At 57.7% G+C, this 115,343-nt stretch carries 94 protein-coding genes, 2 tRNA genes, 3 rRNA genes and 5 pseudogenes (2 of these 104 cut by a window edge); 68 read left to right on the top strand and 36 right to left on the bottom strand.

Going from position 1 to position 115,343, the window contains the following annotated elements:
- Together ACYZTS_RS04300 and ACYZTS_RS04295 are read left to right on the top strand one after the other, a co-directional pair.
- Positions 1 to 86 carry the final stretch of a LysR family transcriptional regulator gene (locus ACYZTS_RS04300; RefSeq protein ID WP_461994273.1) on the top strand. It extends 844 nt beyond the left edge of the window, so only the last 86 of its 930 coding nucleotides appear in the window; its start codon lies beyond the left edge, outside the window; it ends in the stop codon at positions 84 to 86.
- 314 nt (positions 87 to 400) lie between these two features.
- A complete protein-coding gene (locus tag ACYZTS_RS04295; protein ID WP_028620155.1) occupies positions 401 to 1,138 on the top strand; it encodes an ArsR/SmtB family transcription factor in 738 nt (245 codons plus the stop codon).
- A 95-nt stretch (positions 1,139 to 1,233) separates the two neighbouring features.
- Here the strand turns inward: ACYZTS_RS04295 and ACYZTS_RS04290 are convergent, their stop codons facing one another.
- The 3 genes from ACYZTS_RS04290 to ACYZTS_RS04280 form a co-directional block, all read right to left on the bottom strand.
- Positions 1,234 to 2,187 carry an adenosine deaminase gene (locus ACYZTS_RS04290; RefSeq protein WP_028620154.1) on the bottom strand — a complete coding sequence of 318 codons (954 nt, stop codon included), beginning with the start codon at positions 2,185 to 2,187 and terminating at the stop codon, positions 1,234 to 1,236.
- A 78-nt stretch (positions 2,188 to 2,265) separates the two neighbouring features.
- Positions 2,266 to 3,231: a 2-oxoglutarate and iron-dependent oxygenase domain-containing protein gene (locus tag ACYZTS_RS04285; protein ID WP_461994270.1), complete on the bottom strand. Its 966-nt coding sequence runs from the start codon at positions 3,229 to 3,231 to the stop codon at positions 2,266 to 2,268.
- A gap of 127 nt (positions 3,232 to 3,358) precedes the next feature.
- Positions 3,359 to 4,441, bottom strand: coding sequence for a BMP family ABC transporter substrate-binding protein (locus tag ACYZTS_RS04280; RefSeq protein WP_461994268.1), 1,083 nt, complete (start codon positions 4,439 to 4,441; stop codon positions 3,359 to 3,361).
- 299 nt (positions 4,442 to 4,740) lie between these two features.
- On the opposite strand from ACYZTS_RS04280, the gene ACYZTS_RS04275 reads away from it, so the two are divergent.
- Complete coding sequence (locus ACYZTS_RS04275; RefSeq protein WP_461994266.1) at positions 4,741 to 5,832, top strand: calcium:cation antiporter; 1,092 nt, start codon at positions 4,741 to 4,743, stop codon at positions 5,830 to 5,832.
- Between the two features lie 60 nt (positions 5,833 to 5,892).
- On the opposite strand, the gene ACYZTS_RS04270 is transcribed toward ACYZTS_RS04275, so the two are convergent.
- The 3 genes from ACYZTS_RS04270 to ACYZTS_RS04260 all read right to left on the bottom strand — a co-directional run bounded on the left by ACYZTS_RS04270 (position 5,893) and on the right by ACYZTS_RS04260 (position 8,561).
- Complete coding sequence (locus ACYZTS_RS04270; RefSeq protein WP_028623488.1) at positions 5,893 to 7,251, bottom strand: 8-oxoguanine deaminase; 1,359 nt, start codon at positions 7,249 to 7,251, stop codon at positions 5,893 to 5,895.
- A 247-nt stretch (positions 7,252 to 7,498) separates the two neighbouring features.
- Positions 7,499 to 8,185 (bottom strand): SDR family oxidoreductase, encoded by a 687-nt coding sequence (locus ACYZTS_RS04265; protein WP_028623489.1) that lies wholly within the window; start codon positions 8,183 to 8,185, stop codon positions 7,499 to 7,501.
- A 25-nt stretch (positions 8,186 to 8,210) separates the two neighbouring features.
- A complete protein-coding gene (locus tag ACYZTS_RS04260) occupies positions 8,211 to 8,561 on the bottom strand; it encodes a MerR family transcriptional regulator (protein WP_461994263.1) in 351 nt (116 codons plus the stop codon).
- A gap of 82 nt (positions 8,562 to 8,643) precedes the next feature.
- Between ACYZTS_RS04260 and ACYZTS_RS04255 the strand changes: the two genes are divergently transcribed.
- Positions 8,644 to 9,123 carry a hypothetical protein gene (locus ACYZTS_RS04255; RefSeq protein ID WP_461994261.1) on the top strand — a complete coding sequence of 160 codons (480 nt, stop codon included), beginning with the start codon at positions 8,644 to 8,646 and terminating at the stop codon, positions 9,121 to 9,123.
- A gap of 465 nt (positions 9,124 to 9,588) precedes the next feature.
- Here the strand turns inward: ACYZTS_RS04255 and ACYZTS_RS04250 are convergent, their stop codons facing one another.
- From ACYZTS_RS04250 to ACYZTS_RS04225, 6 genes are all read right to left on the bottom strand, one after another.
- The gene (locus ACYZTS_RS04250; protein WP_461994259.1) at positions 9,589 to 10,515 is read right to left on the bottom strand and encodes an ABC transporter permease; all 927 of its coding nucleotides are present in this window, start codon (positions 10,513 to 10,515) and stop codon (positions 9,589 to 9,591) included.
- Positions 10,515 to 11,618, bottom strand: coding sequence for an ABC transporter permease (locus ACYZTS_RS04245; RefSeq protein WP_461994257.1), 1,104 nt, complete (start codon positions 11,616 to 11,618; stop codon positions 10,515 to 10,517). Before ACYZTS_RS04245 ends, ACYZTS_RS04250 begins: the two co-directional genes overlap by 1 nt.
- Positions 11,619 to 11,630: 12 nt before the next feature.
- Complete coding sequence (locus ACYZTS_RS04240; protein ID WP_461994255.1) at positions 11,631 to 13,196, bottom strand: ABC transporter ATP-binding protein; 1,566 nt, start codon at positions 13,194 to 13,196, stop codon at positions 11,631 to 11,633.
- Positions 13,197 to 13,751: 555 nt separating this feature from the next.
- Positions 13,752 to 14,333 (bottom strand): IMPACT family protein, encoded by a 582-nt coding sequence (locus tag ACYZTS_RS04235; protein ID WP_461994253.1) that lies wholly within the window; start codon positions 14,331 to 14,333, stop codon positions 13,752 to 13,754.
- Between the two features lie 7 nt (positions 14,334 to 14,340).
- The gene (locus tag ACYZTS_RS04230) at positions 14,341 to 14,991 is read right to left on the bottom strand and encodes a TetR/AcrR family transcriptional regulator (protein WP_461994251.1); all 651 of its coding nucleotides are present in this window, start codon (positions 14,989 to 14,991) and stop codon (positions 14,341 to 14,343) included.
- Between the two features lie 119 nt (positions 14,992 to 15,110).
- A complete protein-coding gene (locus ACYZTS_RS04225; protein ID WP_028623497.1) occupies positions 15,111 to 16,031 on the bottom strand; it encodes a LysR family transcriptional regulator in 921 nt (306 codons plus the stop codon).
- 140 nt (positions 16,032 to 16,171) lie between these two features.
- Between ACYZTS_RS04225 and aptA the strand changes: the two genes are divergently transcribed.
- The 10 genes from aptA to recD all read left to right on the top strand — a co-directional run bounded on the left by aptA (position 16,172) and on the right by recD (position 34,387).
- Positions 16,172 to 17,521, top strand: a complete 1,350-nt coding sequence (gene aptA / locus ACYZTS_RS04220) for an omega-aminotransferase AptA (RefSeq protein ID WP_028623498.1) — start codon at positions 16,172 to 16,174, stop codon at positions 17,519 to 17,521.
- A gap of 64 nt (positions 17,522 to 17,585) precedes the next feature.
- A complete protein-coding gene (locus ACYZTS_RS04215) occupies positions 17,586 to 19,079 on the top strand; it encodes a CoA-acylating methylmalonate-semialdehyde dehydrogenase (protein WP_028623499.1) in 1,494 nt (497 codons plus the stop codon).
- A 635-nt stretch (positions 19,080 to 19,714) separates the two neighbouring features.
- A 16S ribosomal RNA gene (locus tag ACYZTS_RS04210) occupies positions 19,715 to 21,253 on the top strand.
- 162 nt (positions 21,254 to 21,415) lie between these two features.
- Positions 21,416 to 21,492, top strand: a tRNA-Ile gene (locus ACYZTS_RS04205).
- Between the two features lie 27 nt (positions 21,493 to 21,519).
- Positions 21,520 to 21,595: transfer RNA gene (locus tag ACYZTS_RS04200), tRNA-Ala, on the top strand.
- Positions 21,596 to 21,844: 249 nt separating this feature from the next.
- Positions 21,845 to 24,736 (top strand): 23S ribosomal RNA (locus ACYZTS_RS04195).
- Between the two features lie 156 nt (positions 24,737 to 24,892).
- A 5S ribosomal RNA gene (gene rrf, locus ACYZTS_RS04190) occupies positions 24,893 to 25,008 on the top strand.
- The 16S, 23S and 5S rRNA genes sit together here with 2 tRNA genes alongside, the layout of an rRNA operon.
- A gap of 156 nt (positions 25,009 to 25,164) precedes the next feature.
- Positions 25,165 to 28,617: an exodeoxyribonuclease V subunit gamma gene (gene recC / locus ACYZTS_RS04185; protein ID WP_461994248.1), complete on the top strand. Its 3,453-nt coding sequence runs from the start codon at positions 25,165 to 25,167 to the stop codon at positions 28,615 to 28,617.
- Positions 28,614 to 32,306 carry an exodeoxyribonuclease V subunit beta gene (recB, locus tag ACYZTS_RS04180; protein ID WP_461994246.1) on the top strand — a complete coding sequence of 1,231 codons (3,693 nt, stop codon included), beginning with the start codon at positions 28,614 to 28,616 and terminating at the stop codon, positions 32,304 to 32,306. The genes recC and recB overlap by 4 nt, the downstream gene beginning before the upstream one ends.
- A complete protein-coding gene (gene recD / locus ACYZTS_RS04175) occupies positions 32,303 to 34,387 on the top strand; it encodes an exodeoxyribonuclease V subunit alpha (protein WP_461994243.1) in 2,085 nt (694 codons plus the stop codon). Before recB ends, recD begins: the two co-directional genes overlap by 4 nt.
- A gap of 25 nt (positions 34,388 to 34,412) precedes the next feature.
- On the opposite strand, the gene ACYZTS_RS04170 is transcribed toward recD, so the two are convergent.
- The 3 genes and pseudogenes from ACYZTS_RS04170 to ACYZTS_RS04160 all read right to left on the bottom strand — a co-directional run bounded on the left by ACYZTS_RS04170 (position 34,413) and on the right by ACYZTS_RS04160 (position 36,987).
- Entirely contained in the window at positions 34,413 to 34,823 is a 411-nt protein-coding gene (locus tag ACYZTS_RS04170; protein WP_461994241.1) for a hypothetical protein, read from the bottom strand.
- Positions 34,804 to 35,953, bottom strand: a pseudogene (locus ACYZTS_RS04165) (polymorphic toxin type 44 domain-containing protein). Before ACYZTS_RS04165 ends, ACYZTS_RS04170 begins: the two are co-directional and overlap by 20 nt.
- A gap of 86 nt (positions 35,954 to 36,039) precedes the next feature.
- On the bottom strand, positions 36,040 to 36,987 hold the full coding sequence (locus tag ACYZTS_RS04160) for a LysR family transcriptional regulator (protein WP_461994239.1): 948 nt from the start codon (positions 36,985 to 36,987) through the stop codon (positions 36,040 to 36,042).
- A gap of 163 nt (positions 36,988 to 37,150) precedes the next feature.
- Here ACYZTS_RS04160 and ACYZTS_RS04155 point away from each other — a divergent pair, with 163 nt between their 5' ends.
- Positions 37,151 to 38,677 (top strand): CoA-acylating methylmalonate-semialdehyde dehydrogenase, encoded by a 1,527-nt coding sequence (locus tag ACYZTS_RS04155; RefSeq protein WP_461994237.1) that lies wholly within the window; start codon positions 37,151 to 37,153, stop codon positions 38,675 to 38,677.
- Positions 38,678 to 38,687: 10 nt separating this feature from the next.
- Positions 38,688 to 39,575, top strand: coding sequence for a 3-hydroxyisobutyrate dehydrogenase (gene mmsB, locus ACYZTS_RS04150; protein WP_461994235.1), 888 nt, complete (start codon positions 38,688 to 38,690; stop codon positions 39,573 to 39,575).
- Positions 39,576 to 39,761: 186 nt separating this feature from the next.
- Here mmsB and ACYZTS_RS04145 read toward each other — a convergent pair whose 3' ends face one another.
- Both ACYZTS_RS04145 and ACYZTS_RS04140 read right to left on the bottom strand, forming a co-directional pair.
- Complete coding sequence (locus ACYZTS_RS04145; RefSeq protein ID WP_028624747.1) at positions 39,762 to 40,106, bottom strand: cupin domain-containing protein; 345 nt, start codon at positions 40,104 to 40,106, stop codon at positions 39,762 to 39,764.
- A gap of 111 nt (positions 40,107 to 40,217) precedes the next feature.
- Entirely contained in the window at positions 40,218 to 41,093 is an 876-nt protein-coding gene (locus ACYZTS_RS04140; protein ID WP_461996343.1) for a LysR substrate-binding domain-containing protein, read from the bottom strand.
- 136 nt (positions 41,094 to 41,229) lie between these two features.
- Between ACYZTS_RS04140 and ACYZTS_RS04135 the strand changes: the two are divergent.
- The 9 genes and pseudogenes from ACYZTS_RS04135 to ACYZTS_RS04095 all read left to right on the top strand — a co-directional run bounded on the left by ACYZTS_RS04135 (position 41,230) and on the right by ACYZTS_RS04095 (position 51,803).
- A pseudogene (locus ACYZTS_RS04135) lies at positions 41,230 to 41,993 on the top strand (sulfite exporter TauE/SafE family protein).
- 167 nt (positions 41,994 to 42,160) lie between these two features.
- The gene (locus ACYZTS_RS04130) at positions 42,161 to 42,751 is read left to right on the top strand and encodes an NAD(P)H-dependent oxidoreductase (RefSeq protein WP_461994232.1); all 591 of its coding nucleotides are present in this window, start codon (positions 42,161 to 42,163) and stop codon (positions 42,749 to 42,751) included.
- A gap of 150 nt (positions 42,752 to 42,901) precedes the next feature.
- Positions 42,902 to 43,813 carry a LysR family transcriptional regulator gene (locus ACYZTS_RS04125; protein WP_461994230.1) on the top strand — a complete coding sequence of 304 codons (912 nt, stop codon included), beginning with the start codon at positions 42,902 to 42,904 and terminating at the stop codon, positions 43,811 to 43,813.
- 103 nt (positions 43,814 to 43,916) lie between these two features.
- Positions 43,917 to 44,810, top strand: coding sequence for an NAD-dependent epimerase/dehydratase family protein (locus ACYZTS_RS04120; RefSeq protein ID WP_461994228.1), 894 nt, complete (start codon positions 43,917 to 43,919; stop codon positions 44,808 to 44,810).
- A 203-nt stretch (positions 44,811 to 45,013) separates the two neighbouring features.
- A complete protein-coding gene (locus ACYZTS_RS04115; protein WP_461994226.1) occupies positions 45,014 to 46,459 on the top strand; it encodes a SulP family inorganic anion transporter in 1,446 nt (481 codons plus the stop codon).
- Between the two features lie 194 nt (positions 46,460 to 46,653).
- Positions 46,654 to 47,919, top strand: coding sequence for an NHL repeat-containing protein (locus ACYZTS_RS04110; protein ID WP_461994224.1), 1,266 nt, complete (start codon positions 46,654 to 46,656; stop codon positions 47,917 to 47,919).
- 200 nt (positions 47,920 to 48,119) lie between these two features.
- Complete coding sequence (locus ACYZTS_RS04105; RefSeq protein WP_461994222.1) at positions 48,120 to 49,469, top strand: GntP family permease; 1,350 nt, start codon at positions 48,120 to 48,122, stop codon at positions 49,467 to 49,469.
- Positions 49,470 to 49,483: 14 nt separating this feature from the next.
- Positions 49,484 to 50,344, top strand: a complete 861-nt coding sequence (locus tag ACYZTS_RS04100) for a MurR/RpiR family transcriptional regulator (RefSeq protein WP_461994220.1) — start codon at positions 49,484 to 49,486, stop codon at positions 50,342 to 50,344.
- 1 nt (position 50,345) lies between these two features.
- Positions 50,346 to 51,803: an N-acyl-D-amino-acid deacylase family protein gene (locus tag ACYZTS_RS04095; RefSeq protein ID WP_461994218.1), complete on the top strand. Its 1,458-nt coding sequence runs from the start codon at positions 50,346 to 50,348 to the stop codon at positions 51,801 to 51,803.
- A gap of 85 nt (positions 51,804 to 51,888) precedes the next feature.
- Here ACYZTS_RS04095 and ACYZTS_RS04090 read toward each other — a convergent pair whose 3' ends face one another.
- The 6 genes and pseudogenes from ACYZTS_RS04090 to ACYZTS_RS04065 form a co-directional block, all read right to left on the bottom strand.
- Positions 51,889 to 54,645, bottom strand: a complete 2,757-nt coding sequence (locus ACYZTS_RS04090; RefSeq protein WP_461994216.1) for an RHS repeat-associated core domain-containing protein — start codon at positions 54,643 to 54,645, stop codon at positions 51,889 to 51,891.
- Positions 54,642 to 59,117: a SpvB/TcaC N-terminal domain-containing protein gene (locus ACYZTS_RS04085; RefSeq protein ID WP_461994214.1), complete on the bottom strand. Its 4,476-nt coding sequence runs from the start codon at positions 59,115 to 59,117 to the stop codon at positions 54,642 to 54,644. The genes ACYZTS_RS04090 and ACYZTS_RS04085 overlap by 4 nt, the downstream gene beginning before the upstream one ends.
- Positions 59,114 to 63,289 carry a Tc toxin subunit A-related protein gene (locus ACYZTS_RS04080; RefSeq protein WP_461994212.1) on the bottom strand — a complete coding sequence of 1,392 codons (4,176 nt, stop codon included), beginning with the start codon at positions 63,287 to 63,289 and terminating at the stop codon, positions 59,114 to 59,116. Before ACYZTS_RS04080 ends, ACYZTS_RS04085 begins: the two co-directional genes overlap by 4 nt.
- Positions 63,290 to 63,324: 35 nt before the next feature.
- The gene (locus ACYZTS_RS04075; RefSeq protein WP_461994210.1) at positions 63,325 to 65,859 is read right to left on the bottom strand and encodes a Tc toxin subunit A; all 2,535 of its coding nucleotides are present in this window, start codon (positions 65,857 to 65,859) and stop codon (positions 63,325 to 63,327) included.
- 223 nt (positions 65,860 to 66,082) lie between these two features.
- On the bottom strand, positions 66,083 to 66,796 hold the full coding sequence (locus ACYZTS_RS04070) for a methyl-accepting chemotaxis protein (RefSeq protein WP_461996341.1): 714 nt from the start codon (positions 66,794 to 66,796) through the stop codon (positions 66,083 to 66,085).
- Between the two features lie 144 nt (positions 66,797 to 66,940).
- Positions 66,941 to 67,867: pseudogene (locus tag ACYZTS_RS04065) on the bottom strand (methyl-accepting chemotaxis protein); the annotation flags it as partial.
- Between the two features lie 156 nt (positions 67,868 to 68,023).
- Between ACYZTS_RS04065 and ACYZTS_RS04060 the strand changes: the two are divergent.
- From ACYZTS_RS04060 to ACYZTS_RS04005, 12 genes and pseudogenes are all read left to right on the top strand, one after another.
- Positions 68,024 to 68,215: a hypothetical protein gene (locus ACYZTS_RS04060; protein WP_461994208.1), complete on the top strand. Its 192-nt coding sequence runs from the start codon at positions 68,024 to 68,026 to the stop codon at positions 68,213 to 68,215.
- A 211-nt stretch (positions 68,216 to 68,426) separates the two neighbouring features.
- Complete coding sequence (locus tag ACYZTS_RS04055) at positions 68,427 to 68,675, top strand: helix-turn-helix transcriptional regulator (RefSeq protein WP_461994206.1); 249 nt, start codon at positions 68,427 to 68,429, stop codon at positions 68,673 to 68,675.
- Positions 68,676 to 68,700: 25 nt separating this feature from the next.
- Positions 68,701 to 69,252 (top strand): annotated as a pseudogene (locus tag ACYZTS_RS04050) (type II toxin-antitoxin system HipA family toxin); the annotation flags it as partial.
- A 384-nt stretch (positions 69,253 to 69,636) separates the two neighbouring features.
- Positions 69,637 to 70,569 carry an NAD-dependent epimerase/dehydratase family protein gene (locus ACYZTS_RS04045; RefSeq protein ID WP_461994204.1) on the top strand — a complete coding sequence of 311 codons (933 nt, stop codon included), beginning with the start codon at positions 69,637 to 69,639 and terminating at the stop codon, positions 70,567 to 70,569.
- A gap of 56 nt (positions 70,570 to 70,625) precedes the next feature.
- Positions 70,626 to 73,439 carry an endo alpha-1,4 polygalactosaminidase gene (locus ACYZTS_RS04040; RefSeq protein ID WP_461994202.1) on the top strand — a complete coding sequence of 938 codons (2,814 nt, stop codon included), beginning with the start codon at positions 70,626 to 70,628 and terminating at the stop codon, positions 73,437 to 73,439.
- On the top strand, positions 73,417 to 76,998 hold the full coding sequence (locus ACYZTS_RS04035) for a tetratricopeptide repeat protein (protein WP_461994200.1): 3,582 nt from the start codon (positions 73,417 to 73,419) through the stop codon (positions 76,996 to 76,998). The genes ACYZTS_RS04040 and ACYZTS_RS04035 overlap by 23 nt, the downstream gene beginning before the upstream one ends.
- A 26-nt stretch (positions 76,999 to 77,024) precedes the next feature.
- Positions 77,025 to 77,543 (top strand): hypothetical protein, encoded by a 519-nt coding sequence (locus tag ACYZTS_RS04030; protein WP_028624565.1) that lies wholly within the window; start codon positions 77,025 to 77,027, stop codon positions 77,541 to 77,543.
- A gap of 5 nt (positions 77,544 to 77,548) precedes the next feature.
- Complete coding sequence (locus ACYZTS_RS04025; RefSeq protein WP_461994197.1) at positions 77,549 to 78,916, top strand: PelD GGDEF domain-containing protein; 1,368 nt, start codon at positions 77,549 to 77,551, stop codon at positions 78,914 to 78,916.
- Positions 78,894 to 79,883 carry a HEAT repeat domain-containing protein gene (locus ACYZTS_RS04020; protein ID WP_028624567.1) on the top strand — a complete coding sequence of 330 codons (990 nt, stop codon included), beginning with the start codon at positions 78,894 to 78,896 and terminating at the stop codon, positions 79,881 to 79,883. Before ACYZTS_RS04025 ends, ACYZTS_RS04020 begins: the two co-directional genes overlap by 23 nt.
- A complete protein-coding gene (gene pelF / locus ACYZTS_RS04015) occupies positions 79,880 to 81,394 on the top strand; it encodes a GT4 family glycosyltransferase PelF (protein WP_461994195.1) in 1,515 nt (504 codons plus the stop codon). Before ACYZTS_RS04020 ends, pelF begins: the two co-directional genes overlap by 4 nt.
- Positions 81,395 to 82,765 (top strand): exopolysaccharide Pel transporter PelG, encoded by a 1,371-nt coding sequence (pelG, locus tag ACYZTS_RS04010; protein ID WP_461994193.1) that lies wholly within the window; start codon positions 81,395 to 81,397, stop codon positions 82,763 to 82,765.
- 184 nt (positions 82,766 to 82,949) lie between these two features.
- A complete protein-coding gene (locus tag ACYZTS_RS04005; RefSeq protein ID WP_461994191.1) occupies positions 82,950 to 83,372 on the top strand; it encodes an organic hydroperoxide resistance protein in 423 nt (140 codons plus the stop codon).
- 200 nt (positions 83,373 to 83,572) lie between these two features.
- On the opposite strand, the gene ACYZTS_RS04000 is transcribed toward ACYZTS_RS04005, so the two are convergent.
- The 8 genes and pseudogenes from ACYZTS_RS04000 to ACYZTS_RS03965 all read right to left on the bottom strand — a co-directional run bounded on the left by ACYZTS_RS04000 (position 83,573) and on the right by ACYZTS_RS03965 (position 89,814).
- Positions 83,573 to 84,118 carry a hypothetical protein gene (locus tag ACYZTS_RS04000; protein WP_461994189.1) on the bottom strand — a complete coding sequence of 182 codons (546 nt, stop codon included), beginning with the start codon at positions 84,116 to 84,118 and terminating at the stop codon, positions 83,573 to 83,575.
- Positions 84,119 to 84,393: 275 nt separating this feature from the next.
- Positions 84,394 to 85,428 (bottom strand): phosphoribosyltransferase, encoded by a 1,035-nt coding sequence (locus ACYZTS_RS03995; RefSeq protein WP_461994187.1) that lies wholly within the window; start codon positions 85,426 to 85,428, stop codon positions 84,394 to 84,396.
- A gap of 126 nt (positions 85,429 to 85,554) precedes the next feature.
- The gene (locus ACYZTS_RS03990; protein ID WP_461994185.1) at positions 85,555 to 86,616 is read right to left on the bottom strand and encodes a DNA-processing protein DprA; all 1,062 of its coding nucleotides are present in this window, start codon (positions 86,614 to 86,616) and stop codon (positions 85,555 to 85,557) included.
- A gap of 111 nt (positions 86,617 to 86,727) precedes the next feature.
- Positions 86,728 to 87,921, bottom strand: a complete 1,194-nt coding sequence (locus ACYZTS_RS03985; protein ID WP_461994183.1) for an Arm DNA-binding domain-containing protein — start codon at positions 87,919 to 87,921, stop codon at positions 86,728 to 86,730.
- Between the two features lie 159 nt (positions 87,922 to 88,080).
- Positions 88,081 to 88,458: a hypothetical protein gene (locus ACYZTS_RS03980; protein ID WP_461994181.1), complete on the bottom strand. Its 378-nt coding sequence runs from the start codon at positions 88,456 to 88,458 to the stop codon at positions 88,081 to 88,083.
- 464 nt (positions 88,459 to 88,922) lie between these two features.
- The gene (locus tag ACYZTS_RS03975; protein WP_461994180.1) at positions 88,923 to 89,117 is read right to left on the bottom strand and encodes a hypothetical protein; all 195 of its coding nucleotides are present in this window, start codon (positions 89,115 to 89,117) and stop codon (positions 88,923 to 88,925) included.
- 107 nt (positions 89,118 to 89,224) lie between these two features.
- Positions 89,225 to 89,374, bottom strand: a pseudogene (gene csrA, locus ACYZTS_RS03970) (carbon storage regulator CsrA); the annotation flags it as partial.
- A gap of 134 nt (positions 89,375 to 89,508) precedes the next feature.
- Entirely contained in the window at positions 89,509 to 89,814 is a 306-nt protein-coding gene (locus tag ACYZTS_RS03965; protein ID WP_461994178.1) for a LuxR C-terminal-related transcriptional regulator, read from the bottom strand.
- Between the two features lie 157 nt (positions 89,815 to 89,971).
- Here ACYZTS_RS03965 and ACYZTS_RS03960 point away from each other — a divergent pair, with 157 nt between their 5' ends.
- On the top strand, positions 89,972 to 90,283 hold the full coding sequence (locus ACYZTS_RS03960; RefSeq protein WP_461994176.1) for a DUF1654 domain-containing protein: 312 nt from the start codon (positions 89,972 to 89,974) through the stop codon (positions 90,281 to 90,283).
- 47 nt (positions 90,284 to 90,330) lie between these two features.
- On the opposite strand, the gene ACYZTS_RS03955 is transcribed toward ACYZTS_RS03960, so the two are convergent.
- Positions 90,331 to 91,173, bottom strand: coding sequence for an XRE family transcriptional regulator (locus ACYZTS_RS03955; protein WP_461994174.1), 843 nt, complete (start codon positions 91,171 to 91,173; stop codon positions 90,331 to 90,333).
- A gap of 89 nt (positions 91,174 to 91,262) precedes the next feature.
- Here ACYZTS_RS03955 and ACYZTS_RS03950 point away from each other — a divergent pair, with 89 nt between their 5' ends.
- The 13 genes from ACYZTS_RS03950 (at position 91,263) to ACYZTS_RS03890 (ending at position 99,592) form a co-directional block, all read left to right on the top strand.
- Positions 91,263 to 91,562, top strand: a complete 300-nt coding sequence (locus tag ACYZTS_RS03950; RefSeq protein ID WP_461994172.1) for a Cro/CI family transcriptional regulator — start codon at positions 91,263 to 91,265, stop codon at positions 91,560 to 91,562.
- A gap of 332 nt (positions 91,563 to 91,894) precedes the next feature.
- Positions 91,895 to 92,221, top strand: coding sequence for a hypothetical protein (locus ACYZTS_RS03945; RefSeq protein WP_461994170.1), 327 nt, complete (start codon positions 91,895 to 91,897; stop codon positions 92,219 to 92,221).
- Positions 92,218 to 92,508, top strand: a complete 291-nt coding sequence (locus ACYZTS_RS03940; RefSeq protein WP_461994168.1) for a hypothetical protein — start codon at positions 92,218 to 92,220, stop codon at positions 92,506 to 92,508. The genes ACYZTS_RS03945 and ACYZTS_RS03940 overlap by 4 nt, the downstream gene beginning before the upstream one ends.
- Entirely contained in the window at positions 92,505 to 93,323 is an 819-nt protein-coding gene (locus tag ACYZTS_RS03935; RefSeq protein WP_461994166.1) for an ORF6N domain-containing protein, read from the top strand. Before ACYZTS_RS03940 ends, ACYZTS_RS03935 begins: the two co-directional genes overlap by 4 nt.
- Positions 93,320 to 93,940, top strand: coding sequence for a hypothetical protein (locus ACYZTS_RS03930; RefSeq protein ID WP_461994164.1), 621 nt, complete (start codon positions 93,320 to 93,322; stop codon positions 93,938 to 93,940). The genes ACYZTS_RS03935 and ACYZTS_RS03930 overlap by 4 nt, the downstream gene beginning before the upstream one ends.
- A gap of 38 nt (positions 93,941 to 93,978) precedes the next feature.
- Positions 93,979 to 94,161 carry a hypothetical protein gene (locus ACYZTS_RS03925; RefSeq protein ID WP_461994162.1) on the top strand — a complete coding sequence of 61 codons (183 nt, stop codon included), beginning with the start codon at positions 93,979 to 93,981 and terminating at the stop codon, positions 94,159 to 94,161.
- Positions 94,158 to 94,865, top strand: coding sequence for a helix-turn-helix domain-containing protein (locus ACYZTS_RS03920; protein ID WP_461994160.1), 708 nt, complete (start codon positions 94,158 to 94,160; stop codon positions 94,863 to 94,865). Before ACYZTS_RS03925 ends, ACYZTS_RS03920 begins: the two co-directional genes overlap by 4 nt.
- On the top strand, positions 94,849 to 95,646 hold the full coding sequence (locus tag ACYZTS_RS03915; protein WP_461994158.1) for an ATP-binding protein: 798 nt from the start codon (positions 94,849 to 94,851) through the stop codon (positions 95,644 to 95,646). Before ACYZTS_RS03920 ends, ACYZTS_RS03915 begins: the two co-directional genes overlap by 17 nt.
- Positions 95,643 to 97,034 carry a replicative DNA helicase gene (locus ACYZTS_RS03910; protein ID WP_461994156.1) on the top strand — a complete coding sequence of 464 codons (1,392 nt, stop codon included), beginning with the start codon at positions 95,643 to 95,645 and terminating at the stop codon, positions 97,032 to 97,034. The genes ACYZTS_RS03915 and ACYZTS_RS03910 overlap by 4 nt, the downstream gene beginning before the upstream one ends.
- Positions 97,021 to 98,391 (top strand): tyrosine-type recombinase/integrase, encoded by a 1,371-nt coding sequence (locus tag ACYZTS_RS03905; protein ID WP_461994154.1) that lies wholly within the window; start codon positions 97,021 to 97,023, stop codon positions 98,389 to 98,391. The genes ACYZTS_RS03910 and ACYZTS_RS03905 overlap by 14 nt, the downstream gene beginning before the upstream one ends.
- The gene (locus ACYZTS_RS03900) at positions 98,384 to 98,668 is read left to right on the top strand and encodes a hypothetical protein (RefSeq protein ID WP_461994152.1); all 285 of its coding nucleotides are present in this window, start codon (positions 98,384 to 98,386) and stop codon (positions 98,666 to 98,668) included. The genes ACYZTS_RS03905 and ACYZTS_RS03900 overlap by 8 nt, the downstream gene beginning before the upstream one ends.
- Complete coding sequence (locus tag ACYZTS_RS03895) at positions 98,665 to 99,054, top strand: antiterminator Q family protein (protein WP_461994150.1); 390 nt, start codon at positions 98,665 to 98,667, stop codon at positions 99,052 to 99,054. Before ACYZTS_RS03900 ends, ACYZTS_RS03895 begins: the two co-directional genes overlap by 4 nt.
- Positions 99,055 to 99,274: 220 nt before the next feature.
- Positions 99,275 to 99,592, top strand: coding sequence for a hypothetical protein (locus ACYZTS_RS03890; protein WP_461994148.1), 318 nt, complete (start codon positions 99,275 to 99,277; stop codon positions 99,590 to 99,592).
- A 119-nt stretch (positions 99,593 to 99,711) separates the two neighbouring features.
- Here ACYZTS_RS03890 and ACYZTS_RS03885 read toward each other — a convergent pair whose 3' ends face one another.
- The 4 genes from ACYZTS_RS03885 to ACYZTS_RS03870 all read right to left on the bottom strand — a co-directional run bounded on the left by ACYZTS_RS03885 (position 99,712) and on the right by ACYZTS_RS03870 (position 101,553).
- Positions 99,712 to 100,089, bottom strand: a complete 378-nt coding sequence (locus ACYZTS_RS03885; RefSeq protein WP_461994146.1) for a hypothetical protein — start codon at positions 100,087 to 100,089, stop codon at positions 99,712 to 99,714.
- Between the two features lie 160 nt (positions 100,090 to 100,249).
- Positions 100,250 to 100,834 carry a hypothetical protein gene (locus tag ACYZTS_RS03880; RefSeq protein WP_461994144.1) on the bottom strand — a complete coding sequence of 195 codons (585 nt, stop codon included), beginning with the start codon at positions 100,832 to 100,834 and terminating at the stop codon, positions 100,250 to 100,252.
- Positions 100,835 to 101,059: 225 nt separating this feature from the next.
- Positions 101,060 to 101,299 (bottom strand): hypothetical protein, encoded by a 240-nt coding sequence (locus ACYZTS_RS03875; RefSeq protein ID WP_461994142.1) that lies wholly within the window; start codon positions 101,297 to 101,299, stop codon positions 101,060 to 101,062.
- On the bottom strand, positions 101,296 to 101,553 hold the full coding sequence (locus tag ACYZTS_RS03870) for a DUF6555 family protein (RefSeq protein WP_461994140.1): 258 nt from the start codon (positions 101,551 to 101,553) through the stop codon (positions 101,296 to 101,298). Before ACYZTS_RS03870 ends, ACYZTS_RS03875 begins: the two co-directional genes overlap by 4 nt.
- A 206-nt stretch (positions 101,554 to 101,759) precedes the next feature.
- On the opposite strand from ACYZTS_RS03870, the gene ACYZTS_RS03865 reads away from it, so the two are divergent.
- From ACYZTS_RS03865 to ACYZTS_RS03785, 17 genes are all read left to right on the top strand, one after another.
- Positions 101,760 to 102,131: a chemotaxis protein gene (locus ACYZTS_RS03865; protein ID WP_461994138.1), complete on the top strand. Its 372-nt coding sequence runs from the start codon at positions 101,760 to 101,762 to the stop codon at positions 102,129 to 102,131.
- A complete protein-coding gene (locus tag ACYZTS_RS03860; RefSeq protein WP_461994137.1) occupies positions 102,131 to 102,469 on the top strand; it encodes a hypothetical protein in 339 nt (112 codons plus the stop codon). Before ACYZTS_RS03865 ends, ACYZTS_RS03860 begins: the two co-directional genes overlap by 1 nt.
- The gene (locus ACYZTS_RS03855; protein ID WP_461994135.1) at positions 102,466 to 102,966 is read left to right on the top strand and encodes a DUF2514 family protein; all 501 of its coding nucleotides are present in this window, start codon (positions 102,466 to 102,468) and stop codon (positions 102,964 to 102,966) included. Before ACYZTS_RS03860 ends, ACYZTS_RS03855 begins: the two co-directional genes overlap by 4 nt.
- Positions 102,966 to 103,733, top strand: a complete 768-nt coding sequence (locus tag ACYZTS_RS03850; protein ID WP_461994133.1) for a hypothetical protein — start codon at positions 102,966 to 102,968, stop codon at positions 103,731 to 103,733. The genes ACYZTS_RS03855 and ACYZTS_RS03850 overlap by 1 nt, the downstream gene beginning before the upstream one ends.
- A 143-nt stretch (positions 103,734 to 103,876) precedes the next feature.
- Positions 103,877 to 104,410, top strand: a complete 534-nt coding sequence (locus tag ACYZTS_RS03845; RefSeq protein WP_461994131.1) for a terminase small subunit — start codon at positions 103,877 to 103,879, stop codon at positions 104,408 to 104,410.
- A complete protein-coding gene (locus tag ACYZTS_RS03840) occupies positions 104,382 to 106,289 on the top strand; it encodes a phage terminase large subunit family protein (RefSeq protein ID WP_461994129.1) in 1,908 nt (635 codons plus the stop codon). The genes ACYZTS_RS03845 and ACYZTS_RS03840 overlap by 29 nt, the downstream gene beginning before the upstream one ends.
- A gap of 2 nt (positions 106,290 to 106,291) precedes the next feature.
- Positions 106,292 to 106,519: a hypothetical protein gene (locus ACYZTS_RS03835; RefSeq protein ID WP_461994127.1), complete on the top strand. Its 228-nt coding sequence runs from the start codon at positions 106,292 to 106,294 to the stop codon at positions 106,517 to 106,519.
- A gap of 1 nt (position 106,520) precedes the next feature.
- Positions 106,521 to 108,137: a phage portal protein gene (locus ACYZTS_RS03830; RefSeq protein ID WP_461994125.1), complete on the top strand. Its 1,617-nt coding sequence runs from the start codon at positions 106,521 to 106,523 to the stop codon at positions 108,135 to 108,137.
- 2 nt (positions 108,138 to 108,139) lie between these two features.
- A complete protein-coding gene (locus tag ACYZTS_RS03825; RefSeq protein WP_461994123.1) occupies positions 108,140 to 109,369 on the top strand; it encodes a S49 family peptidase in 1,230 nt (409 codons plus the stop codon).
- The gene (locus ACYZTS_RS03820; protein ID WP_461994121.1) at positions 109,366 to 109,716 is read left to right on the top strand and encodes a head decoration protein; all 351 of its coding nucleotides are present in this window, start codon (positions 109,366 to 109,368) and stop codon (positions 109,714 to 109,716) included. The genes ACYZTS_RS03825 and ACYZTS_RS03820 overlap by 4 nt, the downstream gene beginning before the upstream one ends.
- Positions 109,717 to 109,779: 63 nt before the next feature.
- Positions 109,780 to 110,784 (top strand): major capsid protein, encoded by a 1,005-nt coding sequence (locus ACYZTS_RS03815; RefSeq protein ID WP_461994119.1) that lies wholly within the window; start codon positions 109,780 to 109,782, stop codon positions 110,782 to 110,784.
- Positions 110,784 to 111,107, top strand: coding sequence for a head-tail joining protein (locus tag ACYZTS_RS03810; protein ID WP_461994117.1), 324 nt, complete (start codon positions 110,784 to 110,786; stop codon positions 111,105 to 111,107). The genes ACYZTS_RS03815 and ACYZTS_RS03810 overlap by 1 nt, the downstream gene beginning before the upstream one ends.
- Positions 111,107 to 111,589 (top strand): hypothetical protein, encoded by a 483-nt coding sequence (locus ACYZTS_RS03805; protein WP_461994115.1) that lies wholly within the window; start codon positions 111,107 to 111,109, stop codon positions 111,587 to 111,589. The genes ACYZTS_RS03810 and ACYZTS_RS03805 overlap by 1 nt, the downstream gene beginning before the upstream one ends.
- Positions 111,576 to 111,782, top strand: a complete 207-nt coding sequence (locus tag ACYZTS_RS03800; RefSeq protein ID WP_461994113.1) for a DUF7210 family protein — start codon at positions 111,576 to 111,578, stop codon at positions 111,780 to 111,782. The genes ACYZTS_RS03805 and ACYZTS_RS03800 overlap by 14 nt, the downstream gene beginning before the upstream one ends.
- 2 nt (positions 111,783 to 111,784) lie before the next feature.
- Positions 111,785 to 112,546, top strand: coding sequence for a phage tail tube protein (locus ACYZTS_RS03795; RefSeq protein WP_461994111.1), 762 nt, complete (start codon positions 111,785 to 111,787; stop codon positions 112,544 to 112,546).
- An 84-nt stretch (positions 112,547 to 112,630) separates the two neighbouring features.
- Positions 112,631 to 112,945: a hypothetical protein gene (locus ACYZTS_RS03790; RefSeq protein ID WP_461994109.1), complete on the top strand. Its 315-nt coding sequence runs from the start codon at positions 112,631 to 112,633 to the stop codon at positions 112,943 to 112,945.
- A 110-nt stretch (positions 112,946 to 113,055) separates the two neighbouring features.
- On the top strand, positions 113,056 to 115,343 hold the 5' portion of the coding sequence (locus ACYZTS_RS03785) for a phage tail tape measure protein (protein ID WP_461994108.1). Its footprint extends 1,378 nt past the window's final position; only the first 2,288 of its 3,666 coding nucleotides appear in the window; it begins with the start codon at positions 113,056 to 113,058; its stop codon lies off the right edge, out of view.

Raw genomic sequence — 115,343 nt, 5'->3', positions numbered from 1 at the left:
CTGTGAACCTTTTGCGGGAAATGCTTGCCAGCCGATGCGCCCAATTGAGTAGTCAGTTCCCGGCTTTCTCGGCGATCGGTCATTAGTCGCAGGAAAATAGCGAAATTTCTCTCAGGAACTATCACCACCAATGGTTTCTGAAGGGCAGGATGCGGCAGTTAACAGGCTTATACTGTGGGCCGCCTCATATGCGCACCGCCGAATCCACCGTGGCGCGTCCGCGATTGATCGACAAATCCCTGCGGTGATTTTCTTTTCCTTCGCGAAGCTGCAAAGCGCTGGCCTGGGTAGGCGATGGCTTCGCCCGATAAACGGCGGTTTTCCCGTCTTGGCCGATGACACATTACTGGTCAAGATGTCTCCGAGCAGTAGACGAAACGATTCAACAGGGAGTGAATACATGGAACATGCACCTTGCATCAGCCAGATTGCCACGTTGCTGGCTGACCCAAAGCGCAGCGCGATGATGTGGGCCTTGATGGATGGCTCGGCGCGACAAACCGAAGAGCTGGCGCTGCTGGCCAGGCTGTCACCCTCTTCGGCCAGTGCACACCTGGGGCGTTTGTCCGCCGGAGGTCTGTTAAAAGTTGAAACCCGCGGTCGCAAGCGATTTTTCCGCCTGGCCGCCCCTGAAATAGGCGCCGCCATAGAGGCACTGGCCAGCGCGACGATTGCCAGCACGCCGCGGGAAGTCCCTGACGTGTTCAAGCGCACTACCCCCATTCCCATCCCGAAACCTCAGACCGCGCCTTCTTCATTGCTGCGCGCCCGGCTCTGCGACGATCATCTGGGCGGCACCCTGGCTGCAGACCTTTATCAGCGTTTGCTGGATGCTGGCTGGATCGAGCAATTCGACCGGCGAGTGTCGATCACCCATAAGGGCGCTACGCAGCTGGCGAACCGGGGTGTGTATGTTCAAGCGCTGGCGCACACCAGCAGCAAAGCTGCGTGCGCGTGTCCTGACTGGAGCGAGCGACGCCCGCATATGGGTGGGTCATTGGGCGCGGCGCTGCTGCAATTGTTCATGCAGTCGGGCTGGCTGAGCTTGCCGAACGATTCTCGGGCTTTGCAAGTGACTGCGGCGGGGCAACGGGAAATTCACCGCTTCGCCAAAGAGACCGAGCTGGAGATAGCCTAGGCTTGGGATCGTTGCCACGCTCTGTCCGGCAGCCGGGACGCTCTGCGTTCCGACCTCAGAGCGCGGCTACGCTCGGTAACTGATGTTTGATCGATTTAAGGTTTGATCAATCTGGCATCCAGACTGTTCTGCGCCAGACGCTTGGCCTGATCCTGGGTCATGCCCAGATCGGTATACAGCGCATGGAAGTTCTCGGTGACATAACCACCGAAGTACGCCGGGTCGTCGGAATTCACGGTGACCTTCACGCCACGCTCGAGCATGTCGAGAATATTGTGCTGCGACATGTGGTCGAACACGCACAGCTTGGTGTTGGACAAAGGGCACACAGTCAGCGGGATTTGTTCGTCGATGATCCGTTGCATCAGGCGTTCGTCTTCGATGGCGCGCACGCCATGGTCGATGCGCTGGATTTTCAGCAGATCAAGTGCTTCCCAGATGTATTCCGGCGGGCCTTCTTCACCGGCGTGGGCAACCGTCAGGAAACCTTCGCCACGGGCGCGATCGAACACACGCTGGAACTTGCTCGGCGGGTGACCCATTTCCGAACTGTCCAGACCGACCGCCACAAACGCATCGCGAAACGGTAGCGCCTGGTCGAGGGTTTTCTCGGCTTCGTCTTCGCTCAAGTGGCGCAGGAAACTCAGGATCAAACCGCTGGTGATGCCCAGTTGTTGTTCGCCATCCTTCAATGCGGCGGCGATGCCGTTGAGCACCACTTCGAAAGGAACACCACGGTCGGTGTGGGTTTGCGGGTCGAAGAACGGTTCGGTGTGAATCACGTTCTGCGCCTTGCACCGCAGCAGGTAAGCCCAGGTCAGGTCGTAAAAGTCCTGCGACGTGCGCAGGACATCGGCGCCCTGGTAATACAGGTCGAGAAACTCCTGCAAATTGTTGAAGGCATACGCCCCGCGCAGCGTTTCGACGTCGCTCCACGGCAGGGCGATCTTGTTGCGCTCAGCCAGGGCGAACAACAGCTCGGGCTCCAGCGAGCCTTCCAGATGCAGGTGCAGTTCTGCTTTGGGCAGGGCGTTCAGCCAGTCGTACATATTCTTTTCTCATCAGTTGCAGATGGCGGCATTCTACAGGTGCTCGTCGAAACAATTGGCAAAACCTGACCAGCCGGTTCAGGCCATCAGCGAATCCCGTCGATAGGCGTAAGTATCGGCGAAGCGCGACAGCAGAAATTCAGCGCAGGTGGTCGCGGGGTATTTCGCTGGATGCTCTGGTCCCTGACAGCCGGGCAGGCACTCGATAATGGTGTCGGGATGGGGCTCGGCAAAGAACGGCATCGAATAGCGATCCACCCCCAACGGACTGATCACCCGGTGCGGCGTCGACAGGTAACGATCGTTGCTCCAGCGCGCCATCATGTCGCCGAGGTTGACGACAAACGTGCCGTCGATTGGCGGCGCATCAATCCACTCACCGTGCACATTGCGCACTTGCAGTCCGCCCGCCGCGTCCTGATACAGCAGCGTGATGCATCCGTAATCGGTATGCGCGCCCGCGCCTTGCTGCTCTTCGGAGCTGGCGGTGTGGCGGGGTGGGTAGTGGATCATGCGCAGCACGCTGACGGGTTCATGAAAACGTTTGTCGAAGAAGTCGTGCTCGATGTTCAGCGCCAGCGTCATCGCGCGCAACAGGGTTTGCGCGAGGGCTTGCATGTCGACGTAATGTTGCTCCATCAGCGTTTCCCAGCCGGGGACCGATGGGTGACGGTTGGGCCCGCGCAGTGGTTTCTCCGCCACCACGTCCGGGTGATCGGCCGGCAGGTGAAAGCCCATGTCGAAGGTTTCTTTGAGGTCGCTGGGTTTGTTCGGGTCGAGCTGCTCGGTGGCGATGGCGCCGTAGCCGCGATGGTGGCGGGTCTGGGTAATGTCGATCTGGAGTTTTTCATCGGTAGGCCGGGCGAAGAAGCGTTGCGCGTGGTTGAGCACGGCGTCGAGACGCGAGTCGCTGATCGGGTGGCCCTTAATGTAGAAAAAGCCCCACTCGCGACAGGCGTTGTCGATCTCGTCGGCAACGGATGTCCAGGCGAGCGGGTCTTCGCTGTAGAGCGGGGCGATGTCGATGATAGGGAGGCTGTTCATACGCGGTCCTTAAATGTGGGAGCGAGCCTGCTCGCGATAGCGGATTCTCATTCAACGATGAGGCTGGATGTGACGGCCTCATCGCGAGCAGGCTCGCTCCTACAGGGTTTTGTATTCGGCTCGAGAATTACTTGGGAATATCGGCCTTCATGCCTTCAACGTAATAATTCATCGACGCCAGTTCCGCATTGCTCGCGGTCACGCCCGCCGGTATTTTCTCGACGCCGGCCTGATCCTTGATGGGCCCGGTGAACGGATGCAGCGCACCGCTTTTTATGTCCGCAATGATCTGCTCGGCTTCGGTCTTTACGGCAGCTGGCACCAGATTGCTGATCGGCAGCTCAACCGTGCCTTCCTTCAAACCGCCCCAGTAATCCTGGGATTTCCACGAGTGATCGATCACGCTTTGGGTCGCCTGAATGTAATGCGGCGCCCAGTCGTTGACGATCGAGGTCAGCACCGCTTTCGGCCCGAAATGCGCCATGTCCGAAGCGTAACCGACGGCAAATACGCCGCGTCGTTCGGCGGCCTGAATCGGCGCGGGGCTGTCGGTGTGCTGGAACACCACATCAACGCCCTGATCAATCAGCGCGTTGGCCGCATCGGCTTCCTTGCCCGGGTCGAACCACGAGTTGACCCACACCACTTTTATTTCTGTGCCCGGGTTGTACTTGTTCAAGGCGAGCTGGATGGCGTTGATGTCGCGGACCACTTCCGGGATCGGGAACGAGGCGACATAGCCGATTTTTTTGCTCTTGGTCATCTTCGCCGCGAGGAAGCCGCCGACGTATCGACCTTCATACGTGCGTGCCAGGTAGGTGCCCAGGTTCTTGTCCTGCTTGTAGCCGGTGGCGTGCTCGAAAGTCACCTTGGGAAATTGCTTGGCGACTTTCAGCGTCGGGTTCATGTAGCCGAAAGATGTGGTGAAAATCAGGTCGTATTTGTCTTTGGCCATGTTGCGAATCACCCGCTCGGCGTCCGCGCCCTCGGCAACGTTTTCCACGTAGTTGGTGGTGATCTGGCTGCCAAGTTTTTCCGCCAGCGCCTTGCGCCCCTGTTCATGCTGATAGGTCCAGCCGTGGTCACCAATCGGGCCGATATAAACGAAACCGACTTTCAGTGGATCGGCGGCATTGACCGACAGGCTGGCGCTCAGGCCGATGGCCGCGACGATGGCACCCAGCAGTTTCTTCAGCGGACGTTTATGCATGAACTCGAACTCCGTGTTTTTTTTGAGGTTGGCAGGAGCAATGCAATTAGCTGACCAACAGGACAACAATAATCTTAAGCCGTGGCGCGGCCATCGCGAGCAGGCTCGCTCCCACATTGGATCGCGTTCCTCTGTAAGAGCCGGGCTTGCCCGCGATGGGGCCGTTGAGGCCGATAAAAGTGCACGCCCGAACACGGCCGCCATCCACTGGTGCGCAAAGATGTAACGAAACGTTAGCGACGCGCCGCAGTCAGTAGCTCATCACACTGTTTTCGCTCGACTCGGCAAAAAGGCTCGTAATGCTCTCTATCATCAAGCAAGAAAAATTTCTCCTGTTGGCACTGCTCGCCGCGTTCGTTGCCTATCCGCTGGAGCACTGGTTACTGCACAGCGGGCAAGCCGTGGCGCTGCTCGGCGGGCTGGTGCTGATCGGTTTCATCGTCGCTGCGTCCATGCGCGTCGCCCATCACGCGGAACTGCTTGCGGAAAAAGTCGGCGACCCCTATGGCACGATGATTCTGACGCTGGCCGCGGTCCTGGTCGAAGTGGTGATCCTGGCGATCATGATGAGCAACGAAGCATCGCCGACGCTGGTGCGGGACACGATCTATTCGGCGGTGATGCTCGACATCAACGGCATCCTCGGCCTGGCCGCTCTAATGGGCGGCATCAAGCATGGCGAGCAGTCCTACAACGACGACTCGGCGCGCAGTTACAGCGTCATGATTCTTACGGCCATGGGCGTGTCGATGGTGGTACCGGAGTTCATTCCAGAGGCCAACTGGAAAATTTATTCCGGGTTCACCATTGGCGCGATGGTCGTGCTCTACGCGCTATTCCTGCGCATGCAGGTCGGGCCGCACAGCTACTTTTTCAGTTACAGCTACCCGGAAAAACGCCGCAAGAAAGAGCCTGTGGAAAACGAGCCCAAGCCGGTCAGTCTCGGGTTCTCCATTGGCACATTGGTGTTTGGCGTGGTGGTCATCGGTGCGTTGGCCGAAGTGATGTCGAAGACCCTTGATCTGGGTCTGGAGGGAACGGGTGCGCCGCCGGTGATCACCGCGATACTGGTAGCGGCGATTTCCGCCGCGCCCGAGATTCTGACGGCATTGCGCGCCGCGTTGGCCAACCGCATGCAATCGGTGGTCAACATTGCGATGGGGGCATCGTTGTCGACGGTGATTCTGACGGTGCCGGTGATGGAAGCGATGGCGCTTTACACCGGTCAACCCTTCCAGATGGCAATGACGCCGGTGCAGACGGTGATGATCTTCATCACCTTGATCGTCAGCGCGATCAATCTCAACGATGGCGAAACCAATGCCATCGAAGGGATGACCCATTTCGTGCTGTTCGCGACGTTTATCATGTTGTCGCTATTGGGCCTCTGAACCCACCACAAAACCAATTGTGGGAGCAAGCCTGCTCCCACAGTTTAAGTCGGTGCTATGTCAGACGCCCGCAATCAACTGCCGAGCCGCCTGGCTGTGATCGGCAATCAACCCTTTCAAGTCTAGCCCTTCAACCTGGCCGTCAATCACGCGCCACTTGCCGCCCACCATCACCCGATCCGCCCGATCCGCGCCGCACAACAACAGCGCCGACACCGGATCGTGGCTGCCGGAGAAGCGCAGCTCATCCAGCTTGAATAACGCCAGGTCGGCCTGTTTGCCGACCGCCAGCTCACCGATATCGGTACGCCCCAGCAAGCTCGCCGAGCCTTTGGTCGCCCAGCCCAAAACCAGTTCCGGGGTGATCTTTTCCGCGCCGTAGCGCAGGCGCTGGATATACAGCGCCTGACGCGTTTCGAGCATCATGTTCGACGCATCGTTGGAGGCGGAACCGTCCACGCCCAGCCCGAGCAACGCGCCGGCAGCGGTCAGATCCAGCGTCGGGCAGATGCCCGAAGCCAGGCGCATGTTCGAACTCGGGCAGTGACAGATGCCCGTGCCGGCGGCGCCCAGGCGAGCGATTTCGTCCGGGTTGAAATGGATACCGTGCGCCAGCCAGGTGCGCGGGCCGAGCCAGCCGACACTGTCCAGATAATCGACGGTGCGCAGGCCGAAACGCTGCAGGCAGAAGTCTTCTTCGTCGAGGGTTTCAGCAAGGTGGGTGTGCAGACGCACGTCGAGTTTGTTTGCCAGGTCGGCGCTGGCGGACATGATTTCCGGGGTCACCGAGAAGGGCGAGCAGGGCGCCAGTGCGATCTGGATTTGCGCACCGTCGCCACGTTCATGGTACTCGGCGATCAAGCGCTGACTGTCAGCCAGGATCACTTCGCCTTCCTGCACCGTCTGTTGCGGCGGCAGGCCACCGTCCTTTTCGCCGAGGCTCATCGAACCGCGCGTCAGCATGGCGCGCATACCCAGTTCGCGGACGCTTTCGACTTGCACGTCGATCGCATTCTCCAGACCTTCCGGAAACAGATAATGGTGATCGGCGGCGGTGGTGCACCCGGACAGCAGCAACTCGGCCAGCGCAACTTTCGTCGCCAGCGCAAGTTTTTCCGGGGTCAGGCGCGCCCATACCGGGTAGAGGGTTTTCAGCCAAGGGAACAACGGCTGATTGACCACCGGCGCCCAGGCGCGGGTGAGGGTCTGGTAGAAATGGTGATGGGTGTTGATCAGGCCCGGCAGGATCACATGCTCGCGGGCATCGAAGACTTGTGCACAGGGCGCCGAGGGCTGCTGGCAGGCGCCGAGCACTTCGACGATCAAACCGTCTTGCACAACCAGGCCGCCACGGGCATCGAGGCCGTTGGCTGTGAAAATGGCGAGGGGATTTTTTAACCAAGTACGGGTCGCAGGCATGTTGGCCGGCTCCTCTGAAAGTTGGGTTCAGGTTAGCCAGCTCAGTGATTACCCTGTCTGCTGATCCAGGGTCGCCGCGAAGGACGAGGTGCGGAGTTTCAGACAAAACCGCTTTGTCGGCAAGCCCGGCCCGACCAGACGATCAATATTCTGCAGGAGCCGGCTTGCTGGCGATGGAGTCTGCTCGGTATGACTGACAGCCGAAGTGGCCGTATCGCCAGCAAGCCGGCTCCTGCGATTTTAGGTGTTACCAGGGAATCGTCTCACCCTTGTAATTCACAAAATGATGCCCGCCCTTACCGGTGTAGGCATTCACCTGATCCACCAGCCCGCGCGTGCTGGTCTGCACATCGATGTCCGCACCGTCACCGCCCATGTCGGTTTTCACCCAGCCCGGGTGCAGCGACAGCACGGTCAATTTCTGCTCGCCCAACTGCGTCACGAAGCTGTTGGTCATCGAATTCAAAGCCGCCTTGCTCGCCTTATACAAGGCCATTTCCGGCGCATCCGGCATGGTCACGCTGCCCAGCACAGAACTCATGAAGGCCAGCACGCCGGTCTGCGGGCGGATCTGCCCGACAAAACGCTGAGCCAGATTGATCGGCGCCACGGCATTGGTGAAAAACAGCTGACCGACTTCCGCCAGCGTCGCGCCGCCCGGCGTCTGGATGTCTGGCCCTTTGACCCCGGCATTCACGAACAACAAATCAAACACTTCACCCTTGAGCTGCTGGCTCAAAGCGATGACCGCCTGCTGATCGTCCATGTCGAGTTTTTCGATGCGCACGTTGCCCAGCGCCTGCAAGGCGTCGGCATTCTGCGGATTGCGCACGGTGGCGGTGACTTGCCAGCCATCGGCCAGCAGGGTTTTCACCAGCCCGAGGCCCAGGCCCCGCGAGGCGCCGATGATGAGTGCGGTTTTTGCCGTAGACATGAGTGGCTTCCTTGATAAATGAGAATCACGGATTTAATGGACAACGCTCACCGAGCCGATGTTGCAGTTCGCTGCGCAGCGCACCGAGTTCATCCATTCGGGTTTCGATCAGTTTGAGTTTGTCTTGCAGCAGTTGCGTGACAGCACTGTCAGGGTCGGGCGACTGCCATATCGCGGCAACGCTATTACCGATTTCGCCGAGGGTAAAACCCAAGCGTTGCGCAGTCTTAATGTACTGCACCAGTTGCACCATCTCGCTCGGATAGTCGCGATAACCGTTGGCGCTGCGTTGCGCCGCAATCAATCCGCGCTGCTCGTAAAAGCGCAATGTGTCGCGGGAGACGGCGCTGGCCTGGGCTAATTCACCGATGCGCATGTTGATCTCGGAAGAGGGCTTGACCCTGGAGCATACTCCAGGCTTTAGCCTCGTTGCTTCTTGAATTTCTGGAGCAACGCGGATGTGGACTTCACTGCAATATCGTCGCTTGGTGCGCGGCAGCGCCTGGTATGACTTGATCGTCACCGCAGCGTTTGCAACGCCGTGGAGTTTTGCGGCGTTGCATGGCGTGCTGACAAGCGTTAGCCAGACTTTCGACTTGTCTGGAGCGCTGCCGCCGTTTGAGCCCATGCACCTGTTGATGGCGAATCTGTTGGGATCGATCGTGTGCGTGTGGGCCGTGCTGCGGATTCGTGATCCGCAGCAGGTTTATGGGCGGTATGACGCAGTGGCGCGATTCCTGTTTGCAGCGTGGCAGTTGTATGCCTTGCTGCAGGGCGCCAGTTCGCTGCTGGTGATTTTCCTGTTTTTTGAATTGGCGTGGGGCGTGGCTCAGGTGTTGCCTGTGCGGACGCCTTCGTCGGAACGCCGCCCGGAGCAAGCCCCGCATTGGCGGTCTGATCAAAGTGTGGGAGCCACCTGTCCGCGATGGCGAAACTGAACTCGGCTTGATCTCATGGTTTTACTCGGTCAACTGTAGGAGCTGGCTTGCCAGCGATGGCTTTGTCTTGGGTGACTTGTTTTTTGCAGGTGTACATATCCGTTGCTGCGGTGGTTGCTGATATTGGTTCCGCTCTTACAGCGGGTCACTTGGAAATGCCTATGCGGCCCGGCACCAAGTAACTCGCCGTAAGGGCGAAACCAATGCAAGCCATCACCGCAGCAATGGATATGTACACCCGACAAATCCAAGTCACCCGGGACATAGCCATCGCCGGCAAGCCAGCCCCTACAATTGGCCGAGTACATTCTCGAAAGCCCGGCCAGATTAAAGTCCGCCATTCGCGAGCAAGCCCGCTCCCACATTCGACCGAGTTGAGCTGATCTTTTTTGACCGACACAGTTCTCATGTGGGAGCGGGCTTGGTCCGGGCGGCGTTCCGACGAAGAGGTCTGCACAGACGACCCTAGTGACCACCCTGCCACGGCTGCCCCAACGACACCGGCGCATACAATCGCGTGCGCAGCGCATCCCGCGACAACAGCACCAACACCACAATCGTCGCGATATACGGCAGCATCGCCAACAGGCTGGACGGAATTGCCAGCCCCAAACCCTGCGCCACCAGGTGCAGGATGCTGGCGAGCCCGAACAGATACGCGCCCAGCAACAATCGCCACACGCGCCAGCTGGCGAACACCACCAGCGCCAGCGCAATCCAGCCGCGCCCGGCGCTCATGTTTTCCGCCCACATCGGCGTATACGCCAGCGACAGATAGGCCCCGGCCAACCCCGCCATGGCCCCGCCAAACAATACTGCCAGCGTCCGCACGCCGAGCACCGGCAGGCCCATCGCACTGGCCGCATCCGGATTTTCACCGACCGCCTGAATGATCAGCCCGACGCGGCTTTTCATAATCACCCACGCCACCAAAGCAAACAGTGCGAAGGACAGATACACCAGCAGGTCCTGTGCAAACAGCATCCGTCCAATCAGCGGGATTTCACTCAGATAAGGGATCGCCACCGGCTCGAAACCCGCCAACGGTTTGCCCACCCACGCTGCGCCGATGAAGGTCGATAAACCCACACCGAAGATGGTCAGCGCCAGGCCGGTCGCGACCTGATTGGCATTGAACACCAACGCCACCAGTGCGAACAGCGATGACAGCAGCATCCCGGCGAGCATCGCCAGCAACACGCCCAGCCAAAGATTGCCGCTGTTCAGCGCGATGATGAAACCGATCACCGCACCAAACAGAATCATTCCTTCCTGCCCGAGATTGAGCACGCCGCTCTTCTCGCAGATCAGTTCACCGAGCGCCACCAACAACAGCGGCGTACCGCAGCGGATCATGGCGTAGAAAATATTACTCAGCAGATCGATATCCATCACAGCGCTCCTGCATGTACGGCGGTGCTTTGCGTGCGCGTCCAGCGCACCTTCAGGCGGGGGCGATACAGAATCAGTACGTCACTGGCCAGCAGGAAAAACAGCATCATTCCCTGAAAGAGTTGGGTGATGGCCTGCGGCAGGTTCATGTTCATCTGCGCGTTTTCGCCGCCGATGTACAACAGCGCCATCAGCAGACTGGAAAACAGAATGCCGATCGGGTTGAGCCGTCCGAGGAAGGCCACGGTAATCGCCGCATAGCCGTACCCCGGCGAGACTTGCGGCACTAGTTGACCGATCGGCCCGGTCACTTCGCAGACGCCGGCCAACCCGGCCAGTCCACCGCTGATCAGCAGCGCCAGCCAGATCAGACGTTTCTCGCGAAAGCCGACAAACCCGGCCGCGCGCTTGTCCAGCCCGAGCACTTTGATCTGGAAACCGACGAAGCTTTTCTGCAGCAACACCCACACGGCCACCAGCGCGAGCAGGGCGAAATACACCCCGGCGTGAACCCGACCGTCCTCCAGCAACAACGGTAAACGGCTGGCGTCGGCGAACATCGCTGACTCGGGAAAATTGAAACCGGCAGGATCTTTCAACGGCCCATGCACGCAGAACAGCAGCAGATTGAGGGCGATGTAATTGAGCATGATGCTGGTCAGAATTTCATTGGCGTTGAAGCGCGTGCGTAACCATGCGGTCAGGCCGGCCCACGCGGCACCCGCGCAGGTGCCGACAATCAGGATCAAGGCCAATGCCCAGCGACTCTCCATGCCAATGATGTTCACTGCCAGCGCACTGCCGGCCAGCGCACCGAGCAGCAATTGGCCTTCGGCGCCGATGTTCCAGATTCGTGCCTGATACGCCACGGCCAGGCCTAGCGCGCAGAGCAAAATCGGCAGCGCTTTGACCAGCAATTCCGAGACGCCATACACGTCGCTGACCGGCGCGATCAATAAAGTGTGCAAGGTCAGCAACGGATCATGGCCGAGCGCGATAAACAGTAGCGAGCCGCAACCCAGGGTCAGCACAGCCGCCAGCAGAGGCGAGCACCACAACATCAAACGCGATTGCTGGCCGCGGGGTTCGAGTGAAAGCAGCATAGAAAAACTCCGTTAAACCGTGGCGTGCGCATTGGATGGAGAAACGTCAAACTGGCCAGCCATCCAGCCGCCGACGTCGATCAGGCGGGTGTCGACTGTGTCCCGCAGCGCCGATAGACGACCCCCGCACAGCGCGCCGAGGCGGTCGCTGATCTGGAACAGTTCGTCGAGGTCTTCGGAGATAACCAGGATCGCCGCGCCGGCATCGCGCAAGGCGATCAGCGCGCGGTGGATGGTCGCGGCGGCACCGACGTCGACGCCCCAGGTCGGGTGCGCGGCCACCAGCAATTTCGGTTGCTGGAGGATTTCCCGGCCGAGGATGAACTTCTGCAGGTTACCGCCGGACAGGCTGCGTGCCGGCGTTTGCGTCCCCGGTGTCTTGACCCCGAAGCGGCGAATGATGTCTTCGGCAAGCGCTTCGACTTTGCTGCGCTGAATCAAGCCGTTGCTTACCAGTCCTTGCTGAAAAGCAGTGAGCAGCGCGTTATCCGCCAGGCTCAGTTCCGGCACGGCGCCATGCCCCAGCCGCTCGGCCGGAATGAAGGCCAGCCCCCGTTGGCGACGAGCATCCGGGCGCAAATCTGCGACCGGTTGCCGGTCGAAACAAATGATCCCGCTGTCGTTGCGATGCAAACGCTGTTCACCGCTGAGCAATGCCAGCAATTCGTCCTGGCCATTGCCGGCGACCCCGGCAATGCCAACGATCTCTGCGCGGCGCACCTGCAGGTGAATATCCTGCAACGAACAGCCGAACGGATCGGGGTTGTGCCAGGACAAGCCGCTGACATTGAGGAATGTTTCGCCGCCCGTCACCTTCGGATAGTCAGTCATCAATTCGGCCGCGTCCCCGACCATCAATCGCGCCAGTTGCTGGTCCGAGCATTCGGCCGGCACGCAATGCCCGGCCACTCGCCCGCCACGCAAAACGGTAGCGCTGTGGCACAACGCGCGAACCTCGCCAAGCTTGTGACTGATGAACAGAATGCTGCAGCCCTCGGCAGCCAGTCGACGCAGGGTGACGAACAGGTCGTCGGCCTCCTGCGGGGTCAGCACTGATGTCGGTTCGTCCAGAATCAGCAGCCGTATGTCCTGCATCAGGCAACGAATGATTTCGACCCGTTGTCGCTCGCCGATCGACAGGCTGTGAACAAGTCGCTCCGGCTCCAGCGCCATGCAGTAGCGGCGGGACACTTCACGAATTTTCGGTTCAAGCTGTTTCGGCGTTCCAGCGGCAGCGCCCATCGCCAGTGCGATGTTCTGCGCCACACTCAGGGTTTCAAACAGCGAAAAATGCTGAAACACCATTCCGATCCCCAGGCTGCGTGCCTGCGCCGGATTGCGCATATTCACGCGCTGCCCTTGCCAGATGATTTCCCCGGAATCGGCATGGGTGACGCCGTAGATGATCTTCATCAGTGTGCTTTTCCCGGCGCCATTCTCGCCGAGCAGCGCGTGAATCTCACCCTGAGCAATGTTCAGGTCAATGGCGTCATTGGCCAGGCAGCCCGGGTAGCGTTTGCTGATGGCGCGCAATTGCAGGCGCGGCGTTGAATCGAAACTTGGCTCGGGGTTAGACATGACAGGCTCGATTGCGTGAAGTAATGCCTGTGGATAAAGCAATTTCCTGGCCAGTAGGTCAGGAAAAAAATCCAACCGCGCAGTGCGGGGTGTTGGGACGGGCATTGCCCGCTGCATTGATGGCGATCAGGCACTAATTGAGGGCAATTTCTTTAAGTGGGCTCTGGTTTGGCTCACGACGAATTGATCAAAAAACGATCAGGCGGGATCAGTCCATGCCGGGCATACAACCGAGGCAGTCATAAACGGGTTATCCACAGATTGCTCCACAGTATTTGTGCGCAATCCGGAGTGATGGGCATAAGCACTGCAGGGCTTTGTCCTAAAGGTGCTAAACGCGGCTAACTGTTTGTTTTATGGTAGATTTAGTTAGATTTCAGGCTCTTTGGACAAAAAATGATCAAAGCCCGCAAAGCCGCATGACAGAAGGGTTACAGCGTGATGTGCTCAGGTTATCCACAGCCGGGTGCACAGTAGATGTGGGCAAAAGCGCTATTCGTTTAACCACTCACTCTGAGAGCCCGGAGCTGCCGAAGGCTGCGATCTCCAGTTCTTCTAACGCCGCAACAAAATCCGCCCGCGGCTCAAGTCCGCCAGTTGGTTCTGCAGCCTCTCGATCTGCGCTTCACCAATCGCCAACTGCAGCTCGACGCCATTAGCGGTGAACGTTTCTTCCTCCACTAAACCGCCTAATTCTGCCAAGCGAATTTTCAACAGCGTCAGTTGGGCGAAGCTGCAGGAGCAACTCACCGGCGCGCGGCTGATCAACTCGATTTTCGCCGCCGCCTGCAGGCACTTGTTGGCGCCGCCGCCATACGCTCGGGCGAGCCCGCCGGTACCCAGCTGGATGCCGCCGTACCAACGGATCACCAGCACCGCCACCTGATCGCAATTCTGCGCGTCGATTGCCGCCAGAATCGGCCGCCCGGCGGTCCCCCCCGGTTCGCCATCATCGGTGCTGCGATATTGATCGCCGAGCTTCCACGCCCAACAGTTGTGCGTGGCATTCAAATCACTGTGCTGTTCGATGAACGTCTGGGCTTCAGCGGGACTGCCGATGGGCGCCGCGAAGGTGATGAAACGGCTTTTGCGAATCTCTTCGCGGAACTCGCAAAAACCGCTAAGGGTAAAAGGCATAAGTGTCTTATTGAGTTGAAGTCAGGCCGCAGCCTTTGAGAATGATGCGGATCAGATTGTCGCCGGCGTCTTCCATGTCTTGCTTGGTCAACTTGCTGCGACCGGTGACCCGGCAGATCTGAGTGGCGAAGTCGGCGTAATGCTGGGTGCTGCCCCACAGCAGAAAGATCAGGTGCACCGGGTCGACCGGGTCCATTTTGCCAGCGTCGATCCAGCCTTGAAACACAGCCGCTCGACCCTGGAACCACGCCCGGTAATCCTGATTGAAATATTCGCTCAGGCATCCGCCACCGCTGATGACCTCCATCGCAAAAATCCGCGAGGCTTGTGGCTGGCGACGGGAGAATTCCATCTTGGCGCGGATATAGCGCGTCAATGCTTCAGCTGGATCGTCGTCGGCCGTCAGGGTATTGAAGGTGCTGTCCCACAACTCGATGATGTTGCTCAACACGGCCACGTACAGCCCAAGCTTGTTGGTGAAGTAGTAATGCAGATTCGCCTTGGGTAACCCGGCATTCAGCGCGATGGTATTCATGCTCGTGCCTTTGTAACCGTGACGGGCGAACTCGTCTTCGGCGGCTTTGATGATGGCCTCTTCGTTCTTCTGACGAATGCGGCTGGCGGGTTTGCCGCCATGGGCGGGGACTTCAAAGGTCATAGGCACTTCCGGACAGGTGAGTGGGTGCGGCCTTAAGGTTGATAGCGCACGAACGGGCTCCAGACAAGTGCCGCGTGAGACTTGTGGGAGCAAGACTTGTTCCTACGGGTTTGGCTGTATCAGCGGGTAGCGGCAAGGCTCTCCAGAAAGCTTTCCAGCACCAGGTGCGGGCGACGACCCTTGCGCGTGACCGATGCGAGGCTCAGGTCATAAAAACGGTCGTCGGGTTTCAGCGCACGTAAGCGCCCTTGCTGAACCCAGAGGCTCGCGTAGTGATCCGGCAGATAGCCGATGTAGCGCCCGGTCAGAATCAGAAACGCCATGCCCTCGCGATCCGACGCGCTGGCAGTGCAGTTCAGCGCCTGGTAATGCGCCTGGATGTCTGCGGGTAAACGAAAGGTCGGCGCGATCGCGTCCTGACTATCGAGGCGCTCGTCATTCAGTTGTTTGTCATCGACATAAAACAACGGATGGCCCACCGCGCAGTACAACAGCGACCGCTCACTGTACAGCGGCTGATACTCCAGGCCGGACAGCGCACTGGCTTGCGGAACGACGCCAACGTGTAAGCGACCGTCGAGCACACCTTGTTCGACTTCGTTGGGGGCGATCATGCGGATCTGGATCTGCACGTCAGGCCCGCGCTCCTTCAATTGCGCCAAAGCGTGAGTGATACGCATGTGGGGGAGGGTGACCAGGTTGTCGGTCAGGCCGATGGTCAATTCGCCCCGCAGATGCTGATGCAGACCGTTGACCTCAGTGCGGAAACTTTCCAGCGCACTGAGTAGTTGCAGCGAAGACTGGTAAACCTCGCGGCCTTCCTCGGTCAGGGAAAATCCCGCGCGACCGCGCTGGCACAAACGTAAACCGAGGCGCTGCTCCAGGTCGCTCATCTGCTGGCTGATCGCCGAGCGACCGATACCGAGCACGGATTCCGCCGCAGAAAAACCGCCACATTCCACGACGCTGCGAAATATCCGCAGCAAGCGAATATCAAAATCGCTGACCTGGGCCAGCGGATCGGGGCGACGAGTGCTCATATTGTTATTACTCGTAAGTTTAGTAGAGGGCAGACTGAACATTAGAAAAGTTGGATTTCACCGACTTTATCGCCGTGGCAATTTAGTCGCAAGAACGCTTTTCATCTCCACGCCGCTTATTGCCTTGCGAGGTTTGTCCCATGAACTTGCCTGAAAACGCCCCGTCTTCCCTGGCCAGCCAGCTAAAGCTTGATGCTCACTGGATGCCTTACACCGCCAACCGTAATTTCCAGCGCGATCCGCGACTGATCGTGGCGGCGCAAGGCAGTTGGCTGACGGACGACAAGGGTCGCCAGGTATACGATTCGCTGTCCGGTCTGTGGACCTGCGGCGCCGGGCATACCCGCAAGGAAATTCAAGAGGCCGTCGCCAAGCAGCTGGGCACCCTTGATTACTCGCCTGGTTTCCAGTACGGCCATCCGCTGTCGTTTCAGCTGGCCGAGAAAATCACCGACCTGACCCCGGGCAATCTCAATCACGTGTTCTTCACTGATTCGGGTTCCGAGTGCGCCGATACTGCAGTGAAAATGGTCCGTGCCTACTGGCGCCTGAAAGGTCAGGCGACCAAGACCAAAATGATCGGCCGTGCCCGTGGCTACCACGGTGTGAACATCGCCGGCACCAGCCTCGGCGGCGTAAACGGCAACCGCAAGATGTTTGGTCAGGCGATGATGGACGTCGATCACCTGCCGCACACGTTGCTGGCCAGCAATGCTTACTCGCGAGGTATGCCGACTGAGGGCGGTATCGCTCTGGCAGACGAACTGCTCAAACTGATTGAGCTGCATGACGCATCGAACATCGCCGCCGTTTTTGTCGAACCGATGGCCGGTTCCGCGGGTGTGCTGGTGCCACCGCAGGGTTACTTGAAGCGTCTGCGCGAGATCTGCGATCAGCACAATATTCTGCTGGTGTTCGACGAAGTGATTACCGGCTTCGGTCGTACCGGTTCGATGTTTGGCGCAGACAGCTTCGGCGTTACCCCGGACCTGATGTGCATCGCCAAGCAAATCACCAACGGCGCGATCCCGATGGGTGCGGTAATTGCCAGCTCCGAGATCTACCAGACCTTCATGAACCAGGCGACGCCTGAATACGCAGTGGAATTCCCGCACGGTTACACCTATTCCGCTCACCCGGTAGCGTGCGCGGCAGGTCTGGCAGCGCTCGACTTGCTGCAAAAGGAAAACCTGGTGCAGAGCGTGGCCGAAGTCGCGCCGCATTTCGAAAATGCGCTGCACGGTCTGAAAGGTTCGAAAAACATCATCGACATTCGTAACTATGGTTTGGCGGGCGCAATCCAGATCGCACCGCGTGACGGCGATGCCATCGTGCGTCCGTTCGAAGCGGGCATGGCGCTCTGGAAAGCCGGGTTCTACGTGCGCTTCGGCGGCGACACCCTGCAGTTCGGCCCAACTTTCAACAGCAAGCCGCAAGACCTTGATCGCCTGTTCGACGCGGTCGGCGAAGTGCTGAACAAGATCGACTGATTTTTCCCTCTATCTATAAGAGCGTCCGTTGAAGGGCGCTTGTACAACTTTACTGGAGCCCCGCATGAGCCTTATCCCGCATTTGATCAATGGTGAGCTGGTGACCGAAGAAGGTCGCACCGCCGACGTGTATAACCCGTCGACCGGCCAGGCGATCCACAAATTGCCATTGGCCAGCCGCGAAACCATTCAGAAAGCCATCGACGCGGCCAAGGCTGCGTTTCCGGCCTGGCGTAACACCCCGCCGGCCAAACGCGCTCAGGTGATGTTCCGCTTCAAGCAATTGCTGGAACAGAACGAAGCACGTATCTCGCAACTGATCAGTGAAGAACACGGCAAGACTCTGGAAGATGCGGCGGGTGAACTGAAGCGCGGTATCGAAAACGTAGAATTCGCCTGTGCAGCGCCAGAAATCCTCAAAGGTGAATACAGCCGCAACGTCGGGCCGAACATTGATGCATGGTCGGACTTTCAGCCGTTGGGCGTAGTGGCCGGTATCACGCCGTTCAACTTCCCGGCGATGGTGCCTTTGTGGATGTATCCACTGGCGATCGTCTGCGGCAACTGTTTCATCCTGAAACCGTCCGAGCGGGATCCAAGCTCGACGTTGTTGATCGCTCAGCTATTGCTGGAAGCCGGCCTTCCTAAAGGCGTGATGAACGTTGTCCATGGTGACAAGGCTGCGGTCGATGCCTTGATCGAAGCGCCGGAAGTCAAAGCGCTGAGTTTTGTCGGCTCGACGCCGATTGCCGAATACATCTACGCCGAAGGCACCAAGCGCGGCAAACGTGTCCAGGCACTGGGCGGGGCGAAGAATCACGCAGTGCTGATGCCGGATGCCGATCTGGACAATGCCGTCAGCGCACTGATGGGCGCCGCGTACGGTTCTTGCGGCGAGCGCTGCATGGCAATCTCGGTGGCCGTGTGTGTGGGCGATCAGGTCGCGGACGCGCTGGTGGCGAAGCTGGTGCCGCAAATCAAAGCGTTGAAAATTGGTGCCGGGACATCCTGCGGTCTGGACATGGGGCCGTTGGTATCCGCACAGGCACGGGACAAGGTCAGTGGCTATATAGAAGACGGCGTTTCTTCTGGCGCATCGTTGGTGGTCGACGGTCGTGGGCTGAGCGTCGCGGGGAATGAAGACGGTTTCTTCCTGGGCGGCTGCCTGTTCGATAACGTCACGCCAGAAATGCGTATCTATAAAGAAGAAATCTTCGGGCCGGTGCTGTGTGTTGTTCGAGTGAACAGCCTGGAAGAGGCCATGCAGCTGATCAATGATCACGAGTACGGCAATGGCACCTGCATCTTCACCCGCGATGGCGAATCGGCGCGGTTGTTCTGTGACGAGATTGAAGTTGGCATGGTCGGTGTCAACGTGCCGTTGCCGGTGCCCGTTGCTTACCACAGCTTCGGTGGCTGGAAGCGTTCGCTGTTTGGCGACCTGCATGCTTATGGTCCGGATGGCGTGCGCTTCTATACGCGTCGCAAGGCGATTACTCAACGCTGGCCGCAGCGTGCCAGCCATGAAGCTTCGCAATTCGCCTTCCCTAGCTTGTAATGGGAGATGAAGGCCGAGCCCCTTCGGGCTCGGCCTTCGCGTTTCAGGGCTTTTTTGACCTATATGACAGAAATGTGAAAATAGGTATTGACGGCAGATTCTGGAAGTCTATAATTCGGCCCACTTCCGGCGCAGTCGAAACGGAAAACTCCTTGGTAAACAATGAGTTACGTAGTTTTCGACAGCGACTTGCTTCAGATTATCGAAGCCTGGAAGGAGTTGGAAGAGCGGTGTTGTTTGGCTCTTTTGACGATTCGATCTTCTCGGTCGAAAGCGCAGAAAAAGAGGTGTTGACAGCAGCGAGTAACGCTGTAGAATTCGCCTCCCGCTAACGAGAGATCGGAAGCGCAAGTGGTTGAAGTTGTTGAGGATTTCCAAGCGAAACTTTGAAAACTTCTTAAAATAACCGCTTGACAGAAACACGGAGCGCTGTAGAATGCGCGCCTCGGTTGAGACGAAAGATCTTAACCAACCGCTCTTTAACAACTGAATCAAGCAATTCGTGTGGGTGCTTGTGGAGTCAGACTGATAGTCAACAAGATTATCAGCATCACAAGTTACTCCGCGAGAAATCAAAGATGTAACCAACGATTGCTGAGCCAAGTTTAGGGTTTCTTAAAAACCCAAAGATGTTTGAACTGAAGAGTTTGATCATGGCTCAGATTGAACGCTGGCGGCAGGCCTAACACATGCAAGTCGAGCGGCAGCACGGGTACTTGTACCTGGTGGCGAGCGGCGGACGGGTGAGTAATGCCTAGGAATCTGCCTGGTAGTGGGGGATAACGCTCGGAAACGGACGCTAATACCGCATACGTCCTACGGGAGAAAGCAGGGGACCTTCGGGCCTTGCGCTATCAGATGAGCCTAGGTCGGATTAGCTAGTTGGTGAGGTAATGGCTCACCAAGGCGACGATCCGTAACTGGTCTGAGAGGATGATCAGTCACACTGGAACTGAGACACGGTCCAGACTCCTACGGGAGGCAGCAGTGGGGAATATTGGACAATGGGCGAAAGCCTGATCCAGCCATGCCGCGTGTGTGAAGAAGGTCTTCGGATTGTAAAGCACTTTAAGTTGGGAGGAAGGGCAGTAAATTAATACTTTGCTGTTTTGACGTTACCGACAGAATAAGCACCGGCTAACTCTGTGCCAGCAGCCGCGGTAATACAGAGGGTGCAAGCGTTAATCGGAATTACTGGGCGTAAAGCGCGCGTAGGTGGTTTGTTAAGTTGGATGTGAAATCCCCGGGCTCAACCTGGGAACTGCATTCAAAACTGACAAGCTAGAGTATGGTAGAGGGTGGTGGAATTTCCTGTGTAGCGGTGAAATGCGTAGATATAGGAAGGAACACCAGTGGCGAAGGCGACCACCTGGACTGATACTGACACTGAGGTGCGAAAGCGTGGGGAGCAAACAGGATTAGATACCCTGGTAGTCCACGCCGTAAACGATGTCAACTAGCCGTTGGGAGCCTTGAGCTCTTAGTGGCGCAGCTAACGCATTAAGTTGACCGCCTGGGGAGTACGGCCGCAAGGTTAAAACTCAAATGAATTGACGGGGGCCCGCACAAGCGGTGGAGCATGTGGTTTAATTCGAAGCAACGCGAAGAACCTTACCAGGCCTTGACATCCAATGAACTTTCCAGAGATGGATTGGTGCCTTCGGGAACATTGAGACAGGTGCTGCATGGCTGTCGTCAGCTCGTGTCGTGAGATGTTGGGTTAAGTCCCGTAACGAGCGCAACCCTTGTCCTTAGTTACCAGCACGTAATGGTGGGCACTCTAAGGAGACTGCCGGTGACAAACCGGAGGAAGGTGGGGATGACGTCAAGTCATCATGGCCCTTACGGCCTGGGCTACACACGTGCTACAATGGTCGGTACAGAGGGTTGCCAAGCCGCGAGGTGGAGCTAATCCCAGAAAACCGATCGTAGTCCGGATCGCAGTCTGCAACTCGACTGCGTGAAGTCGGAATCGCTAGTAATCGCGAATCAGAATGTCGCGGTGAATACGTTCCCGGGCCTTGTACACACCGCCCGTCACACCATGGGAGTGGGTTGCACCAGAAGTAGCTAGTCTAACCTTCGGGAGGACGGTTACCACGGTGTGATTCATGACTGGGGTGAAGTCGTAACAAGGTAGCCGTAGGGGAACCTGCGGCTGGATCACCTCCTTAATCGACGACATCAGCTGCTCCATGAGCTCCCACACGAATTGCTTGATTCATTGAAAAAGACGATTTAGAAGCAGCCCTAATAGGTTGTAGCTTAGTTGGTTAGAGCGCACCCCATGCTTTGTGGTTAAGAGCAGGGTGAGGTCGGCCTTGTAGCTCGAAATTGGGTCTGTAGCTCAGTTGGTTAGAGCGCACCCCTGATAAGGGTGAGGTCGGCAGTTCGAATCTGCCCAGACCCACCAATTTTGTGTGGGAACCTGTAGTAATACGGGGCCATAGCTCAGCTGGGAGAGCGCCTGCCTTGCACGCAGGAGGTCAACGGTTCGATCCCGTTTGGCTCCACCACTACTGCTTCTGATTGTATAAAGCTTAGAAATGAGCATTCCATCGGTTCGATGGTGAATGTTGATTTCTAGTCTTTGACTAGTTCGTTCTTTAAAAATTTGGGTATGTGATAGAAAGATAGACTGGACCACACTTTCACTGGTGTGGGATCAGGCTAAGGTAAAATTTGTGAGTTGCTCTTAATTGAGTATTATCGAATTTTCGGCGAATGTCGTCTTCACAGTATAACCAGATTGCTTGGGGTTATATGGTCAAGTGAAGAAGCGCATACGGTGGATGCCTTGGCAGTCAGAGGCGATGAAAGACGTGGTAGCCTGCGAAAAGCTTCGGGGAGTCGGCAAACAGACTTTGATCCGGAGATGTCTGAATGGGGGAACCCACCTAACATAAGTTAGGTATCTTAAGCTGAATACATAGGCTTAAGAAGCGAACCAGGGGAACTGAAACATCTAAGTACCCTGAGGAAAAGAAATCAACCGAGATTCCCTTAGTAGTGGCGAGCGAACGGGGACTAGCCCTTAAGTGGCTTTGAGATTAGCGGAACGTTCTGGAAAGTACGGCCATAGTGGGTGATAGCCCTGTACGCGAAAATCTCTTAGTCATGAAATCGAGTAGGACGGAGCACGAGAAACTTTGTCTGAATATGGGGGGACCATCCTCCAAGGCTAAATACTACTGACTGACCGATAGTGAACTAGTACCGTGAGGGAAAGGCGAAAAGAACCCCGGAGAGGGGAGTGAAATAGATCCTGAAACCGTATGCGTACAAGCAGTGGGAGCCCACTTTGTTGGGTGACTGCGTACCTTTTGTATAATGGGTCAGCGACTTATTTTCAGTGGCGAGCTTAACCGAATAGGGGAGGCGTAGCGAAAGCGAGTCTTAATAGGGCGTCTAGTCGCTGGGAATAGACCCGAAACCGGGCGATCTATCCATGGGCAGGTTGAAGGTTGGGTAACACTAACTGGAGGACCGAACCGACTACCGTTGAAAAGTTAGCGGATGACCTGTGGATCGGAGTGAAAGGCTAATCAAGCTCGGAGATAGCTGGTTCTCCTCGAAAGCTATTTAGGTAGCGCCTCATGTATCACTGTAGGGGGTAGAGCACTGTTTCGGCTAGGGGGTCATCCCGACTTACCAAACCGATGCAAACTCCGAATACCTACAAGTGCCGAGCATGGGAGACACACGGCGGGTGCTAACGTCCGTCGTGAAAAGGGAAACAACCCAGACCGTCAGCTAAGGTCCCAAAGTTATGGTTAAGTGGGAAACGATGTGGGAAGGCTTAGACAGCTAGGAGGTTGGCTTAGAAGCAGCCACCCTTTAAAGAAAGCGTAATAGCTCACTAGTCGAGTCGGCCTGCGCGGAAGATGTAACGGGGCTCAAACCATACACCGAAGCTACGGGTATCACTTAGGTGATGCGGTAGAGGAGCGTTCTGTAAGCCTGTGAAGGTGAGTTGAGAAGCTTGCTGGAGGTATCAGAAGTGCGAATGCTGACATGAGTAACGACAATGGGTGTGAAAAACACCCACGCCGAAAGACCAAGGTTTCCTGCGCAACGTTAATCGACGCAGGGTTAGTCGGTCCCTAAGGCGAGGCTGAAAAGCGTAGTCGATGGAAAACAGGTTAATATTCCTGTACTTCTGGTTATTGCGATGGAGGGACGGAGAAGGCTAGGCCAGCTTGGCGTTGGTTGTCCAAGTTTAAGGTGGTAGGCTGAGATCTTAGGTAAATCCGGGATCTTAAGGCCGAGAGCTGATGACGAGTGTTCTTTTAGAACACGAAGTGGTTGATGCCATGCTTCCAAGAAAAGCTTCTAAGCTTCAGGTAACCAGGAACCGTACCCCAAACCGACACAGGTGGTTGGGTAGAGAATACCAAGGCGCTTGAGAGAACTCGGGTGAAGGAACTAGGCAAAATGGCACCGTAACTTCGGGAGAAGGTGCGCCGGTGAGGGTGAAGGACTTGCTCCGTAAGCTCATGCCGGTCGAAGATACCAGGCCGCTGCGACTGTTTATTAAAAACACAGCACTCTGCAAACACGAAAGTGGACGTATAGGGTGTGACGCCTGCCCGGTGCCGGAAGGTTAATTGATGGGGTTAGCTAACGCGAAGCTCTTGATCGAAGCCCCGGTAAACGGCGGCCGTAACTATAACGGTCCTAAGGTAGCGAAATTCCTTGTCGGGTAAGTTCCGACCTGCACGAATGGCGTAACGATGGCGGCGCTGTCTCCACCCGAGACTCAGTGAAATTGAAATCGCTGTGAAGATGCAGTGTATCCGCGGCTAGACGGAAAGACCCCGTGAACCTTTACTATAGCTTTGCACTGGACTTTGAATTTGCTTGTGTAGGATAGGTGGGAGGCTTTGAAGCGTGGACGCCAGTTCGCGTGGAGCCAACCTTGAAATACCACCCTGGCAACTTTGAGGTTCTAACTCAGGTCCGTTATCCGGATCGAGGACAGTGTATGGTGGGTAGTTTGACTGGGGCGGTCTCCTCCTAAAGAGTAACGGAGGAGTACGAAGGTGCGCTCAGACCGGTCGGAAATCGGTCGTAGAGTATAAAGGCAAAAGCGCGCTTGACTGCGAGACAGACACGTCGAGCAGGTACGAAAGTAGGTCTTAGTGATCCGGTGGTTCTGTATGGAAGGGCCATCGCTCAACGGATAAAAGGTACTCCGGGGATAACAGGCTGATACCGCCCAAGAGTTCATATCGACGGCGGTGTTTGGCACCTCGATGTCGGCTCATCACATCCTGGGGCTGAAGCCGGTCCCAAGGGTATGGCTGTTCGCCATTTAAAGTGGTACGCGAGCTGGGTTTAGAACGTCGTGAGACAGTTCGGTCCCTATCTGCCGTGGACGTTTGAGATTTGAGAGGGGCTGCTCCTAGTACGAGAGGACCGGAGTGGACGAACCTCTGGTGTTCCGGTTGTCACGCCAGTGGCATTGCCGGGTAGCTATGTTCGGAATAGATAACCGCTGAAAGCATCTAAGCGGGAAACTAGCCTCAAGATGAGATCTCACTGGGACCTTGAGTCCCCTGAAGGGCCGTCGAAGACTACGACGTTGATAGGTTGGGTGTGTAAGCGCTGTGAGGCGTTGAGCTAACCAATACTAATTGCCCGTGAGGCTTGACCATATAACACCCAAGCAATTTGCTTGCTCTAATGAGCACCAGATTGCGGTGTGTGAAGACGAGATGAACCGAAAGTTCGATGCTCACAAACACCGAAAGCTGTCACATACCCAATTTGCTGAAGCGCGGCCAGCTGGCCACGACTCAGTACCCGAATTTCTTGACGACCATAGAGCATTGGAACCACCTGATCCCATCCCGAACTCAGCAGTGAAACGATGCATCGCCGATGGTAGTGTGGGGTTTCCCCATGTGAGAGTAGGTCATCGTCAAGATTAAATTCCGAAACCCCTATCTGCGTATGCAGGTAGGGGTTTTGTTTTGGCCGCAGGAAAGTTCGTACAGTATCTTCGGACGGCGTTCGGCTGTCTTGGACGTCCGACAGTGCTAAGGTTTGGCCCTAGCTTTTGAAATTTTCCAAGGAAGCCTTTATGCCGGACGCAATGTCCCCCAATGCTGGTTTTATGGTGGTTCACGGTAACCGTCTGGACGAGTTGCGCAGCCTGGTGGTCAGCTGGATGCGGCGTTACCCGCTGGCTCCCTTGGAAAATGAAATCGCTCTGGTACAGAGCAACGGTATCGCGCAATGGCTCAAACTGGCCCTCGCGCAAGATCCTGAAGAGGACGAAATGGGCGGATGCGGCATTGCCGCAGCCATTGACGTCCAGTTGCCGGGAAGCTTCATGTGGCAGCTGTACCGCATGGTGCTGGGCCGAGATGAAATCCCCGTCAAATCCTTGCTTGATAAAGCTCCGCTGACGTGGCGCCTCATGCGTCTGCTGCCGCAGTTGATCGATCAACCGCACTTCGAACCCTTGCAACGCTTCCTTACGCATGACACCGATCTACGTAAACGCTATCAGCTCGCCGAACGCCTGGCTGACTTGTTCGACCAATATCAGGTCTACCGGGCTGACTGGCTCGAAGACTGGGCTGAAGGTCGCCATCAATTACGTAACGTTCGAGGGGAAGCCAAGCCCCTTACCCCTGCCAACTGCTGGCAAGCGGAGTTGTGGCGTGCATTGCTGCTGGATGTCGGCGAACGAGGCATGGCGCAGAGCCGGGCGGGCGTCCATCAACGGTTTATAGAACGGATCAATAGCCTGGACGTAGCGCCCGATGGCCTGCCTTCAAGAGTAATCGTCTTCGGCATTTCCTCGCTGCCTGCCCAAGCTTTGGAAGCCTTGGCGGGACTGGCGCGCTTCAGTCAGGTTTTGCTCTGCGTGCATAATCCGTGTCGCCATCATTGGGCAGACATCGTCGCCGATAAAGACCTGCTAAGGCATCAATACAAACGGCAAGCGCGCAAAAGCGGCATGCCAGTCGTGCTCGACCCGCAAACACTGCATCAGCATGCTCACCCACTCCTCGCCGCGTGGGGTAAGCAAGGGCGTGACTACATCAATCTGCTGGATAGCTATGACGATCCGAACAGCTATCGCGCTGCATTCCGCGACGGGCGTATCGACCTGTTCAGTGACAGCCAGCCGCAGAGCATGCTCAACGAACTGCAGGACGATATTCTTGAACTGCGCCCACTCATTGAAACCCGCGAGCATTGGCCTGCGGTCGATTTGCAGAAAGATAAATCCATCCGTTTTCACATCGCTCACAGTGCCCAGCGAGAAGTCGAAATACTCCACGACCAGTTGCTCGCACGCTTTAGTGCAGATCCTGAATTACGCCCTCGCGACATCATCGTGATGGTCCCGGATATTGACAGTTACGCGCCGCACATTCGCGCTGTCTTCGGTCAGATGGAGCGACAGGATCCCCGCTTCATTCCATTCACCCTTACCGACCAGGGGCAGCGCGGTCGAGACCCGCTACTGATTGCGGTCGAGCATCTGCTCAAACTTCCCGACAGTCGTTTTCCCGTCAGCGAAATCCTCGATTTGCTTGATGTTGCCGCACTGCGCGCGCGCTTCGGAGTCCAGGAGCGTGACCTTCCGACTCTGCATCGCTGGATTGAAGGGGCGGGTATTCGCTGGGGCATGAATGCCGAGCAGCGAGCGGGTCTGGGTCTGCCACCGGAACTGGAACAAAACAGTTGGCGTTTCGGGCTGCGACGGATGTTGCTCGGCTATGCGGTCGGCAGCGCCAGTGCTTGTGAGGGCATTGAGCCCTACGACGAGATAGGTGGTCTGGATGCCGCACTGATCGGGCCCCTTGTTGCATTGCTGGATACGCTGGAGGTCGCTCACCAGGAACTGTCTCATCCGGCAACCCCGAAACAATGGGGCATACGCCTGCAAGCTTTGGTACAGCTGTTTTTCCAGGCCAGTAACGAACACGACGACTATGTGCTGGCCCAGCTCGAAGAGTTGCGAGAGACCTGGCTGGACATCTGTGAATCCGTCGGTTTGCACGATGAATTGCCGATTACAGTGGTTCGCGAGGCCTGGCTTGCCGGTCTCGACCAAGGTCGGCTGTCCCAGCGCTTTCTGGCAGGGTCTGTCAACTTCTGCACCTTGATGCCCATGCGCGCAATCCCGTTCAAGCTGGTGTGCCTGCTGGGGATGAACGATGGGGATTACCCGCGTGCGCAGCCACCGCTGGATTTCGACCTGATGGGCAGCGATTACCGTCCTGGTGATCGTTCCCGGCGCGAAGATGACCGTTATTTGCTGCTCGAGGCGTTGTTGTCAGCTCGTGATCAGCTGTACATCAGTTGGGTCGGGCGCAGCATTCGGGATAACAGCGAGCGCCCGGCGTCAGTATTGATCGGCCAGTTGCGCGACCATCTGGCCAGTGGCTGGCGACTGCCCGGCACCGACGAAAACCTGCTTGAAGCGTTGACCCAGGAACATCCACTGCAACCTTTCAGCGCCCGCTATTTTCACGAAGGCGATCAACTGTTCAGCTACGCCAATGAATGGCAGGCGCTCCATCAAGCCAATGCAACAAACGATGCTACCGAACTGCTTGACGACTATATTCAGGAAGAGCCGCTGAGCCTGGGGCAGTTGCAGGATTTCCTGCGCAATCCGGTCCGACATTTCTTCAGTCAGCGCCTCAAAGTGTTTTTCGAAGCGACTGAAGTTCCTCTCCCTGACGAGGAGCCGTTCGTCTTGGATGCACTCGAGCGCTATAACCTCAGCGACAGTTTGCTCGAGGCCGCGATGGGCCAGCTGGATCGGGTCGATCATGCGCTCGAAGTTCACGCAAAACGTCTGCAAAACAGTGGCCTACTACCTTTGGCCGGGTTTGGTGATTACATTCAGCGGGAGCTGATCGAACCGTTGCCGGACTTGTTGCAGCGTTATCACCAAATCCTTGCGCTGTGGCCAACGCCGCTCAGCAGTACACTTCCTGTGAGCCTGGAGTTGCAAGGTTTACGACTTGAAGGCTGGCTAAGTGGACTGCATCAACGGGCTGACGGTGGCTTACTGTCACTGACCACCATTCCCAACAGCATCGGCTCGGTCAAGTCCCGCAAATGGCATCGCCTCCCGCGACCTTGGGTTAATCACTTGGTGGCCTGCGCCAGCGGCATGGCGATGACCACTGCTCTGGTGGCCAGTGACGACACTCTGTTGCTGGAGCCGATGGACAAAACAGCCGCACTGAGCACTCTGGGTGATCTATTGATGGCCTGGCAGTCAGGCATGCGCCAGCCGTTGCCCATTGCCGTCAAAACGGCGTTCGCCTGGCTCGCTCAAACAGATCCGGTCAAAGCCGACGCCGCTGCCCGCAAAGCATATGAAGGAGACGGTCAGACCAGCGAAGGCGAGCGTCACGAAAGCCCCGCACTTCTTCGTCAATTTGTCGATTACGACGCACTGATTGCCGACGAGACTTTTCCCGACTGGTGCACCGCTTTGTACAAACCGATGTTTGAGGCTCGATGGCGATCACTGACCAGCGAGGAGGCGCGGTCATGACTAAAAAAACGCCCCTGGCCCTGGCTTTCCCGATGCGCGGCAGTCAGCTGATCGAAGCCAGTGCCGGGACTGGTAAAACCTTTACCATCTCTGCTCTTTATCTGCGTCTCGTCCTCGGCCACGGCGGAGAAACCAGCGGGTTCGGCCGTGAATTATTGCCGCCGCAAATCCTCGTCGTGACCTTCACCGATGCGGCGACCAAAGAGTTGCGCGAGCGTATTCGAACGCGTCTTGCAGAAGCTGCGCGGTACTTCCGCGATGAAACTCCCGCGCCGGATGCACTCATTGCCGATTTGCGTGACGAGTATGTTCCCGAACAATGGTCCGGCTGTGCGAATCGCCTGGACATCGCAGCACAATGGATGGACGAAGCCGCCGTCTCAACCATCCACAGTTGGTGTCAGCGGATGTTGCGCGAACACGCCTTCGACAGTGGCAGCCTGTTCACCCAGTCACTGGAAACCGACCACAGCGACTTGCTGGGCGAAGTCCTGCGTGATTATTGGCGACTGCATTGCTACCCGATGCAGGGCGATGCTTTGAATTGGGTTCGCACCAACTGGGGCGGGCCGGCAGCATTATTGCCGCGAGTACGGGGTTTGTTCGCCAGCCAGCGCGACAGTATTGAAGGTAAAGGTCCGGTTGATCTGATCACCGAGTCACTGCTGGAACGTAGCACTGCCTTGCTCGAACTCAAGATGCCCTGGCGGCAGTGGGCGGACGAACTGCTCGCGATCTGTTACGCGGGCGTCGAAAGCAAAAGTGTCGACGGCCGCAAGATGCAGGCGCGCTATTTCGAACCCTGGTTCGAAAAGATGAAAGCCTGGGCTGAAGATGAATCCATCGAGCTGCTGGATATCGGTACCGGTTTCACTCGGTTGACGCCCGACGGAATGGCCGAAGCCTGGAAAAAAGGCGACGTGCCCAATCACCCAGGACTGGATGCGATGTCCGGGCTCAAGGCCAGTCTCGAAGGCTTGCCGAGCCCCGATGCGGCGGTGCTGGAGCACGCCGCACGGTGGGTAGGCGCGCGCTTCGAAGAAGAAAAACGTCGCCGCGCAGAAATGGGTTTCGATGACATGCTGTTGCGCCTCGATGCCGCACTGCAATCCGAGGGCGGCGAGCGCTTGGCTACCTTGATTCGCGAGCAGTTTCCAGTGGCGCTGATCGACGAATTCCAGGACACCGATCCGGTGCAATATCGGATCTTCGAAACCATCTATCGCATCGAAGAAAGCAATCCTGAGAGCGGACTGTTCCTCATCGGTGATCCGAAACAGGCCATCTACGCTTTCCGCGGCGCCGACATTCATACCTACTTGCGCGCCCGTCTGGCTACTGCAGGTCGACTGCACACGCTGGGCACCAACTTCCGTTCCAGCCACGGTATGGTCAGCGCGGTGAACCATGTTTTCCAGCGGGCCGAATTGCGCGAGTCCGGCCGGGGCGCTTTCCTGTTTCGAGAACAGACTGGCGAAAACCCTGTGCCATTTATGCCGGTCGGGTCTCAGGGGCGCAAAGAATTTTTGAGCGTCGACGGTCAACTGCCACCCGCTCTGAATATCTGGCATTTGTCCGCTGATCAACCATTGTCCGGCACCAGTTACCGGCAGCAGATGGCTGCGGCGTGCGCCAGTCAGATTACCGCTCTGCTCAATGGCGGTCAGCAGGGGACCGCAGGGTTCATGCAGGACGGCAAAGACTTCAAAGGCCTGTTGCCAGCGGATATCGCGATTCTGGTGCGCGACGGTAAAGAGGCTCAGGCCGTACGCGCAGAGCTGTCCGATCGCGGGGTGCGCAGCGTTTACCTGTCGGACAAGGACTCCGTATTCGCCGCTCAGGAGGCCCACGACTTGCTGGTCTGGCTCAAGGCTTGTGCAGAACCGGATATCGAGCGGACATTAAGGGCCGCTCTTGCCTGCATTACCCTCGACCTGTCGCTGGCCGAACTGGAGCGTCTCAATCAGGACGAACTGGCCTGGGAAGCGCGCGTCATGCAATTCCGTGGTTATCGCGAACTCTGGCGCAAGCAGGGGGTGCTGCCAATGTTGCGACGCTTGCTGCATGACTTTCGCTTACCGCAGACATTGATCGCCCGCAGCGATGGCGAGCGCGTTCTCACTAATTTGTTGCACCTGTCCGAGTTGCTGCAACAGGCAGCCGCTGAACTCGATGGCGAGCAGGCGCTGATCCGCTACTTTGCCGAGCATCTGGCCTTGTCCGGGCAGGCGGGTGAGGAGCAGATCCTGCGCCTGGAAAGTGATGAGCAACTGGTCAAGGTCGTGACCATTCACAAATCCAAAGGGCTCGAATATCCCTTGGTGTTTCTGCCGTTTATTTGTTCGGCCAAGCCAGTGGATGGCAGTCGTTTGCCGCTGCATTACCATGATGAAAACGGCAAACCGCAGATGACCCTGAAGCCTACGCCGGAGCTGATTGCCCTGGCGGATGATGAGCGGCTGGCCGAGGATTTGCGCCTGCTCTACGTCGCGCTCACTCGCGCGCAGCATGCCTGTTGGCTAGGCGTCACTGATCTGAAACGGGGCAATAACAACAGTTCGGTATTGCACCTTTCGGCACTGGGTTATCTGCTCGGCGGTGGCGCGCCGCTGGCCGAGTCGGCAGGTTTGAAGCGCTGGCTTGAAGATTTACAGCAGGAATGCCCGGCGCTTTTTTACGTCGAGATGCCTGAGCCAACTGCTGAGCAATATCATCCGCCGCCCAACAATGCGCGGTTGCTTGCGCCGCTGGTTCCCAGTCGCAAAGCGAGCGAGAACTGGTGGATTGCTTCCTACAGCGCCTTGCGAATCGGCGACAGCCTGAGCGTGGGCAGCGACGAAGCGCCGGAGAATCCGCAAGCGCAAAAGCTGTTCGATGATGAGCGCCTGGATCCCGAAGCGCCGCGAGAAATCATCACCGGCGGCGCCGATATCCATCGGTTCCCGCGCGGTCCCGGCCCAGGCACTTTCCTCCATGGCCTGTTGGAGTGGGCCGGTGACGAAGGTTTCACCGCAACGCCTCAGGCCATAGAGGACGCCATCGCTCGTCGTTGCAATCGCCGGGGCTGGGAAGGCTGGATATCGACATTGAGCGACTGGCTGCAACACCTGCTCAAATCGCCGCTGCCGGTGGGTGCGGATCAGGCGCCGGTGATACTCGAAGGATTGACTCAGTATCGCGTCGAGATGGAGTTCTGGTTTGCCAGCCATAAGGTCGATGTGCTCATACTCGACGAGCTGGTTTGTCAGCACACTCACAACGGCGTCGCTCGCGTTGCAGCTGAGCCGGTGCTGCTCAACGGCATGTTCAAAGGTTTTATCGACCTGACCTTCGAACATGAGGGCCGTTACTACGTCGCAGACTACAAATCCAACTGGCTGGGTGTCGACGACATGGCGTACACCGAGCAAGCCATGGAGCAATCGATTCTGGATAACCGTTACGACCTGCAATATGTGCTGTATCTGTTGGCACTGCACCGCCAACTGAAAGCGCGCCTTGCCGATTACGATTACGACCGGCATGTGGGCGGCGCGGTGTATCTGTTCCTGCGCGGTACGCGTTCGCAAAGCCGGGGTGTGTACTTTGCCCGTCCGCCAAGAGCGTTGATCGAGCGTCTGGATCGTCTGTTCCAAGGTAAACCGGAACCCAAAGCCGAACCTGCGTGGGTTCAGGGAGAACTGCTGTGAGCCGCACCTTCGCCGATTTGTTGCCGATGCCATTGGCTGCCGAAAGCCTCGCAAATTTGGCACCGCTGAGCCGCGCCGATGATCTGCTGAAGATGCTCACGCGCTGGGTCGAGCGCGGCTGGCTGCGGGCGCTGGACAAAGCCTTCGTGGCGTTTCTGCACGAACTGGCGCCGGATGACGATCCCCTGGTCTTGCTCGCCGCTGCGTTGACCAGTCACCAGTTGGGCCACGGCCATGTGTGCCTGGACGTGCTCGAAACGCTGAAGGAACCAGACTTCGCTTTGTCTTTGCCGCCGGAAGGCGACGTGCAAGGGGGCGCTATGCTGCTGCCTTCGCAATTGCTGGAGGCACTCGACGGCGCCCACTGGTGCAAAGTGCTGGCGTCAAGCAGCCTGGTGGCATCTGCGGACGATGCCAGCGAAACCGCGCAGCAACGACCCTTGGTGCTTTCCGGTACACGCTTGTACCTGCGCCGCTACTGGACGTATGAACGCCGCATCGACCACGCGTTGCGCCTGCGCCTGGCTGAGCACGAAAGCATGCCGGCTGATCTCCCTGAACGCCTTACCGCGCTGTTCGGACCTGCACGACCGGGCGAGGTGGTGGATTGGCAAAAACTCGCCTGTGCCTTGGCCACTCGCAGCGCATTCAGCATTGTCACTGGCGGCCCGGGCACCGGCAAAACCACCACGGTCGTGCGCTTGCTGGCGTTGCTGCAAGCGCCCGCAGTCGAAGCCGGCAAACCGCTACGCATCCGTCTCGCCGCGCCCACTGGCAAAGCCGCGGCGCGACTGACCGAGTCCATCAGTCAACAAGTTCGCACGCTGGATGTCGATGACGCCGTGCGCAGCAAAATCCCCTCGGATGTCACCACTGTGCACCGTCTGCTCGGCAGCCGACCGGGTACCCGACACTTCCGCCATCACGCTGGCAATCGCCTGCCGCTGGATGTTCTGGTGGTGGACGAAGCCTCGATGATTGACCTGGAGATGATGGCCAGCCTTCTCGATGCCATGCCTGCCCATGCCCGACTCGTCCTGCTCGGTGACAAGGATCAGTTGGCGTCGGTTGAAGCCGGTGCCGTGCTGGGTGATCTGTGCCGTGACGCCGAAGCCGGTTGGTACACCCCGAAAACCCGCGAGTGGCTGGAACAGGTCAGTGGTGAAAACCTGACGAGCAGCGATTTGCAGGAGGATCTCAACGGAGCGCATCCGCTGGCTCAGCAGGTCGTCATGCTGCGACATTCGCGCCGGTTCGGCGAGGGCAGCGGAATCGGCCAGCTGGCGCGTCGGGTGAATCGTCAGCAAGCGGAGGAAGCGCGCCAGTTGCTGCAGGCAGGGAATCACGCCGATGTGTTTTCCCTGCACTTGAAAGGTGAGCACGACCGGACGCTGGAGCGTTTGCTGCTCGAAGGCCACGGCGAGGGGCCGCAAGGGTATCGCCATTACCTGAGCCTGCTGCGCAGCCAGCGGCCAGCGCTCGACAGTCCGCTCGAAGATTCGCGCTGGACTGTTTGGGCGCAGCAAGTGTTGCAGGCGTTCGACGCCTTCCAGTTGCTCTGCGCGGTGCGCAAGGGACCGTGGGGCGTCGAAGGTTTGAATCAGCGCGTGACCGAGGCGCTGCTCAAGGGCCGATTGATCGACAGCAACCAGCAGTGGTACGAGGGTCGGCCGGTGCTGATGACCCGCAACGATTACGGCCTGGGCCTGATGAACGGCGACATCGGCATCGCCCTGAAACTGCCGGAGCGCGAGGGGCCCGAAGCGGGGCGTCAGGTATTGCGCGTCGCTTTCCCGCGTAACGATGGCCAGGGCGGCGTGCGCTTCGTATTGCCGAGCCGGCTCAATGATGTCGAAACCGTCTACGCGATGACGGTGCACAAATCCCAAGGCTCCGAGTTCGCTCACACCGCGCTGATTTTGCCCGATGCCCTGAATCCCGTTCTCACCAAAGAGCTGATCTACACCGGCATTACCCGGGCCAAGCACTGGTTCACTTTGATCGAACCACGCACCGGTGTGTTCGAAGAAGCGGTGCGGCGTAAGGTCAAGCGCTTGAGCGGGTTGATGCTGGAATACTAACTTGCCGTGACGCTGACAGGACGCTTTAGGGGCGGAAAGGATCTGCTTCACCCTCGCACGCCTTCAAGCGGGCAATAACGTTAGGAGAGGTTTTAGCGATGTCGATGCGACCTGTTCCATTGAGGTAGATATCTAACGCGCTACCCCATTTTGGCGTGATGTCGATGCACCTCCGAAGCCCCTTGTCAGACCACCAATCAAACATCATAAAGAATTCCTCATTGGGGAATATATGCCCAGTATCAAATGTGGCTTGCCCCGGAAGCATCCTTTCTTTATGGATATTGTGCTGCGTGTTCCAAATTAGCCGAAGCTCGTCTGTGCCATCTTTGGAGTAGTGGACACGCACGACCGGGGTCGCCACGTACCAAAACAGCAATGGGAAAATAATGAGCGCCCCAATAACATATCGGGCTTTAATAGTTCTCGCATACATGAATACGGACTCCCTCTCCCCATCCTTCCGGTGTGACTGCAAGCACTGCGTCCATGATTGCTTGTGGCGGGACGCCCCCATGTGGGTAATCGTTGAAGAGTTTGATGCCGATACTATTTGAAATTCGGTCAGGGACGTCATCCCAGGCTCGTAGCCCTTCTACGCCTTCTGTGGCACGAGGCCCTTCGAGCCTTTGCTCATCCTTTGCGACAAATATCTGCTCTTCCCACCGTCGAAGCTGATCTGAAATAATTTGCTCGGCCCCAGCGCCATCCAGAAGGACGCCTTCGGTGAGTCCTCCCGCGATACCAACGTAGCCGTAGTGAATGTTGGACCAAATATCGTAGTAGTAGTCGTACTTGCCTTGCCTGTGGCGATATCTACCGAACTTCGCGTGGATCTTTGGTTTGTGGTCCCAATCACAACCTTGGCCTACGGGCCATTGCCGCCGCCATGTTAGAAGCGCCAATAGCTTGAGGACTGTTGTTCCCAACTTGGGCATACCAAGGCAGGTCCATTTGCTTACGGGTTTCTTCCGCGACGTCATAGCTGAGCAGCTCTTTCATCTTCAAAACAGAGGAGTGGTGGATATTGTTATTCATCTCGTCTGCGATGTAGGTCGCCAGCTTCTCCATCATGTTCGGATGCGTGCAGCCTTCAGGTCCATCGCTTGGTACACCTCCCTCCACAGGCTTCTTACCGGCAGCCTTAGGATCAACCAACGCGTTCGCCGCTAAGGCTTTTTCCTTGAGATTCGGGTCGGCCAACAAGGTCGCCATCTTCTCGTCGTCCACGGACCCATCAGGCCGGAATGCTCCCAGCGCCATGAAGTTGATGATCGTTGCGCCACCAGCGTCCCCCATGACAAAACCACCCCCGACATCTCCTGAGCCAGTGATGATTGTCCCGCCGTGACTGGTTGGGCTCCCTAAATGGGCCATGGGACGGCCATTTACCTGAATGGAAGGAAAGCCTGTAGTGATGACTGCACCACACCCACAGGTATCGCCAACCCAGGCTGAGCCCATAAAGTTGATGTTGGTGTCAGCAGATGCAGAGGCGATAGGGGTGGTGCCGTGGCCGGGCAATGGGCAGACGTGTTTGTCACCCAGTCGAGCAGAAGAAATCATTGAGCATCGTCCTTGTGTCTTTCGTCCATAAACAATAACCAGCGCTAAAAACTGGCGCGGGGAAAGCCATCTTCCCTAAAAGAGTGTCAGTCGGCAAACAGCATCTCCCGCCCTTCGCCCATCAACAAACCCTGATTCTGCTCAGTCACTGAGCGGATGTAATCCCACAACAGGGTGATCCGCTTGAGCTTCCTTAAATCCTCGCGGCAGTACATCCAGAACTGCCGGGTAATATTCACCTCTTCCGGCAACACCGGCAGCAACCTAGAATCCTGAGCCGCCAAAAAGCACGGCAGAATCGCCAGCGATCGCCCCTGCTGCGCCGCCACGAATTGCGCGATCACGCTGGTGCTGCGCAGGTTGGCGCTAGCGCCGGGTAGCACGTTTGCCAGGTACAGCAGCTCCGAGCTGAAGGCCAGATCATCGACGTAACTGATAAATGAATGTTTAGCCAGATCTGCCGGGCGGCGGATGGGCGGGTGTTTGTCGAGATAGTCCTGGGTCGCGTACAGCTGCAATCGGTAGTCACACAGTTTGCAGCAGACGTATGGGCCATGCTCCGGACGCTCCAGGGCAATGACGATGTCTGCCTCGCGTTTGGACAGGCTGATGAAGTGCGGCAGCGGCAGGATGTCCACCGAAATCGCCGGGTAGGTGTCGACGAAATGGCTGAGCTGCGGGGTGATGAAAAAGCTGCCGAAACCTTCGGTGCAGCCCATTCGTACGTGCCCGGACAACGCAACGCCGGACCCGGATACCTGCTCGCAAGCCATGTGCAGCGTGCTTTCGATCGATTCGGCATAACCCAGCAATCGCTGGCCCTCTGCTGTCAGGACAAAACCACTGGTCCGGGACTTTTCGAACAGCAATGTGCCCAGAGCACTTTCCAGCGAACTGATGCGCCGTGACACGGTGGTGTAATCCACCGCGAGGCGTTTCGCCGCAGTGCTGGCCTTGCGGGTGCGGGCGACTTCGAGAAAAAACTTGAGGTCATCCCAGTTCAGGGAGCCTAACGACGTGATGTTTTTTTGCATGTTGGACCGGCTTTTATGTGCGTTCTTATTAGAAGTTTGCACATCTATACTCCAAAAACAGTCCGACAACCAATTCGCGACGCACGCCTCATTGCAGGGCGATTTTCTCGCCCAGGCTCCCCGAAAGTTCTCTCGATAAAAACAATGTCCAGGAGACCAGAACATGAACGTATCGCTCACGCCAAACGAGACCACCGTTCAGCAGGTAAAACTGTTGATCAACGGTGAGTGGGTCGAGTCACAGACCACCGAGTGGCACGACATCGTCAACCCGGCCACCCAGCAAGTGCTGGCGAAAGTGCCTTTCGCGACCGCGCAGGAAGTGGATGCCGCCATCAGCGCCGCGCATCAGGCTTTCCAGACCTGGAAGCTGACGCCGATCGGCGCGCGGATGCGCATCATGCTCAAGCTCCAGGCGTTGATTCGCGAACATTCCAAACGCATTGCCGTGGTGCTCAGCAACGAGCAGGGCAAAACCATTGCCGACGCCGAGGGCGATATTTTTCGTGGCCTGGAAGTGGTCGAACATGCGTGCTCCATCGGCACCCTGCAGATGGGCGAGTTTGCCGAAAACGTAGCGGGCGGTGTCGACACCTACACCCTGCGCCAGCCCATCGGCGTTTGCGCCGGCATCACTCCGTTCAACTTCCCGGCGATGATCCCGCTGTGGATGTTCCCGATGGCCATCGCCTGCGGCAACACGTTTGTACTCAAGCCGTCCGAACAGGACCCGCTGTCGACCATGTTGTTGGTCGAACTGGCGCTCGAGGCTGGTGTTCCGGCCGGCGTGCTTAACGTTGTTCATGGCGGCAAGGACGTGGTCGATGCGCTCTGCACGCATAAAGACATCAAGGCAGTTTCCTTCGTGGGTTCGACCGCCGTCGGCACGCATGTGTACGACCTGGCCGGCAAACATGGCAAGCGCGTGCAGTCGATGATGGGCGCCAAAAACCACGCCGTGGTGCTGCCCGATGCCAATCGCGAACAAGCGTTGAATGCGCTGGTCGGCGCCGGTTTTGGCGCCGCCGGGCAACGCTGCATGGCGACCTCGGTGGTGGTGCTGGTGGGCGCGGCCAAGCAGTGGCTGCCGGACCTGAAAGCGCTGGCGCAGAAACTCAAGGTGAATGCCGGCAGCGAGCCGGGCACCGACGTCGGCCCGGTGATTTCCAAGCGCGCCAAGGCACGGATTCTCGACCTGATCGAAAGCGGCATCAAGGAAGGCGCGAAACTGGAGCTCGATGGTCGCGACATCACCGTTGCTGGCTATGAGCAGGGTAACTTTGTCGGCCCGACACTGTTCTCCGGCGTGACCACCGACATGCAGATTTACACTCAGGAAATTTTCGGCCCGGTATTGGTCGTGCTGGAAGTCAACACGCTCGACGAGGCGATCGCGCTGGTCAATGCCAATCCCTTTGGCAATGGCACTGGCCTGTTCACCCAGAGTGGCGCGGCGGCGCGTAAGTTTCAGACGGAAATCGATGTCGGCCAGGTCGGGATCAATATTCCGATTCCGGTGCCAGTGCCGTTCTTCAGCTTCACCGGTTCGCGCGGTTCAAAGCTTGGCGACCTTGGCCCCTATGGCAAGCAAGTGGTGCAGTTCTACACTCAGACCAAGACAGTCACCAGTCGCTGGTTCGATGACGACAGCGTCAACGACGGTGTGAACACCACCATCAACTTGCGTTAAGGAGCCGGACATGAAGATCGCTTTTATCGGCCTGGGCAACATGGGCGCGCCGATGGCGCGCAACCTGATCAAGGCCGGCCATTCACTGCGCCTGGTTGATCTCAATAAAACCGTGCTCGCCGAGCTCGAGCAACTGGGTGGCAGCATCAGCCCGTCGGCGCGTGAAGCAGCGCTAGGCGCGGAACTGGTGATCACCATGCTGCCCGCCGCCGTGCATGTGCGCAGCGTCTGGCTGGGCGAAGACGGCGTGCTGGCGGGGATTGCCCAAGGCGTGCCGGCGGTGGATTGCAGCACCATCGATCCGCAGACGGCGCGCGACGTGGCTGCCGCCGCTGCCAGGCAGGGCGTGATGGTGGCCGATGCGCCGGTGTCCGGTGGCACGGGTGGCGCAGCGGCCGGTACGTTGACCTTCATGGTCGGCGCGACGCCTGAACTGTTCGCCACCCTGCAACCCGTGCTGGCGCAGATGGGCCGCAACATCGTTCACTGTGGCGAAGTAGGCACCGGGCAAATCGCCAAGATCTGCAACAACCTGCTTTTGGGCATTTCCATGGTCGGCGTCAGTGAAGCCATGGCGCTGGGCGATGCGCTGGGGATCGACACCAAGGTGCTGGCGGGCATCATCAACAGCTCGACCGGACGTTGCTGGAGTTCGGAGATGTACAACCCGTGGCCGGGCATTGTCGAAACGGCGCCGGCCTCGCGCGGTTACACCGGCGGTTTCGGTGCCGAGTTGATGCTCAAGGATCTCGGCCTGGCGACCGAGGCGGCGCGTCAGGCGCATCAACCGGTAGTGCTTGGCGCGGTGGCGCAGCAGTTGTATCAGGCGATGAGTCAGCGCGGAGAAGGTGGGCAGGATTTTTCGGCGATCATCAACGGCTATCGCAAGCCCCAATAAGAGCTTTAACCGGGATTGTGACGAGGCGTTTGCCCGTGAAGAAGAGGCTTGCCTGCGGCGAGGGGGCTGGCCCCCGCTGGAGTGCAAAGCGCTCCCCATTCCTCATCCACACCGCGCAGACAGGTTTTACGGCGGCTTCGCCCCCGAACGGGGGTAAACCCCCTCGCCACAGGGCCCGGTTTTTTATCAGGCAAACACGAAATACTTGCGCACCGTTTCCACCACTTCCCACGTGCCTTTCATGCCGGGCTCGACCACGAAAATGTCACCGGCGCGCAGGTGAATCGGCGCCATACCTTCTGGCGTGATCACGCAGTAGCCTTCCTGAAAGTGGCAATATTCCCACTTCACGTATTCCACATACCACTTGCCCGGCGTGCAGATCCAGGTGCCCATGATCTTGCTGCCGTCTTCGCTGGTGTAGGCGTTGAGGTTGACGGTGTGCGGATCGCCTTCGAGTTTTTCCCACTTGCAGGCGTCGAGGACGGGCAGCGGGTGAGTGTCGCGAAGAACGGTAATCGGTGCGGTCATGTGGACTCCGGGCAGCAGGTTTGAGAACAGAGCTCGCACCCTATAGCGCCGCTCCAGCCATCAGTTGTCTGTGCTCGACATTGAGCTGTCCAGAAACGCGCATTGCTGCGGCTACTGCGTCAACGCTTGCAGTAGCGCCCTGGCATAGCCCGGCAACGCGGCGAAGTCACGGGCGCAGAGTAAAAGCTTGCGTTGCGCCCACGGCTCCCGCAGTTCGAAGATCTTGACGCTGCTGGCGCTGCGCTCGACCGCCGCCAGTGGCACGATCGCCAGCCCCGCCCCGCGAGCGACCATACGCATCACGCCGTCGAAACCGTCGGCGCGAATGCGTATCCGCAGGCGCGAACCAATATGCAGCGCCTGTTCCTCAAGGTACACCGCCAAGGCGCTATGAGCGGCGAGGCCGACGTAATCGTGTGCAAGCGTGTCGCTGAAAGTGGGAGGAGGCTCGCCCGCGAGGGCATGGTCCGCAGGCATGATCAGCACCAGCGGATCGTCACGAAAAGGCAGGGTTTCCAGTCCCTGGGTGTCCACCGCGTCAGAGACGATACCGAGGTCGGCCGCGCCTTGGCGCAAGGCGTGGGTGATGCGCTGGCTGGGCATTTCCTGCAGGTCGATGTCGAGGTTGGGATGCGTGCGCAGGAAGTCCGCCAAAACTTCCGGAAGGTATTCGGTGATTGCAGTGGTGTTGCATAACAGGCGCACCTGGCCTTTTACACCGACCGCGTACTCAGCGAGATCCTGCTGCAAGTGTTCGGCATGTTGCAGGAGGATGCGGGCGTGATGGGCCAAGGCTCTTCCAGCGGGAGTGGGTGTGACGCCACGACGGCCGCGCAGCAGGAAGTCGACACCGAACGAGGCCTCCATCGCGCGGATTCGCGCACTGGCCGCCGCCAGCGAAAGATGACTGCGCGCAGCGCCGGCGGTGATGTTGCCGCTGTCCAGAATGTTCAGGTAGAGGCACAGGTCGGTCAGGTCGAAGTGCATGTTTACAATTCCGGGAGGTGTGTTGCCCGCGAAGGCGCCGGTGACATCAGCCATTGCTCCAGCCTCTGGCAAACCGAGAGGCAGCCTAAGTATATGGCACATTTTCACGCAACCATTCCTGGCTCAGGATAGGCCCATGAATATCCTTTTCGATTTTTATCACAATCTCGGTTTGACCCTATCGCTGCTGGTCATTGCGACGTTCCTGCTCGCAGGCATGATCAAAGGTGTCATCGGCCTCGGCCTGCCGACCGTGGCCATGGGGCTGCTGGGTCTGGCTATGGCGCCTTCGCAGGCTGCGGCTTATTGATCATTCCCGCGACCGTGACCAACCTCTGGCAACTGGCATTCGGCGGGCATCTGTCCGTTTTGTTGCGACGCCTGTGGCCGATGCTGCTAGCGATCTTCATCGGCACCGGTGCGGGCACGCTGTGGATCGATATGGCCGACAGTCATTGGGTCGTGCGCGGATTGGGCGGCGCATTGCTGCTCTATGCGCTGAGCGGATTGTTCCTGCCGACCTTGCGCGTCGGCAGTCGGACCGAAATCTGGCTCGGGCCGATCTGCGGCGCCGTCACCGGCATTATCACCTCGGCCACCGGCGTCTTCGTGATCCCGGCAGTGCCGTTTCTGCAGGCACTCGGGTTGAGCAAGGATGAACTGGTGCAGGCGCTTGGCGTGTCCTTCACGGTATCGACTCTAGCGCTCGCTGGCGGCCTGCTGTGGCGTGGCACGCTAGGTGGCGGCGAGTTAGGCGCGTCATTGCTGGCGCTCATCCCGGCCGTGCTCGGCATGTTGCTCGGGCAATGGCTGCGCCAGCGGATCAGCGCCCGGTTGTTCAAGCGTGTGTTTTTCATTGGCCTCGGCGCGCTTGGCGGACACTTGTTGATCAGCGGATAGCGGCAGCAGGACTGAACGTTTTATCAACGTGAACGAATGCTGAGGCAATAATAAGCTAGGCATTCGTGCTTGCAGGTCAAATTAATTTTGCCGAATCAGGGCTTATTCCGCGCGAGGCAGGCCGTTAATCTGCCGCCATCCGATTTCCTGACCTTGCGAGCTCTCTCATGAAAAAAGTCCTCTTGCTCAACGGCGGCAAACAATTCGCGCATTCCAACGGGCGCTACAACACCACCCTCCACGAAGCCGCACTGAGCGTGCTCGACCGGGGCGGTGTCGATGTTAAAACCACGTTTATCGACGAGGGTTACGACCTCGCCGAAGAAGTCGCCAAATTCCTCTGGGCCGACGTGATCATCTATCAAATGCCGGGCTGGTGGATGGGCGCACCGTGGACCGTGAAAAAATACCTCGATGAAGTCTTCACCGAAGGCCACGGCAGCCTCTACGCCAGCGATGGCCGGACCCGCTCCGATGCATCGCAAAAATACGGCAGCGGCGGCTTGTTGCACGGCAAGCAATACATGCTGTCGTTGACCTGGAACGCGCCGCAGCAAGCCTTCGATGACCCCACTGACTTCTTTGAAGCCAAAGGCGTGGACGCGGTGTACTTTCCTTTTCACAAGGCCAATGAATTCCTCGGCATGACCGGGTTGCCGACGTTCCTTTGTGTGGACGTGATGAAGCGACCGAACATCGAGGCCGATGTGGCGCGCTATGAACAGCACCTGAAGGCAGTGTTTGGCCTTAATGTGTAACCCTCGGCTACTATCCGTCGCAACGGCCGGAAAGATCGCAGCCTTCGGCAGCTCCTACATGTCAACAGGCACAGTGCCAACCATTGTAGGAGCTGCCGCAGGCTGCGATCTTTGCGATGTCCAGACGCCGATCAGCGAAAGAGGACACACGTGAAAGCCAGATCCGATGAATTGCAGATTTTCGTCTGCGTGATTGAGTGCGGGTCGATTTCCGCCGCCGCCGATCAGGTCGGGCAAACGCCATCGGCAGTCAGTCGCACGCTGTCACGGCTTGAGGCGAAACTCGACACCACGCTGATCAACCGCACCACGCGACGCATGGACCTGACCGAAGAGGGCAAATACTTTTTCGAACACGCCAAGCTGATTCTCGATCAGATGGCTGAGCTCGAAGAGCGTCTATCCTCGCGCCAGCAAACTCCGTCCGGACGTCTGCGCATCAATGCCGCCGCACCGTTCATGCTGCACGCCATCGTGCCGTACATCGATGAGTTCCGCCGGCTGTATCCGGACATTCAACTGGAACTCAACAGCAACGACCTGATCATCGACCTGCTCGAGCAAAGCACCGACATCGCCATCCGCATCGGCGCGCTGGCCGACTCGACGCTGCATGCGCGGTCTCTGGGCTGCAGTCCGCTGCACATCGTCGCCAGCCCGGCTTACCTGGAACAACACGGCAGCCCGGCGCAAGTGGCCGATCTGGCCAACCATACCTTGCTGGGGTTCACCCAAAACGAAGGGCTTAATCAGTGGCCGCTGCGTCATGTGCATGGCGATCGGTGGCCGATCGAGGCGTCGATCAGCGCATCCAGCGGCGAAACCTTGCGACACCTGGCGGTCGAAGGCCAGGGCATCGCCAGCCTGTCACATTTCATGACCATCGAAGACATCCGCGCCGGGCGTCTGGTGGCGGTGCTGGCGGAGTTCAACAGCGGCTATCGTCAGCCGATCAACGCGGTGTACTACCGAAATTCGCAGCTAGCCTTGCGGATTCAGTGCTTCCTGGACTTCATCCAAGGCAAATTGGCCAAGTATGCGCTCGCTGATTTCGCCGGCTGATTCGTGACTCGTGCGCAAGAGTGAATTGGGTCAGCGGGGATTTTTCGGCAGCGGTGACTGCCGGATACTCGCTGCATCACTTATCCACGCAGGGAGTTTCTCCATGAACGTATTCGTTACCGGCGCCGCAGGTTTCATCGGCGGCTCCATCGCCACCGGTTTGGTCCGGGCCGGCCACACAGTCGCGGGCCTGGTACGCAGCGTCGAACAAGCCAATGAATTGAGCGCGCTGGGCATCACGCCGGTGATCGGCACTCTTGACGACAGCGCACTATTGGCTGAACAGGCTCGCGCTGCGGACGCCGTGATCAACGCCGCCAGCAGTGACCATCGCGGGGCGGTCGAAGCGTTGCTTGATGCATTGCGCGGCTCGCATAAAGTGTTTCTGCACACCAGTGGGTCGAGCATCGTCGGCGATGCGTCGGGCGGCAAATCGAGTGACGTCATCTATCACGAAAACAACCTGCCGGAACCGACCGCCGACAAGGCCGATCGCGTGGCCATCGATAACCTGATCCTCGCCGCCGCGCAGGACGGTGTGAACTCGGCCGTCATCTGCAACACGCTGATTTACGGCCACAGCCTGGGCGTCAAGCGCGACAGCGTGCAGTTGCCGCGTCTGCTCAAACAGGCGCGCAAAAGCGGGGTGGTGCGGCATGTCGGTACGGGGCAGAACATCTGGTCCAACGTGCACATTGAAGACGTGGTTGCCCTGTATCTGCTGGCGCTGAACAAGAACGTTGCGGGCACGTTCTACTTCGTTGAAAGCGGTGAGGCGTCGTTCATCGAGATGACCACCGCGATTGCCGAAGCGTTGAAACTGGGTGCACCGCAGGACTGGCCGTTGCCAGAGGCCGAGGCCGAGTGGGGCTATGAAATGGCCAACTATGGTCTGGGTTCCAACAGCCGGGTGCGCGGCAAGCACGCGCGTGAATTGCTCGGCTGGGCGCCGCAGCGGACGTCGGTGGTTGAGTGGATTCGGGACAAGATGGTTTGAGTTCACGCTAGACCGCGGTGTTGCCATCGCGAGCAGGCTCACTCCTACAGTAGGTTTCTGTCGGGCACAAAATTTGTGTTTATTGAAGACCTATTGTAGGAGTGAGCCTGCTCGCGAAGGCATTTTCAGATTCTCAGCAACTGGCCCCGCCAGCCTCAATTCCGTAACATCCGCACCTCATTTCCTCGCCGTGTCCCGCCCCCATGAAACCACAACGTCTGCGCGCCGATGTCCTGGCTGGACTCACCACCTCTTTCGCCTTGCTCCCCGAGTGCATTGCCTTCGCCCTTGTCGCCCACCTCAACCCGCTGATGGGGCTTTATGGCGCGTTCATCATCTGCACCCTGACCGCGCTGTTCGGTGGTCGGCCGGGGATGGTTTCAGGGGCGGCCGGTTCGATGGCGGTCGTGATCGTCGCGTTGGTGGTGCAACACGGTGTTCAATATCTGCTCGCGACCGTCCTGCTCGGCGGCCTCATCATGCTCGCGTTCGGGTTGCTCAAGCTGGGCAAACTGGTACGAATGGTGCCGCACCCGGTAATGCTGGGGTTCGTCAACGGCCTGGCGATCATCATTGCGCTGGCGCAACTTGAACACTTCAAGAACGGCGAAAGCTGGCTGACCGGCCCGCCGATGTACCTGATGGCAGGGCTGGTCGCTGCGACCATGGCCATTGTCTACCTGTTGCCGCGTTTGACCCGCGCTGTGCCGCCAGCGCTGGTGGCGATCCTCGGCGTAGGGCTGGCGGTGTACCTGCTCGGCCTGCCCACTCGCACTTTGGGCGATATGGCGCACATCGCGGGTGGCTTGCCGACCTTCGCCCTGCCCGACATTCCATGGACTCTGGAAACCCTGCGCATCATCGCGCCTTACGCGATTCTGATGGCGCTGGTCGGCTTGCTGGAGACCCTGCTGACCCTCAACCTCACCGACGAAATCACCGAAAGCCGTGGCTTCCCCGATCGCGAATGCGTGGCGCTGGGCGCGGCGAACATGGTCTCTGGTGTGTTCGGCGGCATGGGCGGTTGCGCGATGATCGGCCAGACCGTGATCAACCTCAGTTCCGGTGGCCGCGGGCGGTTGTCCGGAGTGATGGCGGGGGGGCTGATCCTGCTGTTCATCCTGTTCCTGTCACCGCTGATCGAGCGCATTCCACTGGCCGCACTGGTCGGCGTGATGTTCGTGGTCTCGCAACAAACCTTCGCTTGGGCGTCGCTGCGCGTGCTGAACAAAGTGCCGCTGAACGACGTACTGGTGATCGTCGCGGTCACGATCATCACCGTCTTCACCGATCTGGCGACGGCGGTGCTCTGCGGCATCGTCATCGCGGCACTCAATTTCGCCTGGCAGCAGGCGCGCGAGCTGTATGCCGACGCGCACCTCGAGGCCGATGGCAGCAAGCTCTATCATCTGCACGGTACGCTGTTCTTTGCCTCGACCACGCCGTTTCTCAACCAGTTCGACCCGGCCAATGATCCCGCTGTGGTGACGATCGATTGCCGGCACCTGAGCTTCGTCGACTACTCGGCCATCGCCGCGCTGATGACCTTGCGCGAGCGCTACGCAAAGGCCGGCAAACACCTGCGCGTGCTGCACTTGTCGGAGCGCTGCAAGAAGCTGCTCAAGCGTGCTCGCGTCAATCACGACTGAACACTGGGTCAGCCCAACGGCCTTGTCTACTGTCAGATCTGACAGTAGACAAGGCCGGCTGCCAGCCCGGAGAATTCTCGAACTGATAAACGCGCTTTATCTGATCGAGCGGTGCAGCGGTGAATCAAGACTGCAGAGATAGCGATTATTGGTGATGTTCTTTTCAACAGACTTCATCACTAAGGTAAAACCAGATGGAAACCACTTCCGATCGCCCCGCATCTTTCGCTCCGTCCGCTCACCGCGACCCCCTGTTTGGCGTCAACAGTGAATTCAACCTTGGGATGCTTCCTCACGACCTCGACATTGATCGTCAAGTGAAAGGCATTGACGTGTTGAGCGACGATAAAATCCTCATCGCGGCTTCATTGGCTCGCAATCTGGTAAGCCACTTCGGCCTGATCCGTCTTGAAGCCAACGGTAACCTCGACGCAACATTCGCCGATCAGGGGTTGGCACTCGGCAGCATTGCCGGCAGCTACGATTGCGGTGCGGGTAAAGTCGCGTTTCAAGCCCCTGGTTTCATCATCATGCTGGGCTGGTTGCGCCGGATTGCTGACGGGCCGCGAATTCTGGTGATCACGCGCTTTACCGACCAAGGCTCGATTGACCGTGGTTTTGGCGACGAGGGACATGTGGTGATCGAGCCCACCCACCTTGGCATGCTGGAGGCCGATTCCAGCAGCGTGCACTTGCTGCCTCATGGAAAAGTCCTCGTCAGCGCCAATTACAAGAATGGCATTCACTTCACCGGTCTACTTGTTCGCATCGACAGTCAAGGCAATCTCGACCGTAGTTTTAACGAGAGCGGCCTGCTCGAAATCAAGCATGCGGCCTTTATCAGCACCACGGCCAACGGTTTGAGAGTTCAGGCCGACAAGCAGATTCTGGTCGCGGGCGGCGCCCAGCCAGCAGGCTCTGATGTGCAGGGTTACGTCGCGCGCTATTCAGACGCAGGTTTGTTGGACATAACGTTCGGTAAGGGGGACGTTCCAGGATTCTCGACCATGCAGGTCGAGAACGCAGCGGTGACTTTCAACGCGTTACTCGCCGCCGCCGAAGACAACGTCATCGGTGTCGGACAGATCAGCGGCGAAAAGGATTGGGCTGTTCTAGTCGGTTTCGACAGCAGCGGTGATGGTTATCCCGAGTTCAATAACGGCAAGCCGGTGTCGACTTCATTTCCAGAGGAACTGGGCAGTGGATGGCTCGACGCCCACATCCAGGCCGACGGGAAAATTGTCTGCGCTGGCGGACCTAACCGCCTCTATATGGTCCGGTATGAAGCCCATGGCGTCATTGATCGCCCCTTCGGGGTTAATGGCTTGATCGAAGAAAAAGAGTATTCACTGCTTGCGCAGCAGGTATTCGTCCGGACACAAACCAATGGACGTACGATTCTGGCTGCGAACACTCTCGGTCTCGGGTTGGGATATCTGTTCGGTTACATAAAACACTGAATGTCTGCAGCGGGTGCGATATGGAGATCAGACGATGTAAATAACGTCGTGTGATTTTCATATCCCGTGCGCTGACATACCTCTACGCGACAACCTTTACCTCTCCGCGAAAATTACTTTCACCTCGTTTGAAAATCACCTCTCGAAATGATTTATGAGTTTCATAAACCATTCGACGTGACCCTTTCGAGGAGTACCGCATGACCGTTTCCTTCGGCTACTGGCTGCTGGTGTATGCCGCCGTCGCCATCATCGCGCTGATCGTTCTGATCGCCCGTTACCGACTCAACCCCTTCATTGTCATCACCCTGGTTTCCATCGGTTTGGCCCTGCTGGCCGGGATGCCGCCGTCCGGTGTGGTCGGCGCGTACGAGGCGGGAGTTGGCAAAACACTGGGGCATATTGCGCTGGTAGTCGCGCTGGGGACGATGCTCGGCAAGATGATGGCCGAGTCCGGAGGCGCCGAGCAGATGGCGCGCACCTTGATCAATCGCTTTGGCGAGAAGAACGCGCACTGGGCGATGGTTTGCATTGCGTTCCTGGTGGGGCTGCCGCTGTTTTTCGAGGTCGGTTTTGTGCTGCTGGTGCCGATTGCATTTACCGTTGCGCGGCGCGTCGGCGTGTCGATTCTGATGGTCGGTTTGCCGATGGTCGCCGGGCTCTCGGTGGTGCATGCGCTGGTGCCACCGCACCCGGCGGCGATGCTGGCGGTGCAGGCGTATCAGGCGTCGGTGGGGCAGACCTTGCTTTACGCGATTTTGATCGGCATTCCGACGGCGATCATCGCAGGTCCCTTGTACGCCAAATTTATCGTGCCGCGTATTCAATTGCCGGCAGATAACCCGCTCGAACGACAGTTTCTCGACCGTGAACCGCGCGCTCGACTGCCGGGTTTCGGCATCACCATGGCGACCATTCTGCTGCCGGTGGTGCTGATGCTGGTGGGTGGCTGGGCCAACCTGATCTCGACGCCCGGCAGCGGTTTCAATCAGTTTTTGCTGTTCATCGGCAATTCGGTCATTGCCTTGCTGCTGGCGACCTTGTTGAGCTTCTGGACACTCGGCATCGCCCAGGGCTTCAGCCGTGAATCGATCCTCAAATTCACCAACGAATGCCTGGCACCCACCGCCAGCATCACCTTGCTGGTCGGCGCGGGCGGAGGCTTGAACCGGATTCTGGTGGACGCCGGCGTCACCGATCAGATCGTCAGTCTGGCCCACGAATTTCACCTGTCGCCGCTGTTGATGGGCTGGCTGTTCGCGGCGCTGATGCGCATCGCCACCGGCTCCGCCACGGTGGCGATGACGACCGCGTCGGGGATTGTCGCGCCGGTGGCCATTGGTCTGGGTTATCCGCATCCGGAGCTGCTGGTGCTGGCGACGGGCGCGGGGTCGGTTATCTTTTCCCACGTCAATGACGGCGGCTTCTGGTTGATCAAGGAATACTTCAACATGACTGTTGCCCAGACTTTCAAGACCTGGACAGTGCTGGAGACCATCATTTCGGTGGTGGCTTTCGGGCTGACCGTCGGCCTTTCATACCTGATCTAACCGGAGCCGCTGCCTTGGACATCCTTTATCAGATCCGCGCCCGTCAGGACTCATTCAGCGCTGGCGAAAGCCGCATCGCCCGCCTGATGCTCGATGACGTCGGGTTTGCCTCGGCCGCCAGCCTCGATGAATTGGCGCAACGCGCGGAAGTCAGCACCGCGACGCTCTCGCGATTTGCGCGCACCGTCGGTTGTCGTGACTTGCGCGACCTGCGCCTGCAACTGGCTCAGGCCAGCGGGGTCGGCAGCCGTTTTCTCGATCCGGCAGGCACGCCTGAACAGTCGGCGTTTTACCGGCAGATCGTCGGCGATATCGAGTCGACGTTGCGCCAGCATTTGTCGGCATTCGACGAGTCGCGTTTTGCCGATGCGGTCAGATTGCTCGGCAAGGCGCGGATGATTCACGCGTTCGGCATGGGCGGATGCTCGACCCTGTGCAGCGACGAATTGCAGGTGCGCCTGGTGCGTCTCGGCTACCCGATTGCGGTGTGCCACGACCCGGTGATGATGCGCGTCACCGCCGCCAGCCTCGGCGCCGAGCACGCTGTCATTGTCTGCTCGCTGACCGGCATCACCCCGGAATTGCTCGAAGCCGTCGAACTCGCCCGCAGCTACGGTGCACCGATTCTGGCGATCACCCGAACCGATTCGCCGCTGGCGCAACTGGCCGATGTGCTGCTGCCGCTGCAAGGCGCGGAAACCTCATTTATCTACAAGCCGACCGCTGCGCGCTACGGCATGCTGCTGGCCATCGACGTGCTCGCCACCGAGCTCGCGCTGGCCCACCCTGAAGACAATCAAGAACGTCTGCGGCGGATCAAACTCGCCCTCGACGACTACCGCGGCGGCGACGATCACTTGCCGCTGGGAGACTGACATGAAGTACGACACGCTGATCCGTAACGCGCTGATTATCGACGGCAGCAACACCCCCGGTTATACCGCCGACGTGGCGATTCTTGCCGGTCGCATCGAGCACATCGGCGACTTGCACGACGCCTGCGCCAGCGAAGAAATCGACGCCGCGGGCCGGGTGCTGGCGCCGGGCTTCATCGACGTGCACACCCATGACGACACGGTCGTTATCCGGCAGCCGCAGATGTTGCCCAAGCTCAGTCAGGGCGTGACCACGGTGATCGTCGGTAACTGCGGGATCAGTGCTTCGCCGGTGAGTCTGAAGGGCGATCCACCCGATCCGATGAACCTGCTCGGCACGGCCGCTGCGTTCGTTTACCCGACTTTTCGCGACTATCGCGATGCCGTGGAAGCGGCGCACACCACGCTGAACGTTGCTGCACTGGTCGGCCACACCGCGTTACGCAGCAATCATCTCGATGACCTGTTGCGCACGGCGACGCCGGAAGAAATCGCCGCGATGCGCAAGCAGTTGCGTGAGAGTCTCGAGGCTGGCGCGTTGGGGTTATCCACCGGGCTTGCGTACGCCAGCGCCTTCTCGGCATCCACTGATGAAGTCATGCAACTCAGCGAAGAGCTGGCAGCGTTCGGTGCGGTCTACACCACCCATTTGCGCAGTGAATTCGAGCCGGTGCTGGAGGCCATGGATGAAGCGTTTCAGATTGGCCGACACGCCAGGTCCCCGGTGATTGTTTCCCATCTGAAATGTGCTGGCGCCGGTAACTGGGGACGCAGCCCGCAGCTGCTTGCCGCGCTTGAGGAGGCGGCCAAATCTCACCCGGTCGGCTGCGACTGTTATCCCTACGCGGCCAGCTCTTCGACCCTGGACCTCAAGCAGGTCACCGACGCTCATCGCATCACCATCACCTGGTCCACGCCGCACCCGGAATTCGGCGGGCGTGATTTGATCGACATTGCTGCCGAGTGGAACGTGCCGCTGCTCGATGCCGCCCGCCGCTTGCAGCCCGCCGGCGCGGTGTATTACGGAATGGATGAGGCGGACGTACGAAAAATACTCGCGCATCCGTTATCGATGGTCGGCTCTGACGGCTTGCCCGAAGACCCGTTCCCGCATCCGCGCTTGTGGGGCGCTTTCCCACGGGTGCTTGGGCATTACAGTCGCGACGTTGGTTTGTTTGCGCTGCACACGGCGGTGCACAAAATGACCGGGCTCTCGGCAGCACGCTTTGGCTTGCAGCAACGCGGGGTAATCCGTGAGGGATATTGGGCCGACCTGGTCTTGTTCAATCCGCTGACCATTCGCGATGTTGCCGATTTCACTGATCCGCAGCGGGCGGCTGAGGGTATTGATGGTGTGTGGGTTAACGGGGTTTTGAGTTACTGGGAAGGTCAGGCGAGCGGGAGGAGGGAAGGGCGGTTTCTGGCGCGAAAAGGGCATTTGTGTGCCGGATTCCGCTAATCATTGCGTGCACGCTCCGCAGCAGATTCGGCCATGCCCTTGGGTGGAGGGCATAGCCGTCAGGCTACGAGATCTCCCAAGCGAGCTAGCGGCTGGTAACTCTTCTTCCAGTAACCACACTGACAAACGGGGGCAGTATTGCACTGCAATTAAAACAGGCTGGGAAATCATTGCCCCGACCGCGTTTTTGCAAGCGAGCTGTGAATATGCGTGCATACGAAAGCCGCTGGTTCAAGCGGCTACGCGGCCCCAGAATCATCCAGGCATTCGCAGCGACCACTTCAGCATGCAACCCGGGAATGCCTGCACTCACCGGGAGCTTTCTTTGCTCTGTTACGTGACGGGCAATTCGCTTACGAAAAAAACCATGTAGCGAAATCTTGTTTTTACTGTAGGCGCTCCTGACCCCCTTCATGAAAGCGCTGAGGTTTGAAACGTGAAAAGTGTCCTCCTCACCTTCCCGCGCATTGTGAAATGTAATACCCGGGAAAGGGTTAGTACGGCTCAAGCTTCCGGGAAAATTATGGAATGCAGTCATGGGAAGGTCATCATCATCCCCTCCTATTGCTGAGAACGCGGTATGTTTGTCCAGCAAAGCAGACGTCAAGACAGGATCGGAAAATCTTGCCCGATCGTAACGCCAAGGCTTGGTCAGGTTTCTCAACTGGTTAAAGGTTTTAGTCCTGTTGGTGTTCGCTTCGCCTACTGCATTCATTACATCCTGTTTGAAAATTTGATAGTGCCGTTTCGCTTTTGCGGAATTTCGCAGTGCCGCATCAACAAAGTCGTTCCGGGACTGCCCCTCTACATACCCTGGAATCTTGCTGAGGTTGGCATCTGCAAGATCGAGGTAATTCAGCGACTCTTGCCTATTCATGCCAGTCGGGTCAGTGAATCTCACCGGGTTGTTTCCAACCATGCAATACAGATTCAAACCATCGATTGCCCCGGCAGGATCAGGACTGATCCAGCGTTGTAACCACGGTGCGTAATAACGGTGCCCATAGTAATAAAGTCCGCTGGCGTCGCGTTCTTTTCCGGAATAACGAATGGTCCGGTAGTCCGCCTCTAGTGCCGAACGCGATGCTGCCCAGGCCGTTCCGCCATACGGCAGGTAACTTTCCTGACTGATCAGCCAGGCCTGGTCATCGAGTTCCAGCGAGCTCGACCCCAAGTGATCATCAAGGCTGTAGCGCATTTGATCTGCAGTGATACCGGCCGGTCGGCCAGTGGTCCAGTGCAGATAACGTACGCTGCACCGACCGGCTTGCAGGGTGATGACCTCCAGTCGCTCGTTACTGCGGGTGCGGATTTCGAGTCCCGGCAGATAGCGGACTTCTCGATGGTGAACGATGGATGCCGCATGAGTTGTTTGCACCTTTCGTACACGTTGACCGCTGCTGTCGTAGTAATAGCGCTCGATGTCGTCGCGTCCCTCTGCACGCGCGACCAGCATCACGCTGCTGAGCTGATTGCGGGTGTTCCACTCCAATACCTGGCCCGGGTTAAGTTGCTGCTGGTTTCCGCCGGCGTCGAAGCCCGACGTTATATCGGGCGTGGTATCGCCTTTGTTCCAGGATTGCAGGCGATTGTTTGCAGCGGCGACCTTGAATGTTCTGGTGTAGTTGTTGCCGTCGCGAGCGTGCCGTAGTTCGGTCAGGTTGCCGCCGGCGTCATACTGATAATGTTCGCTGTAATTGAACAGTTGCTGCGCATCAATCGGTGACCTGCTGGTGGCGGCGAGATGGAGTTGAGTTGTCTGGACCGCCGATTCCCGACCCGTAGCACAAGTCAACTGGTACAGGCTGTCGTAAGTAAACGCGCTGATCGCTTTGACTTTCTGATTACTGCCGAAATGTACCGGTTGCGCTTTGTCCTCGATTCGCAGCACGTTCCCGACCGCGTCATAGGTGTAGTGCAAATCCTGCAAAGTGCTCGTGGACACGGACGCACTGAGGGATGTCATGCGCCCGCTGGCGGAATCGAATACCGCGCGGCTTGTCACGCCGTTGCCGGCGGTTTGCGATTCGACCTGACCGGCTGCGTTGTAGACCAGATCCTTGATAACGGTCGTTGCTACCTTTGTATCTTTGATCAGCAGGCTGATTGTTTTGAGTTGGCCCGCGACATCAAATTCAAAGCCCTGCTGATGTTTGCCGGCATCCACTTGCTGAACGGACTCGCCCAGTGCGTCATATCCCCAGGTCGTTTCGTGGCCATCTCCCTCTTCAAGCAAGCCGTCTCGGTCGATCGCATTGGCAGGCCAATCGGGCAACTGCGGATCAAGCAGGAAGCGTCGCGTCTGAGCCAGCGGCTTGGCGCACAGTGCATATTCGCTGATCAGCAGCGTCCCAGCGTTGTCATCGTGACGGGTCAGTGCGCCGCACGAATTGCTCGCCGCAGAGGCTTGCGAATTGTCGCCATAGTTCAATCGCTCGACCACGCGTAATACTTGATCGACTGCTTGCTCTTCAATGCAAATAGGCCTGAGCTGGATATCGTAAGTTGTCTGCTGATAGCTGCCGCGTTGATCCCAACTACGTAATACGTGGCCGGCGTCCCCGGGCAAGTTCACACGCCACCCGGCGTCCACACTGTCCGTCTTGAGCAACTTGCCCGACAAACTATGGATGTTCGTCAGGTTGGCTTTTGTGGTCTGGCCAAACAGTCTGGGGTCCCAATGTGCGATCGGCCGTCCAGCAACGTCATGCTCCTGGCGGGTGACCCGTGCCTGCGCAGTTTTTGCTGCATCACTGCGCCAGTAAGCCACTTGCCGAACAGTCAGACCTCGGCTGTCGATCACATTGAGCGTCGGTGTTTTGCGGTGCAATTGCGCGCTCATGCGTCACCTCCGGAAGTGGCCGGTGTCTTCGGCGAAATCGCCTCGAGCGTATCGTTCTCGTCTTCCTCGATGGTGTACCAAGGATGTCGGGTCTGTCTCCGCATGAAGGAAGCTTCGCCTGCAAGGCGTGTTCGGGTTGGCCGCCCCAGTGCATCGTAAAACTGCAAGTCGTAATGGCCAAACTGCCTTAAAGCCACATCGTTGATGTACTTGGAGTGATTGGCAAAATAGGGCCGATAAGTACGGATGACCAATCCTTTGTTGTTGTATTCAACCCGTTCGCTTGTCCGCCAGCGCATCGCTGCGACTTGCTCTAGCGGTTTCTCGTTTTCCTGCGTCAGACCACCCGTTGCATTCACCGTGTAAGCGAGACCGGGTTCAACAAGTTGCTTGCTCTGCAATGTTCGGCCGAAGCCATCCAGGCACGTTACGCTGATGCGGATTTGCTGCTGCATGTCGTTGGGAAAACGATCGGCGCTCAGCGTGGCCGCGTGCACCGGCTCTCGGGGCGACTTGTCGATTTCGAGCTTTAATTTCTTGTCATCGGCAGAAACGTCCGCAAGCCCCGCCAGACGATCTCGCCCACGGTTGCAAATGAAACCGCCGTGCAGCAAATCGCCGTTGGTGATACAGCGCGCCAGCCAGTCAGCCTCTTTGATTGCCGCCTTAGAGACGCATCCCATCCAGCTGAACGGCGCTACAAATGTAGCGTTGGCGGTTTTTTGCAATGCTGCTTTAGCGTCTGCAATGGCATCGTCCGGGGTGATGAAGTCCGGACGCTGGTACTCAGAGATCGGTTTGAAGCCGACGGGTATATTGCCTGCAGTGCCGTAAAAAGTGCTGCACAGCAAACGGCCGAAATTGTCGTAGCGCGCTTCCTGAACGTTGCCGTTCGGGTCGACGATGCGCAGTGGTACGAATGAGCGATAGTCGTAAGTTGCTTTAGTGGTGCAGCCATCGGGCAGCCTGAACTCGGTGGTCATGCAGTGATATTTATCGTAGAAAACCTCGGTCACGCCGTGGCTCTTGCTCGGTTGAAAACGCCTGATTTTGAAGTGGCCCGCCAGGGTGGCGTAGGTGGCGAACGAGCTTTTGATCGACCAGAATTTTCTTGCAGGCGTGGATTCGGAAAAAAAATCCGTCATGCGTTGATAGCCCAGTTGGCTTAACAGCGCTGCTGTGGGGCGACTCTCCTGCGGTAACACGTCGAAAGCGCTCAGCGCCGTTTCGTCGAGCTCGGCAGTCTGCAGAAAATCAGCAAGGGCCTCGAAGTGCGCGACACCGTCCTCCAGGGTTTCTCCGGTTGTGGTGTGCTGATAGCGCTGCAACGAAAGACCGGTCAGATCACTTTGGTTAGCCCAAGTCGACTCACTGACCCAATCGAGCACTTTTTCGTACGTCAAGGCTTGTGCCGACAGCCCGCCATACTCCGGCGATTTGGGTCGTTTCTGTGCTTGGGTGCGCTGGCGATAAGGCAACCCCAGTCGCCACCCTTGGGGCGTATCCAGATGAATAAATTCGGCACGGGATTCGCTCAGGTAATAAAACTGTTGCGCTGGGTCATGAGCGTCGCGCCACCATTGCTGTTGATCGCTATCGCTGAAGGGTGGCGGATCGGCTGCGGTTGTACGTCTGGCGCAGTTCACGCTCAGGCTGTGGATCACGGCGCCGTACTGGTCATGCCGCAGATTGAAAGTGTGCTGACATTGCGGGTCGTCGGAGATGCCTTCGTACTGATAGCTGATTGACTCCAGCACTGAAGGCAACATCCGCGCGTAGTGGTGCTTACCTTGCGCTGCTTGCAGCAGGCGAACCCGATAACGGTTTTCCTGAACGGAATAAAGCGTACGGGTTCCCAGGTTTGGCTCGACCGCAAGGACCTCTGTGCGCAGCAAATGACCGCTCTGGGCGCGGGCCATTTCCAAAGTGGTCGCCGGGTCGGGCGACGCGATTGCAGCATCACTATTCGTGGTGGTCTGGTATTGGCAAAGCAGTGCGCGGCCCGGGTGCGTGGCGTGTTTGTCTGTCTCGTCGAAACCGTCACTGGACATGTCCACCGCTTGCCCCGTGTGAAACCAGCTCTTCGTCAGGCATGGCGTGGTGAGGCCTTCCATCGAGGCATCGCCGGGATGGCTTTCACTGTCGAGTTGCAGCAGTAGGCCGAAGCCGCGAAATTCCCGTTCGACGCCGTCGTAGTAGCCTTGGCGATAGGAAAATGTCTGCATCAGGCGATTGCCCGTGATCTCGTCGAGCTGCGCGGTTTCCGAAACCACATGCATTGCAAACGGCACGTGGCAGATGGGCGGCTTGCCGGCATCGATTTTCTCGACTTTTTCGTCCAGCCATTCCTGCGCTGAACTGCGATAGCAGATGCTGTTGGCGGCGCCCATATTGTTGTTGGCGCCGATCAGCAAATAAGGTTTTGCACTGACAAAATCGTAGCGCCAATGACGGGGTGTCGTGTGCGGCGTGCTCAGTATCAGGCTGGAGCAGCCGAGCCCGAGCAGGTTGTCGAAACTCACCTGACACAATCCGTCAAAGCGCACGCCCTCGGGCCAGGGCAGCTTGACCGGCGGCGAAAACCCGCTGCCGCTGCGGTTCATGAAGATGAGCGCGTGCCGTGATTCGAGGTAGATCAGGTCTGTAGAGCCCGAGCCGTCCAAATCCGCCAGTCGAACCCGCGAAGCATCGAACGCCTCATACGCAAGGCCCGGCGAGCCAAGCACCCGACCTTTGCCGAAACGCCCGCGGCCCAGATTTGGCCAGCACTTCACTTCATCGTGACGAATGCGCACCAAGTGTTGCTGACCGCTGCCCAGCATGTCGCTGAAAGCAATGAGTTCGCCGGGCGAAGACGTCAGCACGGGCAGATTGTCCTGATCTTTTTCTCGAGGCACTTCGATGGCGGGCGCGAAGCCTTTCTCACGTCGGTTGGCGTATAGCCGCACGCTGCGTGGCCCTATCATGGCAAGGTCGCTGAGGCCGGCACCCATGAGGTCGGCCAATTGCCCTTTACGCTGAAAAAACTCAATGGGGAACGCATCGAACGTGGCAAATCCTGACCACTGGCGCTCGGCGTTCAGCGAGAAAAACCCGCTCAACTTCGGCTCGGCGGTGAGCAGGTCCAGGCGACCATCGCCGGTCAAATCACCCAGCGATTGAAAATTTTTTTTGGCGGAGGCAGCAGTCGGCAATGTGGGCACGACGCGCAGCTGGTCGTAAGCCACCTCATCACTGTTGGCCTTGCCGCGAATGGGTTCGCGGTAGTACCAGCCAGGGCCGTTGCGTAACAACAGACCCGCCAGTCCTTCGCCGTACAAATCCACCCATTGATAGCGTTGCCCGTCGTTGATATCGGGCATGTTGTGAAAGGGCTGCCAGTTGCTGGCGGCTGCCGACAGTTCAAAGTGGCTGTAGGTAAACTCCATGGGCGGGTGATTTTCAGCGGTCGCCGACGCTCCGTACGCTTGTTCATGGGCGCTGCTCAGTTGCTGATAACCCAGCGCTGTCGGTCGGTATTCGATCAACAGGCGTCTGGCCAGAACCGGATCATTACCCAACTCGGCGGGAAAACGATGGAACATCAGCACCTGTCGGCACAGTCGCTCTGTACAGATTTCATAGCCATACGCGAAGCTGGAAAAAGCGTCGCTGCGTGTCAGCCATTGCTGCCCGGTGTACGCCGGTTTGTCTTGATAATTCGTGCTGCGCTCGCCGTAGTCGAACACCAGTTCGAAGTGCCATTGCAGCGTATCGAGCTGATCCGGTTTCCATAAATACAGGTGCGCGTCGGCCTTGAAATTGCCATAGCTCACCTTGCTCAGGTAACGCTGCGCCTTATCCGCAGCGTACTGATAGAGGATGTGTTCGCCGTGCGGGTTGATGCTTTCTTCAAGCAACCATTCAGCAACTCGGTTCGCATCCTCGGGATCGGCGCGACGCGATGCCGGTTGCCTGCCGAACAGGTGAAGGCTGCCATCGGCGCCGTGCACCAGCCAGAACCCCGGCCGGTCGTTTTTGGAGGACCAGTGTTCGATTCGGTCGAAGTTTTTTTCCAGGCGCGGGAAGTGGCGGATCACGGTGTGCGCCGTATCCAGTTGCAGATCGTTGTAGTGCCTGACGGTGGTTGTCAGCGTGCCTTGAGCACCTTGCTCGGGCATCCACACGACCCCGCCGGGGCCGATGATCTCGTCATCGTCGGCATAGGCCGGTACACCCTTGCTGGTGCGTCGCGCCACGACAGGCAAGGAAAGCCCCCAGCCGATGCCGAACTCACTGTTACCCACTGAACTGGTGTAGCTGAGCGACAGGTCAGGCGCGAAGCCACGTCCCGGCGAAATAGGCAAGGCGATTTCATAGGAGGCCGAACCCCGGGCGCCGACAGTGCCAAAACCTTTGCCAATGCTTTGAATGGCGCCGCCGCCTTTAGGCAATACCGGAGCGGCGACGGCCATCGTGCCTTGTTCACTCATCGCGCCACTCCAGACTTTCTGGCCGTGTACTTCACTTTAACGATGATGTCGGTGAGCGAATCAAGCATGTCTTTTTGTGCAGCATGATTGGGGAAGGTCAGCGTCCATGTCGAGACCGCTCCGGTGTATTCAAAAGGCAAGTAGCGGTCATCGAGAAGGTCAAGGTGAAACACACCGCTGTCGTCGTCTCCGCTGGAAAGCGCAATGTGTTGCTTGATGCGCGTGTCCTTGATGCTCGTGGCCTTCGTGTCAGTAGTGAGGTACATCAAGCTGGACGTTTGCGTCAGCGTTGCGCTGATATTTTCGTACGGGCTCACAATGCCCGGAATCGTAACGCTGAGGGTCTTGATGCGCCGCAGGTAATGCCCTTGTCCTTTCCATTTCTCTTCAAACATCGTGTGGGTGAGTTCGAAATCACATTTCCCTTCTTCCAACAGCGAGGCTTTGATCTGCGGCCAGGTACGATTGATCGCACTGGTCTTGTCTTTGTCCTTGAGGAGTCTCAGGGAAACGATATGTTCGAGTTGCAGGCCGCGCGTATCAGCCTCCAGGAATTTGTTCTGCATGTTCATCAGGCGCGTCTTGAGGCTTTCGCCGGCGGAAAGACCGCGGTAAGTATTCCTCCAGCTATCGGGCTGAATGAACCGACGGGTGTAGTCGGCACACTCGTATTGCCAGCAGGCCTCCGTTGCCAGGCACAAGTCCAGCGCCGCCTCATAAGCCTGTTCATACAAGGTTGAAAATTGATTGTTGAGCCACTGATAAAGCTGTTTGTTGGTAAACCGTTTGCTTAGAAAGTCGTAGTTGTCTCTGGCGTGGGTCAATGCTGTTTCAGCCTGTTTGAGCTGCAGGCGCGTAAGCTTTTCCTGCTCGGCAGATTGCGCGATTTGTGCGCCAATCTGAGCCAGCTCAAGTTGTGCCTGATTGCGATTTAACGTCCATTCTTCACGACGGCGAGCGAACTGTGCACCGCGCTCGAGATGGGAGCCCTCGGCACGGAGCTGCGTAGCTCGCAGCTGTGCCAGAGCGCTGGCGGCATGGGCGGTGCCTTCCCAGCGCGAGCCACCGTTGGCGATGCCAAAAATGTTTGGAATCATCATCAGACTGCCGGCGACAACCTGGGCAATTGATGAATCCACTTCTGCGGCGGCGCTGCTTAGATACAGTCGGCCAGCCTCGGCTTCATCCGGGGTGACATCCTTTTCCAGTAACTGATCATAGTGCGTCAGCCGCCCCTGGATGACTTGCTTGCAAGCGTTGAGGAAGTCGCGGTTTTTGCTGTCCACGCGCAGCGCCTGGCTCTGCAATTCCACGGACATTTTTGCCATGTCCCACGCTTGTTGTTGCTGCAGTTCTTGCACATGGGCCTGTTCCTCGCGTTCGATCAGCGACAGTAGCGTGGCGCCGAATTGGATAACGCTGTCTACCGCGTTCACGGCGTGAATGTGCATCGCCTTGAAACGGTACTGCGAGAGCACGGGTTTCTGCAGTTGCGAATCGGCTCCATAAGATCCGCCGGATTTTCGAAAGTTGACTGACGTTTTCGGGTCGATGGGTGTTGCGAACAAAGGCAGATGCAACGGCTTGCCGCTGATGTCGATGCTATGTTGCAGGTTGTCCAGGCGGCTCTCGACAATGTCCCAACGCTTGAGCAGCTCCGGGTTGATCGGCACGAGAAATCTCGAAGTCTGCAGAGCGGGCAGCACCGCTTGTACGTTGTCTGCAAGGCCATTGGTCTTCAATCGGCTGAGTGCCTTCTCAAGCGCCCGGCGCTCCTTGGCGGGGTTAGCGCTGAGTGCTTTCAAACTGATCGCCGACCATTGCTCCACCTCTTGAACAACCGGGCGCGCGCCAAGAAGATCTTTTGCTCGCCGGTACCAAAGCTTCGCCTCGCCGAGACTGTCTGGCGTCAGTTCCCTGTATGCGGCATCGCCCCGATTGATCAGTATGTCGAGGTAAAGCAGGTATAACGCTTTGCGAGCGTGCACCGGATAGCTCTGGGAAATCATGTGCGGATCATGCGGGGCGCGAGCGGCGTAAGAGGGGACATCGGTGCCGGTCAAGGGCACAGTCTTCCAGCATTCGGGTGGCCTCAGTCCCGGATCGAAGAGGTGATTGATCCAGTTTTCAGCGTCGGTGTATTGCCGTTCAGCATTCAAGCGATGAGCGATCAACCAGGGTAAGTTCAGGAACAGTTCCGTGTAATAGCGGCCATTGGGCCCATGAAAGTCCATGGGTTGATCGGGGTCTGTATCGAATATTTTCGGCTCTTGGATTTGTTGTGTCTCACGGCTGAACAGCTCGTCGAGACTGTTTTCGGCACGGCCTGTGAGTTCGGTGGCCAGCAGGGTGTTGAGCCTGATGGGTTGACGATCTGCCAAACCGTTATCGCTGTGCAGAATCAGTGAGTCCGAGAAATCGAGATACTGCACTGAATTGTTGCTTGAGAGTTTTGGCGTGCTGAAGCTGTCCATAGCGGTCGCTGCGATGCTCCCGCCATACCAATGTTGACCACTGGCGTGCAGTGTTAAACCGTACTGGAATACTTCACTGGTTCTAATCAGGTCACAATCGCTAAATTTGACGTGGTATGAATCTTTTCCTGAGATCAGTGGCGTGATTTGCCTGGGGCTGCCTAACATGGTTTGTCGGACCACAAAAATAGAAGCTTGCTGGTCGTTTGAAAGCAATGTCGGGTCAAGCGTCAGACGAATGGTTAGATCTAACTCGTTGGGCTGATAATCGATGTAGCAGCTTATTGCACCGCGCGGCAATTTGGGTGAGTGGACGAGGTCAGGTTTTGCGGTCACACGTTGCGTGTTATTTTTTTCCTGTTTTGATTGCAGGTAGATAACCGGTTCGGACAGCTCATTTATGGGATGTTTGTGAATTTCATATGCCAGCTTGTAGTGCGCTTGGGAGAGAGCCTCTTTTAGGCTAGTGCCTCGAGGAGGAGCGCCAGAAATGTGAGTAAAATTTTTATCAATGCTGACACTGCTTGAAAAAAGCGGCGTGTTGTTTTGCATGTGGTCATCACGATTTTGCATGTCGTATACGCCGATGACATATTGCGATCTAGGTAACTTTAATTCCCGTTGCTCTCCAAACAGCATGATGGCAATGAGCAAGACGTCTTGCGAATTCTCTCTGATTTGCACCGACACCGTATTGATGCGGGATTTCAGTTCTTCAGGACGCAGGTCCGACAACGGCGTTTCATCAACTGGTCTTGATGTCTGCCGGCCAAGCTGGCCGTTATTGACGAAGTTATTCAAGACCGTTCTCGGCGCGCTCCAGGTCTCATCAGATTTCTTGTAGCAATAACTCATCAACAACTGGGGGTCTCGTTTCTCTCCGCTCACACCCGCCGGGTCTTGATGAATGCACTGGGCCCAAGTAATGAACAACCGATTGTTAAACCAGACAGGGCGAATGGTGTGCTCGATGGCGTCCTGCGGAATAGGGATGTCCGCTTTCTTCCAGTCCGACCAGGCGTACGGTTCGGGATGGTCCTGTTTTACACGCTGACCGTTGTCGGTTTTCGTGCCGTTGTATGGCCGTTCCGCCATGTTGAGCGAGCGCCAGAAATAAGTAGGCTCCGATCGCGATTTGGCAATGAAATAATATTTGCTGTTGGCGAAATCTGCGCCGTCGATATAGCCATTGAGGATTTTCAGATTCGCTACTTCTTCGAAGCGGGTCAGGTATGACTTGACTGCGGACTCGATGGCGGCAGGCTGAATACGGCTTTGGCTTATGTCGTTTATCAGTTGTTTGAAATTGTCGCTGTCGGTATTTCTAAGGTTGGGGTCAAGGTAGATTTCGGGGTAATACAATAATTTTTGGTGGCCCGCCCAGACTGAATAACGGCTCATTTCCTCAGTCCAGATTTTTACTCGCTCTCGGGTTTTCGTCGCCGGGCCGTAACCGGGTTCCAGGCCGTGCAAAATGCTGTGGATGTATTGCTGCAGGCTGGCGATGGCGCTCGCAACAAGTGACGTGACCACCGGCTGGCTGACCGGCATGTCGAGCAACCAAAACTTGCTCAGGTCCTCTACGGTTTTTAGCCTGGCAGTGTTTTCGGTAGCGACCGCGGGCGAGATTGTTTTGAGGTAGTAGGCCAGCTGGGCATCCCGCAGCTTTTCATCAAGTCTTATGTGTAGGTTGGTCATATTCAGTCCTTGAATATTTGCAAAAGAAAGATGGATCAGGAATGAGCAGCGACCAGCGCCTCACCGACGATTTTCCAGTCGGCGGCGGGCTTTTCTGTGTTCAAGGAAACTGCCCGTTTCAGGTTGTTCATCGACAGGCCGGTCTCGTTACAGCAGTTCTTGCAGCGTATGACCCAGTCCACTTCTTCGATTGAACGGGCACAGTGGTGCGGCAAATCGGCAGTCAAGGCGCTGACCTCTTCGATCGTCCAGTCCAGAAGCTCGGTCAAAGTGATATTGGTGTTCATAATCGCCACAGCGTCTGACGGACCGTGGGCGCGTTCGAGATATTCCAGAAACCTGGTTTCCGCTTGCACATGGTGGCGGGTGCACGTGCTGAACCGGTCAAGCAGGTACAACGTGTGGGGAGTCAATGTGCCGCTGTTGCCGTGGGCAAGCCATTCAGTGTTGTTCAGCAATTTCAGCAACGCGTCGTTGGTTAGCACCAGCGCCTGTACTGCCTCACCGGCCCGCAATGCGCTTGCCAGCAACGGTAGGCGTTTTCCGGAGACTGAAGTGTTGGCCGCTATTTCATCGAAAATGGCGACCTCAGAAGTCCCGGCCAATTTCATCGAGCAGGCGATTTCATCCAGGGAAAGAGACGCCACATCGAGCAGTAGTGTTTGGATCAGGAGATTTTTCTTGTCGTCTGTGTCATGCGGCTTTGTTTTAAGGGCGTTGACCAGGTTTTCCAGTTCCGTGTTCAGCGCCTCGTCGTCGCGGGTTTTATCGAACAGGCGGCACCACTGTTTGACCGAGTACTTGTTTTGCCTGAGCCAGTCCACCGCCCAGTCCATCGCCATCAGCACGTCGAAAATGTCGCTTTCGTTATTACTGTCTTCCCTTATCACTCCGGTCACCAACGCTTTACAGAATGGTTCCCCGCCCAGCAGTCGTGCCAGGTCTGTGCATGCTGCAGGTGACAAGCCAAACATCTGGGCGATCCGTGCGTATCGATAAATGGCGGAAGCGCTGGATAGATCATGTTTGAACGCAGGCAGGTGTTGCTTGCATTGTCGCGCGATCAGCAGGAAGTCATCCTGGGTGACACTGGAATCCAGTCCCGCTTTGAGGAATTTCAACGTCGCTACTGAAGTCTCTATATCAATGTCTTTGCCATTGTTTTCTATCAACGGGTTCGTCGTCGATTTGGGGTTGCTGAATTTCTGGTCGAACAATGAACGTCGATCCCCGCAGGCGTACGTGGGCATGTTGTAGTAAAACGAGGCAAACTCTTCTGGCTTGATGCTGTAGCGCTTGCTCAAGTACCGGTACACGCCGAGTGCTCGTAACGTGTTGTTGTTCATCCCGCTATATTTGTCAGGGGACGCCAGTTCAATGTTCATGATCATGGTGTCGAGCTCAGCGAAGCTAATGCCTGTCCAGCGCCGCAGCCGAGTCATCCGAATCATGCAATCCAGGCGAGCTGTGGAGAAGTTGACGAAGCGCCGGTCGATTGCCATAACAGCTCCGACTGAGCCTCTATTGATGTACAGGCGTCCGTAATGATGCCGCTCTGACCACAAATTGTTTATTGACCTGTTCGGTAAATATTTCCCATCGGCCAGTAATTCTTCAATCTGATCGTCAGTCAGGCCAGTCAACTTCTGAAAGCTGTCCACGCTCCATAAGAGCTCGTTGTTTCTAGAACCGTAGGCGTTCCACACCACATGATCGTCGTAGGGCGCTGTCAGCAATTTTTGTTGCGCCGGACTTAAAGCTGACAGGAGTTTTTGGGATTCGATTCTTGTTTTCGAGCTTCCTCCATAGGTCGAATCTATCCCGGAGAACGGGAGGTTAAGATTGATTCGATAATTCAATTCTCCCAATGCCGGCTTATCTTCGCCCAGTGCGAGTTGGCATTGCTGATGATGGAGATCGTAGGGAAGCTCGAGAGGATAGCGCTCGCTGGCCAGTACTTCCTGAACGGTCTTATCGTTCTTGATCTCATCCAGGTAATTCTGGATATGGGTGTTCAGCGTCTCATTGATGACGCTCACCATGGGGCGCTCAACAAACGTATTTTCAGCGTCCAGTATCAGCCCTGCGAGATCGCAGCGGCGCTCCTCCAGAGTGATCCTGTTCGCGTGAGTGGATGAGTTTTCCAGTTCAAGGGCAAACCGGTACAGCGCGCGCAGATAAGCGATGGGCGAATTGTTGGCCGCGATATGGCCCTCATGGCAAAACTGCTGCCAGTCTTCATCGAACAGTGATTGGTAGGTGAGGGGGGCAGAGACCTGATCAGCGTCCCGTCGATTACGTTGTTTAGCCTGCTCCGGCGATAGCTGTTGCTCATAGTACAAACGGCTGATCATGTGCGCGCAGGCTACCGCTTCGTCATAAATGTGCAGCGCATCGGCGGCGTTTAGCAGTGCCAGCGTATCGGCGAAACTTTCCGCAGACAGGCTGGCGATGTCGAACACCGAGTCAATCTGCGCATTATGCAAAGCTGTTTTGATTTCTGTCTTTGTCGCGTGGTCGCTGAAAGTTGAGTCAACGAGTTGCTGCAGAAGGGAGTCGTTACGGTCCATGTGGGGTGAAGCTCCTGATCGAACACTGTGTTTCCGGTCAATGAAAACTACAGGCGCAGACAGCTCGAGGAGATAGGAGGACTGAGATTGTTGCGTATGAAAAGGCGATTGCTCGCGCAGTTTTTGATGGGAAAGTCGTAGGCGTTTAAAGCGTATATGAATGGCCAGCCAGTCGCCGGCGGCTCCCAACTTGCGTGGGAGCCTTGTTAGAAATGGTTAAGGGTTAAACCCTGAAGTGACTCACCATCATCTGCAACTGATTGCCTAACCGCGCCAGTTCGACACTCGACGCTGCGGTTTCATCGCTGGCGGCGGCAGTCTGTTCGGACACGTCGCGCACGTTGATGATGCTGCGGCTGATCTCTTCGGCCACTGCGCTTTGCTGCTCGGCGGCGGCCGCGATCTGCTGGTTCATCGACTGGATGTTGGACACCGTGCGGGTGATGTTTTCCAGTGACACGCCAGCCTTGCGGGTGAGCGCGACGCTGCTGTCGGTGAGCGCGCGGCTGTTGTTCATCACTGCCGACACTTGCTGCGTACCGTTTTGCAGGGCCGCCACCAGGCCTTCGATTTCTTCGGTGGATTTTTGCGTACGTTGCGCCAGACCGCGAACTTCGTCAGCGACCACGGCAAAACCACGCCCGGCTTCACCGGCGCGGGCGGCTTCGATTGCAGCGTTGAGTGCCAGCAGGTTGGTCTGCTCGGCAACAGCCTTGATGACGTCCATGACGCTGCCGATCTTGTCGCTTTCCTGTTGCAGCACGCCCATGGCTTCCGTCGAACGCACCACTTCGCTGGCCAGACGTTCAATCTGCGCGATGGCTTCGTTCACAACCTTGTCGCCTTCACGGGCTTCACCGTCAGCAGCGGCCGCCGCTTGCGAAGCTTCTTCGGCGTTGCGTGCGACTTCCTGAACGGTGGCCGTCATCTCGTGCATGGCGGTGGCCACTTGATCTGTCTCGATCTTCTGGCTGTTGACGCCGGCGCTGGTCTGTTCGGTCACGGCCGACAGTTCTTCGGCGGCGCTGGCAATCTGCGTGACGCCATCGCGAATGCCGCTGATCAGCTCGCGCAGGGTCACGCCCATGCGGGCGATGCCTTGCTGCAATACGCCCAGTTCGTCGCGGCGCGTCACCTTCACGTCTTGCGAGAGATCGCCGCCAGCGATGCGTTCGACCACGGCCAGGGTGTCACGCAGGGGCCCGGTGATTTGACGGGTGATGATGATCGCGGCAATCACCCCGACCAGCAATGCCAGCAACGTGCTGATCAGTTGCAGGGTGCGTGCCTGGGCGCTTTCGGCGTCGCGGCGGTCGAGCTGAATCTGATAGAGCTGATCGCTGAGCGAGACGATGGTCGTGCCCTGATCAGTCATTTCCTTGCGCGCCTGCACGGCGTCGCTGTTGGCGGCTTTATAAGCCTGCAACGCACTGCGGTAATTGCCTAGGGCGCTTTCCAGCTGACGCAATGCGTCCGGCTGAGTGTCGCCAAACTGCACGTTGAGTGGTTTCAGGCTGGCGATGGCCAGGTCGAGTTGGCGGATGGCTTTCTGTTCAGTCTCGGCGTTGCTGGTCGCGGTGTAACCGCGCACTTCATAACGCGCCAGCAGGAAGGCTTCCTTGGCCGCGGTGATCGCCTGGAATTGCTCGGACCGCTGGTCGCTGAGGGGCATCTGCAACACGCTACTGCTGATGCTATTGATCAGCGTGTTGGCGGTTTCGGCATTGCTGCTCATGATGCCGCTCGCGCTGTTGCCGGTGCGGTAGGCGCTACGCATTTTGTTCAGCGAGGTCTTGTAGGCCTCAATGGTGCTGCCTTGGGCTTGCAGCAGCTTGATGTTTTCCGGGCTCTTGAAGGTCGCCAGCAGCGATTGTTGCTGGGCAGAGAACGCATCAAGTGTGGTCTGCACATTCTGCGCGGCGGTTTCATCGCCGTTGGTCAGCATGTATTGCAGGCGCACCACGCGCAATTTGGTCAACCCGGCATTGAGCTGGGTGATGTCGCTCATCCAGTTGCTGCGGTCAATCAACCCGCCCAGGCTCGTCCAGCCGGTCAGGGCGAGGACGCAGGTCAATGCCAGGACCAGGCCAAATCCCAGGCCCAGTTTCAGGTTCACGCTGATGTTGCCGAACCAGCTATTCATCACAATTCCTCCAGGAACGTTGTGTTTCTTGATCGTCTGTTGGCTGGAAGATTGTTGTTTTTGGGCGCCAGCAAGGGTGTAAGCAAGGCTTTATCGGCCGCCGATGCGAGAGCTGAAAGGATTTTTGTGCAGGGAATGGCGGGTGCGGATATCGAGGACAAATCGCAGACAAAAAAAAGCCCGCGGGAGGGCGGGCAAACCGTAGTTTCTTGAAGAGCGAGGCTAATGTACTGGTTGGCGAACAGGAGCGGGGTGAAGAAAAATTCATCTGTGGCGGAGTGTTCTCGGAGCTGCGTTGGTTTCGTATGAGCTCGCGGATGAAGTTGGCTGTGGTAGCGAGCAGATTTTCAGTAACAAGCTCCGACCGCTGTCTTAAATGTCTTGAATGCAGTACATTTTCCTATCAATGTAACGGTTGCTGAACATGGATCATGCTTTCCTCATCACCAAGCTTGCCAAACAACTCCGTGAGCGCCGGATTCATCGCGGCCTTACACAAGCGCGGCTGGCCGAACTCGCCGGACTGACTCGGCAGAAGGTAATTGCTGTAGAGCAGGGCTCTTTGAACGTGAGCATGATGGCTTACGCGAGAATAGTTGGAGCGCTGGATTGTGAACTGGCGGTCATACCCGCCGCCATGCCGACGCTCGATGAATTAAGCGAGATCTTCTGAATGAAAACGACTTCCCTGGACGTGAGTACTGCGTCGCTTTGATCGGGATGCCCGACTTGATCCGATTGGGTTCGAGGACATGGCATCACTGATGGGGCTTTCTGCTCATCAGAAATACAGCAAGAGCTATGCGGCTATCGCCAAAGCGGTGCGGATGTTTTGTCCAGTGGCAAATGTGCGAGCCTCTCTTGACCAACTTTACGATAGTGTTGCCCTGAGTTGCATAATCGGTAATGGCGATGCCCATCTGAAAAACTACGGTTTACTCTATTCTGAACCTACGCAACGTGATGCGCGGTTGGCGCCGGCTTATGACATCGTCAATACCACGGCGTACATTCCTGAAGATGTTTTGGCGCTGGATCTGGCGGGGCACAAGTCGATGTTTGCTTCTCGTCAGGGGCTGCTCGATTTCGCCCGGACCTGCGGGATAAACAATCCAAAAGAGCGCATCGAGAAGCTGTTGCTCGCGCTTGAGGTGGTGCTGCGCAGATATGCTCAACTCGGCGAACAAGCGCCGCACGTGGTGCAAGCAATCCTGCAAGCTTCAGTGCCGTTTGCGCGCACATTCGGTTAGCGTCGGATTTGATATGTGACGCAGCTCGGTGACCGAAACCCATTTATTTGTCACTATTTAATGACATGCCGCTTCTGATAACTGTCGCCAAATTCATGACGCGTCTCAGGCGAAAATAGCCGTCCGGCGGGAGCACAGACAAACTATTGACAGTGTGGTTTTGATCTCACACTATCGGCGGCGTTTTGCTGGCCTTGCGCCATAGAAATGACATCACTCTTGCCATTTCAGATTTTGACAAATTATTTTTGAACCTTCGAGATTCGGTCGAGGTCGCATTGCCGGCGTGATGGGAAATTGCCATCAGCCTGAGAAACAATTTTATTTGGCTACTGTTTAGCGGACCTTCTACTCTATCCGCTGGAATCTTCAGGAAGAAATTTCATGTGTGTTGAGCGAATACTGGTTACCGGCGGTGCGGGTTTTATCGGATCTCACCTTGTCGAGTCTTTGCTGGGCAAAGGATTGAAGGTCCGTGTTCTGGACAATTTGTCGACCGGGAAGGTCAGCAATTTGCCAGAGAGCAATGCCAATCTGGAACTGGTGACCGGCGACGTCGCGGACTCAGCGGTCGTGCAGGAAGCGATGCGTGATTGCAGCGCAGTCGTGCACCTGGCGGCAGTGGCCTCGGTCCAGGCTTCAGTCGATGATCCGGTCAGCACCCATCAAGCCAATTTCGTCGGTACGCTCAACGTCTGCGAGAGCATGCAGAAAGCCGGTATCAAGCGCGTTGTATTTGCTTCCAGCGCGGCCATCTACGGCAACAATGGCGAAGGTTCGGCCATTGATGAAGACACCCCAAAATCACCGCTTACCCCCTATGCCGCCGACAAACTGGCCAGTGAATATTACCTGGACTTTTATCGCCGCGAGCATGGCCTGGAGCCGGTGATCCTGCGCTTCTTCAACATTTTCGGCCCGCGCCAGGATCCGTCTTCGCCGTACTCCGGCGTGATCAGCATCTTCACCGAGCGGGCGATCAAAGGTTTGCCGGTGTCGATTTTCGGCGACGGTGAACAGACCCGCGATTTCGTCTTCGTCAAAGACCTGGTCAGCATTCTGCTGCAGGCGCTGGAAGTCAGCGAACCGAAAGAAGGCGCGGTCAACATCGGCCTCAGCCGCTCGACCAGCCTCAACGAATTGATCGCTGAATTGGGCAACGCCACCGGCCGCGCTTTGGCAGTGACTCATCTGGCGCCACGTCAGGGCGACATTCGCCATTCGCGCGCCAATAACGCTCGGTTGCTCGAACGTTTCACCCTTCCCGCACCGACTTCAATCGGCGATGGATTAGCACAGCTTTTGCGCAGTTTGTAATCCGGCTGTTTCACAGCTTTCAAACCGCCTCGATTCAGTCAATTCAAGAGTGAGTTATGGAAATCGTTTTTCGCAGGACGCGTGTCCGCGCGGCCGTCCAACGGCTGTTTGCTGCGTTGGCGCTCATCGTGAGCGGGCCGGCCGTACAAGCTGCAGCATTGCCACAACCCTCCAGCGTCGGCTTTTGGTACGCCGATCAACCGCCCATTCCGGAGCTTTCACAGTTCGATTGGGCGGTGGTCGAGCCGGGCCATATGGCGAGCGGCGATGTCAAAACCCTGCGCAAGCTGGGCAGTCAGCCGTTCGCGTATCTGTCGGTTGGCGAGTTCAGCGGAAGTAAGGCCGAGATCGACAAGGCTGGTCTGGCGAAAGCCGTGAGCCCGGTGCGCAACGATTCCTGGGACAGCCAGGTTATGGACCTGGCCTCGCCGGCCTGGCGCGAGCATTTGTTCGGTGCCGCCAAAGCTTTCCAGGCTGAAGGTTACGCAGGCCTGTTCCTCGATACCCTCGACAGTTTTCAATTGCTGCCTGAAGCCTCGCGAGAAGCACAGCGCCTTGCGCTCGCCAGTTTCCTGCGTGAACTGCACCAGCGTGAGCCGAAGCTGAAGCTGTTTTTCAACCGCGGCTTTGAAGTGCTGCCCGAGCTCGATGGCGTCGCTGCCGCCGTGGCGGTCGAGTCTATCCATGCCGGCTGGGACGCTTCTGCCAAGCGCTATCGCCCGGTGTCGGAATCCGATCGCGAGTGGCTTGAAACTCACCTCAAACCACTGCGTGCCAAAGGCATTCCGTTGGTGGCGATCGATTACCTGCCGCCCGAGCGCCGTGAAGAAGCTCGCAAGCTGGCCAAGCGTCTGCGCGACGAGGGTTTCATCCCGTTCATCGGTACCCCTGATCTGAACTCGATGGGCATCAGCAACATCGAAGTGCAGCCTCGCCGCGTGGCGATGGTGTTCGACCCTCGCGAAGGAGATCTGGCCACGAACGCTGGCCATAGCTACGTCGGTGGATTACTGGAATACCTGGGCTATCGCGTCGACTATCTGCCCGCCGACAGCGCCATGCCGGATTACCGTTTCAGTGGCTTGTACGCTGGCGTGGTCACCTGGATGACCAGCGGCCCGCCGCAGGACAGCCCGGCGTTCAACCGCTGGATCAACGCGCGCCTGGATGAAAAAGTACCGGTGGTTTTTCTCGCTGGCCTGCCTGTTGAAGACAAGCTTTTGCTCAAGCGCATGGGCCTCAAGCGCGATGCGCCTCCGGGTACGCAAGTGCTGACCATCACGCATCAGGACAAGGCACTGTTGGGCGCTTTCGAAGCCCCGGTGCAGCCTCGCTCCCGTGATCTGACCGCTGTTTCAGTACTGCCCAACGGACCAACTGCCGCACTGACCCTGACCAATGAGGGCGGCGACATCTACAACCCGGTGGTCGTTGGCGAGTGGGGCGGTCTGGCCCTCGCGCCTTACGTCCTCGAAATGAACAACGAGCGCAGCCGTTGGATCCTCGACCCGTTCGCCTTTCTGCAAGCGAGCCTGCGTCTGCCAGTTCAGCCGCGCCCGGACACCACCACCGAAAACGGCCGCCGCATTGCCACCGTGCACATCGATGGCGACGGTTTTCCGTCCCGCGCTGAAGTGCGTGGCACGCCATACGCGGGTCGTCATACGCTGGAAGATTACATCAAGCCCAACCCTTTCCTGACGTCGGTGTCGATCGTCGAAGGCGAAATTTCCCCGCGCGGAGCCTTCCCGCATCTGGCGCGTGAGCTGGAGCCGATCGCCCGCGAGCTGTTCGCCAACCCGAAAGTGGAAGTGGCCACCCACACCTTCAGCCATCCGTTTTTCATGCAACCGGAACAGGCGCAGAAACGCGAGAACTTCAAACCGGAATACGGTTTGAACATGAAGATACCGGGCTACGACAAAATCGACTTTCATCGCGAGATCTTCGGTTCGCGCGACTACATCAACCAACAGCTCACCACCCCGGAAAAACCGGTGAAGATGGTGTTCTGGCCGGGCGATGCGCTGCCTTCCGCTGCCACTCTGAAACTGGCCTACGACGCTGGCCTGAAAAACGTCAACGGCGCCGAGACCATCATGACCAAAGCGGACCCGTCGCTGACCGGTCTGAATCCGCTGCTGCGTCCTACCGCAGGGGGGTTGCAGTACTACGCGCCGATCATCAACGAGAACCTCTACACCAACCTGTGGAAGGGCCCGTATTACGGTTTTCGCGACCTGATCGAAACCTTTGAGCTCACCGACAGCCCACGACGACTGCGCGGCCTGCACCTTTATTACCACTTCTATTCCAGCACCAAGCAGGCCTCCATCAAGGCCATGCATGAGGTCTACGGCTTCATGCGCGAGCAACAGCCGATGTCGCTGTGGATGACCGATTACATCGATCGCTTGCACGGTTTGTATCAGGCCAGTCTGGCGCGTACCGCCGACGGTGCCTGGCAGATTCGCGGCATGGACGCGTTGCGCACCGTGCGCCTCGACCCGCAAATGGGTTGGCCCGATCTGTTGCGTTCGCAAGGCGTTGCCGGCGTGCGCGATTTGCCCCAGGGCCGTTATGTGAGCTTGAGCAGCGACCGCGCGTTGCTGGTTTTGCGTCCTGAGCGGGACAGCAGACCTGCGCTGGAAGAAGCCAATCTGCCGTTGAAGGACTGGCGGTATGTGGATGATCGTCGTGTGAGCTTTTCCTTTGCAGGTGAGTTCGATCTGACCTTCTCGGTGCGTTCGGCAAGTGCTTGCCGGGTGGAAGTGGATGGACAACGTTTTGCGGGCACGGCAGCCGCCGGTCTGTGGGTTTTCAAATTACCAATGAAGCAGGTGAGTAATGGTCAGCTCCTCTGCAACTAAAAGTAACCGCCTGCTCAATCCCTGGGCACTGGCGGTGGTGGCGGTTGCTGTGGGAGGTTTGCTGTGGGCGACCTTCCAGCGTGAAGAAGTATTCCAGCCCGATGGACGTGAGCCTGATGCCGTGTCGGCCAATTACGCCGAGCTGTTGCTGACGGCGCACCCGGATGACGATCACCTGCGTCTGCAGTTGGTCGATCTGTTGATCCGTCTGGGTGACTACGCCAAGGCACGCCAACACCTGGAAGCCTGGCCAAAACCAGTGCCGGAAGTTCAGGCTTACTATCGCCTGGAACTGGACGCTCTGGACGCTGCGAAAAGCAACGACCTGATCGCCCAGCAAGCCCTCGTCGAGCGCCTGAAAAGCTTTGACCATCGCAAGCTGCCCGTGCCTTTGTTGCAGAACCTGGCGAAGCTCGCGCTGACCTTGCAGGCCCCGGCCTTCGCGGCCAACGTCTACGAAGAAGTTGCCGGACGCGATCCGAAGCTACGCAGCGAGTCGCTGAAATCCGCTGCGCAGTGGTACATGGCCGGCGAACAGCCAGGCCGTGCCGCCGAGATTTATCTGCAGCTCAAAAAGGACGCTCAGCTGGACAGCGAGCGTCGCGAATATGCGCAGCTGGCGTTCAACAGTCTGCTGTCTGCCGGTCGTGGCGATGAGGCAGCGCAGGTGCTGTCTGACGAATTGCCGAAGCTGACCAACGCACAAACCGATGCCGAGTGGCTCGAGCAGGGCGTTGATGTCGCGGTGGCGAGCAAGCGCTTTGATCTGGCGCAGCGCGTGCTGAAACAGTGGCAAACCCTGCAACCGGACAACCCGAAAATCCCGTTGAAAGATTTTCACATGCGCCTGGCCATCGGTGATTTGGCCGGTGCCTGGGAAACGGGTCAGCAGTTGGCGGTCGATTATCCGGATGATCCGGATTTGCTCGAACAGATGGCTCACCTCGGTGAATGGCGCGGCGATCCCGCGGCTGCGCTGGGTTACTGGATTCGCCTGCTCAAGCTGCAGGAAGACCCGCAAACCCGCGAGCGCGCGTGGCGTCTGGCCAGCCAGCAATTCGACTTCGACCGGTCGATTCCGCTGCTCGCAGAAATCATGAACCAGCGTGCGTTGACCGACATCGAGCTCGATGCCCTGAACTACGGTCATGAATCCCGTGGTACGCCGGGCGAAGCCGAAGCCTGGTTCCGCGCGTACGTGCAGAAATACCCGACCCATCGTCTGGCCTGGACGCGTCTGCTGCAGAACCTGGAAAACACCGGGCAGTTTGCGGCCAAGGCGAAGGTTTACGAGAACTATTCGAAACGCTTCAAGCTGGACACCGTCGAGCAGGTCGACTGGGCCAATACCTACCTCAAGCTGTTTGATTCCGAATCAGCATGGAGCGTGGTGCAGGCGGACGATCAGAGCATCAACGACGCTGATTACTGGCGCTCCCGGGCTTCACTGGCATGGGATCTGGAGCGCGATGAAGACTTGCGCGTCTCCCTGGAAAAAGTGCTGTCGATCGATGGCAAGTTGACCGGTGGTGACGAAAGCCAGCTGATCACCCTGTATCGCATTCGCGACCCGCAGCGCGCGCTGAAACTGACGATTGCCAGCTGGCAGCGCACCAAGGATCCGCAGCGTCTGGTCGAAGCCTTGCAGCAAGCGCAGGAGCTGAACGACTGGCCGCAAGTGGTCGCGTTGCTCAAGGATGCGGAGCAATACCCGGCCGCCTACGAGCAGGCGCAAGTGCTCGCCATTCGCGGTGCGCTGGCGGTGCAGGAGGGTCAGCCCGAAGAAGCCGAGCGTCTGTACTTGCTCGGTCTGTCGCGCTATCCCGCTGACAACCTGTTTCGTGAACGTCTGGTGTGGCTGTACGTCGATCAGGGCGACACCGGCAAACTCAAGCCGCTGCTGAGCCAATGGCGTTCCCATGCACGTGAAGACCGCGTGCTGTGGCTGCCGTTCGCCAGTGCGAGCCAGATGCTAGGCCGCGACGCCGAGGCATTGGCCTGGTATCGCATGTACCTCAAAAGCAGTCCGAACGACTGGCTGGTCCGCGCGGCTTACGCCGATGCACTCGACAGCGCCGGTTATCAGGATGCCGCTCAGCGTCTGCGCCTGAAATTGCTGCGCAGCCCGGAAGTGGAAACCATCGAACCGTCGTCGCAGCGTTACGCGATCTGGTTGCGTCTGGTGGCGAGCAGCTATTCGCCACGCAAGGCGCAGCAGGAAGTGCTGAAGAACTGGAAAGACGGCTCGCCGGCGATGCTGCAGTTGTGGTTCGAACGGTTGCTGGCGCGTCTCGACGCGACCAATCAGGAATCGCAGAAAGATGCATGGCTGGAGTGGGCCCGTGGCCAAGGCTTGAAAGTCGCGCGTTACGAGCAGATTCAGCAAGCCTTGCGCAGCCGCAACAAAGATCAGGTTGAAGCGCTGCTGGCCAGTAGCGATCTGAACCCGGCGCAGCGTGCGCAGGCCCTCAATCGCCTGGGCCGTCTGGGCGAAGCGCTCGACACCAGCCTGTCGGCACTCGGCGACGATCAGCCAGTGGCCGTGCGCGAACAATTGCGTCGTCAGGCCGTCGAGCTGCACGAGCGCACGCCGCAGGGTGCGCAGCTGTCCTGGCACCAGCAGGATTTCGGCGGTCTGGAATTCAACGCGCCACGTCTGCAGATCGCCCACAACCTGGGTGATAACTGGTACGCCGATGTGCAACTTGAGCAGGGCGATTACAAAGGCGACGACATCATCGCTTCCGAGATTGGCGAGGAGCGCAACGCTGCGCTGACCCTGCAACGTCCGGTGGAAAACGGCAGCTACAAACTGTTCGCCGACACCAGTCAGCGCAGCGACGACGACCGCAATGGCCTGGGAATTTCCCGGACCTGGCAGGTCAGCCCGAGCCACGAACTGGAACTCGGTGCCGGCTGGCATCGCAAGAGTGAAGACAGCGGCCTGATGCGCGCTTTCGGGCAACAGGACAGCGTCTGGCTCGGCGGTCGTCACGGCCTCACTGCGCGCGATCAGATCAGTTGGGAAGTGGCGCAGAGGTCGTTCTCTACCCGTGCCGGGGATAACCTCGGAAACGGCCAGGCGCTGAAGATGGAATACAACCACACGCTGGAGTTTGCAGGCCCGAACTGGACCCTGCGCGGCGGTCTGGATTATCAGCACAACGACGTCAAGGACCGCACGCTGGATTATCTGTCCAGCAACAACGGTGGTCCGGTGCGACGTGTTGAAGATAACGACAACCCCGAGACGGTGCTGGCCAGCGATCTGCTGCAAAGCACCTACAGCCAACTCTATATCGGCAGCTCGTGGCGTCGCGGAATACCGGGCGCACTGGTGCGCACCAAACCGCAATACACCTGGTTGGTGGATGTAACGGCAGGCTGGCAATGGCTGGATCAAACTTTTAACTACGGCATCAACACCGGGATCGGCGTCGAAGTGCTGGGTGATGACGAACTGGCCCTGACCTTCGGTTACCAATCTGCGCCTCAGGGCGGGGATGGTCAGGCCGGCGGGACCCTGGGTGTGAGCTACGGCGTGCGGTTTGGGCGCTGATCATGGAATGTCTACGGAGAAAAACTATGCAAGCAATTCGTAACCTGGGCCTGGCCCTCACGGTCCTGTTCGTCGCCGGCTGCGCCAGCTTCACCGATGAAGCCAGCCCGAACCTGTCGCGCACTGCGCAGTGGGGCATCGTGCCGGTGGTCAACTACTCGCAAACGCCACAAGCCGGTGAACGCGCCGAGCAGATCCTGCTCAGCGTGCTCAGCAGTCGCGGTCTGCAACCCCGGGTTTACCCGGCGAGCACCGAAGGCGAACAAGCGCTGATGGACGACAATGAGCGCCTGGCCGGCGCCCTCGACTGGGCACGTCAGCAGAAGCTCGACTATGTCGTCGCCGGCAGCGTCGAAGAATGGCAGTACAAGAACGGTCTGGATGGTGAACCGGCAGTGGGCATCAGCCTGCGCGTGCTGGAAGCCAGCACCGGTCGCGTGCTCTGGAGCAAAAGCGGCGCGCGCGCCGGTTGGTCCCGTGAAAGCCTGGCGGGCACCGCTCAAACGGTACTCGACAAACTTGTTGGCGCCCTTCGGTTCGAGTGATTGCAATGAATTCTCCGCACATGGATTACAGCCTGGCGCCTCGCGCCAGCGGGCCGGTGTCTTGGCTGGAAACGTTTCTGGTCACCGGCGGGGCCATCGGCCTGGGCTTGTGGCTGACGCCTGAAGACCCGTTGCAAATGCACGGTGGTTTCCCTTGGCCGATTCTGGCGCCGCTGCTGTTGGGCGTGCGGTACGGCTTTGTGCGCGGCCTGCTCAGCGCCGGCCTGTTGGTGCTGGCCCTGTTCGCGTTGCGCTTGAAAGGGCACGAAGGTTATGCCGAGCTTGAGCCGTCGTACATTGTCGGCTTGCTGGTCTGCGGCATGCTGGTGGGTGAGGTTCGCGATCTGTGGGAACGGCGCCTGGAGCGTCTGCAGATGGCCAACGATTATCGCCAGTATCGTCTCGACGAGTTCACGCGGGCGCACCAGATTCTGCGCGTCTCTCACGACCTGCTGGAACAGCGCGTCGCCGGTAGCGACCAGAGCCTGCGCAGTTCGCTGCTGGGCTTGCGGGAAAAACTGCGCGTGTTGCCGGCCGAAGGCGATGCGCTTGCGGCGCTGGCCGATCCGATCGTGGCAGTGCTCGGGCAGTACGGTGCGTTGCGTGTGGCCGGTTTGTATCGGGTCGACGAGCGTGGCGAAAACGTCCTGCCGGAGGCGCTGGCGACCGTCGGCATCATGGGCCCGTTGGGCACCGAAGATGGTCTGGTCAAGCTGTGTCTGGAACGCGGCGAGTTGGTCAGCGTGCGTCAGGAATTAATTGATGCCGGCACCTCGACGCAGTTCTCCTCGCTGCAGGCGTGCATCCCGTTGATCGACGCTGAAGGTCGTCTGCTGGCGATTCTGGCTGTTCGGCAGATGCCGTTCTTCGCCTTCCAGGATCGCACCTTGAGCCTGCTCGCGTTGCTGGGTGGGCACATCGCCGACCTGTTGCGCAGAGACGAGACCGTGCTGCAACTGCCGGACGCCGATGCTCAGCAGTTCACCCTGCAACTCAAGCGTTCGCTGATGGATGTCGAGCAACACAAACTGGCAGCCGGTCTGTTCGCGTTTGAAATGACCCGTCCCAACGATGAGCTGACGCGCCTGCTGGAACGCAGTCAGCGTGGTCTCGATCTGCACTTGCCGGTGCGCAACAACCGCGATCATCAGCTGCTGCTGGTGCTCCTGCCGTTGACCAGCCCGCAAGGCACCGAAGGTTATCTGGCGCGGATTAACGTGTTGCTGCATGAACACTTCGGCATCGAAAGTAATCTGGACAGCCTTGGCGTGCGGGTGATGCCTTTCAATCTGGAGCCTGGCTATGAACGCGACGGGCTGCGTAATTTCCTGTTCAACGAGTGTGGCCTGAATGATCAGCAAGTGGCTGTTTAGCGGAGCCTTGTTGTTAGAGGCAGGCAGCTGGGCCAGTCTGTGGCTGCCGGCGCCCGAGTTACAACAATTGCTGGTGTTCACCCTCAGCCACGGCCTGGCGTGCGCGCTGTTGTGCGCCGCTGTGTGGCTGTTGTTGCCAGCGCGTTATCGCGCGCCATTGCCGTGGAGCCCGCTGTTCATTTTCAGCCTGGCGTTCTTTGTGCCGGTGATCGGTACGATTGGCGTGGTGCTGTCGATTTTTCCGGCGCTTTACCTGCCGCGCAAACGCGACAAACAAGCCTGGCAAGCGGTGGGCATTCCAAGCCTGCCGTTCCGCGCGCAACTGCAATCGCACTCGCCGATTTTCGCCGACGGCGGTTTGCAGGACGTGCTGCGCCACGCGCCTGATCCGGATCAGCGCCTCGCCGCTTTGCTCGCCACGCGACGCATGCCGGGGAAGGAAGCGGTGCCGATCCTCAAGCTGGCACTGGGCGATCCGAGCGATGACGTGCGCCTGCTGGCGTACTCGATGCTCGACAAGCAGGAAAGCGACATCAACCTGCGCATCCAGATTGCACTCGGCCAGTTGACCAGTGCCAACGCCAAAGCTGCCGGTGCGCTGCATGGCACCCTGGCGCGTTGGTATTGGGAGCTGGCCTACCTTGGCCTGGCGCAGGGCAGCGTGCTGGATCACGTGCTTGATCAAGCCAGTGAACATGCCGAGCTAGGTTTACAGGCAGGCGAGGGCGGCGAGCTGTTTTTGCTGGCCGGACGCATTGCCCTGGAACGCGGTGACATCGAGCGCGCCGAAGTGCTGCTGGGTCAGGCCCAGGACAACGGCATGGGCGCAGCGCAGATCTTGCCGTTCCGCGCCGAACTGGCGTTCGAGGCCGGCCGCTATCACGAAATTCCGGGTCTGCTCGCCAGCCTTCCCGAGAAAACCCGTCAGCGTCCACCGTTCGCTGAGCTGGTGAGGAGCTGGACATGAATCACAAGGAAGAGGCACCGGTAGCCGACATCTGTCTGCTCCTCGAAGGCACCTGGCCGTATGTGCGCGGCGGCGTGTCGAGCTGGATTCACCAGATGATTCTCGGCCTGCCGGAGCTGACGTTCTCGGTGGCGTTCATTGGCGGCCAGCGTTCCGCTTACGGCGAGCGCCGTTACGAGGTGCCGGCCAACGTCGTGCACATCGAAGAAATGTTCATCGAAAGCGCGGTCCACCCGACGCACACGATCGGCACGCCGCGCGAGGCCGACAAGCAACAGCTGGCCGATCTGTACCGCTTCCTGCATCACCCGGAATTGCCGGAGCCGGAACTCGGTGAGCGCTTGCTCGATCGCATCGCCCAGGGCGACATGACTCTCGATGACGTCTTGCGCAGCCGCGCCAGTTGGGAAGCCTTGAGCGAAGGCTACAATCAGCATTGCGCCGACCCGTCCTTCGTCAACTATTTCTGGACCTTGCGCACCATGCAGTCGCCACTGCTGATGCTCGCCGAAGCGTCGCGCAAAATGCCGCGGGCCCGCGTGTTGCACTCGATTTCCACCGGTTACGCCGGGATATTGGGCTGCATCCTCAAGAAGCGCTGGAACTGCACCTACCTGCTAAGCGAGCACGGCATTTACACCAAGGAACGCAAAATCGATCTGGCCCAGGCCAGCTGGATTGCCGAGAGTTCCGGGCAGGCGCTCAACCGCAGCCTCGATGCCGGTTCGGGTTACATCCGCACTTTGTGGGTACGCTTCTTCGAGCGAATCGGCCAATTGACCTACAACAGCGCCGACAACATTATTTCGCTGTATGACGGCAACCGTCAGCGGCAGATCAAGGACGGCGCCGAGCCGAGCCGCACTCAAGTGATCCCCAACGGCATCGACTTGCCGCTGTGGACCGCTGCGCTGCAAGCCCGCGAACCCGGCATCGCGCCGGTAGTGGGTTTGATCGGGCGTGTGGTGCCGATCAAGGACGTGAAAACTTTCCTGCGGGCCATGCGTGGCGTGATCAGCGCGATGCCGCAAGCCGAAGGCTGGATCGTCGGCCCGGAAGAGGAAGATCCGGAATACGTCAGCGAGTGCCGCAGCCTGATGGCCAGTCTGGGCCTGGAGGGCAAGGTGCATTTTCTCGGCTTTCAGCGCATTCAGGAAATCCTGCCGAAGCTCGGCCTGATGGTGCTGACCTCGATCAGTGAAGCGCAGCCGCTGGTAATCCTCGAAGCGTGGGCGGCCGGTACGCCGGTGGTCAGCAGCGACGTCGGTTCGTGCCGCGAGCTGATCGAAGGCGGCAGTGCTGAAGACCGTGACCTGGGCGTCGCCGGTAAAGTGGTGGCGATTGCTGATCCACAAGCCACCAGCGCGGCGATTCTCGAGCTGTTGCGCAGCCCGCAACGCTGGCAAGCGGCTCAGACCAGCGGTTTGTTGCGTGTCACCCGTTACTACACCGAAGCCTTGATGCTGCAGCGTTATCGCGACTTGTATAAAGCAGCCATGGAGAACAGTTAAATGGCCGGTATTGGCTTCGAGCTGCGCAAAATCCTTTCGCGCGACTCCTACACCTCGACCCTGCACGCCTACGTGTATGCCGGTCTGATCAGTTCCGGGCCGTGGGTGTTGTCGATCATCAGCGTCATGCTGGTGGGGATCATCAGCCTGGGCTTGCTGCTGCCGAATGCATTGGTCGGACAGTTTCTGGTCACGGTGACGTACCTGATGGCGACTTCGCTGATCCTCACGGGCGGCCTGCAGTTGTTCTTCACTCGCTTCGTTTCCGACCGTCTGTTCGAGCACAAGTACGAGCAGATTCTGCCGAACTTGCTGGGCATTCTGCTGCTGGTCACGATCGCTGCCGGCGTGTTGGGCATCATCGTGCTGGGCCTGCTGTTCGACCAGCCACTGATCTACCGCGTGCTGGTGCTGGCGAACTTTGTAGTGCTGTGCAACCTGTGGCTGGTGATCATTTTCCTGTCGGGGATGAAAGCCTATAACCGCATCCTGCTGGTGATGCTGGTGGGCTACACGCTGATGGTGGCGAGCGCCTACGTGTTGAGCTTCCTGCAGATGCCGGGCTTGCTCCTGGCGTTGTTGATCGGGCACAGCACGCTGCTGTTTCTGTTCCTCTACGACATTTTGCGGGAGTACCGCGCCGAGAAACTGATCGCTTTCGACTTTCTCGATCGGCGTCAGGTTTTTCTGAGCTTGCTGGCCACCGGTTTCTTCTACAACTTCGGCATCTGGATCGACAAGTTTCTGTTCTGGTTCAACCCCGCCACTTCCAATGCCGTGGTCGGCCCGTTGCGCGCGTCCATCCTGTATGACTTGCCGATTTTCCTCGCGTACCTGGCGATCATCCCCGGCATGGCCGTGTTCCTGGTGCGCATCGAAACCGATTTTGCCGAATGGTACGACCGTCTGTTCCGGGCCATCCGCGACGGTGAAACCCTGCAGCACATTGGCTCGCTGAAAACCGAGATGACCCTGTCGATCCGTCAGGGCCTGCTGGAAATCTGCAAGGTCCAGGGGCTGACGGTGGTGCTGTTGTTCCTGTTCGCGCCACGTCTGCTCGACTGGCTGGGCATCTCCAGTTACTACCTGCCGCTGTTCTACATCGACCTGATCGGCGTGAGCATTCAGGTGGTGTTCATGGCCATGCTCAACGTTTTCTTCTACCTCGACAAACGCACCGTGGTGCTGGAGCTGTGCGTGCTGTTTGCGGTGTTGAACGGCGTGCTAACGCTGCTCAGCATGTACCTGGGCCCAAGTTTCTTCGGATACGGGTTCACGTTGTCGTTGCTGGTGTGTGTATTGCTGGGGTTGCAGCGGTTGTCGAAGGCATTGGAAGATCTGGAATACGACACCTTCATGATGTCGCGCTAACGTTTCTGGCTTGTACAAAAAAGGCACTTGCGAGCCACGCAAGTGCCTTTTTTTGTGCCGATGATTCCGACTGGCGTTACTTGAGAGTCGCTGACTCGCTGCTACGCTTGAACGGTCGGAGCTGCCGACGAAAGACGACCTGTTCCGGCCCCCTCCTTACCCGTCCTGATCAGGAGTCATCGTCATGAGCACTGCACTGGAATCTGTTCTGTACACCGCAAAAACCCACACAGTCGGCGGTCGCACCGGCACCGGTAAATCCAGCGACGGCGAGCTGGACGTGAAATTCAGCTCTCCGGGTTCAGGCAAACCTGGGACCAATCCTGAACAGCTGTTTGCGTTGGGTTATTCCGCTTGTTTCATCGGCGCGATCCAGGTGGCGGCGGGCAAAATGAAAATCAGGTTGCCGGAGGATACGTCGGTGGATGCCGAAGTTGATCTGGGCAAAACCGGGGATGGCAATTTTCAGCTGGCGGTGAGATTGAACGTCAATTTTCCCGGGCTGGAGGACAGCGTGAAGCGTGAACTGGCCGAGGCCGCGCATCAGATCTGCCCGTATTCGCGCATGACGCGTGATGGGGTGGATGTGGAGTTGAATGTCGTCTGAACGCCGCATCTTTGTAGGAGCAAGCTTGCTCGCGAATCGGAGTGTCATTCACCGTTAACGTTGCATGACTTCACCGCAGCGCGAGCAAGCTCCCACACGCGCCGATGCATCGATTCCGTCTGGCCAAACTACTAGAAGCAACAAAACCCGCACTCGGCGGGTTTTGTTTTTGTGGGCAGCCAGTAGTGCGGGGAGTGGTGTTACTTGACCTTCGCGTTCTTGATGTCGCTGATGATTTGCTGAGCGATAGCCTCGACTTGCTCTTTGGTCATAGCAGACATCACGCCTTCCCACGCAGATGAGGACGTGTCATATGTCCGGGTCCCGATCAAGCTTCCGGATTTCAAGTCTGTAAAATCCGCGCTCGAATTGACCCATGCATTGCCGACCATAACGCCCGCTCCATAACGTGCGCCAGGAGTCAGGTAACGAAAATTGGTCACTTTGATGGTGATACCGACACCCTCCTTGTTGTTGGAGCTCACAGTTTGGGTATGGGTAAGTGCATAACCCGCGCGAGCTGCTTCTGTCTTGAGAGCTTCATTCCAGTCGCGCTGTAAAAGAGGCCAGTCTTCATTTTCCTGAACCTTGCTGTTCCCCTGGAAACTGACCATCAGATTTTGCTTCGCCGATTGTTGAATGGCCAGTGTCTCAGTGCCACCGCTTTTAACGGACGCTGCGCAACCCGTCAGCAGCGACAGGGCGACAAAGCATGAAAGGGGTAGCAAAAATTGAGGGGTTTTCATTGAATTTCCGTATTCGGGAGCGAGAGTAGAGGCGTTCGAACGCACTGCTTGCACCGAGTATTAGTCGATGGTGGCAAAATGATTCCGGTGCGCCATGGTGCTAAACATTTAGGGAGCCGTCAATCAAAGGCTGATTACCAGACCCCAGATGCAACAAAACCCGCACTTGGCGGGTTTTGTTTTGCTTCGGATTTGGTGGAGCCGGGGGGATTTGAACCCGCATCCAGCCCTTGTCACACGTGGCTTTCAGCGCCAAGGCTGCCATTTTGCTGTCATTACGGAATCAACGTTATCAATGATTGTTGAGCACGTGAATCGTTGACACCGGTAAAAGGTCTGCTAGGGGCAGACGTAAATTGGTTCGCTTTTACCGGCTTGAAAGGGTCCGAGTTAATTACGATGTCGAAGTATTTCATCGTGTTCCCGAATTTTCCCAATGCAATACCAGTCACACTAATAGCGCCACCCGCTCGCAAGAAAGCGGCTGCTACGCCGAAAGAAAGGCCATGAGTTGTACAGTCGTCGACGATTATGACGTTCCGTCCACGCAGCCTTGACTTGTATTCCGGGTTGAGATGCATCGAGGTAATCTGGTCAGTCGGATCCGATCGATCGGCCCCCCGGTTAAGCGATCGTTTTTCCGATGCGGCATGGCGTATAAATAAAGGCTCATCACGCTTAGCGAATCTAGCCAATGAGACCGTGGTGCGCAGCCGGTGAGTGAAATCACTGAGTACTTCGTTATCGCCAGCTACAGAAACTTGAGATGAAGGATATACGCCCCATAGCAGATCACGTACCCCGTAAATACCATCTATGAGAAGGGAGCGTGAAGCTAACAACGACAGTGCTGTTAATTGAGTTCCACCACTCTTGACTGTGGCAGTCAGTTTTCGTGCGAAATTTTGTTGAGTAGCAGTTATATCTCTGCCATAACCGGACAGATCCGCCAGTGCTCGGGCATGATATTTTGGCTCTTCTCCTTTGTACCACCAATGCCCGGTCCATCCATGCGTTAGGCCTACGATAGACTCTAACTCTGCACCATCCGAAACTTTTATTCCTAGTGCTTGGATGGTTCGGTCAGTAGCCCATCCAGCAGCAATTAGGATTGCTTGGCCATTCTTGGCCATTTGCATGTCTTCGGTTTTTCCTGCCAGCACTAGTACATCATAGGGCTGTATCTTAAGGTGGGTTGCTGCTTCTTTTATCACATTTCCGTTCTGGCGAGCGTCGGTAGGTATAAAAATTATTTTAGTACCTTGGAACGCAGCATCAAACCATGCGGGCTTAGGGCGATTAGAAGCCACGCCAACAGGTGTGCCAGAGGCACTGATATTGGTTAGAGCCTGAATGATAGGCTGCGAAGGCACTCCGTTCTGCACAAGAACGCTCGGTGAAGTTATTATAGCTAGCATCCTTACTCCTAGATTCCGTTATAAAAGCGAAAGTTGGACGTCTGGGTTGTCATTCTCGCTCGAAGATTCATCAGACTGTGTTGAATCGATTTTGTCGACATAAGTTTCGACTGCTGGTTGCTCTTCAGCGATATGTTCCGGGGGGTCACTGATATGCGTCTGATCAGGGTCGACACAGAGCTCGATCAATCCCACTAAAAGTTGAGTGTCTTTGGGGATTTCAAGCGAAAAAGATTTGTAGGCGTCTTCTGAAAATTTCAATTCTGGCTTTCCGCTGTAGCTCTGCGGTAAGTGAAGATTTACAATTTTTTTATCATATTTGTGTGCAAACTTAACTGTGTGGGCGGTGCCGCTTTTTATCTGCCATTCAGTAGGAAACAGAATGTCGCCTAAAGCAGCTTGGAGTCGATTTCGCCTCACGAAATTTTCGGCACTGTAGGACTGGTTTGGAAGGTATTCGCTGATGACCGTTCCGCCAGCTCTGATGATTTCCTCTCTTAGTATTTCAGATCCCTTGGGGTAGTTTTCAGAAATCCCTGTCCCAAGAACTGCAACTGTCGGGATGCCGTATCTTATTGACTCTTGATGAGCGGTTTGATCAATTCCTAGTGCAAGTCCACTTACTGTTACACATTTTTGATGAGCTAATGCCGCTACCAAAAATTTAGTTAAGAAAATACCGTCGCCCGAGGGTTTTCTGGTTCCCACTATAGACATAGCTGGCATATACAAATTATCGATATTTCCTTGAACGAAAATCCACTCAGGGCTATCGGGTATGTTGTATAACTTTTGTGGAAAGCGTGGCTCGTCTCTGAATAATAGATATATATTTAGAGCCGCGAGCTTTTTTGCTTCAGATAATCCAGCATCCCAAAGTCTTTTTTGATCATCGAAATTATTGGCTGCAGCATCGCCAAAATATTTTTCTAATCCTACTTCGTTAGGATTTCGGAGCGCGGATATAAAGCTAGCTCCAGATTGAGCAATTTTGTAGAGTGTTCGAAAGCCAACGCCTTTCAAAGTTGAGAGTGCGAGAAAAGCTATTCTTTCATGTCGCCAGTAGCTTCTATCTTCCATTAGTTACATGCCTTGTTAGGTATAGCTTGCTAATCCTTTAGGCTCTCAGGAGCTCCTTGTGCCGGACAGGTGCCCGAGGGTCTACAGCGGCTCCAAGATTGCCTTTCCTTCTTAGTGGTGTCCATCAGCATTTTTCTTCTCGATATCGCTCTCTCTATGTACTGGGGAGAACAGGCTCTCCGCTCTGCTTCCCGCAGTCGTGTCCGAGCTGGGCATCCACCTCCCGTACACCCGAGCGATCATAGTCCAGTCGGTATGCCCCATCTGCTTAGCCACCCACATAGGATGCTCGCCTGCAGACAGCATCATTGAGGCGTAGGTATGACGAGTTTGGTACGGGCGACGGTAACGGACCCCTGCTTTCTTCATCGCCGGGACCCACATAGTTTTCCGGATCGGCCCATCGCCGGCCCACCTTTCGAGCGTGCGCGGGTTCTGAAAAACTTCGGCGTCAGCCAGAAAAGTATGGGATTTCTGAGCCTTCAGCGCCTCCATTGCAGGCTTGAGCAACTTCACGCTTCGTCGTCCGGCCGCAGTCTTCGTTGTCTCTGGAGTACCCTTGCTTGCTTGGGTCATTGCTCGACTGACCATAAGCTCTTCGCGGAGCCAGTCGACGTCGCCCCAGTCCAGCGCGACCAGTTCACTGGTACGTAGGCCAGTCCACAAGGCGAACTGCATCATATTGCGAGCCTGGCCGGAGAGGGCGCCCAACACCGCCTGTTGCTCTTCAGGGCTGAAGGGGTCCACATCATCGTCTTTCGGCGGTGCGGACTTACGTGAATACGTCCAGCCGGCGAGTGGGTTCAGTTCGATTAACTCTTCCTCGGCCGCATCGTTGAGCGCGGACCGTAGGCAGCTCTGTATATTGCTGAGCGTCTTGTTGCCAACCTCCAGCGTGTCCAGCCAGTCGCGCACCGCCTTGCGTTTAAGATCGACTAGCATGGTATCGCCGAGGGCGGGGATCAGGCGCAGGGTGACCAGCTTGCGGTACCCGTCGAAGGTGCTGCTGGCAACGTGCTTCTTCTTCGCTTCGAGCCACCTGGTCAAAAAACCGTTCATGGTTTCTCGCGATGCTTCGGGGGCGAACTTCGCGGCCCGGCCAGATCCTGGGAACGTCACCGAGTAGTCGAAGGTGCCGATTGATATCGCGTGCTCGATCGCCGCCTTGTGTTGCTCGGCCTTCTTCAGGTTAGTGGCGGTGGGCTTGAGTGTGATGCGCTCGCGGCACCTGACGCCCCGATACATGAACGTGATTTCGATACTCGTATCGGAGACCGCCCGAACTCCCCTCCCGCCTCTACCCATGATTCATATCCCTCTACGTCGAGCAGCGTCCGGCCATCCGGCGCCTTGATCCATATCTCACCGAGCCGCCAGATGCCGTCACGGATCTTGGAGCGGATCGCGTCTTCTGTGTAGCCAGATTCGTTGGCAAATTTCCTGACTGTCACATAGCGCATGACTTCACCGTGTTTCGTGTCGCGACACTTTTTCATCGTTCGCGTTTTGTGTCGCGTCACCGCCATGCGTCACGCGAGCTGGGAATGCCACGCCCTCCCACTTGCCGGCCAAACCACGAATGGTATGACGATCGACATGTGAGCGATGCGGCTTGCTTGCGTACAGATCGGCGCACGCTTCGAAGCGTTGCGGCTCACCGACGGTGTCCACCAGCAGCTGATGCTCGGTGGTGTTCACTTTGATCCAGCCGTCTTTGGTTTTGCCGTAATTGCATGTGCGGCTGAGGATGAATCGCCGGCCGCTGTTCTTTGCGCCGGTCGATGACTCATTCAGGTAGTACGCGATCGGGCCCAAGCGGACGCGCAGAATTGTTTTAGCCATGGGGCACCCCCGACACGTGCTTGACGATTTGCAAAGTTCCACGCACGCAGAGCGATCTCTCAGCTAAAACGTTACTTCTGTAATGTTCGTAAGAATTAATTGACGCATCACGGCACCCGCAGTATTTAAAACGACTAATCGTATCCTTAGCGAGTTCTCCGGGAAGAGGGACCAAGAGAAAATGCCACATCGTGGATCGACGTTTTGGCTGTGGGCCGATTGCGAACTGCACCATAGAACGCACAGCGAGGTAATGGATAACGGCACCGTCATTGACGTGCAGGTGCGCCTTTCCAGACTGGGTGTTACACAGCTGTTTGTGGGTGTTTACTCCGAAAAGCTTCTGATCATTCACGAAGAGGCTTACACCGAGCGGATTGGCGAGACCATGACAACCGCACTCCTGTGGGGAGTAGGCAAGGCTCGAAGTGTCGCTGATTCTATGGCGTTGTCGAACGGTAAGATTAATCATGGGTCCGCTCCCCGGATTCGGCGACCACGCGCAATTTAAAGTTGATGCCGCAGGCCATGGCCAAAGCCCCCAATTCATTTACGGTGGTGCTCGGCTCTTGCAGGGCATGACCGAGTCGAACGAGGCGGGCACCCAACCCGGCAAACTCATTGCCCGCGGCCGTGGGTTTGTGTGTGCCCGTGTTCATAGTTCGAATACCTGTTTCTGCAGGAGCGGGGGTTCAGCAACTACCGAGGATTCCTCGGCAGTTGGATCACGCCCGTCCAAGACGACGCCGCGCGGGTTTGCAATTTTGCGCTCACGGATCTCGGCTCGATCCACGGCTACATGAGTCGGCGCTACGACGCCCAGGCGCACTTGCGAGCCGGTGACGCCGAGCACCATGACGGTGATGTCGTCGCCGATACAGATCGTTTCGCCGACTCTTCGGGTGAGTATCAACATGGTGTTGCTCCTTTTTAAGGCCGAGCGAATCCCGGCCGCGTTGTTGGCTTTCGCAAAAATCTGTTTTTGCTTAGAGGGTCAGCGGATCGCTGATCACTGGACTACGCCCGCGTGCTGCAGGCGCACGCCGCTGATCACGCGATGAAAACACCATTGTGAGAATCCTGGTCATGGTGCTGCGGGGAAGGTGTCATACCAGTCGAAAATGCGATCAAACCACGGCGCATGGCTTCAGCAACGAGCGCCGCGCGCCTAATAACACCAAGTTTCGTGCTGGCACTTAAAATACGTTTATCTACTGTGGCAGTCGCTATACCCAGCGTGCGGGCAATTTCTTTACTGGTGCCGCCTCCTGCAATTGCCATTACACATTGAAGCTCGCGTTCAGCGAGACCCATACCCAAGTGCCCGGTCCAATTCCCAAGCGTTAATACGTTCATGTGTGTAGCTCCGTGCTGATTCGATGTAATTTGAATATAGGCTTGCCTTTATTTTTCGTCAACAGTTATACCTTTATTTTTTATAGGTGTTCCCCTGACCGCAGAATTTTGGGTAGGCTTTCAATTACTGGATATACATACAGCTTACGGAGTGGTTATGGCGACGGCACAAAAAAAGACAAAGCCTGCAGTACAACAAGAAATGCATCCGAAGGAGCGCCTAGAGCTCAGGGTTTCGTCGATGATTAATCATCCGATTGCCCAGAGCAGGCGCGAAGTGACGATTCACCGGCTGGATACAGATGGGGATAGGGAGTGGGAAGAGGTGATGGGTGTGCTTTCAGAATCGGACGGCATCGACATAATATTCAACGAAGATGAGTCGGTGACGCTTAAGTGGGAAGAAAGCGCCGAAGAAGATCGGCCAGTCGAGGTTTTCGAACCGCTTGAGGAGCCAGCGCCTTTCTGACAGGCAGCAAAAAGCCCGCTCGAAGCGGGCTTTCTGGAACAGCTCCGTCACAGAAGATGGGCGTTCCAAACCAGAAGCACTCGTGCCTGAATGTACGTCATGTCCCTACGGATCAACCGGTCCTTATGACGTGTGTTGTCAGAAATCATCTCGAAATGCTCTTCATCGGCAATCTGCAGGCGCTTGACGTAGACGTGGCCGTCCCAAGAAAAGAAATAGACCCCGTCGCCGATGAACTCACGGATATGGATGTCCACGATTAACGGATCACCATGTTTGATGGTTGGTGCCATTGATTGACCCCAGCCGGTGATCATCTTCAGGTGATAGTGCTCGTCAAATTCCACTCCCAACGACCTGAGATGACTCGGGCTTATCCTGATGTCCTTAAGCATCTCAGGATAGTCATGAGTGATCTGTCCACCACCCATAGCCGCGCGAACATCGTAGTGAGCAATCCAAACTTCATCACCGACCAAGTCCGGCCGCGAGAAATCACCTGCGATAACGTTCCCGGTGTGCGCAGCGATTACATCTGCAGCGGGGGCTGTTTCGTTCACTGCCGCCAGAATCTGCTTTCTGGCGGTTTCTGACAGTCCACTGCCGATTCTGGTCAGCATCGCACGGACTTGATCCGCAGAGGTGGCAGGAGGGTTGTCTGAAAAACCTTCAATCCCTGCTCCATCGTGGGGTTCGCCTACGCCTTCGGACAGCCACAATGCGTCCACATCACAGATCGTAGCAATCCTAACAAGGTGACCACTTGTACGAGAGATACCACGCTCGATTTCTGAAACGGATGCCTGCTTTATGCCCGCTCGCTCCGCAAGCTCAGACTGTGTGAGGCCTGCCCGCTTACGGGCGTATTTGAGACGGTCTTTGAGTTCCATAGCTGCTCAATCTAATGGTTTACCTTTTTTCTTGCAAAAAGGTGTTCCTTTAAAATACATTAAAGGCATACCTCTATTCGGCTGCGAAGATGACGAATATTTTCAATCGCTTGGTCGACTACTTCGGCGGCCAAGTTGCCACGGCTAAAGCGCTTGGTGTCACTCAGGGGACCGTCAGTGGGTGGGCGCGCGGAATTCACGGCTGCTCCGCTGACATCGCCTTTCTTGTGCAAATCAAAACTGCTGGTCAGTTCACTGCTGCGCAGCTGAGGCCGTCACTGGCAAGTTCACTGCCGACCCTGGACGACACTGTACGTCCGCTTCGCGCCTTTGGTCAGTCTGCTGACAATGCTGGAAGTTCATCCAGTAACGAGCAGATATCTGGATGAGCCATATTCCCGCCCCCAGCCGAATTCATTGGTTCATTAAGGCCGCTCGAAAAATATTTTCATTCGCCCTTGGAAAACTGAGCTCGGACGTTAAGTTGAATAGCGCCCCCCACAAAAAAGCGCCGATTGCGTTTTCAAGGAAGCGTGATATGTCGCTCAAACCTACAAATACAGACCCGCCGTAATCGGGGGTTGCATCTCAAATTTTCGTGCGAGGTTGTTGACGCAACATAAAACGACCGGACACAAAAAAGCCCGACCTAAGTCGAGCCTTCAAGTCGGCACCCGCGCCAACGGGTGTCTCGGTATCACTTTGCTTCTGGAAAACCAAAATGAGTTCAAAAAATAGCACCGCGCCGCATCCTGCGCAAGACCTGCGAACAGTCACGGTCGGATTCTTGGAGACCCCTATCGATAACAAAGGTCTTCAAATTCTTCAAATTTCCCCAGGTATTGCTGCTGAAGACGCCCTTGAAACCGCCAAGGTTCTTTCTTCTGGCCTCGGCCAGCTTTGCCGCCACATGCACGACAGCTTGAACATGGGCGAAATGACCTATTGCGATGGCATGACAGCATTGGGGTTCCTCGCAGAAACGGTCAGCGCGCTGGTTTGGTCGGTTCAGAAAGGCGCGGGATCAGCAACGGCGGCCGCCCAATGAACAGCTTTCCTTCTGTTCTCGTAATTGAGGGTGAGCTGCTGGCCGACGTGACAGTCAGCGCTGAACAAATGGCCAAGCTGAACGCGGCGCGCGCAACCTTCCGCGAGCTGCGATCGATCTTGCTGGCGCAAATCGTGCCGTCGCTCGAAGGCGGCTGGAGCAACCCGATAGCTACAGAGATCGAGAGTCGGCTGGAGTCAATCACGTTCGATACTCGCAATTTTCTCTGGCCGCATCGCCTGGCCGCCGCTTCGCACGACGCGATCGATGCAGGGAGCGTGCAATGAGTGTGATCACCATTCACAACACCACCATGCCCATCGTCGAGTACGACGGCCATCGGGTTGTCACGCTAGCAATGATTGATCAGGTCCATGAGCGTGCCGAGGGCACCGCCGGCCGCAACTTCCGCGAGCACCGTGAACGCCTCATTGAGGGAGAGGACTACTTCAAGGTTTGCGTCGACGAAATCCGTCGGCACAAAACCATCGAAATTTCGACAAAGGCTCGGGAGGACGTCACGTTTTTGACCGAGCAAGGTTACCTGATGTTAGTCAAGTCACTGACCGACGATCTTGCCTGGAAGGTGCAGCGCCAGTTAGTGAGCAACTATTTCCGGCCGAGGGCTTTCGTTATCCCACGGACCCGCGCCGAGGCGATGCGCCTGGCCGCCGATCTGGAAGAGCGGAACGAGGTGCTGGCGCTGGAAAACCAACACCATGCCGCCAAGATTGAGAGCCTTGAAAATTTCTTCATGCACGGTGAGACCCCGTTCCAGTTTGTGAAGCGCCTCAACGGGGTCAACTGCTCGCTGATCTCGCACTCCCTCATGGAGATGCGCTGGGTATTCAACGATGCCGACGCTGAAAGTCGACCGCATTACCGGGTGTACAGCCGCACTCGCGAGAAGAAGTGGCTGACTGAAAAGCCCCGGCAGATCAAGGGCGAGGGGCAATCGACGTTCACCCGCTATGACCTGGTGCTGCTGATCGACGGCGCCAAGAAGCTTCACGACCTCTACATGAACCAAAAGCTACCCATGAAAAAGACTTGGGACGGTCGCTTTTCCTACACCAAATTCAACTCGGAGACGTCCCTATGAACAATATCCGTCTGAAGGTAGCCAAAAAGATTGCCAGTATCGCTCGCAAGCCGAACCTCCCACCGCGCGCCATGTTCATCCTGATGCAACGTTGCATCCGCATCAGTCTTCGTCATCGTGATTTGATTCGAGTAGAGCGTCGAGTTTTCAGACGCGAAGCCGGGAAGCTCAAAGCCTACTTGCCGTTTACTCAGGGGCAGATCGATACGCTGATGACGAAAGCCAGAACTCATCGCGAAGAAGAAATGCTGCAGATCAAACAAGGCCTCGTGGGCTTTGGCTACCACCTGATCAAAGACTCGGACCGTGTGTTTGAGACGATCGGTTTTGACGGGATCTGCGACCTCCTGAGCATCAACCCCATACACCGGTATGACGCCTCAGTTAATGAAGAGCAGAGTTTGGCCGGGTTCATATACGTGGGCAGGCTCGAGAACAGCGCAAACCAAAAGCAAGAGGCATGGGGGGAAGGCGGCCCGCTCTTTGAGGCCTGCTTTGCGACGATGATGGACTGGATAAAAACCGCGCCCGAGGGTGATCTTCCTGATCTGTTCGGTCCTGGCTCTCCGTTCACCCGCGAAAAGCTGGTGGAAGTCAAAGTTGAGACACTCCAATGAGCTGCCGACCTCAAACTACAACCGCAGAAAAAGGCCCGGTGTCTGTGATCGCAGGCCCGTGGCCTACCTACACCGCGTTCAAGAACTTGCCTGAGCGGGAGCGCTGGGTCTTGTATGGCAGCGCAACGGCCTACCGGGAGGCGCTTGAAAATCAGGGGCTGGTGATGACCGAAGGGTATGACGACTTCGTACGTCGCGTGTGTCGGGAGCTCGACCTATGAGCATGGAATTGATGGTCAAAGCCATGAAAACGAAGGTGGGCAACCCGCTGCGCAAACTGGTGCTGATCAAACTGGCCGATAACGCCAACGACCAGGGGGAATGCTGGCCGTCCTATCAGCATATCGCCGACCAATGTGAGATCGATCGCAGCACAGTGCGTAGGCACATCAAGCAATTGCACGCGCAGAAACTGTTGCGTATCGAGAACCGCGACGGCCCAAAGGGAAACTCGTCAAACCTGTACTACCTGACCCTTAGGGGGGTAGGCCCAGAACGCATACCTGTAGGCCCAGAAAGCACAGGGGGTGTAGGCCCAGAAAGCACCAGAACCAGTAACCCTTCTGAACCAGTCAATGAACCTAAACCTATGGGCAGCCCAGAGCCACTAGAAGGGTTCGAAGCGTTCTGGAAGATGTACCCGAAAAAGAAGAGCCGCAAGGAAGCTTTGAAGGCGTGGGCGAAACTGAAACCCGACGACGACCTTCGCCAAACCCTGATCACTGCTCTGGGCAAACATTGCATTTCCGTGGATTGGAAAAAGGAAGGCGGCCGATACATTCCAAATGCCTCCACCTGGCTCAATGGCGAGCGATGGACCGATGTTCTTCGGCCTGCCAGCGCCGGTAATTCCTCGAGCTACACAGACCTGCCCGTCCACACCGCGGAGATGTATCAAGGAGGCGAAAATGGCCCAGCATTTTAATTTTCGCCGGTCGCCCACTACTCGAGTTTTTCCGGGGACGTGTCCTGTGCATGGTGACGTCGTCCGTTCCGAAGTTGAGCAGTTTGACGGGTCGCCGAAGGTTCGCCCCTGCAAAGCATGCCAGTGGCACGCTCTGCGTCTCGCAACTGTGGACAGCGAAGAGCACCAGGAAGCAGTGGCTCACGATAGTGCCGAGCGCGTAAACAGCGCTCTGGTAGCGACGGGCATAACACCACGCTTCGCCGACAGCATGTTCGCCAATTACCGCGCAGATAGTTCGGCCATGGCCCAGGCGCTGGCGATCTGCAAGGGCTACGCCGATAACTTCGGTGATCACTACCGAGACGGCCGCAACCTGCTGTTATGCGGCAACGTCGGCACTGGTAAAACGCACCTGGCTAGCAGCATCGTCCAGCAGGTTGTTCGGCAGCTCGGCGCCGTCGCAGTTATCACATCGGCGGCGGAGATCATCCGGGTCTTCAAAGGCTCAATGGATCGCAGCGCGGGGTACAGCGAGCGCGACGTCATTGCCGAACTTGCTGACTTGGACTTGTTGGTGATCGACGAAGTCGGCGCCCAGGCCGGGACTGCATACGAACTCGCAGTGCTGCACGAGGTGTTTGACCGTCGTTATCAGTTAGTCCGGCCGACGGTGGTGGTATCGAACATGGACGCGAAGGGGCTTGGTCAATACATCGGCGAGCGAGCGCTTGACCGGCTGCGCGAAAACAAAGCGCTGCTGGCCGGGTTCACTTGGGAATCCGAGCGGAGGCGCGTATGAGCGAATATCGCGAACTGTTCAGCATCGAGGCAGAACATGGCGTCCTTGGCGCGATCATGATGGACCCCTCGCTGTTCGACGAAATCACCAGCAAGGTTCAAGTCTCTGATTTCCATGACTTGGAAAATGCTGCGCTGTATCAGGCGATTATCGATTGCCAGGCAGCCGGTGATCCCATTGATCCAGTGACAGTGGGGGTTCTACGACCAGTGTTGCCGCACGGCGGGAGTATGTTGGCCTTTGCTGTCGAGATCGCCAAGAACGTACCCAGCACTGCCAATTGGAAGGCATATGCTCGCCACGTTCGAGAGCGGGCGGTCCTGCGCCAAGCCGTAGAGGTTGGCGAGGTCATTCGTGATCTTGCCAGCCAGAACCGTCCACTCTCCGAAATCATTGCCATGGCCCAGCAAGCCACGGCTGATCTGCGCGACCTTGATGACGACGGTCCCAGCTATTACCGTCTTGACCAGTTGATGGGGCGCGCTGCGGACACCGTTGACGACAAGCTCAATGGCCGGATGCCGTCCTGGCCTTCAACCGGTCTCGTCGCTCTTGATGAGCTGATGCAAGGCGTGAGATCAAAAAAGGTCACTGTGATCGCCGGCCTACCAGGTAGTGGGAAGACGACCCTCGCGCTCCAGATCGCGCAACACAACGCCATTGTCGCGAAAAAGCCTTGGCTTGTTTTTTCCATAGAGATGCCGGGTGAGGAATTAGGTGTAAGAGCGATCGCCTCACTGGGCGGGGTCGACCTTCGGCGCCTCGATAACCCTCAAAAAATGGAAGACGACGACTGGGCAAAGATGGTCAGCGCCGTGGCCAAGGCCAACGGAGCCCCTTTGTTCATCTGTGACGACGCTGTGCAGACGCCGACGACCATTCGCGCGACCTCGCGAAAGTGCCAGCGCGAACACGGTTTGGCCGGGATCGTCGTCGACTATCTGGGCCTGATCCAATCCGAGAGGCCTGGGCGAAGTCGGACGGAGGAGGTTGGCAAGATCAGCAAGGCACTTCTCCGTCTTGCTAAGGAACTGGACGTTCCAGTTTTGGAGCTCGCTCAACTCAATCGCGACTCGACCAAGCGCGTAGGCAAAAAGCCTCAGTCCAGCGATTTACGTGACTCTGGCGAGATCGAAGCGGACGCGAGCTGCATCATCATGGTCCATCGGGACATGGATTCAGAAGAGGGGCAGAACGGCGTGACAGAGCTCCTGATGACCAAATGTCGTCACGCCAAGGTCGGCAGTTGCGTGGTTCAGCAGCAGGGTGAGTTCGGGCGGTTTGTCAACTTTGAGGGCAACCCGTATCCATCCAATGAAGAGGTTGAGATGGCCCGCCCTTTCGCCAGCAAGTTCAACGGCAAAGGAGGGCGCCATGCTCAAGCCTAAGACTCTGCAGGTCACCCTGACCGATGCCGAAATTCGCCGGCATGGACCCGGTGATGTGGCTCAGCTGAGAGATCCTCGACACCCGTCACTCAGATTCCGGTATTCGACCGTCGATCGCACCAAAGGCTCTTGGCACGTCGTAGTTGGCAGGAAGTGGGGGAAGGCCGGGAATTATCCCGACATCAGCGCCAAGGCAATGGTGGCCACGCTACCGGCCATCCTCGTTCGAAGGTCCGCTGACCCTGCGGCCAAATCCATCGCCAGCACCTGGTCGACGGTTGGGGAATTGCTGGAATGGTACCAGGACCGGATGACCCGAGACCGCTCACTGTCTGAGAAGCGAAAAGCCAGTGCCAAGTCGGCGCTGAAGTGTCACCTGCACCCGCGTTTGGACAATTTACCGTTGGCCGATCTGGACCGACCCGCCATTGACCGCCAGCTGATGATGCCGCTGCAAGAGCGTTATCAGCTGTCGTTCGTGCGTTCGGTTTGGGGCGTGCTCGGTGTGGCGGTGCGTCAGGCCTTTCGACTCGACCTGTTGCCTACCAACCCGCTGGCCGGCTTGGAGTTCACCGACTTTGTTCGGGCGAAGATCAAGGCGAAGGCTGCGCGCCTGCATAGCGATGACGTACCGGATCTGTTGGCGATGCTGGCGGAGCGCTTCGAAGAGGAGCCGGGAGTGTCCATGCTCGCGGCATTGATGCTCTGTCACGGTACTCGCATCGGTGAGACCCGAATGGCTCGGTGGAAGAACGTCAACACGACCACGGGCAAGTGGTTCATCCCCGCGGCCGACACCAAGACCAAGGCGTCACACACACTGCCGCTGACCGACTCGGCGTGCGCGCTGCTGGAGCGGTATCGGGTGCGACAGCGTTCATCGGGCTACACCGGCCCCTTTCTGTTCCCGGGCAGCCCCGGGCGTTCATTGAGCGCGACCAAGGCCAGCACCATGTTCACCAGCCTGTCACGAGGCGAATGGTCCAGCCATGACCTGCGTAAGGTGGCTCGAACCGCGTGGACTGACTTGGGTGTCGACTACATGGTCGGCGAGCTGCTGCTGAACCACGCAATGAAAGATCTCGATCAGGCGTACATCCACACCTCGGCGGAACAGCTCAAACGCCAAGCGCTGGAGCAGTGGCACGCCTGGCTCGATGAACGCGGTTTCAATGCTTTGCACAGTGGGACATATGCGAGACACGAAGGCACCGATGAAACACAGGAAGCCATGAATAACGCGGCCTCCAGCGTCGATCAGTATCCACCTCAGAGGAGGAGGTTATTAAGCGAAAAGGCGCTCGATAACTCGTCCAGTACCAAACCCGACCACCAGCCAGGAGACGGCAATGAGTAACGTAACAGCGGCATTGCCGCGCAAAAGCTTGACGCCGATCGAGTGCAAGTTCCTCAAGCAGGGCAACCGACTGCTGCTGGAAAAGCCCAATGGCCGGATCGGCTCCGCTGCCTTTATGGATGTCGTCGCCGACTGGCACGCATCGAGGTCGAGCTTGGGCTTCGAGGCCTTCGCCCGACTTTGGATTGCCGAGGGCAACGCGAAAAGTAAAATCGCTGACAAGCTGCTCCGTGAGCTTTTCGGTATGTATGAACCAACCCCGAGGAAAGCCGCATGAAGAAGCGAACGTATATTGGCAAGCCCCTGGGTGATACCGAATGGCTGCTGGAGCAGTGGGGCTACTGGCGGATGGATGGGATGGGCGTGCCGCGGTATGTGTCTCCCCTCTATGCCCTGATGCGCGACAACGTTCCGTGCGAAGGCGGGGTGAAGCAGTACTCGCTCACAGATGACCTGGCCTTGATCATCGACGGCGCCGTATCGCGCCTGATCAACCGAGACGACCAGATGGGCAATTTCATCTGGCTTTACTTCGGCGCCAAGTGGCCGGCACTCCGCATCGGCAGGGAGAACGGCATCGGTGAGGCGAAGGCCAGGGAGATCATCAAGGCCGGTGTTGCCTGGATTGACTGTGCCGTGGAAGGGATTCGTGAAGCGGCGTAAAAAAGTCTTTCCACGCGGATAACGACCTGTTTTCATGGCACGGTGTTCAGCTGTTTCAGCGCGACACCCAGACGAAAAAGCCCCGACGACTCGTTGGGGCTTTTTGTTGACACGCAGACTTTTGAGATTTGGGTGATGTCTATATGATGGCGGAATCATCATCATTTAGAAGGGAATCTCATCGTTATTTGCGAAAACGTTTGGCGGGTTGAGCGGTCCGGTGTATCTGCGGCACTTTTTGTTCGGTGCTGTCATCGCCGCACTGCTAATCGCCGTGTCAGTCAGCGGCAAGCACCAACCAAATTTTGGCTTCATCACCTTCGTGTTGATCAACACCGTACTGTATCCCTACGCAAGGTTCGTATACGAGAGCGTGGTTAACTACATTGTCGGAAACAACCAGTTTTACTGGAACGCCGCAACGTTCGTGATCGCGAAATATCTCACTATTATGTTGTGCTGGGCGTTCGCGATCTTCATCGCTCCCGTTGGGCTGACCTACCTGTTCTTCCGCAATGGCAAGCGCTCAGAGATATGACGATCGTCGAAAGCTCGGCCAATGCGTCGGGCTTTTTGTGGTCGGAATCCATGACTGTTACTCACGACGGCGTTCTTCGTTCGCAGTTGGATGGCCTGCCTAGCCTGTGCGGTAAGTAGCTAATTTCCTGAACCTGGCCACTGTGCCGGGTTTTTTGTAGGCGAGTGCTGAGTGAGCTTCTTTCTAGTCAGGTCTCGAATCAGGTCCTGAATGAACCAAAAGCCAAGTCCTGAAAAGTAGACAAGTTCCAAAACCTCTATGCGCTCGATAGGCTTTTCGCTTGCCCCGAATGAAAACCATGTCCATATGGTCCATGAAATGAACCCTAAGCTCACCCCGAACCTGGCCATGAACCTTGCGATGTTCGCCATGATGCTTCCAGTCAACTGGGTGATAAATTCTATTGCCGCTGATTTGCTGAGCTGGTTGGCTATGACTGTCGCAATGATCGTTACTACTGTGGTGGTGATGATCGTTATGAGAGTATCGTTCGGCATCCGGTGATCCTTCCTTTGCTTGCCTGATGTGAGAGTCGGCAAGATAAGCGAAGAATCATCCGAATCACAAAAAATCTCAGAGCCCCGCCATCGCGGGGCTTTCTCGTTTTCGGCTCCACCACACCCATCGCTCTGAGCTGGGAGTGCCGCTGGAGCTGACTTACACTGCGTCCCCATGGCTCTTGCCTCGGCCATGCGCAAATTGAGGGGACTCATTCTTACCTGTACCCCGCTGGCCATCTCCAAACGGCTTGTATACTTCAGGAGTAACGCTGGACACAGCCGACCCCAGCACAGGCACAGCCACTTGGTTGAGCGGAGCGGGGAGCGTGGTACTCGGTTGTTCCATATGGTTAAGCTTGTCACCTGCGGAGCTTGTATCGAAGTCAGTTACGCTACGCGGTTGAGCTAGACCGCGGTCTGAAACTGCCGGGGTAGTTGTGCTGGCCGGCTGATGAAGAGACGTTCTCGCATCAGCTTCGGAACGCTCAGTCGATGCTCGGGCACTAGCCTTGTAATTCTCGTCTAGCCACGCTACCAACTGGACTGCGCGATAGGGCGGCCGACCTGGAACCGCTTCCAACCGTAGCGCAATGCGGTCCCTGTTCATGTCGTTGACCTGGAATCCACGCAGTTCAAGATATTCATCAATAAAGTGTTCGACATCCCACGAATCGGTGAGTGAGACGAAGATGCTCTGGATCTTCCCGGAGTAGCGCTTTTTATCTGAACGTTGCCAAGGCATGATACCTAATCCGTAATATCAAAATGATACTATGGCGTCGAGTGCTGTGCTTGGCAATATGTCACTCCCGCGAGCGATCAATGGTCAATAACGTTTGAAGAAAGATCACCCTGTCCTGTCCTCACCATGCTTACGGGGTAGCGCGCGACTGGATGAGCGAGATCGATGCATAAGGGGCCTCGACGCAATGAAGGTCTTTGGCAGACAACGGGCAAGACTACGCACCTATTTTTTCATCGCGCGCTTGATACGCATCCAGTCCTGATAAGCGAATATGCGACTCTCGTCTGCGCGCGCTTTCATCTTCGAAAATCGCGTCCACGCATCGGAGCTTCCTGAGTCGTCTTGGATGATCCTATATGCCGCTTCGTCTAGCAGATCGGCCTGTCGAAATAGTTCAGTGTTAGCAGCTATTTGCTCGTCCCAGTCATCCCCGCCAGTTAAGCCCCGAATGCTCTTTTTCATCGACCGAGATCCTCCTCCCACCGGACGGCGGCAGACTCTCGCCACTGCACGTCTGTAACGCCAAACCTTTCAGCCAACGGTTTCGAGAACCGTTTGAGCGGTGGACGGCCCGGCTTTGGAATGGGGGCGACACCTGCGTCACAGCTCGCCCATTGCCAAGCCTCAGCATTGTTCATCTCCTTTGCCCGAATGATGAACGACTTTGGCTCCCCATGGAGTTTGTACGCAATCACGAAAATATCAACTTTGCTCATGAGGCTTCCTTCCTATGCTCATGAGTAAGGATTGGTAGCGTCAGAAAAAATTCAAAGAAATCTTCAGAATTCCGTAATTCCTTGATTTCAATCACTTTGAGCTCGATATCTACATACCCTATTGAGGGCCTCTGCACTCGCTGAGGCCCTTCTGTTTTGGGCTCGGCCCAGGCCTATGCAGGCCATTTTTTATTGATGGAGTCACGATGGATCCTACTGACCTCGGCCCGGGCACGGCTACCTGGCTGGGCGGTACTGGAACCGTATTGCTAGCCGCCTTCCTTTGGCTCAGGAAATTCCTCTCCAAGGATGCGGCTGATCGGGCAATGGACAATGCCGATATCTTCACCCTGCGCCGCCTGAATGAGCTGCTGGACTCAGAGCGTATCGCCCGAAAGGAAGCTGAAGCCCGCGCGGATCAGTTTGCCAAGGAGAGGAACGAACTCGCTGCAGCTGTCGGGCGTATGGAGGGGAAGATTGAAGCCCTCACCAGCCAAGTTGCACAGCTCACCGCAACGGTTACCTCGCAGAGCGAAGAGATTGCCCGCTTGCGAATGAAGCTGGGAGGCATCAATTGATGGACAGATGCGCAATGGAGTTCATTGCTCGCCGCTGGTGGCGTCGGGCAGAGGTTTGGCTAATCGCCGGCCTGTTGCTCGCAGGCGGTTTAATCCTTGGCTTCCAAGCCGGTGTGTGGTCAGCCAGTAGCGAGCAGACCAAGCAGCTTGCTGAGGTTCGTGCCGCTTATGACGCAGCGCTGGGGAAGCGTGATGTTCGCCTGAACAGCTTGGCCGAAAAAACACAGGATGCGGCAGTGAAAGTGCAGGAGGCGTCTGACTCAGCCGTCCAAGCTGCTGACACCGCGAGCAAGGCAGCAGAGAAGGTCAATGAGGCGGTCGAGAGGCAGAACCCATGATTGCCGTGCTCAAGCTGATCCCGCTCTGGATGTGGGTGGTACTGGCAGCGCTAGTATCCATCGGCTATCTGGTGGTGCGCCTGGATAGCGTGGAGGACGATCGAGCAGTCATCACCGCTGAGCGCGACACTGCCACCGCTCGCGTGACCTCGCTCACCAACACCCTTCGCCTACAGCGCGAACTCACTGAAGACATCAACCGAGTCTCTGATGATGCAAAAGCCAAGACTGAACACGTTACGGCTGCCGTTGCTATTGCTGATGGCCGGGCTCGCAGCCTGCAGCAGCAAATCACCGACCTCATTGCCAAGCGAAAGTCATGTGCTGCCGAGGTTGCCAGCGGAAGCGAGGCAAGAGCCGACCTTACAGTTTTGCTTGCCGAACTGCGTCGAAGCGCTGACGAAACAGCGGGAAGGCTGGCAGAAGCGCTTGACCGAAGTCGAATAGCTGGCTTTGCGTGCGAAGCGGCCTACTTGGCTGTCAAGAAAGGCGGGTAGTGCTCAACACCACGGCGATCGACCAAGGGGCGTATATGTTCAAGGTGAAGGCCAGCGGCATGACTGACGGCCTCAGAGAGCTGACCGACATAGAGCGCAACCAGATCCCGTACGCCAGCAAGGTGGCGTTGAATGACACCGCCGAGCTGATCGAGGCGGCCATCGTCGACGAGATGAAAACCGTCTTTGATCGACCCACCCCGTACACGCTCGACGCTCTGCGCATTATCTACGCGACCAAGCAAAAGTTAGAGGCGAGGGTGTGGGTTAAGGATGAGGCCGACGGGGCTGCCCCCGCCTCGCGCTGGTTGACTCCTGAGGTCTACGGCGGTCAGCGTCAAGACAAGCGGACGGAGTCACTGTTAAAGGCCCGCTCGATATTGTCCGACGGACAGTATGTCGTGCCCGGCCGCGACGCCAAGCTAGATAGTTATGGCAACCTCGGACGCGGCCAACTGCAAAAGATTCTGTCCGGCCTAGGCGCCCAAGGCGACAAGTTGACTAACAGCAGCGACAGCAAGCGCAGCATCGGCAACCGACAGGCATTCTTTGTTATGCGTCGAGCAGGCAAGCCAATCGCAATCGGTCAGCGGACTGGCCGAACCCGCGACCAGGTACGAATAGCGCTCGCGTTCGTCAGTCGTCCCGGGTACGCCAAGACGCTGGACTTCGACGGCATCGCACAACGCGTCGCTGATCAACAGCTACCCATTCAATTCGCCCGGGGGCTCGCCCGCGCGATCCTGTCGTCGAAGCGGACCGGATGAGAATCGTCGTCGATCAGATAAGAATGATTCACGAAGGTACTTCCGAGGCCCCCCTCCCGGTGAGGGTAATTCGAGCCCCGCCTTTCCACTATTTATGACTTTTTTTGAGGGCGGGGCGGTTCCGGTTCCGGTTCGGGTGAAAAATGGCGAGTCAGATTGAAATCGCAGCCCATCTGGACCTCAGCGACCGTCAGATCCGAAATCTGGTTGCGGACGGCGTTTTACCAGCGTCCCGCGGTCGTGGGGGCATGGATTTAGACGCGTGCCGGCTTGCCTACATTGGGTATTTGCGAGGTCTGGGCAGCGGGCAAGTGAAACCGGAAGTCCCCCCGCCAGAAATGAGCGGAATAGACCCCCTTATCGAATACAAGCTGATGGAGGAGCGGCGCGGACTCACAGCTGCCCAGCGCGTCGGCCAAGAGAACAAAAACGCCGTCCAGGCACGGCAGCTTGTTCCAGTCGATTTCAGCACTTTCGCGCTGTCGCGCATGGTTGAGCAGATCGGTTCTGTGCTCGACACGGTCACCCATAAAGTGAAACGCAAGCACCCCGACATCGAGGTGCGTCATGTAGAGGCGATGCAGCGAGAAATCGCGATGGCCCGGAATATCGCCTCCGAATTGGGCGATCACCTGCCCGAGATCCTTGATGAGTACCTCGCCACCCTGGATGAATGATCTGCGTAAAGCGATCAAGGCCGGGCTGCAGGCGCTTTTCAAAGAACCGCCGCTCACGTGCGTCGACTGGGCGGACAAGCATTTTTATCTTTCGTCCGAATCCTCGTATCAAGAGGGGAAGTGGGAAACAGCGCCGTTCCAAGTGGCCCTGCTGAACAGCATGGGTAACGACCTGATCATGTTCTTCAATCTGATGAAGTCGGCCCGGGTCGGCTACACCAAGATGTTGATGGCTAATGTTGGCTACAAGGTCCAGCACAAACGTCGGAGCGTCGCGGTTTTTTCCCCTACGGACCCCGACGCCGAAGATTTGATGAAGCAACACATTGAGACGATGGTGCGCGACGTTCCGACGTTGCTCGACCTAGCGCCGTGGTACGGAAAAAAACATCGGGACAGCTCATTGAGCTCCAAGCGCTTCTTGAACAAGAAGATGCTCTGGTGCCGGGGCGGCAAGGCCAGCCGCAACTATCGCGGCATATCAGCCGACGAAGTCGTGTACGACGAGCTTTCGAATTTCGAGCAAAACGTCGAGGGTGAAGGTGCTCCGACTTTCCTCGGCGATAAGCGTCTAGAAGGTGCCACGTTCAAAAAGTCCATCCGCGGCTCTACGCCCAAGATCAAAGGCACATGCCAGATCGAAAAGGCGGCCGAGGAATCGCCGTATCTACTGCGCTTCAACATTCCGTGCCCATCGTGCGGAAAAGAGCAGCACTTAAAGTGGGGCGGCAAGGATTGTGACTTCGGCATCAAGTGGGAGCGCGACGAGCACGGCGAGATATCAAAGGCTTGGTACGTGTGCGAGCACACGCACTGCGTCGTCTGGTACCACGAGATGGTCGAGGCGGCCCACCGCGGGCGATGGATATGCGAAAAATCATCCGTCTGGACCCGCGACGGAATCGACTGGTACGGCGCGGACGATGAGTTGCGTGCTACCCCACGAAGCGTGAGCTTTCACGTTTGGACGGCGTACAGCACCTTTACGACCTGGCTGGAAATGGTCCTCGAGTTCGACAAGGTCAAGGACAACCGCGAAAACCTGATCGCATTCGTTAATACCACTCTCGGAGAAACGTGGGAGGACGATCAAGGCGAGAAGGTTGATTGGGAATTGCTCTACGGCCGCCGCGAGGTCTATCCGCAGGTTCCCCTGCGCGGTCTGACTCTGATGGGCGCGATTGACACGCAAGACGATCGCTACGAAGGCCGGGTCTGGGCGTTTGGCTTGGGCGAGGAAGCTTGGCTGGTTGATAAATGGGTACTCATGGGCGACCCGGCGAGCGAGGAGCTGCGCAAAAAAGTCAGGCTTAAAGTCCGTCAGCAGTACGCCCGCGCCGATGGCGCGAAGATGGGTGTCGAGCGCTGGTGCTGGGACTCCGGCGGTCACTACACGGACGAGGTCTACGCCGAAAGCCGAGCCTTGGGCGATACCTGGGTGATTCCGGTCAAGGGTGCGAACGTTCCCGGCAAGCCCATCGCCAACTGGCCGAAGTCGCGCAACGCCAAAAAGGTCTACCTGACCGAGGTCGGTACCGAAAACGCCAAAGAGCTGATCTATAGCCGCTTAAAGATCCAGCCGGACACTTCAGGCGTGGCGGTTCCTGGCTGCGTGCACCTCCCTGCGAACGACGAAATTTGCGGAGAGGACGAACTCAAGCAGCTCACAGCCGAAACAAAAGAACTGAAGATCGAGAAGGGCAAGCGTGTCTACCGGTGGACCGCCAAGGGCCGTCGGAACGAGGCGCTCGACTGTTTCGTATATGCCCTGGCGGCGCTGCGCATCAGCCAGCACCGTTTCGGTCTGGATCTGGAAATGCTGGCAGGCGCCAAGCGCCGATTGCCACAACGAGGAACCCGGAGCCGGGCCAGAGGATGAGCATGAGCACCATTACACCCGTTTCAGCTGCACAGATACGCCTCGCCGCCGTTCAGGAGGCCATTGCGAAAATCCTGAAAGGTGGTCAGAGCGTTCGATATGGCGAGCGCCAGGTCACCCGGGCGGATCTGGGTATGTTGCGCAAGCTCGAAATAGATTACGCGGCCGACGTGGCCGCAGAGGCGAACCGCGGTCGTGGGCGCAATCGAATCAGCTACTTGAGGATCTGACATGGCTTGGTGGACACGTACCACACCAGAAGAGCGGGTGGTGCGTGAGGCCACGCGCGCCATCTCGGGCCTGGTGCAGAGCCAACCCCGCGCTCAAGGCGGCGGGGGAGGCAGCGAAACGCGCTGGCGTGGCGCCTCCCGCATGCTTCGAAGTATGTCGAGTTGGATACCGTTTCTTGGTAGCCCCAACCGGGATTTGAGCTCACCGGAGCGTAAAACGCTGGTCGCAAGATCGCGCGACGCAATGCGTAACCATCTAATCGCGCGCGCCGCGATCGTTCGGACCCGCACCAACGTGGTGGGTACCGGGCTGATCTGCCGACCGCAAGTCGATCATGTTGCCCTGGGCCTGAGTGAAGAGCAGGCCGACGAATTCAACGCGTTGGTTCAGAGGGAATGGGAGCTGTATGCCGGCGACCCGCGTGAATGTGATGCAGAGGCGACTCTCAACCATTACCAGCAGCAGGCACTGGCGTTGGTCTCGGCCATGACCGGTGGTGACTGTTTCGTCGCAACGCCGTGGGTTGAACGCGCTGGCACTATTTACAACACCCGGCTGCAGCTGATCGAGACTGATCGGGTTTCGAACCCTCACGGCGCTCCCGACAATGAGCGCATGGTGGAAGGGATTGAGTTCGACGACTTTGGGGCGCCGGTTGCGGCCTACATCTGCAACGGGTATCCCGATGACAAGTTCCTCAAGTACCCGCTCCGTTGGGACCGTATTGAGTTTTTCGGCGCCGAAACAGGCCGCCGCCGGCTACTGCAGATCTGGTGCGACAAGGAGCGGCCTGGACTGAAGCGCGGCGCGCCATATCTGGCTCCAATCCTTGAACCACTGCAAAAGCTTGAGCGCTATGCGAGCGCAGAGCTGATGGCCGCGGTCATTTCCGCAATGTTCACCGTGTTCATCAAGAAGGGTGACAATTTCAGCGCAGGCGGGCAGGGGCAGCCCATCTTTGGCGACGAAGATGGAAGCGTCGGCGGCGATGTTGGACCGGCTCCGCTGGAGCTTGGAGAAGGCGCTATCGTGGATTTGGCTCCGGGCGAGGAGCCGATGATTGCTAACCCTGCCCGCCCAAACGCGCAGTTCGACCCGTTCTTCACGGCAATCGTCAAAGAGATTGGCGCCGCGCTGGAGCTGCCGCTCGAGGAATTGATGCTGCACTACAGCAGCAGCTACAGCGCGGCACGCGCCGCCATGTTGCAAGCCTGGCGTTTCTACACCATGCGACGCTGGTGGTTGGTCTGCGACTTCTGTCAGCCAAGCTATGAACTGATGTTCGATGAGGCGGTTGCGGCCGGGCGCATTCACGCACCCGGCTACCACGACCCGGCGATGCGCCGGGCATACACGCAAGCCATCTGGATCGGACCGGCCCGCGGCGCAATCGACGAGCTCAAGGAAGCGAAGGCGGCCCGCGAGCGCATCGATGTCGGGATCAGCAATGAAACGATGGAGACGGCGGCCATGACCGGCGAGACCTGGCAGCAAGTCAACCGGCAGCGCGCTCGCGAGTTGAAACAACGTCGCGATAACGGGACGGCAGCGATTGACGCAACCACGGCACCCGCTGCCACACCTGCAAAGCCAGAGCTACCTGACGAAGAGGAGTAATCATGCCAAGAGCCTTTGAGCTTGCCAGCGCTCAGCCTTGGCTGATGCTTCCAGATGCGCTGGATAATTTACTGTCGATCGCGGATCGGCAGAACGATTTAGAGGCGCTGGAAACGCGCCTCGGCCGACAGCTCGACCACACCCACACGGTGACGCAACGTGGAAACGTCGCGGTCATCCCTGTAACCGGGCCGATCTTCCGGTACGCATCGTTCTTCACGCGTATCAGCGGTGCGACGAGCACAGGGACCATTGCAACTGACCTGCAGGCCGCCCTGGACAATCCGGCCATCCGCTCCATCGTGCTGAACATCGACAGCCCGGGCGGCGAAGCCAATGGCATCAACGAGCTGGCAGACATGATCCACGCTGCACGCGACAAAAAACGCATCGTGGCTTACGTCGGGGGCAGTGGTGCAAGCGCGGCTTACTGGATCGCCAGCGCCGCAAGTGAAGTTGTCGTCGATGCGACCGCACTGCTCGGGTCTATCGGCGTCGTGCTTAACGTGTCGGTCTCAAAAGAAAAGGACGGTCAGAAAAGCTACGAGATTGTCAGCGGTACCGCGCCAAATAAGCGGCCTAACGTCGAGACCGATGAAGGTCGCGCTGAAATTGCGAAGACCGTTGATGCCCTCGCTAACGTCTTCGTGAGCAAAGTCGCCCGAAACCTGAACGTTTCCGCTGACAAGGTCCCCGAAATGGGCGGCCACGGCGGCCTGAAGGTGGGCGCAGAAGCCGTCGCATCAGGGCTAGCGCATCGCGTTGGCTCACTTGAATCAGTTATTGCCGAGTTGGCCGGTCCTGCCAGCAACCCACCGAGGAAACCCCTTGTGACTACTGTAAAAACCACGGCGGAGCTGCATGCGGCTATTGAGGCCGGCGCCGACCCCAAGATGATCACCATTGCTACCGCCGAACAGGTCGATACCGAAGCCCTGATTGCCACGGCGACCCTTACAGCGACGGCAAGCGAGAAGGCCCGCATCCTGGGTATTCAGGCGCTGGGCGTGAAAGGCTTCGAGGCCGAGGTCCAAGCGGCAATTGACGGTGATATGTCGGTCGACGCAGCTGGCATGTGCTTGTTCAAGGCTGCGCAGGATCGCGGCGTGACGCTGGACAGTATTCAGCGTGATTCCAAAGCTGCAGCCGCCGCCAGCGCTGCAGCTGGCAAAGACAAGAAAGAATTTTCCACCAAGTCCATCTGGGCTAACCGCAAAGGGGCGAAAGCATGAACTTCGACACCGTAATTCAGGGCGCCCGGACCGCCGCTTTTCTGCTCAACGAAGCGAGCGGCGAGCGCTCTCGCGAGCAGATCATCCTGCTTAAAAGCAATACCGCTTTCCCAGCCGGACAGATCCTGTCAAAGAACGCCGCTGGCAAGTACGTTGCCTTCGTTGCTCCCGCCGACGGCGCTGCGGTCGACGTCGCAATTCTTTACGAAGGCCGTGCCGCGGATAGCACCGCCGACCGCTACGCCGCAGCTGTGGTGCGTGACTGCGAGGTGATCGAAAGCCTGTTGGTTGGACTGACTGACCCTGCCCGTACTGCCCTGGCCGCCGCCGGCATCATCCTTCGCTGATTCATACAACCACCCGATTAAAATAGACCGCCGCTGGCGGTTTTTTCGTTTCTGGAGAACGGAATGGCCGATTTGAGTATTTTCGCGGGCGACGAGTTTGGTCGCATCGCAATGACCACCGCCATCAACCAACCGGTTGAAGGCCAAGCGGTGCCCACGCGCCTTGATGAGCTGTTCGAAGAAGAGGGCGTGACCACCACGGCCGTTTTCATCGAGCGCGAAAACGACAACCTGACTCTGGTGCCCGCCGCCGAGCGCGGTGCGCCAAGCGACCCTACCACCGGCGCGAACCGGGACATGATCCCGTTCCAGACCATCCACCTGCCTACTCGGGCTGTGGTCCGAGCTGACGAGGTCCAAGGCATCCGCGCCTTCGGCAGCGAAAGCGAGCTGGAAACTGTGCAGGCCATGGTGGACAAGCGGCTGCTGAAGATGCGCAAGCGCCTTGAGGCGACCATCCGCTATCAGCGTGTGGGTGCAATCACCGGCAAGGTCTACGACGCAGACGGTACTCGCGTCCTGCTGGACCTGTACGCACGCTTCGGCATCGAGCAGCAGACAGTGGCGTTCAGCATGGGCGTCAATGAAACCAAGCTTTTGGCGAAGGTAACCGAGGCCAAGCGCAAAGCTGAAGACGCCATCGGCGGAACCGGCATCATCGCGGGCTGGTTGGGGATTGCTGGCCGTAACTGGTTCGATGCCTTCACCAACCACGATTCGGTGCAAAAGGCATTCGATCGCTGGAACGACGGCCAATTTCTGCGCGACGACCATCGTCGCGACGGCTTCAGCTTCGGCGGCGTCAACTGGGAAGAGTTCTACGGCAACCTGGGCGGTGTTCAATTCATGGATCCGGATAGCGCTTACCTGGTGCCGGTTGGCGTGGACGGCCTGTTCATCACCAACTTCGCCCCGGCTGACTACATGGAAACGGTCAACACCACCGGTGTGCCGTTCTATGCGAGTCAAGAGGCGCTGCGCCACAACAAAGGCATCGACATGGAAGCGCAGAGCAACCCGCTCAGCCTGTGCACGCTGCCGCGCGCGATCATCAAGCTGACCAAGTGATGGGTGGCTCAGAGTTCGACGACATCTTCGAGGATGCGGACGATGAGCTTTTCGAGGTGTTCGGTACCAAGGGCGGGGTTTTGTTTCAGGCCAAGGACGGCGGCCTGTCCGGAACCGTTGGTGGCGTGATCCAGAAGAACGTCGGCTCGCCCAATGGCGATACCTTCGTCTCCGTGGCGCTGGCCGTCGATCTGCGTATCAGTGAAGTGCCAGACCCGCAGCGCGGTGATCTGCTCACCGTGAACTGCGTTCGGTACGTTCTGGCGGACTTCATCGGAACGGACGGCAAGATCAACCGCTACTCATTGCAACCGGTGGACTGATGGCGACCCCAAATCTGTTGAGCGCGGGCCGCAAGGCCCTCATCGACCGGCTGAGCACAATCTCATATGCCAACGGCTACCGAACCGCCGCTGGCGCGAATACTCGCTCTGGTTGGTTCAACGAAGTACTGAAAGAAAACAACGTCGGCTTTCCCTTGATCGTTGTTCAGAAAGCCAAAGGCATGGCGCCGGTCGCCGGGCCCCACGCGCTGAAGGTCATGCAAGGCTTCAACGTCATCGGTGCCGTTAAGGCGGGGCTCGATAACTACGATGATGCCGTCGAGGATCTGGAGCACGACCTGCTCTTGTGCTTGATGCCAACCTTGGGCGTTCTGCCCGATTGGCTTCCGCGTGGCATAACCAGCATCACCATCGGCGCGCCCGAGGCGTTTCCGCCTGCAGAGGGCGTGAGTGCAGCAACCGTGCTGATTCCCGTACACCTTCACACAATCATTCAGGTGCAACCAAATGCGCAAAGATGACATTGCGGTGGCTCCGACCGCTGCGATCGAGTCAGCAGACCGAGCCGTTCCGCGGCTTGAAGTCGAGCTGCTCAAGCCTCACACCCATGCCGGTCAAGATCTTCTGCCGGGCGCCAAAATCAAAATCACCGCCGCGCAGCGCACCTGGTTGAAAAGCCTGGGTGTGATCGCCGGCGAAACCCCGGAGAAGTAAGCATGGCTCGCGATATTGAAACGTATGTTGTAGGCGGTCTGGTCAAGATCCGCCCATATGGTCAGGGCGGGCCTTTCACCCCCGTCGGCCTGGTGTCGACCCTGACGCAGGCCATCGAAAAAACCGACCTGACCCTCGCCGACACCACCACCCCGCAGGGTGGCGAATATGACTCGATCAGTCGTATTACCAGCATGTCGCTCACCATGAACTGGCGGGAGCTGTACACCACCAACTTGGCGGCCATGTTCTGGGGTGACGTGACCCGCGTGCCGGCGGCCACTGTGACCGATGAGGATCACGTCGCGGCCAAGGGCGGTACCATCACGCTGGAAAAAATGCCGCTGAGCATTGGCGAAGTCACCGACGCCACCGGTGCGACCATCTATGTTGAGGGCGATGATTACCAGTTCACCGGATCCGGTGTGGAAATCCTCGCGGCCGGCACCATCGCAGAAGCGGCCCCGATCAAAATCACCTACAGCACGGCCACCGTTGACGTGATCGAGGTGCTGACCAACAGCGGCAAGGTGTACGAAATCCTGTTTGAGGGTGCCAACGCCGCCGGCCAGAAAAACCGCATCAATCTTCAATATTTCCGCTGCCAGCTGAACCCGGCGGCGTCGACTGACTGGATCAGCACGGATGACTTCTTAGGCAACGAAGTCGTGGCCAAGGTGCTTTCCGACCCGGCGAAAAGCGGCCAAGGGAAATCGAAGTACATGCGAATCACCAAGGAAGTGATGCCGGCACAGCTGCCGTAACTCTGATCCGCCGCCGGGGTTTCCCGGCGTCGACGGATTCAGGAATTAACCCGCTTCGGCGGGTTTTCTTTTGCCGGTGAATTTATGACGCACCCCACCAATACACGCGAAATCGTGGTCGACGGAACCCCGATCATCTGCCGCGAGCTGACTGTGATGCAAATCCGCCAGTGGCTAGAGGAAGCGGGGCAGGCGACCAATCTGGACGTGATCAACGAGGCACTGTTTAAGGATTGTTCCTTGCACGATCTCAAGCGCATGACCGACCTGACAGACGACGTGATCAACACCCTAAAACCTTCGCAAATCCAGAAGGCGATAGACGTGGCCAAGGAACTGAACCCGCATTTTTTCGCACTGCTGAGCCGGCTGACCGGAGCGCTCCAGGGCGCAGCCTGAACAACCTGGACTCAGCCCTCAACGCTCTAATCCGCCTCGGGCATTCCTGCGCCCTGTACTACCCATGGTCATATTTCAATGCCGCATTAAAGGCGGCGAAGTGAGCGCCCGTGTCGAACATTGAATTTAAGCTGACGGCGAATCTGGACGAAGCCACCCGCGAGGTGAGTGGGTTCCGCAAAGAGTACGGCGAACTTGTGCGCGCGGTGGAAAAGCCGCTGAGGCAGGTGAACACCTTTCGCGAACTGGAAAACAGTATCGAGAAAACCAGCCGGGAAATGGCCAGCGCCCGCGAAAACGTGCGCGCGTTGGGTGACCAGCTGGCCGCGCAGGCGGTGCCGACCAAAAAGCTACAGCTCGAATATCGCGACGCCACCAATCAACTGAACCAGTTGATGCGGGCGGAAACTAGTCAAGGGCTCCAGCTGGCCAAGATGCGCCGCGAATTGCAGGCCGCCGGCGTGGACACGCGCAACCTCGCGGGCGAGCAAAAGCGCCTGCAAAACCATTTGGCTCAGCGGCTGGTCACCGGTACCCGCGACCGTGATATTCAGTCGGCCAAGGTCGACTTGGGCGTCGCGAAGTTCAGCAACACCACCGCCGATATCGCCAAGTTGCAACAGCAATTCATGTTGTTGAAATCGACCGGCACGCTCACCAGTACCGAAATAGCGATCGCGCAAAACACCCTGCGCCAAGCACTCGCGGCGGCGGCGACGCAGACCGAAACCCTGACGGGTGCAACCAAGGTGTGGCGCGGCGGGTTGGCCGAAGTGCGTGCGGAACTGGTGGCGGGTGCGCTCGCCTTCGGCGGGTTCGCACTGGCGGCGGGCAACTCGTTTAACAAGTTCGCCGGCTTCGAACAACAGATCGCGGCGATCAGCACCATCACCGACTTGAGCGAAACCCAGCTCGGCGACCTGTCGAAAAGTATTCGCACGCTGTCGCGTGATATGGGCAAATCGGCGGCCGAGAGTTCGGCGGCGGTGTATGACCTGCTCGGCAGTGGCGTGGCCACCGCTGACGCCATGGGTGTGCTGGAGGTTTCGAGCAAGGCGGCCGTGGCGGGAATGGCGGAAACCAAGACGGCCGCGAGCGTGGGTGTGTCCATCATTAACGCCTATGGCGAAAGCATGGACAACTTGGGCCTTCGCTATGATCAGCTGTTTCTCGCGATCCAGAACGGTGTTGTCACCTTCGATCAGCTCAGCGCCGGCTTGGGTCAAGTGCTGCCAGGTGCGGCCGCCGCAGGCGTGAGCTTTGCCGAAGTCTCGGCGGCCATCGCTCAGATGACCGTGCAAGGCGTACAAGCGCCGATTGCGATCACTGCGCTACGCAGTGCAATCAACCAGCTTGCCGCGCCGGCCAAGGAAGCTAAGGCGGCCATGAAAGCGCTAGGCATCGAGTGGAATGGCTTTAGTGGAACGCTGGAGCAGATCGCCAGAAAAAACATCAGCTTTGAGGATCTGCGGACAATCATCCCTGACACCGAAGGCCGAACCGCCATTCAGGCGCTGACGCAGGATTATGGGAAATTTGCCGCGCAGGTCGAGCAGATGGAACATGCCGGCGGTACCACCGAAGTCGCTTATAACAAAATGAAGGACACCCCGCAGGCCGAGATTGACCGCTTCACTGCGGCGGTCAGCGACCTGCAAATCACATTTGGTGAGGCCGTCGCCGCCGGCCTGCCGTTGGTGCTGTTACTGACAGATATGCTCAACGCTTTTAACGAACTGCCGGGGCCGATCAAAAACGGGGTGATCAGCGTGATCGCTTTGGGCGTCGCCGGCAAAGCGTTGGCCACGGTGCTGAAACTGCTGAAACTCCCGTTTGCTGCATTGATCGGAGGCATGGGCGGCGTGAGTTCTGCCGCCGGTGCAACCGGTGCAGCCATGGGCAAACTGGGAACCAAGGCCGGCAACCTCGGCGTGGCGCTCGGCGCGCTGCGCGGGATCTTTGGTACTGCGGGTCTGCTGATCATTGCCAGCCAGCTGGCCGAGCTGTACGGCATTTACACCGAAATGCAGGATCTGCAACAGGCCGAGGATGGGCACGCCAAGGGCATCAAAGATTTGATTGCGGCCAATGCGCAATACAAAGACACCTTAGTTTTGACCTCCAGCGAACTGGGGCGGATGACCGAAGCCGAGCGCAAGGCCTACACGGAACGGTTGCGCAACGCTCAGACCTATTATCGGAACCTTTCGGAGCAGATCGCCCGCGCCGATTTTGCAAAGAACGGCCCGACGGCCGGGGTCAATCCCGAGGCGCTGGCCGCGTCGAAGAAAGCACGCGAATACGGCGAAGCGCTGGCGGCGGAAACCGGCTTTGAAACTCAGCGCGTGGCCGATGACAAGCGCCTAACCACGGAACTCAAATCGCAACAGACCGATAT

The sequence above is a fragment of the Pseudomonas sp. TMB3-21 genome (genome assembly GCF_054898145.1).
Note: the sequence above shows the minus strand (reverse complement) of the source record. Positions and strands in the feature narration are given on the sequence as shown.

Excerpts from the sequence above, each read along its gene's own strand:
- ACYZTS_RS03795 (WP_461994111.1), top strand. The coding sequence starts at position 111,785 with ATGGCTCGCGATATTGAAACGTATGTTGTAGGCGGTCTGGTCAAGATC.
- ACYZTS_RS03810 (WP_461994117.1), top strand. The coding sequence starts at position 110,784 with ATGGGTGGCTCAGAGTTCGACGACATCTTCGAGGATGCGGACGATGAG.
- ACYZTS_RS04025 (WP_461994197.1), top strand. The coding sequence starts at position 77,549 with ATGAATTCTCCGCACATGGATTACAGCCTGGCGCCTCGCGCCAGCGGG.
- ACYZTS_RS03800 (WP_461994113.1), top strand. The coding sequence starts at position 111,576 with ATGCGCAAAGATGACATTGCGGTGGCTCCGACCGCTGCGATCGAGTCA.
- ACYZTS_RS04130 (WP_461994232.1), top strand. The coding sequence starts at position 42,161 with ATGAAAAAAGTCCTCTTGCTCAACGGCGGCAAACAATTCGCGCATTCC.
- ACYZTS_RS03920 (WP_461994160.1), top strand. The coding sequence starts at position 94,158 with ATGAGCATGGAATTGATGGTCAAAGCCATGAAAACGAAGGTGGGCAAC.
- ACYZTS_RS03815 (WP_461994119.1), top strand. The coding sequence starts at position 109,780 with ATGGCCGATTTGAGTATTTTCGCGGGCGACGAGTTTGGTCGCATCGCA.
- ACYZTS_RS03845 (WP_461994131.1), top strand. The coding sequence starts at position 103,877 with ATGGCGAGTCAGATTGAAATCGCAGCCCATCTGGACCTCAGCGACCGT.
- ACYZTS_RS03840 (WP_461994129.1), top strand. The coding sequence starts at position 104,382 with ATGAGTACCTCGCCACCCTGGATGAATGATCTGCGTAAAGCGATCAAG.
- ACYZTS_RS03990 (WP_461994185.1), bottom strand. The coding sequence starts at position 86,616 with ATGGAAGATAGAAGCTACTGGCGACATGAAAGAATAGCTTTTCTCGCA.
- ACYZTS_RS04170 (WP_461994241.1), bottom strand. The coding sequence starts at position 34,823 with ATGTATGCGAGAACTATTAAAGCCCGATATGTTATTGGGGCGCTCATT.
- ACYZTS_RS03965 (WP_461994178.1), bottom strand. The coding sequence starts at position 89,814 with ATGAACGTATTAACGCTTGGGAATTGGACCGGGCACTTGGGTATGGGT.
- ACYZTS_RS04295 (WP_028620155.1), top strand. The coding sequence starts at position 401 with ATGGAACATGCACCTTGCATCAGCCAGATTGCCACGTTGCTGGCTGAC.
- ACYZTS_RS04020 (WP_028624567.1), top strand. The coding sequence starts at position 78,894 with ATGATCAGCAAGTGGCTGTTTAGCGGAGCCTTGTTGTTAGAGGCAGGC.
- ACYZTS_RS04070 (WP_461996341.1), bottom strand. The coding sequence starts at position 66,796 with ATGCACGAGATGACGGCCACCGTTCAGGAAGTCGCACGCAACGCCGAA.
- ACYZTS_RS03975 (WP_461994180.1), bottom strand. The coding sequence starts at position 89,117 with ATGAACACGGGCACACACAAACCCACGGCCGCGGGCAATGAGTTTGCC.
- ACYZTS_RS04115 (WP_461994226.1), top strand. The coding sequence starts at position 45,014 with ATGAAACCACAACGTCTGCGCGCCGATGTCCTGGCTGGACTCACCACC.
- ACYZTS_RS04280 (WP_461994268.1), bottom strand. The coding sequence starts at position 4,441 with ATGCATAAACGTCCGCTGAAGAAACTGCTGGGTGCCATCGTCGCGGCC.
- ACYZTS_RS03940 (WP_461994168.1), top strand. The coding sequence starts at position 92,218 with ATGAACAGCTTTCCTTCTGTTCTCGTAATTGAGGGTGAGCTGCTGGCC.
- ACYZTS_RS03805 (WP_461994115.1), top strand. The coding sequence starts at position 111,107 with ATGGCGACCCCAAATCTGTTGAGCGCGGGCCGCAAGGCCCTCATCGAC.
- ACYZTS_RS03865 (WP_461994138.1), top strand. The coding sequence starts at position 101,760 with ATGGATCCTACTGACCTCGGCCCGGGCACGGCTACCTGGCTGGGCGGT.
- ACYZTS_RS04090 (WP_461994216.1), bottom strand. The coding sequence starts at position 54,645 with ATGAGCGCGCAATTGCACCGCAAAACACCGACGCTCAATGTGATCGAC.
- ACYZTS_RS04055 (WP_461994206.1), top strand. The coding sequence starts at position 68,427 with ATGGATCATGCTTTCCTCATCACCAAGCTTGCCAAACAACTCCGTGAG.
- ACYZTS_RS04240 (WP_461994255.1), bottom strand. The coding sequence starts at position 13,196 with ATGTCTAACCCCGAGCCAAGTTTCGATTCAACGCCGCGCCTGCAATTG.
- ACYZTS_RS03860 (WP_461994137.1), top strand. The coding sequence starts at position 102,131 with ATGGACAGATGCGCAATGGAGTTCATTGCTCGCCGCTGGTGGCGTCGG.
- ACYZTS_RS03880 (WP_461994144.1), bottom strand. The coding sequence starts at position 100,834 with ATGCCTTGGCAACGTTCAGATAAAAAGCGCTACTCCGGGAAGATCCAG.
- ACYZTS_RS03915 (WP_461994158.1), top strand. The coding sequence starts at position 94,849 with ATGGCCCAGCATTTTAATTTTCGCCGGTCGCCCACTACTCGAGTTTTT.
- ACYZTS_RS03825 (WP_461994123.1), top strand. The coding sequence starts at position 108,140 with ATGCCAAGAGCCTTTGAGCTTGCCAGCGCTCAGCCTTGGCTGATGCTT.
- ACYZTS_RS03855 (WP_461994135.1), top strand. The coding sequence starts at position 102,466 with ATGATTGCCGTGCTCAAGCTGATCCCGCTCTGGATGTGGGTGGTACTG.
- ACYZTS_RS03985 (WP_461994183.1), bottom strand. The coding sequence starts at position 87,921 with ATGGGTAGAGGCGGGAGGGGAGTTCGGGCGGTCTCCGATACGAGTATC.
- ACYZTS_RS03895 (WP_461994150.1), top strand. The coding sequence starts at position 98,665 with ATGAAGAAGCGAACGTATATTGGCAAGCCCCTGGGTGATACCGAATGG.
- ACYZTS_RS04245 (WP_461994257.1), bottom strand. The coding sequence starts at position 11,618 with ATGCTGCTTTCACTCGAACCCCGCGGCCAGCAATCGCGTTTGATGTTG.
- ACYZTS_RS03960 (WP_461994176.1), top strand. The coding sequence starts at position 89,972 with ATGGCGACGGCACAAAAAAAGACAAAGCCTGCAGTACAACAAGAAATG.
- ACYZTS_RS04005 (WP_461994191.1), top strand. The coding sequence starts at position 82,950 with ATGAGCACTGCACTGGAATCTGTTCTGTACACCGCAAAAACCCACACA.
- ACYZTS_RS04230 (WP_461994251.1), bottom strand. The coding sequence starts at position 14,991 with ATGACCTTTGAAGTCCCCGCCCATGGCGGCAAACCCGCCAGCCGCATT.
- ACYZTS_RS03870 (WP_461994140.1), bottom strand. The coding sequence starts at position 101,553 with ATGAGCAAAGTTGATATTTTCGTGATTGCGTACAAACTCCATGGGGAG.
- mmsB (WP_461994235.1), top strand. The coding sequence starts at position 38,688 with ATGAAGATCGCTTTTATCGGCCTGGGCAACATGGGCGCGCCGATGGCG.
- ACYZTS_RS04275 (WP_461994266.1), top strand. The coding sequence starts at position 4,741 with ATGCTCTCTATCATCAAGCAAGAAAAATTTCTCCTGTTGGCACTGCTC.
- recB (WP_461994246.1), top strand. The coding sequence starts at position 28,614 with ATGACTAAAAAAACGCCCCTGGCCCTGGCTTTCCCGATGCGCGGCAGT.
- ACYZTS_RS04225 (WP_028623497.1), bottom strand. The coding sequence starts at position 16,031 with ATGAGCACTCGTCGCCCCGATCCGCTGGCCCAGGTCAGCGATTTTGAT.
- ACYZTS_RS03950 (WP_461994172.1), top strand. The coding sequence starts at position 91,263 with ATGACGAATATTTTCAATCGCTTGGTCGACTACTTCGGCGGCCAAGTT.
- ACYZTS_RS03935 (WP_461994166.1), top strand. The coding sequence starts at position 92,505 with ATGAGTGTGATCACCATTCACAACACCACCATGCCCATCGTCGAGTAC.
- ACYZTS_RS04030 (WP_028624565.1), top strand. The coding sequence starts at position 77,025 with ATGCAAGCAATTCGTAACCTGGGCCTGGCCCTCACGGTCCTGTTCGTC.
- ACYZTS_RS03835 (WP_461994127.1), top strand. The coding sequence starts at position 106,292 with ATGAGCACCATTACACCCGTTTCAGCTGCACAGATACGCCTCGCCGCC.
- ACYZTS_RS03955 (WP_461994174.1), bottom strand. The coding sequence starts at position 91,173 with ATGGAACTCAAAGACCGTCTCAAATACGCCCGTAAGCGGGCAGGCCTC.
- ACYZTS_RS04145 (WP_028624747.1), bottom strand. The coding sequence starts at position 40,106 with ATGACCGCACCGATTACCGTTCTTCGCGACACTCACCCGCTGCCCGTC.
- ACYZTS_RS04095 (WP_461994218.1), top strand. The coding sequence starts at position 50,346 with ATGAAGTACGACACGCTGATCCGTAACGCGCTGATTATCGACGGCAGC.
- ACYZTS_RS04080 (WP_461994212.1), bottom strand. The coding sequence starts at position 63,289 with ATGACCAACCTACACATAAGACTTGATGAAAAGCTGCGGGATGCCCAG.
- ACYZTS_RS04040 (WP_461994202.1), top strand. The coding sequence starts at position 70,626 with ATGGAAATCGTTTTTCGCAGGACGCGTGTCCGCGCGGCCGTCCAACGG.
- ACYZTS_RS03905 (WP_461994154.1), top strand. The coding sequence starts at position 97,021 with ATGCTCAAGCCTAAGACTCTGCAGGTCACCCTGACCGATGCCGAAATT.
- ACYZTS_RS03790 (WP_461994109.1), top strand. The coding sequence starts at position 112,631 with ATGACGCACCCCACCAATACACGCGAAATCGTGGTCGACGGAACCCCG.
- ACYZTS_RS04235 (WP_461994253.1), bottom strand. The coding sequence starts at position 14,333 with ATGCCTTTTACCCTTAGCGGTTTTTGCGAGTTCCGCGAAGAGATTCGC.
- ACYZTS_RS04290 (WP_028620154.1), bottom strand. The coding sequence starts at position 2,187 with ATGTACGACTGGCTGAACGCCCTGCCCAAAGCAGAACTGCACCTGCAT.
- ACYZTS_RS04140 (WP_461996343.1), bottom strand. The coding sequence starts at position 41,093 with ATGCACTTCGACCTGACCGACCTGTGCCTCTACCTGAACATTCTGGAC.
- ACYZTS_RS03875 (WP_461994142.1), bottom strand. The coding sequence starts at position 101,299 with ATGAAAAAGAGCATTCGGGGCTTAACTGGCGGGGATGACTGGGACGAG.
- ACYZTS_RS04160 (WP_461994239.1), bottom strand. The coding sequence starts at position 36,987 with ATGCAAAAAAACATCACGTCGTTAGGCTCCCTGAACTGGGATGACCTC.
- ACYZTS_RS03930 (WP_461994164.1), top strand. The coding sequence starts at position 93,320 with ATGAACAATATCCGTCTGAAGGTAGCCAAAAAGATTGCCAGTATCGCT.
- ACYZTS_RS04250 (WP_461994259.1), bottom strand. The coding sequence starts at position 10,515 with ATGGATATCGATCTGCTGAGTAATATTTTCTACGCCATGATCCGCTGC.
- pelF (WP_461994195.1), top strand. The coding sequence starts at position 79,880 with ATGAATCACAAGGAAGAGGCACCGGTAGCCGACATCTGTCTGCTCCTC.
- aptA (WP_028623498.1), top strand. The coding sequence starts at position 16,172 with ATGAACTTGCCTGAAAACGCCCCGTCTTCCCTGGCCAGCCAGCTAAAG.
- ACYZTS_RS04085 (WP_461994214.1), bottom strand. The coding sequence starts at position 59,117 with ATGAGTGAACAAGGCACGATGGCCGTCGCCGCTCCGGTATTGCCTAAA.
- ACYZTS_RS04110 (WP_461994224.1), top strand. The coding sequence starts at position 46,654 with ATGGAAACCACTTCCGATCGCCCCGCATCTTTCGCTCCGTCCGCTCAC.
- ACYZTS_RS03820 (WP_461994121.1), top strand. The coding sequence starts at position 109,366 with ATGAACTTCGACACCGTAATTCAGGGCGCCCGGACCGCCGCTTTTCTG.
- ACYZTS_RS04105 (WP_461994222.1), top strand. The coding sequence starts at position 48,120 with ATGACCGTTTCCTTCGGCTACTGGCTGCTGGTGTATGCCGCCGTCGCC.
- ACYZTS_RS04215 (WP_028623499.1), top strand. The coding sequence starts at position 17,586 with ATGAGCCTTATCCCGCATTTGATCAATGGTGAGCTGGTGACCGAAGAA.
- ACYZTS_RS03830 (WP_461994125.1), top strand. The coding sequence starts at position 106,521 with ATGGCTTGGTGGACACGTACCACACCAGAAGAGCGGGTGGTGCGTGAG.
- ACYZTS_RS03945 (WP_461994170.1), top strand. The coding sequence starts at position 91,895 with ATGAGTTCAAAAAATAGCACCGCGCCGCATCCTGCGCAAGACCTGCGA.
- ACYZTS_RS04155 (WP_461994237.1), top strand. The coding sequence starts at position 37,151 with ATGAACGTATCGCTCACGCCAAACGAGACCACCGTTCAGCAGGTAAAA.
- ACYZTS_RS03885 (WP_461994146.1), bottom strand. The coding sequence starts at position 100,089 with ATGCCGAACGATACTCTCATAACGATCATCACCACCACAGTAGTAACG.
- ACYZTS_RS03980 (WP_461994181.1), bottom strand. The coding sequence starts at position 88,458 with ATGGCTAAAACAATTCTGCGCGTCCGCTTGGGCCCGATCGCGTACTAC.
- ACYZTS_RS03900 (WP_461994152.1), top strand. The coding sequence starts at position 98,384 with ATGAGTAACGTAACAGCGGCATTGCCGCGCAAAAGCTTGACGCCGATC.
- ACYZTS_RS04045 (WP_461994204.1), top strand. The coding sequence starts at position 69,637 with ATGTGTGTTGAGCGAATACTGGTTACCGGCGGTGCGGGTTTTATCGGA.
- ACYZTS_RS04265 (WP_028623489.1), bottom strand. The coding sequence starts at position 8,185 with ATGTCTACGGCAAAAACCGCACTCATCATCGGCGCCTCGCGGGGCCTG.
- ACYZTS_RS04260 (WP_461994263.1), bottom strand. The coding sequence starts at position 8,561 with ATGCGCATCGGTGAATTAGCCCAGGCCAGCGCCGTCTCCCGCGACACA.
- ACYZTS_RS04285 (WP_461994270.1), bottom strand. The coding sequence starts at position 3,231 with ATGAACAGCCTCCCTATCATCGACATCGCCCCGCTCTACAGCGAAGAC.
- ACYZTS_RS03910 (WP_461994156.1), top strand. The coding sequence starts at position 95,643 with ATGAGCGAATATCGCGAACTGTTCAGCATCGAGGCAGAACATGGCGTC.
- ACYZTS_RS04270 (WP_028623488.1), bottom strand. The coding sequence starts at position 7,251 with ATGCCTGCGACCCGTACTTGGTTAAAAAATCCCCTCGCCATTTTCACA.
- ACYZTS_RS04035 (WP_461994200.1), top strand. The coding sequence starts at position 73,417 with ATGGTCAGCTCCTCTGCAACTAAAAGTAACCGCCTGCTCAATCCCTGG.
- ACYZTS_RS04120 (WP_461994228.1), top strand. The coding sequence starts at position 43,917 with ATGAACGTATTCGTTACCGGCGCCGCAGGTTTCATCGGCGGCTCCATC.
- pelG (WP_461994193.1), top strand. The coding sequence starts at position 81,395 with ATGGCCGGTATTGGCTTCGAGCTGCGCAAAATCCTTTCGCGCGACTCC.
- ACYZTS_RS04075 (WP_461994210.1), bottom strand. The coding sequence starts at position 65,859 with ATGGACCGTAACGACTCCCTTCTGCAGCAACTCGTTGACTCAACTTTC.
- ACYZTS_RS04000 (WP_461994189.1), bottom strand. The coding sequence starts at position 84,118 with ATGAAAACCCCTCAATTTTTGCTACCCCTTTCATGCTTTGTCGCCCTG.
- recC (WP_461994248.1), top strand. The coding sequence starts at position 25,165 with ATGCCGGACGCAATGTCCCCCAATGCTGGTTTTATGGTGGTTCACGGT.
- ACYZTS_RS04255 (WP_461994261.1), top strand. The coding sequence starts at position 8,644 with ATGTGGACTTCACTGCAATATCGTCGCTTGGTGCGCGGCAGCGCCTGG.